Raw genomic sequence first — 115,343 nt, 5'->3', positions numbered from 1 at the left:
ATCCACGCCTTCCATGGAGAGGCCTGATGTTCGATGTAGCGCGGCACTTCTTTACCAAACAGGAAGTAAAACAATACATTGACGCCATGGTACGCTATAAATATAACCTGCTCCACCTGCACCTTACCGATGATGAAGGCTGGAGGATAGAAATCAAAGGCCTGCCCAAACTCACTGAAGTAGGTGCATGGAACGTTAAGAAAATGGGCGACTTTGGAACATTCAGTACACCAGGCCCTGATGAGCCGCGCAGCTACGGTGGGTTCTATACCCAGGACGATCTCCGCGAGCTGATCCAGTATGCCAAAGACAGGTTTGTAGATATCATGCCCGAAATTGATGTTCCCGGACATAGCCTCGCGGCAGTTGCTTCATATCCAGAGCTCTCCTGCACCCCTGCTGCGGTGAATTACCGTGTCCGCTCGGGAGAAAAGATTATGGACTGGTCTCATGGTGCTCCGCCGATTGCGTTATTAGACAATACGCTTTGTCCGGCTAATGAAAAAGTATACAGCTTTCTGGATACGGTGATCACACAGGTTGCTGCACTTTTCCCTTTCGAATATATCCATATGGGTGGCGACGAAGCCCCGGAGAACTTCTGGCAGAAAAGTGATGCCGTTAAAGCGCTGATGCAAAGAGAAGGCCTGAAGGATATGCGCCAGGTACAGGGTTATTTTGAGAAAAGAGTTCAGAAGATCGTGGAATCAAAAGGCAAGAAATTCATGGGATGGGACGAGATCATGAATAGTGATATCCCTGCAAGTGCAGGGATCATGAGCTGGAGAAGCAGCCAGTTCGGAGTGGAGGCTTCTCATTTTAAACATGAAGTGATCATGACGCCGCAGGCGAATGTTTATCTTGACCTCATGCAGGGCGACGTGATCACCGAACCTAAAGTTTATAACACCGTCCGGTTGAACAAAACCTATGAATTTGACCCTGTACCTGCCGGAGCAGATCCTAAATATATCCGTGGAGGACAGGGTAACCTATGGTCCGAACAGATCTACAATATCCGCCAGGCGGAATACATGACCTGGCCAAGAGGTTTTGCCATTGCTGAATCGGTTTGGTCTCCAAAGGAGAAGAAAAACTGGACCAACTTTATCGCGAAGACGGAAGAGCATTTTAAACGGATGGATATTGCGGAAACGAAATATGCGCCAAGTATTTATGATCCTGTATTTAAGGCAAGCCGGTCAGCCGACAGACAGGTAATGGTTGAACTGACTACCGATATTGACGGCCTTGACATCTATTACAGTTTTGACAATTCGTTCCCGGACAGGTTTTATCCTAAGTATACCGAGAAACTGGCAGTTCCTAAAGATGCAAGCCTGATGCGCGTCATCACCTACAGGGGCAAACAGCCTACAGGCAGGATGATCACCATGCCTGTAGACGAGCTGAACAAAAGGGCAGGAAAAAGATAAGGACTTGAGATATTTCGTACATATTGGCTACAACGGCCTGCAATACAACGGATGGCAAAAACAGGCTACGGTGATGAACGTGCAGGGTGTGATAGAAAAATCCCTTAGCCAGATCTTTAAGACCACGATAGCTATTAACGGCTGCGGAAGAACAGATGCACAGGTTCATGCCAGTCAGTTCTTCTTTCACATGGATCTGGAAGAATCCTGGGACTTTGACCTGATCTTCAGGCTCAACAAACTGCTGCCGCTCAATATTGCCGTGTACGACGTCATCCCTATGGAAGGATTGCCACATGCCCGTTTTGACGCCGTGCAGCGGTCATACGATTATTTTTTACATACCTACAAAGACCCTTTCCTGAATGGGTTGAGCTCCTACTACCTGCTTGACGGACTGAACTGGGATGAAATGAAGGCGGCAGTTGCCCTTCTGCCCCTGTACAAAGACTACCGCGCCTTCTGCACCCATCCGGACAAATATGAGCATACATTGTGTTATGTGCGCTCAGCGAGCCTGATGGTAGATGATAAGAGAGAAAAACTCAGGTTTCAGATCTCTTCCAATCGTTTTTTGGGAAAGATGATCCGTATTATCATGGGACAGCTGTTAAAAATAGGAAAAGGAATACTTAGTGTAGACGAATTTGAGAGCCATCTGATTAGTAAAAAGACACCGGAACTGATTACACCCGCCCATCCCCAGGGATTATATCTTTCCAAGGTGACCTACCCCTACCTGGATCTTCCTCCGAGAACAGATTTTTCGGCTATCCTGCAAAAAGCTTCGGATACCAACTGGAAGAAGGCTTAATATTCTTACGCTAAGGTGAGATAAGACGATCCGGAAAGCCGTATTTTTATTCGAAAATAAAATTATGAATTTCCACACCAGAAAATGGATAAAACCCGAGGATCTCAATCCCAACGGAAGTTTATTTGGAGGCAGCCTGCTCAGATGGATAGATGAGGAAGCGGCTATTTATGCCATTGTGCAGTTAGGTAACCCAAGGGTAGTCACAAAATACATTTCAGAGATCAATTTTGTAAGTTCTGCAAAACAGGGTGACATCATAGAGATGGGTATCACGGCGATTGCCTTTGGAACCACTTCATTGACCATGGTATGTGAAGTACGTAATAAGATCACCCGGAAAAGTATCCTGACTATTGATAAGATGGTATTTGTAAATGTTGATGAATACGGGAATCCTGTACCTCACGGCAAAACACAGATTAAATTTATTGAAGAGCAGTTTGCTGCAGAAGACAACTAGCTTACTGCCGGCAATGCTGAGCGAATATCACCGGCAGTAAGGTTGATGCCGCTTAGTGTGAGCTTTGCTTTACGGTAATATTCCCCGCGTTCTTCCAGTTTACCTTCTATAAAATGAACTACCCCCCCTGCTGTAAGGTTACGCAGGAGCGGACGTTTGGCCATTCCTTTCTCCAGCCGTTTGGCAAGGGAAACTGCAGAAAGCTCAATGTAAACAGTGATGCCGTTTGCGTTCATCCAGTCCATGTTATCATAATAACAAGGGGTACCGCCGCCGGTGGCGATAACGCAATTCTCTGCATACGGATGGTTCTTAAGGGTATCACTTTCAAGTTTTCTGAATGCCTCTTCACCATGAACGGAAAAATAGCCGGCCACAGTAGTACCAGTTAAACGTTCAATCTCATGGTCAAGATCTACCAGCTCAAAACCCTGCTTTGCAGCGAGCTTTTTGCCGAGCGTTGTCTTGCCGCATCCCATAAAACCTATCAGAAATATTTTCATCATTAAGCCAGTTTTACCCTTGGATCTGCAAAGGCATACAAAATATCCACTAAAATATTAATTATTACAAATATCAGCGCAATAAACAGAATTGAGCCCATTACTACAGGGAAATCGGACATCTCCAGGGCCTTCACTGTAGTGCGCCCCAAACCGTTGTACCCGAATATATATTCTACAAAAAAAGAGCCCGCAAGTAAAGACGCAAACCAGCCAGAGATGGCAGTGATCACGGGATTCAGCGCGTTCTTCAGCGCATGTTTATAGATCACCGCAAAACGGTCCAGCCCCTTTGCACGTGCCGTACGGATATAATCCTGACCCAGGATTTCCAGCATTGCCGTCCGGGTGAGCTGTACAATAATTGCCAGCGGACGCAGCCCGAGGGTCACCACCGGCAGTATCAGGTTTTTTAGGGTGATTACTTCACCGTGAAAAGGGTCATAACTGTACAAACTGCCCGACATATTCAGTCCGGTATATGGCCCAAGTACAAAGCCAAAGAACCAGGCAATGATGATCCCCGCAAAAAAAGCCGGCGCAGAGATGCCAAGGATGGCAAATGAATTTGCAGCATGGTCTATCCAGGTATTTTTATACACTGCGGATACAATACCGAGAAAAACGCCGATCAGCGTGGCGAAAATCATTGAGGTGATGGCCAGAACAAATGTATGGGGAACAGTTTCCCCTAAAATAGTAGAAACTTCACGTTTTGTCTGATAAGACCGTCGCAGATAGGGAACTTTCAGGGCGATCACATGGCCGGAAACAGGTATCAAACGGATATAGTCATATTTCTTCTGCTCCTGGGCATTGTCTTCATGGTACCCAACCGGAGAAAGATCATTGATAAACAGGATGAACTGCATGGGTTTGGATTTATCCAGTCCGAATTCTTTACGAACGGCTTCCAGCGACTGCACATCGGCGCGTTGCCCCATGGTCATCCTTGCAGGATCACCGGGAAGGATATTAAACAGAATAAATACCACAACAACCACACCCGCCATCACGGCAAATCCATACAGCAATTTCCTGAGCGCATATGACCACATGTTATTTATCGAAGTAGGTTGTTTTCAACTGTTCAAAAGAGGGTGCCGACTGATAGCTCCATTTATTGATCACTACACCGTTCCTGAGCAATAATATACCCGGATTAGCTCTCACCATACTTTTAAGCGGTACAGCATCTGCATAAAAGATCTCCGAAAGGAGCTTGTTGCGTTTGCTGAAAGCCTCAGCATCCTGTGCCGAATTGGAGGTGAGCAGCACTGTGCGGATGTTGAACTGTTCGGTAGCGTCCAGGGTCAGTGCATTCAGCTTTCCAATAGCCTCTTCGTTCGTATGGTTCAGGTTGTAGGCAACGATGATCAGATTATAGTAAGGGTTTTCGAGCAACTCTTTAGTGTAGCTGGTACCGGCGGCATCACTGATGATCAGATCTTTGATTTTAGGTTCATACCCTTTTTTGATGAGCTTCTGTACAGGATCACCTACGATCTGCCAGTTTGTATCTTTCCAGATCTCTGTTTTCAGGTAATCTTTGTCGCTCATCTCCTTGGTTTCGCCGGTCGACTTATTCTTCAGCTGGTACATGATCTGGTATTCGTCAGGCACCGCCCCTTCAGGAATCTTCATCGATTCAGGTAAACTGACACCGATCTTATAGGGAAGAAAATCTATCACCGGAAGATAGCTGTAGGTATAAATAGCAAAGATAAATGATAATGCTACCACGGCGATCATGGTAATTTTTTGAATGCCTGCATTTTGTGTCAGCGGTACGATCGCGTTGCGCTGGATAAACAGGTAAACGATCAGCAGCAGCAATAGCAGGTCTTTCGAGAATGACTGCCATGGAGTAAGCGGAATCGCATCGCCAAAACAACCGCAGGAAGTAACAACCTTAAAGGCTGCAGATACAAACGTGAGGAATGTAAAAAAAATGATAATTCCCAGCAATCCTGAAGCTACCTTTCTGTTCCAGAACCCCAGCAGCAGTAATGCGCCCAGGACGATTTCAAGCACACAAAGGATCATAGCGATCCCCGTAGCATAGGGACTAAAAAAAGAGATGTGGAACACATCGAAATACTCTTCCAGCTTGTAACCAAATCCAAGCGTATCGTTCGCTTTGATCAGCCCGGAAAAAATAAAAAGTACACCTACGAATATTCTTGAAAAATTTAATGCGACTTTGTTCATTTGTCTGGTATTGTAAAGCTAATATAGAGTTGCTGTTATAGAATATGCGTATTTACAATAGTATTGTTACGGCTGAATACTAAGGTTTCAGCTCCAGTTTAATTAACGCAAAAACAGCGTAATTAAGCATATCCTGGTAATTTGCATTCACCCCCTCAGATGCTACAGTCTCCCCCAGGTTATCTTCGATCTGTTTCACCCTGAAGACCTTCATCAGGATCAGGTCTGTTAGCGAACTGACCCTCATATCCCTCCAGGCCTCTCCGTAATCATGGTTTTTTGCAAACATCAGTTCTTTGGTCTCATTCACTTTTTCATCGAACAGCTTTTCCACGCTTCCGGGCTCCAGTTCCAGCGGATCAGTTTCGCCCATACCGCTCTGTATCATCGCAATCACACAGTAATTAATAATGCCGATATATTCTGGTATGATGCCCTCACCTACTTTGGATATTTTCTTTTCTTCAAGCGTACGGATACGCTGAGCTTTGATAAATAGCTGATCTGTAATAGAAGACAAACGCAGAATGCGCCATGCCGTTCCGTAATCTTTGGTTTTCTTTAAAAAAAGCGATTTACAAACCGCAATTACTGAATCGAATTCTTGTGAAGTGTTTGTGGCCAAAACAATTAAAATATTTAGTTTAAAGCTATTTTAATACTGTATTTTTGTATTAAATGATGGCTAAAGATACGTTTTTAAACCGAAAAATAACACTAAACCTCAAAGGTGAACTGCTTGATCTGAGCCGGCCCTGCGTGATGGGCATCCTTAATTTAACCCCGGATTCCTTTTACGGAACCAGCAGGATCAGCTCTATAGATCAGGCATTGGAAAGAGCAGAGACCTGCTTAACGGAGGGTGCCACATTCATTGATATCGGGGCTTATTCTTCCCGTCCGGGTGCAGACGAAGTGAGCACCGATGAAGAGCTCGCACGGATCATTCCGGCAGTTGCCGCCATCAGTAAAAGATTTCCTGAAGCCTGGCTTTCAATAGATACCTTCCGTGCCAAAGTGGCCAAGGAAAGCATCGAAGCCGGAGCACACCTGATCAACGATATTTCGGGCGGAGAGCTGGATGAACAGATGTTTGAAACTGTAGCCGCTTTAAAGGTACCTTATATTCTGATGCATATGCAGGGTACGCCACAAACTATGCAGCAGGATCCTGTATATCATAACATCGGGCTGGATGTGGTTGACTATTTTGAAAACAAGATAAATACGTTGAAAAACATGGGCATAAATGATATCATTCTTGATCCGGGATTTGGTTTCGCAAAGACCATAACACACAATTATGAGCTGCTCAACCATCTGCAGAACCTGGATATTTTCGGTCTGCCCCTGCTCGTTGGATTTTCAAGAAAGTCTATGATCTATAAATTTCTCGGCATCACGCCGGAGACAGCATTAAATGGAACAACAGTATTAAATACACTGGCGCTGCAAAAAGGCGTTAGCATACTCAGGGTGCATGATGTGAAGGCAGCCCTGGAATGCATTGCACTGGTGGAAAAAGTACATGAGCAATAATATTTCCGTAAAATACTTAACTTGGCAATAATGAAAGGCTTTGACTTTGATTTTCTCACTATAACCGTTACCGATGTAATGGACATTTTGTTCGTTGCCTTCCTGATCTATTATACGTATAATCTGATTAAAAATACCATGGCGGTGAATTTGCTGCTGGGTATGTTAATTATCATTGTCCTCTGGTTTGTGGTGGACGCCCTGAATATGCGGCTGCTGTCTGCCATCATCAACAAGTTCATGAGTGTGGGCATCATTGCACTGATTGTTATTTTTCAACCGGAAATACGGCGGTTCCTGCTGCTCATCGGAAAGAACACCTTCTTACAAAAAAACAGGGCCTGGTGGGGGTATTTATTTGGCAGTAGAGACATCGAACGTGATAACCTCGTCCGGATCAAACCGATTATTGACGCCTGCAAGAGCATGAAAAAATCCAGGACAGGGGCATTGATTGTATTCGTCAAGTTCTACGATGACCAGCTGTTTGCCAACAGCTGTGAAATGATTGAATCAAAGATCTCCAAACGGCTGCTGGAAAGTATCTTTCAGAAATACAGCCCGCTGCATGATGGAGCCGTCGTCATTGCCGAGAATAAGATCAAGAGTGCAAGCTGCATCCTGCCCCTCACTGATAATGATAAGTTACCTCCCCAGTTTGGCCTGCGCCACCGCGCGGGAATAGGTATTTCCGAAACGACGGATGCCGTAGCAGTTATTGTATCTGAAGAAACGGGAGAGATCGCCTATGCGAAACAAGGCAGGGTAAGGATGAACGTATCTTTCGGAGAACTGGAGAAACTGCTGAACAAGGATTTTTAAATACAAAAAATCCGGCACATGGCCGGATCTCCTCAACCGGATTTTTGACCGGAAATTATCTTTAATGATTAGCAGTACTGATCAAAAGCACCCATCAGGTTCTCAGCGATCATCTGAGCAGGACGGCCTTCAATCTGATGACGTTCGATCATATGTACCAATTTACCATCTTTGAACAATGCCATAGCAGGTGAAGAGGGAGGGAAAGGCATCATATAACTTCTTGCCCTGTCAACTGCATCTTTTTCCATGCCTGCAAAAACAGTGATCATTTTATCTGGATGTTTTTCATTTGAAGCGGCTAATCTTGCTGCCGGACGTGCATTGGCCGCTGCGCAACCACATACAGAGTTTACAACAACAAAAACGGTTCCTTCGGCAGTAAGGGCATTGTCTACCTCTTCTGCTGTTTTCATTTCTTCAAAACCTACTTTGGTGAGTTCCGCACGCATAGGTTCTACTAAATATTCTGGATACATATGTAAGATGCTTTTAAATATTATATATTAATTTTCTCTGGAACAAAGGTACACCGAGATTAGCTGGTATCAAAGGGATTTCACACGGCTCATAGTTTTTTACCTTTCGATTACTTTGTTTCAAGACCATTCTTTCGTCATATCCTGATTCATTTTTTGTTATTGATTATGAAATGCAGTAAATTTGCAGTTCACAAAATAAAAACAATATGTCATCAGTAGAGACTACATACATCCCTTACAAAGTAAAGGATATTTCACTGGCAGAATGGGGCCGTAAAGAGATTGGATTAGCAGAAGCAGAAATGCCCGGCTTAATGTCCTTACGCGAAGAATTTGGTCCGTCGAAACCCTTAAAGGGAGCACGCATTGCAGGCTGCCTGCACATGACCATCCAGACTGCAGTTTTAATTGAAACTTTAGTTGAACTTGGTGCAGAAGTGACCTGGTCATCATGCAATATTTTTTCTACACAAGACCACGCTGCTGCTGCAATCGCTGCTGCAGGCATCCAGGTTTATGCCTGGAAAGGTTTGAATGAAGAAGAATTTGACTGGTGTATCGAACAAACATTACATTTCGGTCCTGAGCAACAGCCTTTGAATATGATCCTGGACGATGGTGGTGATTTAACCAACATGGTTTTCGACAGGTTCCCTGAACTGATCGCTGCGATCAAAGGTCTTTCGGAAGAAACTACTACAGGTGTTCACCGTCTGTACGAACGTATGAAAAACGGAACTTTACACTTACCGGCAATCAACGTAAATGATTCAGTAACAAAATCTAAATTTGACAACAAATATGGTTGCCGTGAATCACTGGTAGATGCGATCCGTCGTGCTACTGACGTCATGATGGCTGGTAAAGTTGCTGTTGTAGCAGGTTACGGTGATGTAGGTAAAGGTTCTGCAGAATCACTGAGCTCACAGGGTGTACGTGTGATCGTTTCAGAAATTGATCCGATCTGTGCATTACAGGCTGCAATGGAAGGTTATGAAGTGAAAAAATTCGCTAATGCGGTTAAAGAAGCTGATATCGTTGTGACTACTACAGGTAACTGTGACATCGTTCGTGCTGAGCACTTCAAAACGATGAAAGATAAAGTTATCGTTTGTAACATTGGTCACTTTGACAATGAGATCGACGTTGCCTGGTTAAATACCAACTATGGTCATACTAAAGTTGAGATCAAACCACAGGTTGATAAATATACCATCGATGGTAAAGACGTGATCCTGCTGGCTGAAGGACGTCTGGTAAACTTAGGCTGTGCCACAGGCCACCCTAGTTTCGTGATGTCTGCCTCATTCACCAACCAGACTTTGGCACAATTGGAATTATGGACAAACCCAGGTAAATATGAGAACAAAGTTTACGTTCTTCCTAAATACCTGGATGAGAAAGTAGCCCGTTTGCACTTAGCTAAAATCGGTGTTGAATTGGATGTACTGGACACTCACCAGGCTGATTATATCGGTGTACCGGTTGAAGGCCCGTTCAAAGCAGAAGCTTACAGATACTAATCTGAAATCTATATGGAAAAGGGATGATGCTATGAGGCGTCATCCCTTTTTTTATTGCCGGCACCTGATCATACGGCGCTCAAATCTGTTGACAATAATATTATACCCGTTCATCATTAATGAATTATCTTTGTAGATGGCAAAACTATCAGTAAATATCAATAAAATAGCTACTCTACGCAACAGCCGCGGTGGAAACAATCCCGATCTGCTGAAGGTAGCGCTGGACTGTGAGCGTTTTGGTGCGGAGGGTATCACAGTACATCCAAGGCCAGATGAGCGTCATATCCGCTATCAGGATGTATTCGATCTGAAAGCAGCAATTTCAACAGAGTTTAATATTGAAGGGAACTGCAGGGAACAGAAATTTGTAGACCTCGTTCTGGCAAATAAACCTGCACAGGTAACTTTAGTTCCTGATGCAGAAGGACAAATCACTTCCAACCATGGTTGGGACACCATAAAAAATCAGGATTACCTGAAAGAGATGGTAAATATGTTCCACAAAGAGGGTATCAGGGTTTCCATTTTTATTGATCCGGCAAGAGAAATGATCGAAGCAGCAAAAACAACAGGTACAGACCGTATTGAGCTTTATACAGAATCCTACGCATCAAATTTCCCGAAAGACCCTGTGACCGCTATCGCTCCTTATATACAGGCTGCACATACAGCGAACAAACTTGGGCTGGGTATTAACGCCGGGCATGACCTCGACCTGCAGAACCTGAAATATTTTGCAGACAATATTCCAAATTTACTGGAAGTATCCATCGGTCATGCACTGATCAGTGATGCCCTGTATCTGGGCCTGGAAAACACGGTTCAGATGTACCTCAGACAACTGAATGACTAACTGTGTCATCTCTTTTATGCATTAGAATAAAAACGGAAAATTTAGTACCTTCGCGCAACTTTTATTGTTATACTTCATGAGTTTAAATATCCATTACAAAGAAGACTTTAAAGACCGTCATATCGCTCCAAATCAAGAGGATACAGACGCAATGCTGAGCACACTCGGCCTAAATTCTGTCAGTGAACTGATCGACCAGACCGTGCCGCAAAAGATCAGGCTAAAACGTCAGCTGAACCTTCCGGCAGCGAAATCTGAGAAAGAATACCTCGAAAGCCTTAAACAAACGGCTTCACTGAATAAGGTTTTTAAATCTTATATCGGACAGGGATATTATGACACTATTACTCCAGGAGTGATCTTGCGGAATGTAATGGAAAACCCGGGATGGTACACGCAGTATACGCCCTACCAGGCAGAGATTGCCCAGGGCCGTTTACAGGCGCTGCTGAATTTCCAGACCATGGTGATTGACCTCACCGGGATGGAAATCGCCAATGCATCACTGCTGGATGAAGGTACGGCTGCTGCTGAAGCAATGTTTATGCAATACAGCCTGCGTAAAAATCAGCAGGCTAAAAAATTCTTTGTTTCTTCGTTATTATTCCCTCAAACGATAGATATTTTAAAGACCCGCGCAAATCCTTTCGGAATTGAACTGGTTATTGGTGACCACCAGACTTTTGAAGTAACAGACGAATTCTTTGGTGCTATTGTTCAATATCCTGCCGGAAACGGGGAAATATTTAACTATACAGCATTCGCAGCACACACCCATGCCAAAAACGTAAAGTTAACGGTAGTGGCAGACCTGCTGAGTCTTACGCTGCTGACTCCTCCGGGAGAATGGGGTGCAGACATCGTGGTGGGTACCACACAGCGTTTTGGCGTACCCATGGGATTTGGAGGCCCTCATGCTGCATTTTTCGCCACTAAAGATGAGTACAAACGCTCAATTCCGGGAAGAATTATCGGTGTAACGATCGACAGCCACAACAACTATGCGCTGAGAATGGCACTGCAGACCAGGGAACAGCATATCAGAAGAGATAAAGCGACCTCTAACATCTGTACTGCACAAGCCCTGCTAGCCATCATGGCAGGTTTTTACGCCGTTTATCATGGCCCCAAAGGCCTGAAGTTAATTGCAGAAAGAACACATGGCCTGGCTATCGCACTTGCACAATCACTTGAAAAGATCGGCTACCCTTTATTGACCAGTGCTTATTTTGATACTATCCAGGTTGAACTGGGTGCTTTGAAAGATTCTATCCATAAAGAATGTGTAGACAATGAGATCAACCTGCATTATAAAGGAACAGTGGCAACGATCGCGCTTGACGAAAGCACTTCCCTTAATGATATTAAATTACTGAATAAGATATTCTCTAAAGTAAAGGCTATCTCCGCAGATAGCGTTGAACTGGCTGAAGAGCACAATGTCCAGACCGTAATTCCTGTTGAACTGCAACGTACATCAGCTTATTTAATACATCCTTTATTCAACTCGCACCACTCGGAACACGAGATGCTGCGTTATATCAAGTCGCTGGAAACAAAAGACCTTTCTCTTTGCCATTCTATGATTGCATTGGGTTCATGTACCATGAAACTGAACGCGACCACAGAAATGGTTCCTGTTACCTGGGCAGAATTTGGTAAAGTACACCCCTTTGCTCCTGCAGACCAGGTAGCAGGATATTATGCTGTTTTCAATGAACTGGATAAATGGTTAAGTGAGATCACCGGTTTTGCCGCAATGAGCTTACAGCCAAATGCTGGTGCGCAAGGTGAATACGCCGGATTAATGGTCATCAGGGCGTACCATCAGGACCGCGGTGACCATCACCGTAACATCGCACTGATCCCTTCTTCCGCTCACGGAACTAACCCTGCTTCTGCTGCCATGGCAGGTATGAAGATCGTTATCGTGAAATGTGATGACCAGGGAAATATTGATGTAACAGACCTGAAAGCAAAAGCAGAACAACATAAAAACAACCTTTCCTGCTTTATGGTTACTTATCCGTCTACACATGGCGTATTTGAAGAAAGTATCGTAGAGATCTGCGAAGTGATCCATGCGAATGGCGGACAGGTTTACATGGACGGTGCAAATATGAATGCACAGGTAGGTTTAACCAGCCCTGCAAATATCGGTGCCGACGTTTGTCACCTGAACTTACACAAGACCTTTTGCATCCCTCACGGTGGTGGTGGCCCCGGTATGGGCCCGATCGGCGTAGCTGCACACCTGGTTAAATATTTACCGGGACATGCGGTGGTAGACATCAACAATGAAAAATCTATCCATGCAGTATCTTCGGCACCATGGGGCTCTGCTTCGATCCTGATCATTTCCCATGCTTACATCGCAATGATGGGCGCAGATGGGTTAAGACAGGCTACAGAATATGCAATTCTAAATGCGAATTATATGAAAGCGCGTTTAGAGCAGCATTACCCGGTATTGTATTCAGGGAGCAACGGCCGCTGTGCACACGAAATGATCCTGGATTGCCGCGAATTCAAAAACTTTGGCATCGAGGTGGTTGACATTGCAAAAAGGTTAATGGATTATGGTTTCCATGCACCAACAGTATCTTTCCCTGTTGCGGGCACCTTAATGGTTGAACCCACAGAGAGCGAACCAAAACATGAGCTCGACCGTTTCTGTGAAGCGATGATCGCCATCAGAAATGAAATCAGCAGTGTTCAGGACGGAACTCTGGATAAATTAGATAACCCTCTAAAAAATGCTCCCCATACTGTGGCAACTGTGACCGGGGATGAGTGGTCTCATGCCTATAGCAGGAAAACTGCTGCCTTTCCTTTAGCATATGTTGCTGAACATAAGTTCTGGCCATCAGTAGGCAGGGTAAATGATTCATTTGGAGACAGATCCCTCGTTTGCGCATGCCCACCGATAGAAAGTTATATGGAAGCAGAGGCTTAACATTTATATACTTGTAAACAAAAAGTTACATTTATAAACAAAAAGGGGGTCATTATCAATTAGTGGTCCTCTTTTTGCTAAATAAATGATTAGGCGATATACTTTACAGTTCTATTTTATATCTTTATTAAAATCCTAATCTTATATAAACTACTAATCTGATGAGTGATAAAATTAATCTACTGGTAATTGACGATGATGATATTAACATTTTCATTATTAAGAAAATTGTAGAAAAAACGGGATATGAGGCTCAGATGGTTGCAAAAACAAACGGACAGCTGGCAATAGATTACCTGAAAGAATTGAAAGATGCACGCCTTCCATTTCCTCAGCTGATATTGATAGACATTAACATGCCCGTACTGAATGGATGGGAATTTCTGGAAGCTTACGAGAAATTAAGTATAGAGAATGATATTGACATGTACATGCTCTCTTCATCAGTGTATGAAAACGATATTGAAAAGGCCAAAACATATAAAACAGTAAAAGGGTTTATTTCTAAACCCCTGTCTATCGAACGCCTGATCGAATTATTTGAAGGCAAAAATATAGAACCTATACAATCTTAAACTGTCCGTCATCTGTTAAACTAACGAAACCCGTCGCCCTGGTCTTGCCATGATAGAAAAGGCAATTCCAATGCTCAGCTGCAGCCCTCTTACCAAACTCTTCCCTTAACTCCATCGCTTTACGGCCATCATAGTCGTATTTCGCAATGAATTTCCTCAGCAGCTCCTCCGGTTCAGGCAGCACATCACCTCCGAAGAAGACTTTATCTGTACCATCGTCCAGCAACCAGGCCTGGTGACAAGGTGTATGCGCACCCGTCAGTTCATGGGAAATACCCGGCAAAAACTCTCCGGAATCATCCACAAAGATCAGTTGTGCATTGCGCTGCAGAAACTCAAAGATCTCAGTTCTGTAAGAAGACGAGCTATTGGTGAATGCAGCCTCCCATTCTCCACGCTGAATGACATATGCCGCATTAGGAAAACTCAGTTCCATTCCATTATTTTCCTGATGTACCATACCACCTGCATGGTCAAAATGCAGATGAGACATCAGGACATAATCTACATCACCAGGATTAAACCCGGCCTTCCTGATATTCTCATGCAGGATCATTTCTCCCCCTGCATTACTATAGCCCAGTCCCGTATCAAACAACAGTAATTTATCATTAAATTTAACAAGAAAAGGCTGTACATAGATAAAGAGTGATGCCGGCCTGTCTTTAGGATTATCTATTTGAGGGTCAAAAGGAACGAACTTTTTATCGGCAGCTACAGAATAAGAACCTTCATATAAAGTGAAAACTTGCAATGGCGTAGGTATTAGTCAAAAGAATAATTAATGATATATTTACAATCAATTGCAAAGATATGGAACCTGTACGATATCCCTTCATTTAATGAATAAACAAAGTTGATACAGTCCTTAAAACAATAAAAAACCAAATGGAGAAAAGATGGGTGCAGGCAGTAAAGAGCGATAAAGAGGCTATAGATCTGCTTGCACAACAATTAAATATAGATACAAGCCTGGCGGAGATCCTTGTACAGAGAGGCATCAGTTCCTTTGAAGATGCAAAGGACTTCTTCAGGCCACAGCTTTCACAACTGCATGATCCTTTTCTGATGAAGGACATGGATAAGGCGGTCAGCCGGATTGATGCTGCAATCGCAGCAGAGGAAAGAATGCTGGTTTATGGAGATTATGATGTGGACGGAACTACATCTGTAGCGCTCGCATATAGCTTTTTCAGACAGTTCAGCCGCCATATAGAATATTACATTCCCGACAGGCATAAGGAAGGATATGGCATCTCTACCGCTGGTATTGATTATGCAAAATCAAAGGGGATCACGCTGATCCTTGCACTCGACTGTGGAATAAAATCCAACGATAAAGTAGCCTATGCAAATAGCCTCAATATAGACTTCATTATCTGCGACCATCATTTACCCGGAGAAGAATTGCCGGCGGCAGTAGCGATACTCGATCCGAAACGTGCAGACTGCCCCTATCCTTTCAAAGAACTTGCAGGCTGTGGCATCGGATTTAAGCTTGCCCAGGCCTGGTGCATCACCCATCAGCTTCCTGACAGCAGTTACGAGCAGTATATGGACCTGGTGATGGTATCCATAGCCGCAGACATTGTCCCTATTGTAGATGAAAACCGCACTCTTGCCTACTTCGGACTGATCAAACTCAACCAGAACCCATGCATAGGCCTTAAGGCACTGATGGATAGCTGCGGTAAGAATAAAAATTATACGATCACCGATGTGGTCTTTACGCTTGCCCCGAGAATTAATGCCGCCGGGCGGATGGACCATGGTAACCAGGCAGTTAAAATGTTGTTGTGTACCGAAGACGACCTCGCTGCCAGGCAAAGCCTGTTCATCAACGTTCAAAATACTGACCGTAAAGTCTCTGATCAGCATATTACCGCAGAAGCACTTGCCCTGATCAATGATTCTGAAGTACTCATGGGCAAAAAAACTACCGTAGTTTATAACGAGAACTGGAATAAAGGTGTTATCGGTATCGTAGCTTCACGTTTAACGGAAAAATACTACAGGCCAACGATTGTATTGACACATTCCAACGGGCTGCTGACCGGATCGGCCCGGTCCGTACCTGGTTACGATCTGTATGAAGCCCTGCTGGGCTGTGCAGATCTGCTGGAACAGTTCGGAGGACATAAATTTGCGGCAGGACTGACGATGAAACATGAGAATATCGAGGAATTTTCACAGCGTTTCGAAGATATTGTGACCGCCACGATCACAGAAGACCTGCTGTGTCCGGAAATCCATATCGACAGCGAGATCGCTTTTTCACAAATAGACGGAAAATTCCAGCGTATCATCGCACAGATGGCGCCTTTTGGCCCAATGAATCCGGCACCAGTATTTATGACCACCAATGTAGTGTGCGTGGGCAGGCCTTACGTTGTTGGAACAAAACATTTAAAATTGAGTATTAAACAACAAAATTCAGCTATTTTTGAAGCTATTGGTTTCGGGCTTGCAGAATTTGAGAATCTTTTACAACCTAATCAGCCTTTTTCTGTTTGTTATACAGTTGAGGAAAATATTTGGAAAGAACAGAAACGGCTGCAGCTGAATATTAAAGCGATCAAAATTCATAATCAATAGTATAAATGATATTAAGAGCGGATAATCTTATAAAAAGATACAAACAGCGGACGGTAGTAAACGACGTTTCGTTCAGCGTGAGCCAGGGCGAAATCGTAGGGCTGCTGGGACCTAACGGAGCGGGAAAGACCACCTCTTTTTATATGATTGTCGGATTGATCAAACCCAATGAAGGCTCGATTTTTCTGGATGACGAGGATATCACTAAAGATGCGATGTACCGCCGCGCCCAAAAGGGGATTGGCTACCTGGCACAGGAAGCCTCCGTTTTCAGGAAGTTATCCGTTGAAGACAATATCCTGGCTATCCTGGAAATGACAGACATGACCCGCCTGGAAAGAGAAGAAAAGCTGGAAGAGCTTATCGATGAATTCAGCCTGCATAAAGTGCGCAGGAACAGGGGCGATCTCCTTTCTGGAGGGGAACGCCGGAGAACGGAGATTGCGAGAGCACTGGCGGCCAGCCCTAATTTCATCTTACTGGATGAACCCTTTGCCGGTGTTGACCCCATTGCGGTAGAAGAAATCCAAACCATCGTTGCCAAATTAAGGAACAAGAACATTGGTATCCTGATCACAGATCACAACGTGCAGGAAACGCTCTCGATTACTGACAGGGCCTATCTGCTGTTTGAAGGTAAAATCCTTGAATCGGGCACACCAGAAATACTGGCTGCCAACGAAATGGTAAGAAAAGTCTATCTCGGTTCCAATTTTGTACTCAGAAGTAAAAACCTATAATTCTATACTAACCAAATATGGCTATTGTAAATTCTATTTTTACCTGGTACATGAAAAAGCGCGTCCATCAGATAGAGCTTTTCATGAAATACCCGGTAGATGTACAGGAAGAATGGTTTCACAACCTGATTCTCTGTGCTGAAAACACTGAATGGGGGAAAAAATACGATTATAAGTCCATTGAGACATCTCAGCAATTCAAGGAGCGCGTACCGCTGCAGAATTATGACAGCCTGAAACCCTATATCGAAAGGATGTTGCAGGGCGAACAGAATATACTCTGGCCTTCAGAGATCAAGTGGTTTGCAAAATCTTCCGGCACCACAAGTGACAGAAGTAAGTTTATACCGGTATCACCCGAAGCTTTGGAAGAATGCCATTTTAAGGGCGGAAAAGATATGATATCCATCTTTTGCAACAATAAGCCGGGCAACCAGATCTTAACCGGAAAAGCATTGGTTCTGGGCGGCAGCCACCAGATCAACCAGCTCAATGAAGATACCTATTATGGCGATCTTTCTGCTGTACTGATCAAAAACCTGCCAATGTGGGCAGAATATTACCGGACACCGGATATTTCCATTGCCCTGATGAATGATTACGAACAGAAGATGGAAAAGATGGCTGAGGCCACCATCAAAGAAAACGTAACAAATATTTCAGGGGTTCCGACCTGGACGATTGTCCTGGCCAAAAAAATCCTGGAGATTACCGGTAAGAAAAACCTTTTGGAGGTATGGCCAAACCTTGAACTGTATTTCCATGGCGCTGTAAATTTTGGTCCTTACAGGGAGCAGTTTAAAGAACTGATCCCTTGTGAAGAAATGTATTACCTGGAAACTTATAATGCATCAGAAGGCTTTTTTGGCATCCAGGATCAGGTGAAATCTGAAGAGATGTTACTAATGCTTGATTATGGCATATACTATGAATTTTTAGCCCTGGATCAGCTCTGTGACGATAACCCGTTAACACTCAGCCTGGAAGAAGTTGAATTGCATAAGAATTATGCGATCATCATATCGACCAATGCGGGCTTGTGGAGATATGTCATAGGCGATACTGTACAGTTCACCTCACTCTCTCCTTTCAGGATCAGGATCACAGGCCGTACCAAACATTTTATCAATGCTTTCGGAGAAGAAGTAATCATTGACAATGCGGAACAAGCCATCAGCAAAGCCTGCAGGGAAACCGGTGCCGCTTTTAAAGATTATACGGCCTGCCCTATTTATTTCAGGGGAGACAAGGCCGGCGGACATGAATGGATCATAGAATTTGACCAGCAGCCCGATAATTTCGAAAAATTCATTGATATTCTTGATCAGACCCTGCGCGATATCAATTCCGATTATGACTCCAAACGCTTTAATAATATGGCGCTGTGCCGCCCCAAGGTACATAACGCTCCGCATAATACTTTTTATAACTGGCTTAAATCAAAAGGTAAACTGGGCGGACAACATAAAGTTCCCCGACTGGCCAATGAAAGAAAGTATGTTGATGAAATACTTCCCATGATACAGCTGATCAAGCCATAAGATATACTGTACACTATTTTGAAAATTGTGTACCTTTTTCACTTCAGACATCAACAAGTCCTAATATAAGACTATATTTATATAGTGAAAGTATATTAAACGACAGGCCTAATATCCTCAAATTCAGCGGTAATGACTAAACCTGAGAGATAAGAAACTTAATAAACCCTAAGCAAAATTTAATTAAACTCATATTTTAATTTGATGAATAAAAGATTTTGATAGCTAAAAACCATCCTTATCTTGCATTTAATCAAGTCCAATTTATAAAAACAGTAAATAAACAACAATCAATCCAGTTTTTTGTTTAATCCATTAAAGCTTTTTTTAAATTCCCCTATAATATAATTCAAACAGCTAACAGAGTCAGTTTCACCCAGTACCGAAATACTAAATAATGATAAATTATAAAATGCCTGTTAATATAATTCCTGATGATGAAATGGTCAGGATAGATACATTAAATCGGTTTGAAATTTTGAATTCGCTTCCGGAGGCAGATTTCGACGCGATAGCTTTTCTTGCTGCGGAGATATTTGATACTGAAAGAGCTCATATCTGCTTTGTAGATAAGGAGAATGTGTTTATTAAAGCGAACCTGCCGGGTTACGAAGTGAAAGATACTTCAAGAGCGCATAGCCTGTGTGCCTTAAGTATCATTAAAGAGGGAGTCACCGTATATGGAGATACACATAAAGTATATGAACTACTGGACAGCCCCTTTCTTTCTGCCACTGATGACATCCGCTTTTATGCCGCTGCACCCATTAAATCCAGAGATGGATTTGCATTGGGCACTATTTGCGTAACTGATGATAAACCACATCTGGAAGTTAGCGGCAAACAAACCAAGTTGCTGCAGCTGCTTGCTGACATCGTGATGGAAAAACTGGAAACAAGACTTGCAAACAGGCAAAAGATAAAAGCCCTTAATGAAGGTATGCACCGTCTGGCGCATGACCTGAAAAATCCTGTCACTTCAATCTCGTTATATGCCCAGCTGTTGGGTAGCCGCGAGATGAGTGCTGAAAAAGTTTTTTCAATGGCCTCTAAAATTGAGATCTCATCGAGAAAGATTGAAAAATTCCTGAGTAATATGCCGGGCAGCAACTAAACTAAAAGGTTAGCCCCGCCCGGCCGGTAATCACACTAAACCTCGGCCAGGTACTTATGCACAAAGCTAATCGCCATAGACCCCTCCCCTACGGCTGAAGCTACCCGGTTCATCGCCCCGGCACGTACATCACCTGCAGCAAAAACCCCTGCGCAGCTCGTCTCCAAAAGGTAAGGATCCCGTTTTAGCTTCCAGGTCTTGTTAAAGGTATCATAGTTCCTCAGTTCACGTCCTGTTTCAATAAAGTCCCTCTCGTTTTTAATAATCTCCAGTTTGATCCAGTCCGTGTAGGGTCTTGCCCCTATAAAAATATACAGCGCTCCTGCTTCCCTGGTTTCAGTTTCTTTGGTTTTGATATTGATCAGCGTTAAATTCTCCAGGTGCTGATCGCCTGATGCTTCAATAAGTTCTGTATTTGGCAGCACATAAATATTCGATGTCAGTTCAATCTGTTCGATGAGGTAAGAAGACATCGTTGAAGATAAATCTTCCTTCCTGATGATGATACTTACATTTGCAGCAAATTTAGAGAGATACATTGCCGACTGCCCGGCTGAGTTACCTCCACCAATAATAAACACATCCCTTCCTTTGCAGGCCGAAGCTTCAGTATTTGCTGCACCGTAATAGATACCGGCGCCCGTGAAGTTCTCCACTCCTTTCACCTCAAGCTTACGGTAGTCCACCCCGGTAGTAATGACCACTGCACGCGTGAGAATATCAGGGCCATCATCAAGCACAATGGTCTTGTAGCCATCCTTTTGTTTGATATCACTGACAGACTGTGGCGACAAAAAACCTGCGCCCAACCTTGTAGCCTGGCTCATTGCGCGCCTGGTCAGGTCTGCACCGCTCAGGCCAGAGGGAAAGCCAAGGTAATTTTCGATCCTCGAACTCGTTCCGGCCTGTCCTCCCGGGGCCTTACGTTCGATCATCAGCGTTTTCAATCCTTCAGAGGCACCGTAAACCGCCGCAGCGAGTCCGGCGGGACCGGCTCCGATGATCACCACATCATAAATATCGTGCATGATCTCGGGGTTCTTGCCAACCTTTGCAGCGATATCCTTGATCGAAGGTTTTTTCAAAAAAGAACCATCGTCAAAAAACACCAGCGGAAGATCATCATTGCAGAGATGATTAATGCTGAGCAGGCTTGCAGCATCAGGATGGGTCTGCACATCCAGCCAGCGATAAGGGATCAGGTTACTTCCGAGGTAATCTTTCACCACATGAGACTGGGGCGAGAACTGGAAGCCCACGAGTTTAATTCCTTTGAATTCAGGGGTATAGTCGCTCTGCCAGTCATCCAGCAGATCATTGATCACGGGATACAGCTTCTCTTCCGGCGGATCCCATGGTTTAATCAGGTAATAATCAAGCTTCACCTCGTTGATCGCCTTTATGGCAGCATCAGTGTCAGAATATGCAGTCAGCAGTACACGTTTTGCATCAGGGAAGATCTTAATTGCCTTTTCCAGGAAGGCCACACCGTCCATCTCGGGCATCCGCTGATCACAAAGAAAAAGTGCGATCACATCCGAACTGTTTTTCAGGTCCGTCAGTGCTTCCAGTGCTTCATTGGCCGAGGTGGTACTGATAATCTTATATTCGCTACCATATTGCCTTTTAAGGTCACGGCTAATGGCGCGTAACACCTGGGGATCGTCGTCAATAGAAAAAATTATAGGCAGATTCATATAGCAATCTATTGTAATAAGTTAAACGATAAAACAGTATTAATTATCAAGCGGAAAACACACCGTAAACTCAGTATGTCCCGGTGCAGATTTCACCTTAACGGATCCATTATGCTGGTAAATGATCCGCTGAACAACTTCAAGACCCATTCCGGTACCTTTACCCATTGGTTTTGTGGTATAAAAAGGGTCAAATATATTCGGGAGCACCTCTGCTGCGATGCCGGGCCCGTCATCAATGAGCAGCACCTGTACAAACTCTTTGTCTCTTTCTGTTTTGATGGTCAGCGTCCCTTTACCATTTACCTCCATTGCATCAATGGCGTTATCAATGATATTGGTCCACACCTGGTTCAGTTCACCGATCAACCCTTTTACAGGCGGCAGTGTTTCATCATAATCTTCCACCACCTGGATATTTCCTTTTCTGATCTTATAGCCCAGCATGGTCAGCGTATTGCGGATTCCGATGTGAATATCAGCAAATTGTTTGTCCTGGGCACGATCCATATGTGTAAAATTCTTTATCGATGTCACCAGGTCAGCAATACGTTTCGAAGACAGCTGGATATCCTGTACCATTCTTTCGGTAACCAGCAGATTACTGATCCAGTTGAACATCGGCGATATGCTTGCCGGCGGAATCGCCGCAGCACAGGCCTGAAGGCTCTCTGCGTTAAAATTAAAATCGGCAAAACTTTCCGCAATCGCGTAGGCATTTTCAACCTCGTGCTCCTCAAACCAGTCGGTGATTGAATCCTCCAGGGCCATCCGTTCTTTTAAACTCAAACGGGCACCCTTAGTTACGGCCAATATTTTAAAGAGTTCTCTGGTCAGCTGATCAACCTGCTCTTCCTCAATACGGATCATCACCATTTCTTTAAACATTTTGGGATCCAGTTTCAGGTGTTCCTTCAGGGATACCGAGTCACGTGCGATAGCAGATGCGGGATTATTCAGTTCATGCGCCAGGCCTGCCGAAAGCTTACCCAGGGCCATCATTTTTTCATTCTGCTGCTGAAGTGCAGTAAAATCCCTCACCCGGTTACTCATCACGTGCACCAGCGACTGCGTCAGCTCGAAATGATTCTTGATCAGTTCCGGCATCCTTTCTTTGGGCAGGCTCAGCATCTGCAGGTCAGCTACGGCTACAGCGTACCCAACGGCTACCTTGCCTCTGGAATATGGTAGATAACCAGTGATATCTCCCCGGTTAAAGGTGATATATTCTCTTCTGGAGCCATTCTGGATCATATAGAACTGTAACCCTCCGTCCACAATAATATGTGGACCAGTAAGCGGTTCACCCGGTTTAAACAGGATTTCCCCGTCACTGATCAGGCGGTTCTCGCTATTGTCAATAAACCATTGTAACTGATCATCAGGAACATTAATAAAAACTTCGAGCGACTTGAGCCAGGAAAGATTAACCGTTTGCATGCGATAAATTTAGTTAAAATACCATACTGTTTTCAATCGCCGCTCAAATAAATCCTCTGTTTTGGGGATAAAAATAATAGCAGGATTAACAGAAATTTGAACTTTCATTAACGTTCAGTCAAATGACAGTTAACAATATATCAAATCCTTCAGCTAATTTTTCAGACCTGATATCAAAAGATAGTGATGCGTCCAGCTACGATTATATCATTGTTGGTGCGGGATCTGCGGGCTGCGTCATCGCAGGCCGTTTAACTGACCAAAGCAATGCAAAAGTCCTTTTACTGGAAGCTGGCGGCAGCAATGCAGGTATACCGGGGATAAGCAATGTTATGCCATGGCCGCAGAACCTGGATTATGCACAGGATTACTCCTATTACTACGAACCCAATCCTGATCTGAACAACCGTATACTTGGTTTACCCCGCACAGAAGGAATTGGCGGCTCCGGCAGCATCAATGTAATGGGGTGGTCCAGAGGGAACAGATATGATTATGACGCCTGGGCGGCAGCCGGCAATAAGGGATGGGATTATAAATCGGTATTGCCACTATTCAAAAAAATTGAAGACCGGGAAAGCGGAGAAACAGATTTTCATGGAGCGGGAGGCCCTGCCGGAGTAGAAAAAAATAAAGATAATGTACTTGCAGACGCGATGATTGCTGCAGGACAGAGTTTTGGGATGCCTTATCTGGACGATATGAACAATGGATCACCTGAAGGAGTTGGGCGGGAAACATTAAATGTGAAGGATGCTTTACGCCAGAACCCTGCAGCTTACCTTGATCCTATCATGAAGAACAAAAATTTTACTTTGCTTACACATGCCAAAGTAACCAAACTCAATTTCACCGGAACCCGCTGTACAGGGCTTGATTTTTTACAGAACGGGAATTCTTATACCATAAAAGCATCAAAAGAAGTGATCCTGTCTGCGGGAGCAATAGAGACACCCCGTATCCTCATGCTTTCAGGGATAGGCGGTTCCGCTGACCTGCAAGCATTGGACATTACTACCGTCGCTGACCTCCCCGGAGTAGGGAAAAACCTGCAGGACCACGTCCACTTGCATGGCTTGTGTTTCGAAGCCAGGGAGCCTCTCGGGGAGTTCAGCGGCAACCTGATCAGCAGTGTCCTGCACTGGAAAAGTCAGTACGATCTCCAGGCTGCAGATTTGATGATTTTTGCCGCCCAGGCACCTGTAGTTACACCGGAACTTGCAAAAAATTATCCTCCGGTGCCGCCAAATTCATTCAGCCTCCTACCATCGCTCATGAGCACAAAAAGCCGAGGATATCTTAAAATGAAAACATCAAAACACGATGGCCCGCTTCAAATTCACGGAAACCTCCTGGCCGACGAGGCCGATGTAAATGCACTCATTGAATCAGTACGGCTGTGCTTTGACCTGGCCTCACAGCCGGCTTTTAAAGCGCTGATCAAAAACTGGGCTATTCCTGAAAAACAAATGGACGACAGGAAATCAATTGTAAATTTCATACGGAATGCAGCCAACACCTGTTGGCATACAGCAGGCACATGCGCAATGGGTACCGGGAAGGATTCCGTAGTCAGCGATCAGCTGCTTGTTCATGGAATAGAGGGCTTGCGCATTACTGACGCCTCTGTGATGCCAAAGATCACCAGCGGAAATACACAGGCTCCTACTATGATGATCGCTGAGTTTGCCGCGCAGCTGATTCTTGGCAAATAGTTAGAACTGAAGCCATGTATTGCTCATACGCTACAACAGGCAATTCAAGAGATATTTGAGTGACTTTGCAGCGTGTTGCAAGCTAATGGTTCAACAGCTTTTCTTTGTTTCAACTGAAATACTTTTATATTAGTGACACCAAATATAAATTACAGTATAAATAAATGAGAAAGCTAAAATTACAGATGCAGCTCTCCGTTGATGGCTACATTTCTGGTCCGGGCGGGGAAATGGACTGGATGGTCTGGAGCTGGGATAACGAGCTCAAAAATTATGTAAACGGAATTACGAAGTCTGTTGACCAGATCCTTCTCGGGCGAAAGCTGGCGGAAGAATTCATTCCTCACTGGGCCGCAAAGGCCGCGGATAAAGAAGAACCCAATGCTGAGTTTGCCCGTAAAATAGCCTCTACGCCAAAGATCGTATTTTCAAAAACACTGGAAACATTCGCTGATAAGAACACCACGGTGATCTCAGACGCCAATCCCTATCTGATCAATCAGATCAAGAACCAGCAGGGAAATGACATCATCGTTTATGGGGGCGGAAGTTTTGTCTCCAGCCTGATCGAACAGGGACTGATTGATGAATACCACCTGTTCATGAACCCCGTTGTTCTGGGTAAGGGAAGACCGATATTCAACTCGATGGAAGAGCAGTTGAAACTTCAGCTGATCAGGGCGAAACCTTTTGCCTGCGGCATTGTGGTACTCGCCTACCGGTATATAGCCGGAACCCATGTTCGCTGAAATTATTTGTTCTTCGCTGCAGGGAATTGCTGACAAATCGCGTTAAATAAGCACAATAAACGTTAATTTTAGCCGATTTTTAAATATCGAATGACAGAAAACAACGAAACCCCTGAATTATTTGTAGTTGGAGCCGGGCCTGGGGATATTGAGCTGATGACAATGAAAGGCTATAGGATACTGCAGCAGGCGAATGTTATTCTTTATGATAACCTGGCTAACAAAGAACTGCTGAGTATTGCCAGGGAAGATTGTGAAAAAATATATGTGGGTAAACAGCCTTATGGTGAATATACCCCGCAGGAAACCATACATGAACTGATCAGACACTATGCTTTTACAAAAGGCAAGGTAGTGCGGCTGAAAGGGGGCGACCCTTTTATTTTTGGAAGAGGGTTCGAGGAGATCATCTATGCGCGGGAACAGGGCATCAAAACGCATTTCGTGCCGGGAATTTCCAGTATGCAGGCCTCTGGTTTTGATGATATACCGCTCACGCACAGAAATGTAAGTGAAAGCATCTGGGTTGTGACAGGAACTAAAAAGGACGGAACTTTGTCGGCCGACCTGCGCCTGGCCATGCAGAGCAACGCCACGGTCGTTATCTATATGGGCATGAAACAACTGGAATCCATCGCAAGCACCTATATCGAAGCTGGTAAAGGGTCTACGCCGGCGGCAATCATTCAGCATGCGTCCCTGCCTGTGCAGAAATCTGTAAAAGGCCTGGCACAGGATCTTCCTGCGATGGCAGCTTCTGCACGGTTAACATATCCCGCCATTATCATTATTGGAGCAGTTGTAAATTTATCACTATGAGAGAAGGAATATTACTTTGCGGACATGGCAGCAGAAAAACTGCAGGGGTTGAGGAATTTAAGAAACTGGTAGAACTTTTAAAAGACCGTTATAAAAGTGATTATGAAGTAGACTACGGCTTTCTGGAGTTTAATCACCCCTTGTTTGAAGCGGCCGTAGAACGATTATACAACAAAGGCATCCGCACCATTTATGCCCTGCCCGTCATTCTCTTTGCAGGTGCCCATGCGAAAAACGATATCCCGTACGAACTGAACACGATCCAGTCTTACTACCCGGACCTTCAGATCAAAATGGGCGGTCCTATCGGGGTAAATTCTTTCATCCTAGACCTGGCGAAAAAAAGAATCGAGGAAACAGAACTGAAGTTAAGCCCGTTAGACCGGAGAGAAACCTGTTTAGTTGTAGTAGGAAGAGGAACCACAGATCCTGATGCCAACAGTGATGTGACCAAACTGATGAGCATGCTCTGGGAGGGAATGGGCTTCGGCTTTGCCACCACGGCTTACAGCGGAACGGCTTATCCTTCTGTAGAGCAGTCGCTGGCTCTTGTAGAAAAACTGGGTTTTAAAAGAACCATCGTCATTCCTTTCTTTTTCTTCACCGGTGTTTTGCTGGACAGGATATATGCCGCTCTTGAAGAAAAGAACAGCCTTTCCACACAGGAATTCATTTATACCGCACCTTTTGGAACAGACGAGCTGATGCTTAGGGCATTCGACAGCCGTTTGGAAGAGGCCGTTAACGGAACCGGTAACATGAACTGCCAGCTTTGCAAATACCGCAAGCAGATCATTGGTTTCGAGGAAGAAGTAGGGAAAGAGCAGATAGGGCATCACCTCAATGTGAAGGGAATGCTTTTTGAAGAAGATGAAAAGATTGGCGAGAAGAAGAATTCTTTAGGACGCCAGTTCAAAAAACTGTTGGGAATTTAAGTTAAATAATAGATATGAGGTCACAGTATTCACAGCTATGGTTACTGATACATTTAGAATTAGTGATGGTCAATATGTTATTTTAATTGACGGAGAGACATCAACTCTTCATAAAATGGATAATAGGAAACTAGTTGGAGTAGATTCGAGCCCGTAATGCCGATTTTATTTTAGTAGTAGAATAATGATTTATTTTTTATATTTGTAATAGCATTAGAGACAGGAGAAAAAGCTGGACATCCACTTCGTGGTAGGCGTTTTAACTGGACAGTCTCATTAAAGCCCCTTAATTGGGGCTTTATCTGTTATATACCTTTTCTAAATCCTCAATATTATAACTTGAATTTGAAAGAAAGTAATATAATTCTCTACCTAGGGATAGGCGCAAAAAAAATCTATTAGATTAACGGACTCAATACAAGCGTATAGATCCAGATACATCCAATTGTGACAGAGGCCAGTCCGGCAATACCGTTCATCCATTTAAAGACAGCCATATTCTTTTCCAGGAACCTGCTCATCGTATGGATCAGTACATAACTGTAAACGCTCATCGCCAGGATGATTCCGACAGACTCAATCACCAGCACGAGGACAGAAGCCCCGATAGTGGGTGCACTGATGACCAGCGCGGTAGTTAAAGCCCCTCCTGTTCCTGCAAGGCCGTGCAACATTCCTACCCAGAAAGATCGCGTTAAAGGTTTCATCGCTATTTCCTCCCCTTTTTTCCCATGCAGGTGAATAGGGTTGGAAGCCAGGTGTTCATGTGCCTCTATTTTTTTATTGTCGCGGATCAGTTCATTGATCTTATAATTACTGCGGATGGCATTTACGCCCAGGACGATCATAATTGGCCCTACGCATATTTCTGCCCATTCAGAAATGTCGGTTACGTACCGGTGTAGAGAAGCCTTAAAAATGAGCGCGATAACGCCGAAAATAATCAGCGTCACCGAATGCCCCAGCGCCCACTGCGAAGCCCTGAAAATAACCGTCCAGGAGATCCGATTTTTGTTGACAGCCTGTTCTGATGCTAAAACAGATACCGCAGTGACGTGGTCAGGTTCAAAAGAATGTAAAATACCTGCGATCAGCGGGCGGCTTATACTAAGAAAACTCATTCGGATATTTTATATACGTACCATCTTTGCTGATCAGGAACAAGTTCAGCTCAGCCGCTGGAATTAACGCTGAACAATTCATATAACAGGCTTTTAACAATGCCAAGTAAAAGGGTTCAGTGCCGGCAAAGCTAAACAATTCAGTTAATCGTCCGGCCATATTAAATGATAAAATCTGGTTCAGCAGCTCATCGGGATAGCCGGCATCTTTGGCCATTTGCCATACAAACTCTTTATTCCAGGTATTTTTGCCACTGTGCGTATCTAACATTCCTTCGGCCAGCTTAACAGATTTGCCGAGCATAATTCCCAGGTTAACCTTTCTGATGGGGCTGCGGGCTATCTTTTCCAGCGTCTCCCCTATCCAGTTGCCATAATGTATAAAAGCAAAATCAGGGAGATCAGGGAACAGCATCTTTAAGTTCTTCTCGCTTCTGGCACCCGAATTGATCACCAGTTCATCTGCGCCATTTGCAACGGCCACATCTATTCCCTGCGTGATGCTGGCGATATAAGAAGAAGCAGAAAAAGGAGTTACAATACCTGTGGTTCCGAGGATAGAGATCCCGCCCATGATTCCCAGCCGCTCATTCAGCGTTCTTTTGGCGATGGCTTCGCCGTCCTGCACAAAAATGGTGATGTCCACCCCTTTGCTTTCCAGCAGTGCTTCTGAAAGCACCTTTTTACAGGCATTTTCCATCATCTGCCGCGGAATGGGATTGATGGCAGGCTCTCCTACGCCAATTTCCAGACCGGGTAAAGTTACCTTGCCCACGCCCTTACCCTGTAAAAAGACAATGTTACCCGAGTCATTTAAACTCACCGTTGCGCCAATAATTGCACCATGTGTAACATCAGGATCATCCCCGGCGTCCTTCTGCGTGGTGCAGCTACAGGAAAACGAATCGAAGTTGCAGGAAATCATCCGGAAAATGTGTTCTGTTCCAATGGGAAGACTAACCGAAACTTCTTCCACCTTCTCCTGACGGATTAACGCCAGCAGAGCAGCTTTCGTACAAGCTGTAGCGCAGGCACCAGTAGTGAATCCTGTTCTCAAAGGGCCGTCGGGTATGGGCTGGAGCTCGCTCATTGAATCCTGCTGAATAAATCCTGTAATTGATATACTGTTTGGAATACGGTTGAAAGTTCCGGTTTTTTAATGATAAATATAGGAATCCGGCAGCTTAACGCAGCATCGGTTTTTGCATCTAGCTTTCCGTTTAAGCCACTTTCCTTGGTCAGGATTACTTCTGGCCTCAATCTGCTGAACAGTTCGATCTCTGCTTCCTTCTCCTGTGGTAATCCGAAAAGCAGATTTTCAGAAGGAAAATGATAGCTGGCGGCAAGGTCTGTGGAATATTTTCTGTCCAGGATCCTGAACCAGCAGGGATATTGCTGCCAGAAATTTTCTAATAAAGGAATAGACTGCAGCCCGGTTAAAGCGAGCATGGACCGGTATCCCTCATCTTTAATACGCTGCAATGCTTCCGCATAATTGCTGATATAATGTACCAATGGATGGCTGATCCTTGCAGGAAATTCCCTTTCAAAACGAATCACCGGGATCTGCGCTACAATTGTAGCTACTGTCAGATGCAGCTCTCTGGCGAAGGGATGGCAGGCATTGATGATGTGAGAGATCTCATTTGCCCTGCAAAAGTCCTTTAACCCTTTCGCATCCAGACTTCCGAACCTGTATTTCCCTTTGCCTTCAAACGGGACTTCCGTCCGGGTGGAATAGATATAACCCAGCCCGGCCTCATCCAGATAACCGGCTGCCTGTTTTGCTTCCGTTGTTCCGCCCAGTAACAGGATCATTTAAATAGTCTTATTTTTTTTCCCTGAAATATTATCTTTCTTTCTGAAAATATGGTGCCAGTTATCGCCATATAGCCAGGAGCGGTTCTTCCTTGCCCCAATAGCCTCCCCTACAATGACCAGCACAGTACGCGTCAGCTTGTTACTTTTGATGATCCGGCTTAACTCATCCAGCTTGCCCGTCCACACTTGCTCATCCTTCCAGCTCACGCGGAAAAGTACTGCAACAGGGGTTTCAGGCGGATAATGCTGTAGTAGCTGCCCCTCCACTTTATTGATGATCCCGGCACTGAGAAAGATGCACATGGTAGCCCGTAATTTTGCCATCTCTTCCAGCTTCTCATGCTCCGGCATCGGGGTATTTCCTTCACCTCGGGTCAGTATGATCGTTTGGGCAACTTCAGGAATGGTAAATTCAGACCTCAGGTATGCCGCCGCAGCCTGGAAGGATGAAATTCCGGGGACGATAAAATAGTCATAGTTCCTTTCGTCGAAGATCGTCATCTGCTCCTGTATCGCCCCATAGATCGAAGGATCACCAGAATGGAGCCTTACGATCAGTTTACCCTGCCGGTACATCAGGTCCATCAGGTCTACCTGCTCTTCCAGGGTCATAGATGCGGAATTCCTCACCATTGCCGCAGGTTTTGCAAAAGCCGTCAGTTCTTCAGGCACAAGGCTTCCGGCATAGAGGATACAGTCCGCAGCTTCCAGCAGCTCTTTCCCTTTTAACGTTATATATTCCGGGGCTCCGGGACCAGCACCTACAATGGCGATCTGACCTCTCCTTTCAAAGGAGCTGATCAGGCATACCGCATGGGTAAACATTTTGCCTGACGATACTTCAGCCTTGGTTTTTTCCACCAGCCAGGATGTGGTATTGGCGGCCAGGGCCGAGGAGCTTTCTGATACGCCCAGTATACCGATCTTTTCGAGGACTACGTCCGAAGGATTCGCCAGTGGCACTTTACCCAGATCCTCAGCGGGATAGGTTATAAAGTCCCAGGAGTATTTTTTAGCCATCTCCATATAAGCCTGTTCCCCCGCTTTGATATCAACAGAGGTTAAAACGGCTATACTTTGATAAGCGATCTGTTCATTTACCAGCAGCTTTAGTAAATGCTCTTCAAAAAATGCAGATTCTAGATCCTTTGAGCAGCCGGTTCCAAGGCTTAAACATGCAGGGTAGAAAGAGATCGCGGGCACTGTACTTTCAAAAAGTTGATATCCTACATAGATGAGCAGTTCATAACGTGTTTGGTCTACCTCAGCGTAATCGTAAAAAACATCTGCAAAATCTGGCTTCGTCCTTTCAAGATAGCTGGCTCCGGCATCTTTCACTTTCAGGATCAGGGCCGTAGGACGGTTATTTACGAATAATGAGATTACTTCGTTCACTGACCCGTTTGAAACGGCTGACCAGCCGAATTTCTCCGCCAGCAGATCCAGTGCCCAGATCTCCTGAAGATCGCTGGAAGTGGTGATCACCGGCTGCGCCTGTAACATGCGTCCGAGGCGTTTAGTCAGGTCATTCGCACCGCCGGCATGTCCGCTAAGTACAGATTGCACAAACCTCCCCTGCTCGTCGATATTGATCACTGCAGGGTCAGTTAGTTTATCCTGAATGTAAGGGGCGATGCTTCTTACGCAGATGCCCAGGGCACCCACAAAGATCCATACGTCGAAACGCTGGAATTTATCCTTCAGCAGAACATCCAGGTTTTCCAGTTTGAGCACATCTTTTGTATAGTCCGTCTGGCGTGTAGTATATAATTTGCTGCGCTGAAATTCTTTCTGAATGATCTTCCCGATCGCCAGTCCGCGGTCTGTGAAAGTTACCACACACACTTTTTCCTCTTTTAACATCCTTTTATCGCTTTTAAAATGGTGATTTCATTATGTGTATCTGCTTTTAATCTCAAAGGCTCTTCCAGTTTCCAGTTCAGCAGACCGGAAAAAGAGATAAAGTTTTTCACTGAATCTTCCTGCACGGCGTTGATCACCACCACCGCACCGGCAGGCAGGTACTGGTCAAGGATCTGCAGTAACGCAGTCAGCCGCCCCCCATGTCCGCCAATAAATACGGCCTGTGGCCTGCTGATCTGCTTCAGGTCAAATTCAAATACATCACCTATCCAGGCAATTATTCCCGGGGTTCCGCATTTGTGCTGGTTATTTTGTATGATCTGCAGACATTCCGCTCTTTTTTCAAAGGCATGGATCTCCAGATGCGGGAAATGAAGTTTTGCCTCGATGCTCATTGAGCCTGTGCAAAAACCGATGTCCCACAGTACAGCTCTTGATCCCAGGTCTAATGCATGCAGGGAACATAACCTCACCGGCATCTTCGTGATCATATTCGGACGTCCTTCCAGTCCTTCGAAAAAGGAATCGCTGACCCCAAACGAAATATTCCGGTGGCTTTCTTTCTGTAATATCATGCAGTTTAAGGTATGGAAAGTACCTTGGGTGGCTTCCTCCAAATGAAGGTGCCTTATCCTTTCCTGCTCCCCTTCCAGATCCTCTCCTATCCAGATGGAATAGTTTGAATAACCATAGGCCAGCAGTCTTCCGGCAATGGCCGAAGGAGACTTTTCAGGATCAGTCAAAACACCAATTAAAGGATTTTGCTGAATCAGCGCTTCGTCAAGTGCGGCCCAGGACCTTCCATGCACGCTGACCGTTTGAAGCAGGTTACTGTTCAGGTTTGCCCGGTGCAGCAATAACTGGATAGAACTGAAATAGGGATAAGTTTGGATCTCCGCTTGCGGGTATTTTGTCCGCAGGGTATTGGCGATACCGTAAAACAGCGGATCTCCGCTGGCAAATACCACAACAGGCTGATTTGCATGCCGATAACTTTCAAACAGAAGCTCCATCGGGGACTGAACAGGCAGCCATTGATACCCCTCAGGCAAGAAATGTCTGACCAGCTCATGATGGCGGTTGCCCCCGCTGAAAACAGTGTGATGCTGTATTAAAGTCAGCACATCTTCTGCAAGATCCGGTTTCCTGTTTCCAATTCCTATGACATGAAAAATCATTCAATTCATTAATTTAAATATTCAGCGGCTGTATCCAGTGTAAACGCCGCATTCACCAGCGCAGCGGCGAAATTGCTGCCACCGCGTTTCTCTTCTATGATGACATAGGGTACAGTAAGCATTTTCAGGCGTTCCTTTGATTCTATTACGTTTACAAAACCGACCGGAGCACCAATAATTCCGGCAGGACGGATTGTTCCCAGTCTTGCCTGGTCTGCAATTTCAATCAGTGCCGTAGGTGCGTTTCCAATTACAAACAGCGCCTCAGGAAATAACTTTGCGGCCAGTCTGATGCCCGCCTGTGAACGCGTCAGGTTTTCTTTTCCGGCAAGGATGAGTGTTTCTTCAGTATTGAGCATACACACTACCTGGTTGCCGTATTTCTCTGTAAAAGCCTTAGTAATTCCTGCCTGCACCATTGTTACATCAGTAACAATTGTTCCTCCCTTCAGCAGGTAGTTATGCATTGCCGAAACCGCATGTTCCGAAGTGCTGAGGTAATTGATATATTCCAGATCGCCGGATGTATGGATACAGCGGATGGCCGCCCAAAGGAAATCATGTGGGTATTTCTGCGTATCCAGCTGGCCGATGATTTCATCGAAACTTGCCTGCTGTATTTCGGCACCAGTTTCCGGTTTCCTGTTCAAGTATCCCCTTGGGGTAATCAGATGGTCTTTATATTTAAAAGTCTGGCCATTCCCGATCACCACCAGGCTAAACATATCTACATCTTCTGTATTCAGTGCAGCCAAAGTGGTAAGTGTAATCTTTTCTTCCGGCCTGCCCAGCTGGTAACAGATTGCTACAGGTGTTTCAGGCTCCCGGTGCATCAGAAAAATAGATTTCAGCTTATTCAGCTGCCAGTATCTCTTTGCACTTTTAGGGTTGTAAATAGAGGTCACAAAGTCGCCCCAGGCTGCCGCTTCTATTCTTTTCTGGATGGTCTTCCATGGCGTCATCAAATCGGACAGCGAAATGCAGCAAAAGTCGTGGCCTAAAACAGCGCCCAGTTTACTTCCTGCAGCAACAAAAGCAGAGATCCCGGGTATAGTTTCCAGTTCAATATCCTCGCCGGACTGCGCTACTTTCTGGTATACGATAGAAGCCATAGCGTATATCCCGGCATCACCGGAACCGATTACCACCACATTATATCCTTCGATGGCTTTTTCAATAGCTATTTCAGCCCTTTTCTCCTCCTCACTTAATTCTTTTCCTATACAGCCCGCCCCCTCCTTTATCAAATCTTCTATAAACTGGAAGTAATAGTGATAACCGATGATCACATCAGCTTCCTGTATCGCTTTTTTTGCGATGGGCAGCAGGTAATCATGGCCTCCGGGGCCAATGCCAACAACTTTGATCATTTTTTAATAATTAATAAAGAAAAATAGGGAATTTCTCTGTCCTGTAATTCTGCTATATCAGCAGTTATATATTCATCTGCTGTGCCCAAACGTTCACAGTAGTAGTATTTCCATGTTTTTGTCAGCAATTGCGGGTAGAGTGCTGTCCATCCCATTCTGATCTTCATCAGGATAACGGTATCAAAATCTTCAAATGTATGCTCTATCTCCCCGATATCAGTTGCTAAGGGAAGCACCGCCAGTTTCTCCTGCTGCAAACATAACGGCACCTGGTGTATCGCTGCACCAAGAGAAAAGGAGTTTACACCCGGAACCAGTTCCAGTGTTATATTTTCAGCCTGCAGTTTTTCCAGTAAATACGAAAAGGAAGCGTAAAAACTCAGGTCGCCCTCACATACCAGGCTTACCTTTTTACCTTCTTTACAAGCGACGAGCATTTGATCTGCCGTTTCCCTGTAAATAGTTTCAGCAGCAGTCCTGTCGGGCCCCATACTCAAAAAGAAGCCCTTTAGCCTATTCGGTTCCAGCCCATAGTGATCCAGCATCGGGCGGACATAACTTTCTTTTCTTCCATCTTTAAAAAGAGAACCGGGATAGAAAATGACATCCGCTTCTTTTAAAATATTAAGTCCTTTTAATGTGATCAGCTCCGGATCTCCGGGGCCTAATGAAATGCCATAAATTTTCTCCACCTGACGTTACTGATTATTTCCCCCGACACTGTAAAACTAATTATTTATTGTTTATAAGCAGTAAAGACCGCTTTAATAAATTTCCAGGCCAGGGAGAGAAGCAGGGCATTCCGGCTTCAGGTAAGTAGGTAAGACCATGGTAAACCCGATGCAGATCCGAGGTATCTTCGAGTTTAAGACCCAAATCCCGAAGATACCTCAGACCTGCATCGGGTTTACTCCGGAATAAGATAAACACATGGATAATGGGGCTCTCCCTGCCACGATACAGCCCGGATGAGCAGGAATCCATTTTTTGAAAGGGTTAAGGTCACTTATGTAATCAGGGATCACCCAGGTCTTGCGGTCTGCTATCCAAAGGGCCCCAAGCCCTTTGGCTTCGTCCTTATCTGAGTATGGAACTTTTAATAAGTAAGGCATAAATAAGATGGTTTTGGTACACAACAAGTTAACGAGAAAGTTTGTGCATTATCTGATAAGCCGGCAGGACACGCAGGGACTCTACAATTGGATGAAGAAGACTGAAATACCTTCTTCAGACCACGTTGAAACGGTTTCCGCACTTGAAAACTTAAAGATGTGCCACTTATTAAATTATATAAGAAAATAAAAAACTTTTTTTGCCGTTATTTTATCTACGATATGGAAACTAAAGATCCTATATTGAGTTTTAAGATGCCGCACCTAATTTGATACCAGAAAGAATTATTTACCACAAGGGCATAACGTATTAAACTAAAAACTGCAGTTACAGTGAATTTAAACGCTTACATAGAAAGTGGCATATTAGAGCTGTTTGTATTAGACCTGCTTGATGAAACAGACAGGGCGAATGTTCTAAGTTTGCTGTTGTTGTTTCCCGCCCTTCAGGAGGAAGTAGAAAGAATAGAGTCCACGCTGGAGACCTTTGCCCGATCGATAGCCATTGATCCTTCTGACGCCTTGAAAAAAAGAATCGGGGTATCCCTTGCTGATGCGGTCAAAGAGCAGAAGATGGATATTGACCATCTTGTTCTGATCGCTGAACATTCTGATTACAGGAACTGGCTTCGCCTGGTTTCAGAACATTTTCCAAAGGCATTTGAAAAGGATAATTATTTTAAGGTTTTAAGGAGTGAAAACGGCGTGACACAGGTGTTAATTGTCAGCACTTCTGATATCGAAGAAGGATCTCATGATGAATTACGGGAGAGCTTCCTCATCTTAAAGGGGGAGTGCAGATGTACTTTTGGAGAGGATAGTTTTTATCTCGGCCCGGGAGGTTATACCCAGGTTCCGCTTCATCAGCACCATAAAGTGGAGATCATATCTGCACCGGTAATGGCCATTATGCAGCGCGTTTCCATAACTGAATAGGGTATAACGCGGGTGTAGATTTCACCTGCCGAGTTGGGCTTGACCGAGCACCCAGGTGCTGATTTTTTCAAGCAATACTGGTTTTATAGTCGTTTCAATTGCTTCGTAATTTTTCGGATTTCCCGAGGTATCTGGCTGCATGAAATGATTCATGTCCGGGATCAGTATAGATTCGGACCGGCGGTGTTGCAGTTTTTTGATCAGGGCGTAGTCTTCTGCAGGTGGTACCTGCCGGTCTTTATTGCCGTAAACAACCAGTACCGGGCAATTTACTTTTTGAATGTCCTGTGCCGGATCATAGCTTAGAACAAATTGCCACCAGGGGGACAAGAAACTCTGATAGGACCGGAACATCCTGTCATAGGTGTTTTTATCAGGAATGATCCTTTTGACTATTCCCGGGCTTTCCCTTTTGTAAAATGTATCGAGCGCATTTTTTACCACTACATTCATTTCGGAAAGGTCATGTGCCTGCGCAGGTATTTTGCTCATGATCTCCTGGTGAAGACGCATCATGGCAAACAAAACCGTGTCAGGTTTATAGATTGCCGTATAAGCCTGCCTGGTTTGGTAGTAGTTGATCTGGTGCAAACCGATCACTGGTGCACCGATCATTACCAGAAAACTGATCTTTTCGGGTGCCATGGCGGCGACCATCGGGGCAACAATACCGCCCTCGCTGTGGCCGATCAGCCCGATCCGGCCAGGGTCGATATCCTTCCGGGTATTTAACCATTCTACGGCACAAAGCACATCTTTGGCAAAGTCCACAGTAGTGCTGCGGTTAAAAATCCCGGTGGTTTTTCCCGTCGAACGGTCATCTACCCTCAGCACCGCTATACCATGGTTACTCAGGTAATCGGCGAGCACCCAAAAAAACTTGTGCCCGGATACGGTATAATCACGGTCCTGGCTGCCGGTACCCGAAATCAATACAACCGTCGGAAAACGTTTGATCCCGATCGGCCTGGTCAATGTAGCGCCGTAAGTAAGTCCCGTTTTCTTCCCGGTAAATGTGCAGTCTTCAATGGTGTAGTGATAGGGTGGATGCGGCATTTGCGGCCGTTGATGCTTCGTCCGGGTTTTGGTTAACATCCAGCGAACCCTGGCGGTGTCCTGGGGCGGATATCCATCCATGGTGATGAGTTGTTGCGAAGCAGCGCGCAGTGTTGCACAGCAGCAGATCATAAGAAAAAGCTTATACATAAAAATAGCGTTAAGAATGAAGAAACCCTTCCGATATTTCGCAACCGGAAGGAAATAAATTTTATTCGGATTTTTTCTGACTGATCAGTGAGATCGCATAATCTACTTCCCGGGTCAGTCCTACGGTATCACCGTCAAAGCCGCCGGCAACCCAGCGCACAAAACCATCCTGGTCAATGATCACTTTCTGCGGGATGCCGCTTAAATGGAGCAGTTTAGCGTAGGCATCAAATACAGTGTCTTTCCGCCTGGTTGCGTTGTTTTCAGTATCATATAACACTTCAAAATCGTATTTCTTCCTGATGATGAAGTCGGTCACATTTTTTTTATACAGTGGTGATTCTTCTAGCGTAGAGATAAAATAGAACTGCACTGCGCTGTTGCTCCTGTATTTTCTGACCAGCGATTGCATACCGGGCATCGCCTGCTTGCAGGGGTAACACCAGCTGGCCCAGAAGTCGATCACGACCACCTTTCCTTTCTGCGCACTGAGTTTGACAGCCTGCCCCTTCAGATCTTGTATCTCAAAATCCGGGGCCGGCACACGGATAAGTTCCTTTTTTACCCGTGCATGCATTTCATCCGTTTTTTTCTGCGGTATCATCGCCGTATAATAGGGTGCGAATCCTGCATCCCCATGATGTTCACTGGTATAAAAATCCTCCAGCATGACAACCATTTCGGGGCTTTCTTTACCTGCCTTTACCGCATTGACGATGAATTGTTTAGCCTCGGCATTTTTATGAAAATGCACCAGCAGCTTTGCATAGACCTTGTTGAAATCGATGCTTTCATACTGAATATAGGGTTTGATCATTGCCGCCGTTTTCATTGCGCCCGGAAAGTCTTCGTTTGCATATTGTAAACCCGCATGGAAAGCCAGCATCCTTTTGTTTTTATCTAAAAACAGGCGGTGCCATTCTGAAGGAGCGTAGTAAGCGCGGCCGGTTAAACCTTCATCCTGAAGGGTTTCACGACGAAATATTTCTTTCACTATAAAATCTGAAAAATCCAATTGCTGTTGCCTGGTGATGGCCGGCGTTGTTGAATGGAAGGGATAATCAACAACATGATCGTAGACCCATTGCATCAGCTGATCGGGACAATTACGGATCAGTGCTTTCATGGCATCATATTGCTTACCCATAAAACCCTTATTGATCGCGCTGCTATAGACCCTAAAAAAAAGACCGGGGTCTCCTGTGGACTGGTCCAGATAATCCGTCAGCGGGTACTGCTCCAGGGGGTATTGGCTAAAGAAGGTGTTCAAAGCCAACCTGTTTTGCTGGTCTACAGGGTGCCTCAACAGGGTATCAAGGTACTGCAGGCGTCGTTCCAGACCCTGGGGATATCTTGCGACGATGAGCTTTTTGATGGAATCAGCCGATGACCGGCGGTGCAGTACATAGTCATAGGTATTGGCAACCATGATCATCTCCTTTTCGGTTACCTCGTTTAAATGCAGTATTTCCTCAGCTTTCTTAACCAGAATGGAATCAGCTTTGGAACTGTTCGGGTATTGCATCTTGATGCTGCGTGCCACATCATAGAACAAGTGGCGTTGTACATCCATGTTTTCCAACTCTTTGGCAGTCCACAGGCCAACCAGCACCTTGGGCTCAATTTCAGCTTTTGGAGAGACGATGGGCATCATTTGTCCGCGGCTGTCTTTGACGCGCATTAAGCCCCACTCGGTGTAAGCACCCGGAGCTAACTGCGCAGCAGTAGCATGCACCATAATGGCATAAGGAATTCTGCCGCCAACATCAACAGTATCGCCTACCCAAAAACGGTAGCACATCAGGGCCGTACCTGCGGGTACTACGGATTTACCTACATAACCGCTGTCTGTTTTGGTAAGCGGGAGGTCATGTCCCTCCCATCGGTAATTCCGGAAGAAATAGACCACCCCGGTAACGGGTGCTTTCGGTACGTCCGGCCGGTAGGTTACGCGAAACGTTTCGCCATATGTGACATATTGGGGCTGGTACTTGAATTTATCTTGTGCCCCGCTGTTTTTACTGCAAAGACTGAGTGCAGCAAAGAGGATAACTAGCCGGCAAAGCATGATCATTTTTTTCATTGTTCTTTGTGATTAAAATAAATTAATATCCTGGGTTTTGTACTAAAAAAGGATTGTTTTGCAGTTGCGTGTAAGGTATCGGGAACAAGGCTGCTGCCGGTTTCCAACCTGTTTTTGCAGCACCAAGCACACCATCGATCGTATTGGTTCTTTTGAGGTCTAACCAGCGGTGCCCCCATTCACAGAAAAACTCCGCCTGCCTTTCGTGCATGATCAGGCGCAAGGCATCCGCCTGGTTGGCGGCTGATGCATCAGCCAATCCTGCGCGCCTGCGGATAACGTTGAGATCGGCAAGAGCACCGATCAGGTCATTTTGTTGCGCCCGTGCTTCTGCCCTGATCAGAAATTGTTCAGCCAGTCGCAGCATCGAATAACCTTCTTTAGGCGTTGCGGCACCATCGATATACAGCTTATACTTGAATGGATGGGTATAGTTGTTACCCGCGACCGTTACCGTTTTAAGCCATTGCTGCGCGCGCTGGTCAGCAACTTCAAAAATGGTCTTTAGATTGTTGGTCACGGTGAATGCCGGAACGAGCGCAGGATTTTTTGGTAGGATAAGTTGCCCTTCCGAAGTTTCGTCACCCGGGTTGGGGGGCGACATTTGCCAGATCTGCTCCTGGTTACCTGCCAGAAAAACATTGTTCAGCACCGGCTCCAATCTATAACCTGCATTGATCACACTAGTCGCGGCCGCATCCGCCTGGGACCACTTCTTCTCATAAAGCGCCACGCGTGCACTGAAAGCTGCAACAGCAAAGCGATTGACATGCAGTTTATTGATGGGCACCGGATCATTTTGCAGCAGCTGCGTGGCAGCTGCCAGGTCAGAATCGATTTGCTTATAGACTTCGTCAACACTAGCGCGCGGCAGGGAACCGTTTACCTTGTAATCAACGCTGGTAACGAGGGGCACCGGGCCGAAAAGATTGACCAGGTAAAAATGCAGATAGGCACGAATGAACATGGCCTCACCGGTGATCCTGTTCTTCAGCGTTGTACTGATAGTGCTGCTCCTGGCTGCACCTTCTATGCAGGCATTGGCCTGGTAGATATAGGCATAAGCAGTGCTCCAGCAGGTCAGGTTATAGTTGTTGGTAATTGTGATCACGTTCGTCTGAAAATCTTTGAACACGACGGTATTATCGGTATTGTTCAGCTCGTCTGCTGCGAGCGCTGTGCAGACGGTCGTCAGGCTATTGGCAATATTAAGAGAGCCGGCGCGGTTCATCATATTGATATAGATGCCGGTGATCGCTGCTGTTGCATTGGCACTGTCGGCAAAAACCTGGCTCGTCACGATAGAATTCGCCGGTGGCGGTATCTCAATGAACTTACGGCAGGAAGAAACTGCCCACCCGGCGACGATCAGGAACATGGCTAAAAAGCGATATGTAGTTTTATTTATCTTCATGGTTTTAAAAATTAAAATCAGCACCTAAAGCAAAGGTTCTCAGCGGTGGCACGCCGTAATAATTCTGCGTTTCGGGATCATTGCCCTTATACCTGGTGATCAGCAACAAGTTTTGCCCGCTTACATAAACATTGCAGGATGAAGCGCCGATTTTTTTGATCAGTTCCGGCTTCAGCGCGTAAGATAAGGTGGCTGTTTTCAGCCTGACATAAGAGGCGTCGCCAAGTACAGCGTCTGAACTCCTGTAATAAACGTAAGCTGACGAAGCAGCAGAACCAAAAGACTGGGAGGTCAATCGCTGGTATTGGGCATTGTCCCCTGGTTTTTGCCAAACATTCCCTATGACATCTGCCGGCAGGTTAGCCTGGTAACCCGGAGAATTGCTGATCGAAGACATATATATATTTCCGCGTTGCTTGCGGTATTCAAAGAAAACATCGAGCGAAAAAGCTTTGTAAGAAAAGGTATTTCGCCATCCTCCGTAAAACTTCGGGTCGGTATTGCCGATAACAAATTTATTATCATTGTTAAGAGCTGATGGTGCGGAGGTCGTAGTACCGGCCATGCTGAGGAATTGGTAGATGCCGGTTTCCGGATTCACGCCCGCGTATTTATATCCACGCAGTACAGATAAGGGCTGCCCGATCACAAAATAATTGGCATAGGATGAACTGGCCAGGTTTGGAAAGTCCAGCAGTTTATTTTTCGGTATGGTCAGGTTAAATGTAGAGCGCCATTTTACACCGGTTGATTTGAGCACGGTGGCATTGATCATGAATTCAAAACCGGTATTTTCGACCAGTGCCGGGAAGTTCGCCGTAACGTTCATAAAGCCCGTTTGTGCAGGTAGCTGATACTGCACCAGCTGGTTACTGCTCCTGTTCCTGAACCAGTCCGCATTGATCAGGATCCTGTCTTTGAAAAGCCCCAGGTCAACGCCCAGCTCCAGCTTTTTTGTAATGCTCCATCCGAAATCAGGGTTTTCCAGGTTTCTTGGCAGATAACCGACGCTGCCATTGTAGGAGTAGGTGGAACCCAGTGTAGACCAATTGGAAGTATACAGGTAATTTCCGACGTTATCGTTACCCGTACTGCCGTAGCTGGCCCGCAGTTTTCCAAAGCTTAAAGCCCGAAATCTATCCTTGATAAAATTTTCTTGTGTAAAGATCCAGCCGGCGCCGAGCGAAGCAAATTTGCCAAACTGCCGGCCCGGCGAGAAGCGGCTGGACCCGTCTATTCTTCCGGTAGCGTTGAGAAGATACTTCTCGTCATAAATATAATTGATCCTGCCGAAACCTGCAGTGTATTTATAGTTGACGTCGCCATCCGAAGAACTGACATTGCCGGCAGCAGCGATAGTTCCCAGCAGCAGGTCGTTCGTGTAATTGGTACCCGTTACCGTTACATAGTTGTTGTTTGTTTTTTGAAGCGTCGCGCCTGCCAATACGTTGATACGATGACGGCCTAACTGCTTATCATAATTCAACTGCGGTTCAATATTCCAGGTGTAAAATGTATTCGAGCTTTTATTGGATATCCCTTTAGGGGCATCAGCCGGGTTCTGGGCAACGATAGGATACAAGCTCAGTTCATTAGTGGTCAGGGTATTGTACCCGATATTGGTATTGAACTTGAGTCCCGGTAACAGCCGGTAACTAATCAGCATACTGGAAAGGAAGCTTTTTGACGAAACACGGTCCGTTTGTTTCAGATACGCATACGGGTTGATCCCGGAATTGATAAGCGATGAAAAATTAAGCCCCTGGTAGGTCCAGCTGAGTGATCCGTCCGGATTTCGCAGCGCGGGGAAATTTGGCGGCAACGTAAATGCATTCAAAATACTGGGAGATCCGGGTACGTTGTTCTGGTCAAATGCATAACCTGTTGAAAAATCGATATTCAGCCTTCGATTGGCAGAGTTATGATGGAGCCTTGCTGACCCGTTTAATGTATTTTGCGCAAAGTCGCCCGGCATTAGATAACGCTGGCGACCATAATTGATGCCCAGACTGAAGGTATTGAGCGCATCTCCCCCACTCAGCATCAGGTTGAACCGTTGCGATTGTGCATGTTCTCCAAAAAATGTCTTTAAATAGTCTTCATTGCGGTTACCATCAAACAACAACAGATCAGGTGCAAAACCCGGGCTGCCCGGGATAGTATTTGGGGTGATATTATCGTTCTTGAATGCTTCCCGGCGCATGGCGAGATATTCACTTGTATTTAATAAGGGCAGCGTCCGGGTCAAGGTATTATAGGCAGTATAATACCTTCCCGTCAGGGTTGTTTTTCCCGGTTTGCCCTGTTTGGTCGTGATCAAAATAACACCGTTCGCGCCTCTTGCGCCGTAGATCGACGTTGCATCTGCATCTTTCAGAACCTCTATACTTTCAATACTGGCCGGGTCAATCAGCGAGAAGGGGCTCATGCCGGCATTAGGATCGCCGTAAATAGAACTGTTCGCATTTTGCTGCTTGTTGATCAGCGCGTTCTGTGGTGCAAACGGAATCCCATCGATAATGAATAAAGGGTTATCAAGCTGGAGCCTGCTGGTAGCTGTCGAGCCTATTGTATTTTGTCCTCTTACCTGGATCTTTACTGATGAGCCGGGCAAACCATTTGTTGATGTGACCAATAAGCCTGGCACCCGGCCTTCAAGTGCCTGCAGGGGGTTCGCCACCGGCTGCGAAGAAATTTCCTCGGCCGAAACTTTGTTTACCGCTCCAACCGCAAAACGCTGTGTGGATTTACCATAAGCGATGACCTGTACCTCGTCAAGTTTGGAGGTTGCAGGCGCAAGGCGGATGTTGCCCATTACCGGGGCAACAGCAACTTCTTTTTTATCAAATCCGATCATACTGATGATGATCACATCTGTTCTGTCAACGTCCTTTAGGCTGAAAATACCATACCCATCGGTGGTAGTAGCGTGCCTCCCGTCGCGTAACCGGACAACAGCACCCTCCAGGGGGATGCCCTGGCTGTCGAGAACGCGCCCGGTAATATCAATACCTGTCAGGATCCTCTTTAACCGGTCCAGCAGCGTCGGTGTTTTTAACCTGATATAAACGGCTTTATCGGTGAGCTGGTATTCCAGTGGCTGGTTTTCAAAAATCTGTTCTAATACAGTTTTCAGCTCAGCATTGGTCACATTGATCGTAACCGGGTGTGCTTTTTCAAGAATGCTTTTTGTGACCATAAAATCATAACCGCTCTGTTGCCTGATGGCATCAAACAGCTCGGTCAGCGACGCATTTTTTTCGGACAATGTGATCTTCTGTCCAAAGGTTTTAGCGCTGACATGGAGCATAGCCACCAATATGATCAGCACAGTGAGTTTCATCATCAATAGTAATTTTTGGGCGCGGCAGTAACGCCGCACAAACATTTTTGGGTAAAGTTTGTACATTTGTAATTAGGGATTAATCGGTGTGCCCTGATCATTGCAAGTGGCAGGCACATCGCGGTTTTATAATCGCATTAATATGATAAGATGCCCTTTCAACGCCAGCGGACTGATGGCCATCAGTCCCTGGTTTTTTTGAAAGTGGCCGGTTGCAGTAACGCTACGGCATAACGATCACCCTCCTTCCCGATATTTTGAAATGAACAGCCTGGGAATATTCCAGCATACGGAGTACCTGGCTTATATTTTTATTGCGGGAAATATCCCCGCTGAATTCTTCTTCTTTAAACGCTCCTTCGAAAACTACCTCGATATTATACCAGCGGGAAAGCTGGCGCATGATTTCCCGGATGTTTTCTTTTTCAAAATGAAAATAGTTATCTTTCCATGATACCACTTTGTCCGCGTTGACATTGACAACGCTCACCTGGTCCTGACCCTTTTGCAGAATGCCCTGTTGGCCCGGCTTAAGCAGCGTTTCCGTTCCTCCGCTCTGCAAGGCGATACACCCCTGAAGAAGCGTCGTCCTGCTATCAGGTTCATCGGCATGTGCATTGATATTAAAGCGTGTGCCTAAGACCTTCACCACCTGATCATTGAATTTTACAAGAAAGGGCCTTTTGGGATCGTGGGATACTTCAAAATAAACCTGCCCGCTCACCTCAACCTGCCGCTGTTCCCCGATAAAGGATACCGGATATTCAATGGACGAACCTGCATCAAGGACAGCTAACGTTCCATCAGACAATCTGAGCTCATATTTTCCCCCAACCGGTGTGCTCATCCTGTTATAAGCAATTTGAGCAGTTGGCCGGGATGACTCGTATATGATCTCACCGGTATTGGTTTTGCGGATAGTGGCATTGGCGTCACTGGTTACCAAACCCTTGTTCCGGTCATCGAGATTTATTTTCCGTCCGTCAGAAAGGGTCAGTATTGCTTTGTGTGAACCCGGGGGAATATCATTGGCATAAACGGAAGTTGTTGCCGGATCTGAATGATGGCGGGCTACATATATAAATATGGTCGAAACGATCAGCAAGACTGCTGCCGCAGCCAACCAGGACAGCGAAAGCTTTCGTTTGGGTGTCCGGATGACAGCATTGATCTGCTTCCAGGCTTCCTCAATATCCTCTGATTGTTCAGCTTCAGTCGTTTGGAAGTGCTTCTGATTGTACTGTATGTAAAAGCTTTCGAAAAAGGCGATATCCTCCGTTGTGCCTTCCCCGCTGATAAATCTTTTGTGTTTTTCCGCTATATCTTTCTGATCCATGTTAAGTTCAGGTAATTTAAACCTTAATTACATGTAAAGCAATCAAAATGAGTGGTACAGGTAGATGGAATGAATCTTTTTTCTTAAAAGCTATTTAAGATACAACAACAAATACAGATAAGCGAAGAAGCCTAGCCTCGTTCTTAAAATTTTCAATGCATTTGTAACCTGTTTACTTACAGTTTGCTCGCTAATGCCCAGTTTGCCGGCAATTTCCCGGTGACTGAGATGCTTTTTCCGGCTTAATTCAAATACTTCCCTCATTTTAGTTGGCAATGCGGCAATCTCTGCTTCTATATGTGATTGAAGTTGTTGTTCCCTGATTCTATAATCAGACTCAACGGAACCATGATCTGCGAACTGATACAGTGCGTCGAAATACTGCTTACGGTATCTCTCTTTTGTTAGACGGTTTAAGATCATATGGCGGACTACCGTATACAGATAACCGCCAAGGTTTTCGTCAGATAGCGTCAAGCGCTTGTTCCAGAGGTAAACAAAGGCTTCCTGCAGTATATCACGGGCCTCTTCACGGTTGCGTAATTTATTTAGCGCATGACTGAGCAACAGAAATTTATAACGCTCATAAATTTCTTCAAAAGCACCCCGATTATCTTGCTTAATAAGGGAAACCAATTCCCGATCCGTATATTGATGAAAGGCCGACATGTAGTATTCAAGCCCAATCTACAAAAAGATTTGACGCAATTCTCATCTTTTTGTAATCAACTTCCAATATATAGTGGCTTATTAAATATTGACGATAGAATTGAATATGATTTGAGATGCTGTCGGAATGGACTGATATTCGACCGGCCTATTCAATTCCGGAAGCAGCAGAGCAGAAAGTTAATCTTATATGATGAGTGAGTGGAAATGGACATACATATAAACCCCCCATTTCCGAATAGAAAATGGGGGTTCAATCTGCTCCCTCTGCTGGGCTCGAACCAGCGACCCTCTGATTAACAGACAGAGGTTGCCCATTTATAATTATTTCTTAATCAATCGATTACAAGCTATCAAAGAAATCCCGTTAAATATTTGTAACGGCTTTTAATTATTAACGAATTTAGGACATTCTTTTGAATACATAGCTTCTGGTTTTAATTTTTCCAAAGCCAAGGTCTAAAACTTAATTTGATGTATTGATTTTTAGTTTTGCACTCAGGTCGTGGAAATAACTTGGAGACCATATTTCAAGTACCTTTGGATTCTTTATAAATCTGGAAATGTCAGCTTTAACAAAATCCATTTTAACATTTTCGATCTTTTCGCTCAATAATTTCCTGAACTCTTCTTCGTTGATGGTCTCTTCTTTCCAGTCACCGCTATCTATCGCCCTTAGCAAGAAATGATCGAGATTGAGAGGATATCCTTTTTTGATGTACCATTCCATATCATACCAGTCCCGCCCCTTTACATTCGTGCCCCACTTGCGAAAAAGCAATGCATGCATCTTTCCGGCAAAAAGGTCGGGAAGCGACAGGCACTTCACGTAAAACGAAAAAGGCTTGAGCAATAACTTTTCCTCAGTAGAAAACCCCAATGGCGGCTCTTTATCCACTTCTATCTTGATCTTGATACTAGCTACTTCCTTAAGTCCGTTCTGTGGGATGACACCTTCCAACACAAGTTCCTTCCAAATAGTTTCCGATTTTAGAAAGGCTGAGTTGATGTTGCTCTTCACTGCCTTCTGTTTTTCCGAAATCGATACCTGCATCCCTAGGGCGGCGAATTCGTTTATGATGGCCTCCTGGTATTTCTCAAGTGAAAAATCCGGGTCAACGGCAAGCAGCGAAAAATCCAGATCCTCTGAAAATCGGTCTAGCCCGTAGAATATCCTGAGCGCAGTTCCCCCATAGAATGCCGCCTTTTCAAAAAAACCGGCACGGTTAAGTCCAGCCAGGGTAATCTCCTGCATGATTTCCCTCAATGCATCTTTAGCTTCCTCCCTGTTTGCGGGATGATAATCTTCGAGCCACTCCTTTATCATATTTTTTCGATCATTTTGATTAACATTTCCAGGCTTTCCCTTTTAGGTGCATTTTCCAGCCAGCTTAACATAGCATTTAGATCAAACTCAGCTAGATCTTCTTCCTCCATTCTCAGGTTTCCAAAAACATAGTCCCTTGCAGAAGATTGGCTTCTTAAGGTTATGCCCGCTGTTGTAGCTATTTTATCGCATAGTGCCTTTTCAGGGATTGCCATTATGGCTTGCTGGTCTTTAGACAGGCTCACGGTAGCAAGACCGAATGCGTAATAAGGCAATGGCAGGTTGGTATAGGTATATAGACCAATGTTGGTCTGAAATTTCCTAGAGGCTTTTGTAGTCATTGAAGTGACCGCAAAAACCTTCTCTGGAATTAGCCCGTAATGGGCGAGTGCACTCTCCATTGAAAGATAGCTTGGTCCGAGTATATGGTTGGCAAGCAGTGCACTTTCAGGTCGTTCAGCGCCAAGAGACCTACCCGCTATATAAAGTCCTTTTTTGATCGGTTCGATCAGGCCATCCGCTTTTAAAGATAATATTTTATCGTTTGGCCGTTTATATTCTTTCAAAAGGCCGGCCAGAAGCTGGTGGGTCAGCGGTTGGTTAGATAGTTCTCTTAGTGCTGTTCGAATATCCATTGTAAATCATTGTAAAATATCAATAAGATAAACGGTTTAATTTCGTTTATCTTATATCAAAAATACATAAATCATTTAAATATGCAAAATTTCAACAAGATAAACGGATAATACTCGTTTATCTTATGTTATTTCAACAGGAGCATTGAATTAAAAGATAGAAGCTATTCTATGTTCTTTCGAATACAATTGAAACTCCAAAGTATTAAGAGAGATCATAACGCAGTTGCGATTTCTCCTTATCCAAACTGACGTATTTATAACATCTCACCATTAGTTAATTCTAATATATGCGGGATAAAACTAGTTTTTATTGATGTGCTAAAATTAGTCTTTGTTGTAGTGCTGCAATCAGTCCTTATAGCCACACGGATATTACACTACTATGCAGAACTGGAATTGCAATAACTGGCCTGCTAAGGTAAGAGGAGCCTCTGCTTTAACAGACGCCATCAGCAAAATCAGTGTCAATATGCATCTCAAACCGTGACATCGAATAATCCAATGCGCTCTTTACTTGGCTATTGAAAAGACAAAATAGAGTAGGAAACTTTCTATTATAGAAATAAAAACCCCATCCTATTAGCTAGAAATGGGGTTTTTATGCGATTTTCAGACTTAAAAATCTTTGCTCCCTCTGCTGGGCTCGAACCAGCGACCCTCTGATTAACAGTCAGATGCTCTAACCAGCTGAGCTAAGAAGGAGTACTGGTCATTACCAATAAACCCAGGTTTTTAAACCCGTATTTATTTAGTGGTGCAATGTTACGACTTTTGAGCTTAACCATCAAATTATATCACAAAAATAAAGATAAAATCCGGCATAATAGGAGTTCCCGGACACAAACCCGCAGCTAACTTTTTGAACACTAATCAGAAAGCCATTATGGAAATACTGCAGCTATTTGGTTAAGGCAGACAATTCATTATAGAAAAAGTTCCGGCAACTATGTGGTAGTTCAAATTGAAAAAGCCTCTCAGCGTTATGCTGAAAGGCTTTCAATCTGCTCCCTCTGCTGGGCTCGAACCAGCGACCCTCTGATTAACAGTCAGATGCTCTAACCAGCTGAGCTAAGAAGGAGTACTCTGGTTATCCTAAAAACGGCTTTCTGCTTTAATAAATAATATAAAGTCTTGTTCGTTTTGGGAATGCAATATTAGGGCTTTTAAATTATTTATGCAATATTTGTAGAGAAAAATATCAAAAAAAAATTAAAATAAAACGTATGAGCCTGATAATCATAGGGACTGTAGCATTCGACGCTATTGAAACTCCCTTCGGAAAGACTGATAAAATCGTTGGTGGCGCTGCCACCTATGCAAGTTTAGCTGCATCTTACTTCTATAAAAAGGTAAAAATAGTAGGTGTAGTTGGTGACGATTTCCATCAGGATGACATTGATACTTTTACAAAACACGGTATCAACACAGAAGGCCTGCAAATAAAAAAGGGTGAAAAATCATTTTTCTGGTCCGGTAAATACCATAACGACATGAACAGCAGGGATACGCTGATCACGGAATTAAATGTACTGGCCGACTTCGATCCTATTATCCCTGAGAGCTATCAGGACTGCGAATTCCTGATGTTGGGCAATCTGACTCCTCAGGTACAGCAAACAGTGATCAAACGTCTTAAAAACAGGCCTAAACTGATTGTTCTGGACACCATGAACTTCTGGATGGACGTAGCGATGGATGATTTACTGGAAACGCTTAAATTAGTAGATGTACTAACAATCAATGATGAGGAAGCCAGACAACTGTCAGGCGAATATTCACTGGTTAAGGCCTCCAGGAAGATCCTTGCAATGGGCCCTAAATACCTGATCATAAAAAAAGGCGAACATGGCGCCTTACTGTTCCATGAAGACAAAGTCTTTTCTGCCCCGGCATTGCCACTGGCGGAGGTATTTGACCCAACGGGCGCAGGAGATACGTTTGCCGGTGGATTTATCGGTTACCTGGCAAAAGTAGGCACAGTGAATTTCAATAACATGAAAAACGCAATTATCTTTGGCTCAGCGCTGGCTTCATTCTGTGTGGAGAAATTCGGTACAGAAAAGATCATTAACTTAACAGAACAGGAAGTGGCTGCGCGGGTTCAGCAATTCGTGAACCTTAGTACCTTCACTATCGAAGCTTAATCATCATCGGTGATGAATCCCAAAACGCGGGATAACTTAAATATAAAATGCCGGTCTTTTTGAAGACCGGCATTTTATGTTGCCGCGGATTATGGCTTTAATAATTTACCAACAGGCTTAAATTTCTCAAATACCGCTTCGGTATGGGGCGCATCAGCCAGCTCCTCCGTCAGGTCCTGCCCCGCCCAGTGCTCATAGTGTTTTCCGTTTCTCCATAACCTGCTCTCACTAACGTCATAGATCAAACCCCGATAGGCTACCCAGATCTGTGGTTTGTCCTGCCCGTTACGCAAGGCCAGCTGCTGTTTGGTATATTCAGGTAAATCCATTAGCTGCGTGCCCGGCTTTTGAAGAGTTCAAAAAGATAAATGCTCAGCAGCAGCATTGCCATAAAATAAAAATGGCTTTCGAAAGGAATATGTACCAGGTTAAAATTAAGGGTTTCCTCTTCGGTATACTGGATGGCCGGAGCCGTTGTCAGCACACCATAAGCAATATAAAACGGAATCAGGGAAACCATGTATGCCCTGTAGAACCGGTACATGAACCTGATCTTGTTTACATATTCAATATATACCAGGAAAACTATTAAAATGGAGAAGGTAAAAACAGTATACAGCTTCTGATGGCCGAAATATAACATGGCAATACAAATGCCCAGTAACAGGTTACTCAGGGCAAGGCTGTATTTTTCCGGCCCGTTACCGGGGAAGCGGATGTTCAGGAACAGGTAAATTGCTAAACCGCACAGGGATAAGACCATGGATAGCAGCAGCTCCTCAACAGGTAATTCCCATAAGGTCACTCCGCTGAGGTATGGAGGGTTATAAACGATGACTTTCAGCTGTGTTAAAAATTCCGTTGGAACCGAAAAAGCAAAAACGTTTATCAGAACGGCCAGAATGATGAATTTACTCTGGTTTGCAAAGTTCAATCGCTTATTAGAGAATAATAGAACCGGGATTAATAACAGCCCCAGGTCTACAAACAGATAGGTGTAGTTCATTGATGATCGTATGCTGATCGCCAAAAATAAACTTTTGATCTTAGTATTCAGGCCGGCGGCTTAAATAAAAAAAGCGCCTGATCTTTTGGATCAAACGCTTTTTTAAGGATGGAGACGTATTAAACGACCTCTGTTCCTAAAATTTCTTTTGAATACGTCTTCAGATATTTTTTCAGTATCTGACGCGCCACATGGATCCTTGTCTTTACCGTTCCGATAGGAATATCCAGCATATCTGCAATTTCATGGTATTTATATCCCTCAAAGTATTTCACAAAAGGAATATAATACTCAGGCTGCAGGGTAGCTAAAGCCTTATTGATGTCTCCGATAACAAACTTACTGTCGATTGTATTTTTTGTAGCACTGTAGTGAAGATTGGCAGATGATATATCTTCAGATTTTGTGATCAGTGCATTTGTTTTAACCAAACGCCTGTAGTTGTTAATGAAGGTATTTTTCATGATAGTAAACAACCATCCTTTAAGATTGGTACCTTCTTTAAATTTGCTATAATAAGTTACGGCCTTTAACATTGTATCCTGAACAAGATCGTTAGCATCTTCAATATCTTTAGTAAAATTTAAAGCGAATGACTGCAAAGAAACCGAGTGGTTGTGGAGCTGGAGGTTAAATTCATTTTTTGTCATAGTGTTTAAAGTTTTAAGGTTAAAGAGCAAATAAACAGGTGGATAAGAGTGGCGTTCCCTGTTTATTCAATCCTGTATATTAAGCTTTATACAACATATGTACCAAAAAACCGATTCGGCAGATTAAGAAAAAAATTATTAGTTTAACATTATATATCGATCATTTGTCACAAAATATTTACTTCCCGTTCCAGGTTGACCCCAAATTTGGCCTGCACAGTGTCTATTATCTTATCTGAAAAACTATACACTTCCAAACCGGTAGCACCACCATGGTTTACGAGTACCAGGGCCTGGTTTTTCCAGGTACCGGTATGCCCTTCAACCACCCCCTTGAAACCACAGGATTCTATCAGCCACCCGGCAGCCAGCTTAACTTTATCTTTTCCCGCAGGATAACTGATCAGCTCCGGAAAGGCTTTAGCAATCCGCTCATATTCAGATTTTTTAACAATAGGATTCTTAAAAAAGCTTCCCGCATTACCTATAGTTGAAGGATCCGGCAATTTGCTTACCCTGATCTTAGCAACGATCTCAGAGATATCTGCAATGGTAGGACGCCTGATATTTCGTTCGGCCAGTACAGCCTGTATCGCTCCATATTGCGAATTGATCCTGGCCTGGGTGTTCAACCTGAACGTTACCTCCGTAATGATATACTGCCCCCTGAGCTCATTCTTAAAGATGCTGTCCCTGTATGCAAACTGGCAGTCAGCAAAGTCAAACCCCCTGATTTCGCCGGTAGCGATCTCAAATGCAGTACAGGATTCAAACACATCCTTTAATTCTACCCCGTAGGCACCTATATTCTGTATCGGCGACGCTCCTACTGTTCCGGGGATGAGGCTTAAATTCTCCAGACCTGCAAAGTCCTGTTCCACACAGTAATTGACAAGGTCATTCCAGACAATGCCGGCACCTGCAGTAACCAGTACCTGATCTTCATTTTCAGCAGAGCGTACAGCCGTAATTCCTGGTATGCTGATCTTCAGCACCAGCCCTTCATAATCCCTGGTAAAAAGCATATTGCTTCCGCCACCTAACACCAGCAAGCTGTTCTCTTTAAAAACAGGCTGAAGGCTGAGCTCCCTCAGGTCTTCTTCAGTAAATATCTCCGCAAAAAAAAGTGTTTTTACATCGATACCAAAAGTGTTATATGGCTTAAGGGATAAATTTTCCTGTAGTGAATACATATAGAGGTAATAGGATTATTTACGGCAAATGTATAGATATTCGCCGCTATCCGGTAATAAACATCTTAAGTAAATTATTTAATTATTTTCCATATTTTACGTCCGATTATAAGCGCATTTAAGCCGATACCCCAATTGCAAAAAAAGCAAGCTGATTCACATGGAAAATCAAGATAAAAAAAGACTTTTAATCATAGATGCAGCTCTAAAAAGGTTCGCACACTATGGCCTGGCGAAAACCACCATGACGGAGATCGCAAAAGACATCTCTTTTTCAAAGGCCTTACTTTATTATTACTTTCCGGACAAACTGAGCCTCTATGTAAGCGTCATTGAAAACATGATGCATACCCTGAGCAGGGACCTGATCAAATCCGTAGACAAAACCTCTACCGCAACAGAGGGGATCCTGATGCTGCTGCAGAAAAGACAGACTTTTTTACAGAAGTACTATAAACTGATCGAATACACCCAGATGATTGGCCCCGAACTGCCGGAAGCACTCTATGAAAAATTCACACGCGCAAGGGCCTTTGAGCTGAAGATCATTACCGAACTCCTGAGTAAAGGCAATTCAACCGGAGAACTGGCCGTGGAAGACATCGCCTTTACCACAGAAATATTTGTTGAAGCCATCTCCGGAATTCACTTCAATATCCTCAAAAGAGCCAAACATCTCTTCCCCGGAAAAGAGGAATTCAGATTAATTTTCCTAAAAGAAAAGCGCTTTGCCGAAATCTTTTTAGCTGGTTTAAAGACAGTTAAATAAGTCACAAAATTGTCATTTAAAAATTCATATCCCCAATTCCGGGGATAAAGTTTTTTTATGCAGAATGCTTGGTATATTTTTGACTATAGAATCAATAAAGTCAAAAGGTAAAAAGGTAGAATGTTAGAAACTGACAGAAAAAGAGACTTAATTATAGAGGGTGCGATCAAGCGTTTTATACATTTCGGTATTCACAAAACAACAATGAATGAGATTGCAGAAGACCTTTCTGTATCCAAACCATCATTGTATTACTATTTTCCCGATAAGTCCAGCCTTGTTCTGGGGGTGGTAGAAAAAATCTTTAATGATTATTTTGACGTATTATACAGAGACCAGAAGCTGGGTACCCCAATAGAGGTCACGCTCCTGAATATCATTGAGATCAAACACAAGTTCTTTCTTCGCTATTACATGCTCCACCTTTCTTACGGAAATCCGGATTCTTCGCTGAGTTCAGCAGAACTAAAAGCATACCTGGAAACAATGGTTGCAAAAAACCTGAAGTTCCACGAGAGTGTGTTTGAACTTGCCGTAGCAAATAAAGAGCTTGCCCCGCAGGAAGATATCCCAAAAATAGCGGAGTTATACTTGTCCTGTCAGTCAGGACTCACCTCTTTATGCATTATGCATGGCAATAAAGAACTCTTCCCTGGTAAAAAAGAGCTAAAAATTATGAAAGATAAACAGATCAGTCTGTCAAAAATATTTATCAAAGGACTTAAAAATTAAAACAGCTCCCTATTACCAGAAAACCCAGATTATGATTAAACCAGTAAAATCAATTCCCATCTTATGGCTATGCCTGTTGGTGTCCACCATCGTACATGCCCAACAGCCGCTTACGCTAAAAGATGCGCTAAATTTTGCAATCGAAAATAACGCCGCTGCAAGAAAGTCGAGGCTGGATATCGACGGTGGCAAATTCAAAACCCAGGAGGTACGCTCAGAGGCCCTGCCACAGCTTACAGGAAATGCTTCCATGACCTACAATGCCATTATCGGGCAGCTGGTTTTTGGCGATCAGGCATTCCAGCTGGGAAGAAAATGGAACGACAATGCCGGTCTGCAGGTGAGTCAGCAGTTGTTTAACCAAACCGTCTTTACCGGACTGAAAGCAGCAAAAACAAGTGAGAGTTTTTACAGCCTCTCCGCAAACCTGACCGAGGAGCAGGTCATTGAACAGGTAGCCAATAATTATTACCAGGTACTGGTGAGCAGGCAGCAGCTCAATGTGATTGATACCAATATCAAAAATGTGAAAGTGGTTGAAAAGATCATTGCCAACCAGTACTCAAACGGACTGGCCAAAAAGATCGACGTAGACCGTATTAAAGTCAACCTCACGAACCTGCAGACGCAGCGCGAACAAACGATCAATGCCGTTGTACAACTGGAGAACCAGCTGAAGTTCTCGATGGGAATGCCAGTGACTACCCCTATCGTTCTCCCGCCAAATGAACTTAAAAGGGTCGAGAATCTCCCTGAGATGTCCGACACGATCAACATTGCCGGAAGAACCGAGATGCGGCTGTTAAACATCCAGCGGGAACTGTATGGCCTGCAGCGTAAAGCCTATATAGCAGAATACTACCCTACCCTTTCCCTTACCGGAAACCTTTCCGTTACCGGGCAGAGCGATAAGTTCGACCTGTTCAACAAAAACGGATCGGCATTTTATTATAACGCTTCGGCCATCGGACTGACGCTGAGGGTCCCGATATTCAATGGTTTCGCCACCCGCTCCAGGATCCGCCAGTCGGAAGTAGATATTAAGAAATCCGACGAGGATATCAGGGAAAGGGCAAACTCCCTCAACCTGGCCTATGAAAATGCAAAGATACAGCTGAGGAACAATATCAATACGATCAGATCGCAACGCCAGAATGTAACCCTGGCACAGGAAATATACAACAGTACCCAAAACAATTACAACAACGGACTAGCCGCATTAACAGATCTGCTGGATACCGAAAATGCGCTTACAGAAGCACAGAACAGTTATACCCAGGCATTATTAAACTACAAGATTGCCGAAATACAATTAATCAAATCTAACGGAAATATAAAATCACTATTAAAATGAAAAGAGGAATTATAACAGTCGTTCTAATTATCGTTGTTATTGGGGCTATCGCCTGGGTACTGAACAGCAACAAAAAGAAAAATGACGCACAGACAGCATTGGTTTCTCAGGGAGGCGGCGCAGTCAGCGTCCGCATAGCAACAGTGAAAAAAGAAGCCGTGGATTTAGACTTTACTGCGAATGGCAATTTCGCCGCTAAGCAGGAATTGAATTTCTTATCAGAAAACGCAGGCCGCGTGAATGCGATCTATGTGGACGAAGGCGATCATGTTAAAAAAGGACAGATACTCGCCCGTATTGATGCAGAGATCATTAATACGGATAGGGAAACTGCACAGGCCACCTTAGCCAATGCCATCAAGGATGAAGCAAGATATAACAGTTCTTTTAGTACCGGCGGTGTGACACAGCAACAGCTGGATCAGGCAAAATTGAACACAAAGAACGCAAGGATGAGGCTGCAGAGCGCTGCAAGAAGGGTCAGTGACGCGAATGTCAAATCGCCGATTGATGGTATAGTAAATAAAAGATATATAGAGGTAGGTGCTTTCGTGAATACCCAGGGTACGCAGATGTTTGAACTGGTAGATGTTTCCAAACTGAAGCTGAAAGTGAATGTCAATGAAAGCCAGGTGGCAAACCTGAACGTTGGCGACAGGGTCCAGATCAAATCGAATGTTTTTCCTGCAGATAATTTCTCCGGAAAGATCAACTTCATTGCCCCAAAAGCAGATGGGACGTTAAACTTCCCTATCGAGATCGAGGTAGAGAACAACCATAAGAATACCATTAAAGCAGGTATGTATGGCACCGCGATCTTCAAATTCCCTGCCCGGGCAGCAACGATCACTATTCCGCGCGGTGCCTTTGTAGGCAGCGTGAGCAGCAACCAGATCTTTGTGCTTGAAAATGGAAATACAGCGAAAATCCGCAAGGTGATTGCCGGAAGAACGATCAATGACCAGGTGGAAATTATTGAAGGACTGAAAGAAGGCGAAACCGCCATCATCAGCGGACAAATCAACCTGGTGGACGGAAGTCCTGTTGCAACAATTAAATAATGCAGCCTAAAGGCCAGCCGAAAACATAAAAAAGATCTAGATGAAATTAACAGAAATATCCATCAAAAGACCCTCACTTGTCATCGTGGTTTTTACCGTGCTTACATTGATGGGATTATTGAGCTACTTCTCTCTCAGTTATGAGCTGTTGCCCAAATTCTCCAATAACGTGGTCTCTATCTCCACCATTTATCCCGGTGCTTCGCCCAATGAGGTGGAGAATACCGTAACCAAGAAAATCGAGGATGCGGTATCCTCCATGGAGAATATCAAAAAGCTGAACGCCGTATCATACGAAAGCCTGTCCGTGGTAACCATCACGCTGAACAATAAGGCGAACGTAGACCTCTCTCTGAATGAGGCACAGCGTAAGGTAAACTCTATCCTGGCAGATCTGCCTGTCGATGTAAAAACACCTTCCCTGAATAAATTCTCACTGGATGACCTTCCGGTGATCACCATGTCTGCCTCGGCAAAGATGGATGACGCCGCCTTTTATGACCTGATCGATAAGCGCATCGCGCCGATCATTTCCAGGGTAACGGGCGTTGCAAAGGTGAACCTTGTAGGTGGGCAGGAAAGGGAAATTGAAGTTTCGCTGGATGCCAATAAACTGCAGGGTTACGGATTATCCGTTCCGCAGGTGCAGCAATCCATCCTTACTTCCAACCTCGACTTCCCTACCGGTAGCGTAAAAACACAGGATCAGGATATCCTGATCCGTCTGTCCGGTAAATACAAAAACATTGATGAACTCCGTAACCTGGTGGTCAGCAACGGAAAAGAGGGTGCCCAGATCCGTCTGGGAGACATTGCTGATGTAAGGGATGCACAAAAAGAGGTAGACAAACTGGCGCGTATCGACCGTAAAGGGGCAATCGCCATACAGGTCATTAAACAGTCGGACGCCAATGCCGTAGAGGTCAGTAAAGGCGTGCACAAAGCGATTGATAAACTGATGCAGGATTACCGGTCCAATAACCTGAAGATCATCATTGCAAATGACAGCTCTATCTTTACGCTTGAATCTGCCGATGCCGTAATCCATGATCTTGTGCTGGCAATCATCCTGGTTGCCTTTGTGATGCTTTTCTTCCTGCACAGTATCCGGAATGCACTGATCGTAATGGTCTCCATTCCAGCATCCCTGATCGCTACTTTCATTGGCATGAGCCTGCTGGGGTATACCCTGAACCTGCTGTCACTGCTGGGGCTGTCACTGGTGGTGGGTATCCTGGTGGATGATGCGATCGTGGTACTGGAAAATATCTACCGGCATATGGAGATGGGCAAAAATAAGGTCCGTGCGGCTTATGATGCCACCAGCGAGATCGGTTTTACCGTAGTGTCCATTACCCTGGTAATTGTGGTGGTGTTCTTCCCTATCGCGATCAGTACCGGACTGGTTTCCAACATCCTGCGCCAGTTCTGCGTAGTGGTGATCATTGCTACCCTGCTTTCCCTGCTCTCGTCCTTTACAATCGTCCCCCTGTTGTCATCCCGTTTTGGTAAACTGGAAAAAATAGAGGGCAAAAACATATTCGGAAAATTCATTCTCTGGTTTGAAAGCCAGCTGCGCAGGTTTACGATCTGGATCACCGGCATCCTTACCTGGTCGCTCGCCAATAAAGGAAAAACCATCCTGCTGGTAGTTGTCCTGTTTTTAGGATCCTGCGGATTGATTCCGGCAGGTTATATCGGTACTGAGTTTTTCCCTAAGAGTGATAAAGGAGAATTCCTGGTGCAGGTTGAGCTGCCTAAAGATGCCTCTATAGAACAAACGAACCTGATCACACAAAAGGCTGAAGCCTTTTTAACAAAGAAACCAGAGATCATCCAGCTGATCACTACTGTAGGCCAGTCCAGCGGTGACTTTGGAGGAACCCAGGCAACGGCTTATAAATCTGAGATCAACGTAAAACTGGTGGAACGCAATCAGCGTGCAGACAACTCCAGTATCTACGCTACCAAGGTGAGTCGTGAACTTGCCAAATACCTGGTAGGCGCCAAAGTAAAGACCGTTCCGATCAGTATCCTCGGAATCGCTGAAAATGCGCCCATAGAACTGGTAGTAATGGGTTCCGACCTGGACAGTGCCATGAAATATGCTGAAGGTGCAAAAGCCGTACTCGCAAAGATCAGGGGATCTGCCGAGCTGAAACTCTCCGTAGAAGGCGGAAGTCCCGAAATTAACGTACAGGTAGACCGCGATAAAATGGCCTCCCTCGGCCTAACCCTGCAAACCGTGGGTGCCACGATGCAAACTGCCTATAGCGGCAATACTGACGGTAAATTCCGGAAAGGGGAATACGAATATGATATCAATATCCGCTACCAGGATTTCAACCGTCAGAACATTGATGATGTCAGAAACCTGATCTTCGTGAACAGCGAAGGCAAGCAGGTTAAACTTTCGCAATTTGCTGAGATTAAGGAAGGCTCCGGCCCAAGTCAGCTGGAAAGAAGAGATAAAAGTACTTCAGTCTCCGTAAGGGCACAATCCATCGGAAGGCCTACAGGTACGATCGTTGCCGAATTCCAGCAGCAATTGCTTGACCTGGAGAAATCTGGCAAACTCAGAAAACCCGTAGGCGTGAGTTACGTATGGGCAGGTGATGCAGAAAACCAGGGGGACGGATTTGGTACCCTGGGCATTGCATTGATGGCTTCGATTGTACTGGTGTACCTGATCATGGTTGCGCTGTACGATAGTTTTGTTTATCCTTTCGTTGTCATGTTCTCTATCCCGCTTTCGGTGATCGGGGCCTTGCTTGCACTGGCACTGACCAATAATGCGCTGAACATCTTTACCATCCTGGGGCTGATCATGCTGATCGGGCTGGTAGCAAAAAATGCGATCATCCTGGTCGATTTTACCAACCAGATGAAAGCTGAGGGAAAATCTACCCATGAGGCCCTGATACTGGCCAACCACGCGCGTTTGCGCCCCATTCTGATGACTACCATCGCCATGGTCATTGGAATGACGCCTATTGCCCTTGCCAGCGGTGCCGGTGCAGAATGGAAAAACGGTCTGGCCTGGGTAATTATTGGTGGCTTGCTCAGTTCTCTGTTCCTTACCTTAATTGTGGTTCCGGTGATGTACCAGATCTTCGACCGTATGCTGGATCGCTTTGGATTTAACAAAAAGGGCATTACGATAGATGAATTGATGGTACAGCCTTATAATCATAAAGAAGTTAAAGAATACGATTTAGATCATCAGCACTAAGCTGATTTAATTTTATTGCAAAAAGGAACCCATTGGTGGCTCTTGTACAACAGTTCGGTCAAATATGTTATGCAGCCACCACATTGTGGTTCCTTTTTTGTATACTAAAAAAAAATCCTTTTAGTGTTATGGTAGCTAAATCTTTAACCCTTTTATTTTTATGCTGTTTTGCATTGAACCTGAAAGCGCAGCATCCCCCTGTATTTGAGGGAATGACCGCTGATAGTTCTTACGTTGTTTTGGGCGACCTCGATATCAATCTTGTTAATTATAAATACAGCGACCGGAATATTCACTTCCTGGCTATTCATGACGATGAAGATACCGGCGTAAAAGCGGCATTCAGGTATATCAGCGACAATGGAGGAACCATTCTCGACTGCCAGTATGGTGGCGTAAGAAATTTCAAATTCACCTATGAGGATGAGATCTACCAAACCGACCCCAACAGTATCTACACAAAAAAGGGGATCAAAGCCGGATTGGAGAAATATGGCATCTGGGACGACAATGTGATCCTGGAGCTGGAAAAAGCAGGAAAGGCCATCCTGAATACTTACAATCCAAAAAAAATGGGCTATATCTTTACCCTGCACAATAACGGTGACGGCGGCTTCGGCATCAGCAGTTACCTTCCCGGATACGAGCTGGAGGCCACAGCTGATTCCGTTTATATCAACTTCGAGATGGACGCGGATGACATGATGTTGGTAACAGAGCTTCCTGTATTTAACCTCCTGAAGAAAGAAAACATAAATGTGGTATTGCAGTCCAAAAATGCTGTCGACGATGGCTCTCTTTCCATCTATGCCATGCAGAACAATATTCCGTATATCAATGTTGAGGTTCAACACGGTCATATTGATGAACACCTCCGGCTGATTAAAGCAGGTGCAAAAGTGCTCGCACAGCTTTATCCTTCACTGGGTATCAAGGAGAGTATACCGGATTAGCAGCTTATCAGTCTCGCTCGCATTTAGTGATTCAGGAAGTCTTAGTGTTTAAGATCTTCTATGCCACCGTGCTACGGATCATCTCAAAAAAAACAGCGTACTGTATTGATACCTTCTGACGCGCTTCAGCGGCAGGCAGCATCAATACAGTACGCTGTTTTTTCAGCGAAGCAAGGAGAAACTCCTTTAAGCGCTATGCCATAGATAAGCCTTCAGGCATCTACAGGAGATCATCTAAATATGAATCGCCCGGTTGGCAGTAGCCGCCATAGCAGCTTCCTTTAATGCTTCTGTATAAGTTGGGTGCGCATGGCAGATCCTTGCAATATCCTCAGCCGAAGCACGATATTCCATTGCAACAACCGCTTCCGCGATCATATCCGCAGCACGCGGCCCGATCATATGAATACCCAGGATCTCGTCAGTAGTTTCATCCGCCAGAACCTTTACAAAACCATCAGTGTCCATACTTGCTTTGGCACGTCCGCTGGCTTTGAACGGGAAAGATCCAACTTTATATTTCGTTCCCTTTTCTTTTAACTGCTCTTCAGTAAGGCCTACAGAGGCCACTTCAGGCCAGGTATAAACCACTCCGGGAATAAGGTTGTAGTTGATATGTGGTTTTTGTCCTGCAATTGTCTCCGCTACATATACGCCCTCGTCCTCTGCTTTGTGTGCAAGCATGGCACCGGTGATCACATCACCAATTGCATATACGCCGGGAACAGAAGTTTCCAGGTGTGCATTTACAGGGATCTTATTACCGCGTTCTTCAGTTTTGATACCGATATTTTCCAGGCCTAAACCTGCAGTGTAGGCTGTACGTCCAACTGCTACGATACAGTAATCAGCTTCCAGTTTTACATCTTCGCCTTTGGCATTTTGTGCAGTAACTGTTACTGTTTTGCCTTTGGTAGTTGCACCGGTCACTTTATGTCCCATAAAGAACTCCATGCCCAATGATTTTTTCAGCACGCGCTGTAATTCCTTACCCAGGCCGGCATCCATGGTTGCAATGATTGAAGGAAGGAATTCAACCACTGAAACTTTGGTACCCAAACGTGCATACACTGAACCCAGCTCAAGGCCAATCACACCACCGCCGATCACGATCATTGTTTTTGGTACTTCAGTAATATTCAGGGCTTCAGTAGAAGTAATGATACGTTTTTTATCTATTGGCAAAAATGGTAATGCTGTTGGTTTCGACCCGGATGCTATTACTACATTTTTCGCGGTGATATCTTCTGTAGTTCCGTCTGCTTTAGTGATCTTAATTGTGTTTTTGTCCACAAATGACCCTAGACCTTCGAAACTGTCAATTTTATTCTTTTTAAACAGGTAAGTAATCCCTGCTGTATTTTGTGCAACCACATCATTTTTACGGGCAATCATCTGTGGCATATTCACACTCAGATTTTTAAGCTCTATACCATGAGTAGTAAAAGTATGGGCCGCATTGTGGTAATGCTCTGAAGAATCCAACAATGCTTTTGAAGGGATACAGCCTACGTTTAAGCAGGTACCGCCAAAAGTTTTATATTTTTCTATAACCGCTGTCTTTAAGCCTAATTGTGCACATCTTATTGCGCTAACATAACCACCAGGACCAGAACCAATAATAACGACGTCGTATTGCATAATGATAAAATTTTGTTGAGCAAAGTTAACAAACCACCTAACAAATAAAGCATCAAAAAGGGTTTAATGTAAATCTGTTATTTTACCAGTAAAAACTCGGTTTTGAACAAGGTTTCTTTGCGTGTAGCATAGTTTAAAAACTTAGCTTTTAGCCTGCTGATCCGATAACTGTCAAAGGTTTTCAGGGGTGCTATACTGGCTGCACCAGGGATATTCTGATCCAGGAATTCTTTCTCCCCATACAGCAGATAAGGCTTTGGCGGAAGCAGCTTCTCCTCTCCCGGATGTAAAAAATACAGCGGGCCATTCATATAGAAATCCAGTCCGTATCCAAAAGCTATACGTGTTTGTACCACCGGCAGATGCTGCGGGTTATGGGTATTGATCCAGAAAGCAGCCTCACTGTCTGCCTGGTATTTTAATAAGGCAGGATAATAGGCCAGATTGAAATAGAGGTTGACCAGGAACACAACTGTGCAGCATTGAAAGAATATCTTAAACCTGCCGTTAACAGCAGTTTTGCTGACCGCAATAAACAGGACAACAGTAAGGATCAGCAACAGCACCGTCAGCACATTCAGGTTCCCGGGACGGAAAAAATAATGAAGCACGATCACCAGCAGCACCATCAGGCTGCCTACAACCGTCTGTGCAATACGGATTGCCTTTACAGAGCTTTCCAGTTTCACATTCAACAGGTACTGGGCGCAGATAATAGAAAAAAACGGAAATACGATCACAATATAAAACGGAAGCTGGAACTTAGATACAGAGAAAACCAGCAATGTTAACAGTGAACCAGATACACAATACCACTCGGCAAGTTTTCGCTGCCTGAAATGCTGACGGAAGAACTGGTACATTGCAGTATAGAATATAAGGCACCAGGGCAGGTAAGCCCAGAGGATGGTATGCAAAAAGAAGGTGGGGTCACCGCTGCTCTTCTTGATCGGCCCGGTATTAAAAAAACGGCCAAACTGGCTGTCCCAGAAGAAGAACCTGATCCCTGATGTTTGCTGGTGTCCAAAAACCACCTTTTCCGGATGAAGATCAAACTGAACGTATAAAGTATACAATTCCGGCAGGATAAAGATCAGTATGAACACAGCGGCGAGCAGCCAGCGGAAGTTAAACACCATTTTCCAGTTTCCCGTCATCAGCAACTGCCCTCCAACAGCCCCTGCAATAGGGATCAGTGCGAATATACCCTTGGTCATCACTGCGCAAGCGGCAAATACAGAGGCCGCTACCAGGTTTAAAAACCATTTTTCGCCCATACATTTATAAAAATGGTATACACTGGCAATGATCAGCGCGGTGAGAAAAGGCTCCGCACGTACGTCCATCGTGCAGATGATCACATGCTGGGCAGTAAGCAGGATCAATGCCGCCCACAGACCTGTAATTTTACTATACAGGTCCCTGGCCAGAATGTACGTATAAAAAGCAGCCAGAAGGATAAAGAAGATACCGGGCAACTTGTAAGCCCAGGTAGTTGCACCAAACAGTTTAAAGAAAACAGCGGTAACCCAAAATGGAAAATGGGGTTTATCGAGCCAGTCTTTCCCCTGCGCATACAGGTCTGTAAAGTTGTTATGCTGTGCCATGGTTTTGGCTACGGAACCATATAAGGCTCCGTCAGGTCCCATGATGGTCACAAATAGTCCGGTGAAATTTATCAGTACGGCAATACCGATAAAAAAATATAACCATCTTGTGTGTTGTTCGGCAGATATTTTTTCCATGCAATCTCAATTTTGCATCCCATACGGCGATAAGATGCCAGATAAAGGTACAATCATTTTTATTAGCAAATATTGTTCTTTTAGTTGTTATTAAGCGCTCACCTATCCTAGTTTTTGATTGTTAAATAAAAAAATTTCCGATCTCGGTAGAAAAAGCAGTGCAAATCCTATATTTAAGGATTATTAATTAAACCTATGACTTTTTCTAAACGTCCCGCTACCCTATTGTATCTTAAAACTACAATGAAAAGATTGCTGTATAGTGCCATAATTATTTGCTGCACCTTTCTTTCAGGGCATGCACAATTGCTAAAACCCCAGAGTAACTTCTCCCTTGCCGATAGTTTAAGGGGCATGCTTACGCCATTGCGTACCTGTTATGATATTAACTATTATCATCTCGATGTGAAAATAGATATAGACCAGAAGAGCATTAGTGGCAGCAACACATTCAATTTTACAGCAGTGTCAGATTTCTCCAGGCTTCAGTTCGATCTCTTCAGTAACCTGAACATAGATAAAATCGTTTACAAAGGGCAGAAGTTACCCTATAAAAGGGAGTTCAATGCGGTGTTCGTTACTTTTCCAGGCATGGTAAAGAAAGGAACGAAAGCCAGTTTTGAGGTATATTATTCCGGCAAACCGGTCATTGCCGTTAAACCACCCTGGGATGGCGGATTTATTTTCAGCAAAGATATAGCGGGTGCACCTTTTGTATCTGTTGCCTGTGAGGGCTTGGGGGCAAGCTCATGGTGGCCGAATAAAGACCATCTCAGTGATGAGGCAGACAGTATGCTGATCAGCATCAGCGTGCCCAAAGCATTGAAAGAAATATCCAACGGCCGCTTGCGCAGCATCAAAGATCAGCCGGATGGTTACCGCCAGTACAACTGGTTCGTAAGCAACCCTATTAATAACTACGACGTTACATTTTATATCGGAAATTATGCACACTGGACCGATCAGTACAAAGGAGAGGACGGAGAGCTGAGTCTCGATTTCTGGTCGCTAAAGGAGGACAGTCTTGCCGCCAGGCCACACTGGGATGCCGATGTAAAGCGGATGTTAAAATCTTTTGAGCATTGGTTTGGCCCCTATCCTTTCTACAAAGACGGGTATAAACTCGTACAGGCCCCGCACCTGGGAATGGAACACCAGAGCGCAGTGGCATATGGGAATAAATTCAAAATGGGCTATCTGGGCAGGGATCTGTCCGGCACAGGATGGGGCTTAAAGTTCGATTTCATCACCGTCCATGAAAGCGGGCACGAATGGTTTGGTAACAGCATCACGGCTAAAGATATAGGAGACATGTGGATCCATGAGAGCTTTACAAATTATTCCGAACCCCTGTTCGTTGAGTCTGAATATGGCAAAGAGGCTTCCTCAGCCTATGTTCAGGGCATCAGAAAGATCATCAGGAATGACATCCCTATCATTGGCCCCTATAATGTCAACAAAGAAGGATCAGGAGACATGTACCCCAAAGGGGCAAATATGATCCATACGATCAGACAGATCATCAATGATGATGAAAAGTTCAGGTCCGTACTGAGGGGGCTGAGCAAGACATTCTATCACCAGACCGTTACTACTGCACAGGTTGAAAAGTACATGTCGGAAAAAAGTGGGCTTACCCTGGATAAAGTGTTTGATCAGTACCTGAGAACAACAAAAATTCCCGTCCTCAGTTATCAAATTGCCGGAGGGAAACTTTCGTACCGCTGGGATAATGTGGTTGAAGGTTTTGAGATGCCGGTTAAAGTGACTTTAAAACCAGGTGCATTTACCTTTATCTATCCCACCAGCCAGTGGAAAGAAGCGGGAGTAACTGAGATCACAGCCGACACCTTTAAAGCTGACCCGAATTTCTATATCGAGTTAAAAATGAAATAATATACTACAGCCATGCAACGAATACAATGAACGGACGTCTTATCTGTATAACCTGACTTATAAATACTAATTAATGAAAAAACTGAACATGCTGCTGGTACTGGCTTTGCTGACTTTCAGCTATAATGCCAACTCTCATTTAACAAAACAGACCATTCCTGTGATGCAGGATGAAAGGACAACAGGCAGCTTTAAAGGCATTGCTGCCGGTGGGCCCCTGAATGTGAAAGTGACGCTGGGCAATACGGAATCTATCCGTTTTGAAGGGAATAAGGATGCCATCGCAGAATTAGTAACGGAAGTAAACAGCGGTATCTTAACGATTAAACCAAAGACTAAATGGAATGACTGGTCTCGGAGATACAGCAAACCCGATGTTACTGTTTATATCAGTGCCAAAAGGTTATCATCATTAACCATGAGCGGATCAGGGAATCTGGAGGTAAGCAACACGATCAATGGTTCGGAACTGGTGGCTACGCTCAGCGGTTCCGGAAGCATCAGGGCCAGTGCTAATGTCAAATCATTCAGCGGCGTGCTGAGTGGTTCAGGGAATATCAACCTGGCAGGTAAATCCGATGATGCCAATCTTACGATCAGCGGGTCCGGAAGCTTCAGGGGCAAAAGTTTTTCAGTAAATAAGGTAGAAGTACAGATCAGCGGCTCAGCTGACGCTTACATCCGGGCTTCACAGCATATTGATGCAGTGATCAGCGGTTCAGGCAGCATCATTTATAGCGGTGATGCTACGGTTAAAAAAACGATTATCGGATCAGGCAGCGTTTCAAAGAATTAATGGCTTTGGTTTTTTGCCAGAATATTCACAGCAATGGCGTTTACACGATAAATTAACTAATAAAAATAAAATTACCCAAAAGTTAACTTATTAAATATTTATTTTCCATATTAGCACTAATCTAATTAGTGCGTTTATGGATAATAAATTTTACGATCTGGATTATATTATTGACCTTAATACCAAAAGGGCAGAAGAATATTCTTCTGCATATCAAAGGGTACAGGAGCAATTAACCAATATTATAATTATCTACTCCGGCATTTCAATTTATTTTATACCAGTCATTCAGGATAATCTTAGGCAGGAGGTCAAAAACATATGGTTATACGTAGCTTTTGGACTGTTAATTTTGGTATTTACTATGTCCAGCTTTTATACCATAAAATTAATTCTGCCGGTAAAGGCTCCCAATTTGGACTTTCCCGCCAAATTCTATAACAACATTCGTAATATCTATGAAACCGCTAATCCGGAATTGGATCATGATGAAATAGACAGTATGATCAAAACGTCTTATGTGAGCGAACTGGAACGGGCCGTGGAGGAAAATTACGCGATATTTCATCGAAAGCGTTCCTTCTACCACAATGCACTCACATTAGGCCTTGTTTCATTGATTCCTTATCTGATATGCACCGCATTTCATTTAACTAAAGATGACTATAAAATCAAAAAGATAGAGATTGTTAATTTAAAGGATATTATTAATTTAGATAAAAAGCAGGTTATGGCAAGAAATAAATATGTAACAGAAATCAACGTTACGGAAACAATATCAGCGGCAGAAACACATCTTCCAGGGCTGGAGAAGCTTGGTGATGTAAGAATCATACTTTCTTATCCCCGCTATTCATCGGAAAACTCCACCCGTTTTTCCTATGACAAGAATTCATTCGTTTCACCTGAAGAACGCTGGATCAAAATGGAGCAAGCTATTATAAGGGCCTTCAAATGGATTTTTTCTTTTTTCAGGAAACGTTAAATCTCCAGGACTAAAACTGGTAACCCAATACCCAGAGATTTTCTGCGTATTTGATCTTCTGACTCGCTTTATCCAGGTCATCACGTCCTGTAGTATGAATATTCTTCAGGTTCGTTGTACCCAGTTTAGTTGTGTTTTGCAGGTACAGGAATTTGGTGATATAGAATTTCAATCCCGCTTTCACAGAGAAACCATAACCGGAAACGTTCCAGTGGTTATTTCTTCCCTGTGTGAATAAACGCACATCAGACCGTGGAACCAGCAATCCTCCTCCCAGACCTGTTTCCAGGGTAAGTGAGGTTTCCCTTGAAGGTGCTACCCAGATATCGTCATAACGTTCAATTTCTATATTGGCATAGTTAAAGCCATCTGTATGTTCAAATGTCAGCACTTCAGGTGTCAGATTAATCATTTCTCCATGATACGTTCCCGCATAGGCGCCGGTGGGTACGCCTGGTTCAGAGATATTGGGACCAATTGTTCCTGTGATCGCCACTGTCTGCGGAATATCCACTACATATTTCATGTGGTCCCAGGCGAGGGAAACGCTCCAGTTGTCAGCAAAGAAGTAACCGAAACGAATGTTATACTGCGGAACGGTGATCAAGCCCGGATTTAAATAATCCCAGGATAATTTAGATTGCCTGTCATGTGCTTCTACATCTTTTAATTTGAAATCGTAACCTGGCCCCTGAAACCTGATATCACTTTTACCATACCATGAATGGTTATACCCCCAGTGAAAATAAAAGTCTCCTTTCCTGGAGAAATTTCTTTTGACTTCATTTCCGAAAATACTCTTCCCGAGGTCTGCCGGTACATCCGTATTATAGTTTTGAGCCTGAGTTGATATTTTACAAAAAATGAGTAAGAGAAGTAATAAGCAGCGTTTTTTCACCCGGCAAAAATAATCAATTACTTGTTAAAACGCCTTTTCGCCCTTTATATGACGGTGGGATGTTTAATGCATTAAAAAAGGATTAATTTCAATAGTAAAAGGGCAAAAAAAAATGGTATTGCATTTCCATGCAATACCATTTTTTTGGAAGCCGAATAACCTTCATCAACCGGCAGTTTAACCTTTATATTCCCAGCAGCAAACGTGCAGGATCTTCCAGCAGTTGTTTAACTCTTACTAAGAATCCAACAGACTCCCTTCCATCAATGATACGGTGATCATATGATAAAGCCAGGTACATCATCGGGCGAACAACCACTTCACCTTTCTCAGCGATAGGGCGTTCTATAATATTGTGCATACCTAAAATTGCAGACTGTGGGGCATTGATAATCGGAGTAGACATCATTGAACCGAATACACCACCGTTAGTGATTGTAAATGTTCCGCCGGTCATTTCTTCAATTGTCAATTTGCTGTCGCGCGCTTTGGTTGCCAGTTCAATCACAGATTTTTCAATTTGTGCAAGGCTCAGGCTTTCTGCATTTCTGATGATCGGCACTACCAACCCTTTAGGTGCAGAAACTGCGATAGAGATATCTACGAAATCGTTAAAAATCACAGCATCACCATCGATACGTGCATTTACCGCAGGAAAGTCTTTCATTGCCTCACAAACTGCTTTTGTGAAGAAGCTCATGAAACCTAATCCTACACCATATTTTTCTTTAAACTGATCTTTATATTTTCCGCGCAGGTCCATGATCGGCTTCATGTTCACCTCGTTAAACGTAGTCAGCATGGCTGTCTCATTTTTCACTGCTACCAAACGTTTTGCAACCGTTTTGCGCAATGGCGACATTTTCTCCCTGCGTTCGTTTCTTGACCCTGCCACTGCAGGAGCTGAGGCAGCTTTTTCAGGAGCCTTAGCAGGCACAGCTGCTGGTTTCTCTGCCTTAAGTGCGTCTTCTTTAGTAATCCTTCCATCAACGCCAGAGCCTTTTACAGCTGCAGCATCCACACCTTTTTCGGCAAGGATCTTGCCTGCTGCCGGTGAAGGCGTGCCTGTGGCGTAACTGTCACCAGCTCTTTCCGCAACCGGGGCAGGAGCCTGCTTATCTGCCTGGGCAGCAGCTTCCGCCGGTGCCTCAGGTGCCGCTTTCGGTGCAGCAGCACCACCATCTTCAATACTACAAACTACAGCTCCTATCGCCAATGTATCCCCTTCGCTTGCCACTATTTTCAAAGTTCCGGCTTGTTCAGCAGTTAACTCAAAAGTCGCTTTATCAGATTCTAATTCGGCTATTACTTCATCCATCTCCACTGCATCACCATCATTTTTTACCCATCGGGAAAGAACAACTTCAGTAATCGACTCCCCTACTGGCGGAACTTTTATTTCTAGACTCATAATTGATGTATTATATTTTCTAATCTACGTTATATACTTTATTCACTGATTTTTTGGCGATTTTTTTATCTGCTTCCGTAATCTTCATTTCGAAAGCCTTAGCTAAAATAAAAGCCTGCTGGTCTGCATGTTGTTTTGCAAATCCTGTAGCGGTACTGCTACTTTCTTTTCTTGAAATCACTTCAATATCTGCAAAAGCTGTTTTCCTTGTTTTACGAAGGAAATAAGGCCATGCGCCCATGTTCTCAGGTTCTTCCTGCACCCAGACAGCTTCGTTTGCATTTTTATAACCCTTGTAAACAGTTTCCATTTGTGCCAGAGGTGTAGGATACAATTGTTCTACACGAACAATAGCTACATTTTTGATGTTCTCTTTCTGTTGTTTTTCCAGTAACTCGTAATAGATCTTGCCGCTGCAGAACAACACCCTTTTTACTTCGTTTGCTTTTACGTTTGCATCATCGATCACCTCTTTGAATTTACCGTCAGTAAAATCTTCAAGCGGCGAAACGCACATCGGATGGCGCAACAGGCTCTTTGGTGTAAAAACGATCAGAGGTTTTCTGAAGTCACGTTTAAACTGACGGCGGATAGCATGGAAAAAGTTAGCCGGGGTAGTACAGTTCGTTACCTGCATGTTGTAATCAGCACAAAGCTCCATGAAACGTTCAATCCTTGCAGATGAGTGCTCAGGTCCCTGTCCTTCATAACCATGCGGCAATAACATTACCAGACCGTTTTCACGCTGCCATTTGGTTTCTGCACTGGCAATATACTGGTCAACCACAATCTGTGCACCGTTAAAGAAGTCGCCAAACTGCGCTTCCCAAATCGTCAGTGCATTCGGATTGGCCATGGCATAGCCGTATTCAAATCCAAGTACGCCATATTCAGATAAATGCGAGTTATAAATATCAAAAGGGGCCTGCTGATCCGAAAGGTTACACAAAGGGATATACTCCTCTTCAGAATCTTCCAGTGTTAAAACAGCATGACGGTGGGAGAAAGTACCACGCTCAACATCCTGGCCACTTAAACGCACTCTTTTTCCTTCGGACAGCAAAGTAGCGTATGCCATCTGCTCTCCCATTGCCCAGTCGAACACATATGTTGACGTAGCCATTTTATTCCTTTCAGCAAACAGTTTCTCAATCTTCTTGAAGAACTTTTTGTCGGCCGGTAAAGTACTGATCCTTTTAGCGATCTCCAGCAGGGTAGATTTTTTTACAGAAGTATCAGGGGAAGTCACAAAATCTTCCGCACTTGCAATCCTCATATCTGCCCATGCACCTGCAAATTTAACTGCCTGGTAGGTAGATGTAACCTCTTTGGCTTCGTTCAGCCTTTCCTGTAAGATGCCACGGAATTCAACTTCCATTTCTTTGGCCAGACTGGCCTCCATTTTACCTTCAGTAATCAGTTGCTGAATATAGATATCCCTTGGGTTAGCATGCTGCTCAATGGTTTTATACAACAGTGGCTGGGTAAATTTTGGCTCATCCGATTCATTATGACCAAATCTGCGGTAGCAAAGGATATCAATGAACACATCATTTTTATATTTCTGACGGTATTCCATAGCCAGGTTGATGGCATAAACCAAAGCCTCAACATCATCGCCGTTCACGTGGAATACAGGAGAAAGTGTCACTTTAGCAATATCTGTACAGTAAGTACTTGTACGTCCGTCTTTATAATTGGTAGTGAACCCGATCTGGTTATTGATCACCAGGTGGATCGTACCACCGGTTTTATAACCGTCCAGGCCGGCCATCTGTATCACCTCATAAACTATACCCTGTCCTGCAACTGATGCATCACCATGGATAAGTATAGGAGCGATACGTGAATTATCACCACCGTATTTGAAATCAATTTTGGAACGGGTCATTCCTTCCACCACTCCATTCACTGTTTCCAGGTGAGATGGATTAGGACATAGGCTCAGGTGGACATTTTTTCCGTCCTCCGTAGTCACATCGGTAGAATAACCCAAATGGTATTTCACATCACCTCCGAAAGGAGATTCTGCACTGTAACCTTTACCTTCAAATTCAGCAAATATATCCTTATAGGTCTTTTGCATGATATTGGCAAGAACATTTAAACGCCCCCTGTGTGCCATACCAATTACAAATTCTTCAATTCCCAAGTCAGCACCTTTTTCAATTACCGAATCCAGGGCAGGGATCATCGCTTCTGCACCTTCCAGTGAGAACCTTTTTTGTCCCAGGAATTTAGTACCTAAAAAGTTTTCGAAGCTCACGGCCTCATTTAACTTTTTCAGGATCCTTCTTTTTTCCTCAATTGAAAAGCTTGGTGTGTTTTGCACGCTCTCCATTTTATTCTCAATCCAGCTCAGTACCTCAGGCGTCCGCACAAATTTATATTCTGCACCGATAGACCTGCAGTAGGTCTTTTGCAGAAAAGCAACGATATCACGAAGTTTAGCTGTACCGATACCCAATTCAACACCAGAATTAAACGGAGTGTCGAGGTCAGCCTCAGACAAACCGAAATTTTCGATGTTCAGGGTTGGCAAATGGTGCCTTCTTTCCCTTACAGGGTTCGTATGTGTGAATAGATGCCCACGCTGACGATAGCCATTGATCATGTTAAGGACATTAACTTCTTTTAAGAATTGCTCAGGCGCTACTTCACTAACTTGTCCGGTTTCTGCTCCCCTCCCAAAATCAAAACCCTCAAAAAACTTCTGCCAGCCGAATTCGACTGCACTAGGGTCCTCTTTATAAGTTTGATAGATAGAATCGACGTATTCGGCGTTTGGGCCGTTGAGATAAGATAAATTATCCATTGTTTATGAATTGATATAAGTACGGCAAAATTAGGATTTTACCTCGTAAAACGGTTATAATTCTTCAAGAAAATCGGTGATGTCACAAACGTTTTTCAATGGTGTGAGCTGATTATGAACAAGAATATCGAATTCCGAGATCAAACTCCCGGCTACCAGTAGCGGAACATCCAGATGTTCCATCACTTTACCGATTATTTTGTTGACATCCTTTCCCAGATTCAATGAAGTTAATACTATAAAAGCATAGTCTGGTTTGTAAGTAACGATTACCTTTTTAACGTCAGTATAGGGAATTTCCTGTCCCAGGTAAAGCGTATCCATTCCACAGCTTTTCAACAGGTAACGAGCAAAAAGCAATCCAGTTTCGTGCATTTCCGCTTCCGGAAGGAATAATAAAAATCTTTTGGGGTTTTCCCGGACGGGTTTTTCAAGTTTGTCAATTTCGACGATGATCCTGTCCCTGATCAGATTGGAAGCAAAATGTTCCTGTGAAGGATCTATAGCCCCGGTTTGCCAAAGCATCCCTACTTTTTTCATAAAAGGAAAAAGCACCAGGTCCATCGTTTTAGTCAGTCCGAGTTCTTCGATGCAGCCCGAAAGAATTTCGGCAAAAGCGGTTTCATCATAATGAAGCGTCGCATCTGAAAGACGCAGCACCTGAACAGTATCATTATTCCAGTCCGACTGGAACTGCATAACCAGGTCGGCGATCTGCTCTTTAGACATTTTTGCTATCCGGCTGATCTTGTAACCTTTTTCATTCAGTGTAACAATATTCAGCAAAAGTTTCAGGTCGTCTTCATCGTAGAATCTGATATTGGTGGGCGTCCTTTTCGGTGGCACCAGATTATACCTGGCCTCCCACGCTCTGATAGTATGCGCTTTAATACTGATAAGGCCCTCTATATCACTGATTGAAAATTTTTTCACGTAAGTCGTTAACAAATATTAAACAAAATTGTTCTCCCTGTATTTTTTTGTCTAACATAACAAAAAAATATCTTTCAATCCGTCTTAAACTGTTAGAGACAGCTATGAAGGAGCGTAAATCTCCAGGTCCAGCATTTTAATTTGTTTATCCAGGTCAAAGCTGTTTTTGGAACGGGGATCTTTACCGCCCATTGCTACATTTGCCCAGTTGCCCCAATTGCTTGCAGGAGAATAATCTATTAATTTTTGTTCAAAATAACCTGCCCCGTCCAGCCAGTTCAGTTTCAGTACGTAGATCAGAAAAGTAGCCACCACTAACCTGCCTGCATGGGAAATAAAACCTGAAAGATTTAATTCAGTCATGTACTTGTCTACCAGCAGGTGCCCTGTATTTCCATCTTTCCATTGCTGTAAATGAATCTCATCCTGTTCAGCACCGGAAGAGGTTTCCACATCAGTGACAATATCAGTAAAAAAGTGGATCGTATGTTTTTTGAACATGAACCTGAAATAGTCCCTCCATAATAACCCCAGGATCAGGTGATTAAAATTGGTGTTGGTACCAAACCTCCGTTCCGCATCCTTTACGGCCCAGTAAACTTTCCGTGGCGACAGGCAACCTAAGGCCAGCCATGGAGATAGTTTTGAAGAGTAGACAAATTTATCTGCACCTGCCCTGTTATTTGTCTTCGCGTATATTTCTGCTCCTTCTTTAAATAATCCGTTTAAATGTTTGATCCCTTCTTCTTCCCCGCCTGAAGGCCCTGTTGAAACTGATTGATATTCCGCCAGTTCGCCCCAGTCCTCAACTTCTACCAGGCTGATCTCCTTTGGAGAGAGAAAACAGGCTTTTACGATAGCGTCGCGCTCTGTTTTCTTTTTAAACTGCGCAAAAATATCAGGGATATCCTTAATAGGAAAAGGAAGATCTTCTTTATTGTAAAGCGTGTGTCCTATAAAATGCTTCAGGTTAACCTTTAATTTCCATAACAGGTCTTCAACGTTTGAAGAAACGGTTGTTTCTTTTGTGGCTACTTCCCTGTGGTGATAAACTTCTGAGATTTCATATTGCTCAACCAGTCCGGGCATATAATCTTCCGGTCTGCCATTCACCACCAGGAGATTACCGCCTACTTTTTTCAGCGATTCACGGAGAGCATAAACACTTTCTATCAAAAATTGGACACCGCTGTTTCCTTCCTTAATCTTTCCCTCGGCATCGTACTCAAAATGACCCGGGTCAAAGAAATATACCGGCAGAATACTGTCTGACTTGGCGATCGCTTCCACCAACATTTCATTGTCGTGTAAACGCAGATCATTTCTAAACCAAACGAGTATTTTCTTAGATTTCATTTGATTATTACTAAATTTCAGTTATAAAGATCAAAAATATAGCATTTTTAGGCTAACATCTAATACGAGAAGTAATATTTACATAAGCAAAACAAATGTTCGGTTAAAAATTACTGATTTAAAACCAAAATGACACATTTAAGGTATATAAACAGATGAACCAGCACATTTTACTCACAGGAGCTACCGGCATGCTCGGCAAATACCTGATACAATCGCTGCTAAATGCAGGGCACAGGGTCTCTATCCTGAGCAGGAAACCTCAGACTATCAGTCAGGTAACTGTATTTCTGTGGGATGTGGAAAAGGGACAGATAGATCCAGGCTGCATGGAAGGTGTGGATACGATCATCCATCTTGCCGGAGAAAATATAGCCGGTGAAAAATGGACTGAGAAGCGAAAGAAGGAAATTATTGATAGCAGGGTCATATCTGCCGAACTTTTATTTAAGACCCTGTCAGCATACAAAAATCAAGTCAGGGTGTTTATGTCTGCCGCTGCAGTAGGTTACTATGGGAACCGCGGCGATGAAATCCTCACCGAAAACAGCCCTGCCGGAAATGATTTCATGTCTGAATGCTGCGTTGCATGGGAACATGCTGCAGACGAGGGTAAAAAACTGGGCCTCAGCGTGGTTAAAATACGTACGGGCGTAGTGCTGAGCAAGGATGGCGGCGCCTTGCCGCAAATGGCCAAACCTATCCAGTTATTTGTTGGAGCCCCGCTTGGGACTGGCAATCAATGGGTACCCTGGATCCACTATGAAGACATGAACGAGATTTACATGCATTTTGTTAAGAATCAGCCGGCAGAAGGTGTATACAACGCCTGCGCCCCTTTTCCTGTCACCAATAAAACATTAACAAAGGCAGTTGCCGGTGCATTGCACCGTCCGGTATGGCCTTTCAGCGTACCGGAAGCAGTCATGAAGCTGATATTGGGCGAAATGAGTGCAGTAGTGCTCAACAGCACTAATACCTCCGCACAAAAGATACTGGATGCAGGTTTTATCTTTAAATATACCCATCTTGATGATGCTTTAACTGATATTTACGGTTCATGAACCCGATAGGATTAAAATAATTATTAAGCACACAGGTCAATAATTATTTAATCGTCAAAGGCTCTATCTGACAACTATAAAAAACAATAAAATAAATAGATGAAACAGGAAGTTAACATCTGCTGGCTAAGAAGGGATTTGAGGTTAAATGACAATGCTGCCCTATACCATGCACTAAAAGGGGATTTTCCGGTGCTGCTGCTGTTCATATTTGACAGCAACATCCTGGATGACCTGAATGATAAAAAAGATGCCAGGGTAACATTCATTTACCAGCAGCTTCAGCGCATCGAAAAGGAACTGCAGCAAAATGGATCTTCGCTGCTCATCAAGCATGGCACTCCTGAACAGGCATGGCAGGAAGTAACCGGCAGTTACACTGTCAAAGGTGTATATACCAATCACGATTATGAACCCTATGCCGCAGAGCGTGATGATTCATTAGGGGAGTTTCTCCGCTCCGAGTCGATCGCCCTGCAGACATTTAAAGACCAGGTGATCTTTGAAAAAGATGAAGTCACCAAAGCTGATGGTAAACCCTATACGGTTTTCACTCCTTATTTCAGGCAATGGATGCTGAAGCTAAATAATTTTTATCTGAAGGCCTATCCGGTAGAAAAATACATGGAACACCTGTTTCAAACCAAACCGCTTGCATTTCCTTCGCTATCGGAATTAGGCTTCGAAGAGGGCCGGCAGGAGTTTCCATCTAAAAACTTCGAAAAGAAACTGGCCTCTTATGAAGAACGCAGGGACTTCCCTTTTGACGATGCCACTACCCGCATTGGCCTGCATTTAAGATTCGGCACCATCAGCATCAGGGAAGCCGCATCCGCAGCACAGGATGCAAAAGCAAATAAATGGCTTTCAGAACTGGCCTGGAGAGACTTCTATATGATGATCTTATGGCATTTTCCACACACGGCAACGCAATCCTTTAAAGCGGCATACGACAATATCAAATGGATTAACAGCGAGAAGGATTTCAAAGCCTGGAAGAACGGTAAAACAGGTTATCCTATCGTGGATGCCGGTATGAACCAGTTAAACCAGACCGGGTATATGCACAACCGGGTAAGGATGATCGTGGGCAGCTTTTTAACAAAGCACCTGCTGATCGACTGGCGGTGGGGCGAAGCTTACTTTGCGGAGAAACTACTGGATTATGAAATGGCCAGTAACGTAGGCGGATGGCAGTGGGCCTGCGGCTGTGGTAACGATGCTGCTCCTTATTTCAGGGTGTTCAACCCGGAACTGCAGGCAAAGAAATTTGATCCGCAAAACAAATATATCTACAAATGGGCCCCGGAGTACAAAGAAGAAAAGCATGTCCAACCTATAGTTGAACATGCTTTTGCAAGAGAAAGAATTCTCAAAGTTTTTAAAGAAGCACTGGCGCAGTGATGTTATGGGGTTACAGAGGTAACCTCTACATCAAAATCTAAAATAGCATTCCCGGGCAGTGTGCCTGTACCTGAGGTTCCATAACCCAGACGTGAAGGAATCAGCATCCGTATTTTACCACCTTTTCCCAGTTTGCCGGGAAGGGTTTTAGTCCATCCTTCTATGATTCCTGAACCAGGGCTCAAATTAAACACAGCCGTAGCATCTGTACTTGAATCAAAAACAGTTCCATCTGTATATCGCCCTGTATAATTCACGGTTATAGTAGAGTTCACCGTAACCGGATCAGTAGCGCTTCCTGCTGCAGATACGCTGTACCACACACCAGAAGGATCTTTAATCATGCTTAAGCCTTTGCTCGTGATAAATGCCTGTATCAGTCTGTCATCAAGTGCTGTTTGTGAAATATCCGGATAAGTAGTGATCGTTAAATCAATATTCTCATTGGAAGGAACATCACCGGCTCCGTTTTTGCCAAAGGCAAGATAGGAAGGCAGCAGGATCCTGGCAGTGGCGCCACGTCTCATTTTCAGCATGACATCATGTATTGCAGGAATACTGTATCCTACAGACTGGTAAGCCAGTGAACCTGTATAACCAACAAAGGTCCCTAAGTTAGCATAGGAAGGTGTAGACAGGTAAGTCACGCCATTTTCCATTCCCTTTGCCAAACCGTCATATAAAATAGAGTCCGTGTTTTTCAGAAACTCTCCGGTACCTTGAGTCACGATCTGATAGTAATATCCTGTTTTCGCAGAATCTTCCACCATTCCGGTAAGGTTATTGGCTGCGATGTAGTCTGTGATCTTTTTCGAATCTACACTTTGTATGGATTCATAGTCTTTCTTACACGATGTAAAAATGAGGGTTAGGCCGGCGAAGGCTAGGATATATCCTGATAACTTTTTAAGCATTATTTAATTTGTTGTAACTGTTGTTGTAACCGGTGGTATTATCTTTAGTAACTGAATGTCAAAATCTAAAATTGAGTTTTTTGCGAGTGTAGTATCTGTCAGCCCTGTCTGCCGGATTTCCTGGTTCTGATAAGCCAGGGTAGATGGAACGATCAGCCTGATCCGGCCGCCCGGTTTAATCAGGGGTATTCCTTTCTCCCAGCCTTCGATCCCATCTGACAAAAGAAACTTGGTTGTATCTGTATTGCTAAAAGTAGAATCAAATATGACTTGCTGGTTTAAGAACAGTCTTCCAACAAAATGGATGCCTACCATATCTGTATCTACCGGCGCGCGGCCCTCCCCGGCCTTCGAAATAAAATAATATAATCCGTCACCAGTTTTGGTAAAGCCGCTAAGCGTACCATTAGCTGTCAGCTGTTTTCTGATAATGTCGTCATCTATAGCCAGTTGCGCAACTCTGTCATACGCCGGATCCGTTTTACAGGCGGCGAAGAAACAAGCAGCTAAAACAAGCAGCAATAGAATTTTACTTTTTAACATATTGCACAAAAATAGTCTTTTATTAGGGACGGCACAATATTTAACCAATTTTAACAAATACAAAAAACGCCCCCCGGTAAATGAGGGCGTTTCCATCAAAGAAATTGTGAAACTAGAAACAATATTTATTTGCCGCGATCAGCTGTTGTGCAACTTTCTGGCGCGCATCCTTTACATTGAATGCGTCCATTTTTGTGAACCTTTTTAATCCTACCAGCATCATCCGCTGCTCATCTCCTTCTGCAAAAGCCCATAAAGCTTCCTTACCGGCTTTTTGTAACGCGTCTACGGCTTCAACAAAATAGATCTTCATCATATTCAGCTGTCCTTCACAGGCTTCAAACCCTCTCAGACTCACCAGTTTTTCTGTTCTTAACAGTACTGATTCTGCCACATATACATAACTCGCCATATCGGCTATGTTCATCAGTACTTCCTGTTCCTTGGACAGGCTTAACATCAGCTTCTGCACAGCAGCTCCGGCAACCATCAGGGTAGCTTTTTTAAGATTGCTGATGATTTTCTTCTCCGCAGCAAACAAGGTATCATCTTCTTCCCCGAAATCAGGGATAGACATCAGCTCTGCAGCTACGGCCGTAGCCGGTGTCATCAGGTCCAGTTCGCCTTTCATTGCCCTTTTCAGCATCATATCCACAGTGAGCAGCCTGTTGATTTCATTCGTTCCCTCAAATATCCTGTTGATCCGCGCATCGCGGTATGCCCTGTCCATTGGTGCATCGGCCGAAAAGCCCATCCCGCCATAGATCTGCACGCCTTCATCCACCACATAATCCAGCACTTCCGATCCCCATACCTTTAGAATGGCACATTCTACAGCAAACTGTTCTGTAGATTTCAGCTTGGCCTTATTTTGCTCCATCCCCCCGGCAACGAGTGCTTCATAGGCATCATCAATATTCTGCCCGGCCCGGTAATTGGCAGATTCAACCGCATATACTTTAGTGGCCATTTCAGCAAGCTTAAACCGGATAGCACCATATTTTGAAATCTGTCTTTCAAACTGGATGCGCTCATTGGAATAATTTACAGCAGTATTGATTACCTGTCTGGAAGCACCGATCGCTGCCGCTGCGAGTTTGATCCTGCCGATATTTAAGATATTAACTGCGATCTTAAAACCATTCTGGCGTTCAGAAAGCATATTTTCAACAGGTACAGGACAATCATTGAAGAACACCTGGCGGGTTGATGAACCCTTGATGCCCATTTTATGCTCTTCAGGGTTCATGGTGATGCCCCCAAATTCGCGTTCCACAATAAATGCAGTCAGGTTTTTATCCTCATCGATCTTGGCAAACACAATAAATACGTCAGCAAAACCTCCGTTTGTGATCCACATCTTCTGTCCGTTGATCAGGTAATGTTTACCGTCTTCAGTTAATTTGGCTTTCGTTCTGGCCGAATTTGCATCGGAACCTGAATTAGGTTCCGTCAAACAATAGGCTGCTTTCCATTCACCTGTTCCCAGTTTAGGAATATACTTTTCCTTCTGTGCGTCGTTTCCATAGTAGAGAATAGGTAAAGTACCGATGCCCGTATGTGCAGATAAAGCTACAGCGAAAGAATGCCCTGCACCGATCACATCTGCAACAAGCATCGAGGTATTGAAATTCTTTCCAAAGCCTCCGTATTCTTCGGGAATTGAAACCCCAAGGATACCGAGTTCTCCTGCTTTAGTCATCAGCGATGGCATCAAACCCTCCTCCTGCCGGTCAATCCGGTCCAGGTTAGGATACACCTCCGATGCCAGGAAATCACGGCAGGTCTGAGCGATCATCCGCTGTTCCTCATCAAATTCTTCAGGGATAAATACATCCTGAAAAGCGGTTTCCCTGATCAGGAACTCGCCCCCCTTTACTATCGTTTTATCTGTAGTTTCCATATCGGTTTATATTTAGGTTATATTATAACATTTCAAAAATACCGGCAGCACCCTGTCCGCTGCCCACACACATCGTTACCATTCCATATTTCCCTTCCCTGCGTTTGAGTTCATTGAACAGCTGCACAGAGAGTTTTGCGCCCGTGCAGCCCAGCGGATGGCCAAGAGCGATTGCCCCTCCATTCACATTCAGCTTTTCGGTATTGATATCCAGGGCCCTGATCACAGCGAGTGATTGGGAGGCGAAGGCTTCATTAAGCTCAATCAGGTCCATCTGTTCCAGTTTCAGGCCTGCTCTTTTCAGCGCCAGCGGAATGGCATCAATAGGCCCTATGCCCATAATCCTTGGAGACACTCCCACCACACCATAGCCAACCAGCCTTGCAATCGGGTCAACTCCCAGTTCCTTCATTTTAGCTTCTGAAACCACCAGTACAAATGCCGCCCCGTCCGACGTCTGTGAAGAATTCCCCGCAGTAACGCTCCCGCCGGCAGCAAATACCGGCTTCAGTTTAGCCAGCTTCTCCGGGCTGGTATCTTCACGCGGCCCTTCATCGGTATCCACCACATAGGTCCTGGTCTTTTTCTTCATCTGGCCGTCCAGGTAATTTTCTGTAACCGTAATTGCTGCAATCCCGGCTTTCAGATGGCCGTTTTTGATGGCCTCTATTGCTTTCATGTGCGACTGATACGCGAACTCATCCTGGTCCTCACGGCTTACTTTATATTCACTGGCTACAGCCTCAGCTGTAAGACCCATTCCCCAGTACCAGTCCGGGTTCTTTTTAGCCACATCCGCATTAGGCACCACTTTCCAGCCGCCAAAAGGCATGCCCGACATGACCTCCACACCTCCTGCAATGATACAGTCGGCCATTCCGCTTTTGATCCTCGCCACTGCCGTAGCGATCGTGTCCAAACCCGAGGCACAGTACCTGTTCAGCGTTACTCCCGGAACCTTATCCGTATCCAGGCCCATCAGGGAGATCATTCTCCCGATATTCAGCCCCTGTTCGGCCTCCGGCGTAGCGTTCCCGACGATCACATCATCTATTTGCTCTTTGTCCAGATTGGGAACCTGGGCTACCAGCTGTCTGATCACTTCCGCAGCCAGATCATCGGCCCTGGTAAAACGAAATACGCCGCGCGGGGCTTTGCCCACTGCTGTACGTAAACCTGCTATGATATATGCTTCCTGCATGATTTCCTGTAATTAAAATGACTGATGAATTAGTTGCGCAACGGTTTACCCTTGGTTACGATACTCTGGATACGCTCCAGTGTTTTTCTTTCGCCGCAAAGCGAAAGAAAAACTTCCCTTTCCAGATCCAGCAGGTACTGTTCGGTAACTTCTGTGGGAGCAGACAGATCACCCCCGCACATGACATAACCCAGTTTCTCTGAGATCTTTTTATCATGTTCTGAAATATAATGACCAGAATACATCGTATTGGCGCCTGCATAAACGATTCCTAACCCTTGTTTGCCCAGCACCCTGATATCCTTTCTGGGTACTGGTTTTGTATAACCGGCATCTGCCAGTTCAATCGCCTTTGCTTTTGCATCTGCAATCAGCCTGCTGCCGTTCATCGATACCGAATATTTATCCTTTTGCAGATAACCCAGTTCAAAGGCTTCTTCGGCTGAAGTTGATACTTTGGCCATAGCTACCGTGAGGAAACGGTCTTTCAGCACATTCTGAACGATCTGATCTTCTTTATATTCATCCGAAGCGCGTAAGGCAAATTCCTTGGAACCGCCCCCGCCGGGAATCAGGCCTACGCCAAATTCCACCAGCCCCATATAGGTTTCTGCATTCAGCTGTACATGATCGGCGTGCAGGCTAAACTCACATCCGCCACCCAGGGCCAGGTGATGAGGAGCCACCACCACGGGAATGGAAGAGTACCTGATCCTCATTGAAGTATTCTGAAAGGACCTGACTGCCATATTCAGCTCATCCCAATCCTGTTCCACAGCCATCATAAAGATCATCCCCACGTTTGCCCCGGCAGAGAAATTTGCCCCATCGTTACCGATGACCAGGCCCCTGTATTCCTTTTCGGCAAGGTCTATCGCTCTATTAATTGCCTGCAGCGTATCCCCTCCGATGGTATTCATTTTGGAATGAAACTCCACATTGAGGATCCCGTCCCCAAGGTCAATGATAGAAGCCCCGGAATTTTTCCATACCGTTTTAGCGGCCCTGATGTTGTCCAGTATAATAAATGAACCGGCACCGGGAAGCGCCTGATAACTTTTCGAAGGGATATCATAATATTTTTTTATCCCATCTTCCACCTTATAGAAGGATGTATTTCCTGCGGCAAGCATTTCATGTACCCATGGTGCAGCCTCGTGCCCATACGTTTTCATCCCTTCCAGCGAGTCTGTTATGCCCACTGCATCCCATACTTCAAATGGCCCAAGCTCCCAGCCGAAACCGGCACGCATGGCATCATCAATTCTGAACAGCTCGTCTGAGATCTCCGGGATGCGGTCTGACACATATTCAAAAAGACCGAAAAAGGAAGATCTGAATACTTCCGCCGCTTTATCTTTGCCTGCGGCAAAAACTTTCATCCTGTCCCTTACATTTTCAATAGGTTTCGTCAGTTCCAGGGTAGCAGATTTTACCTTTTCCTGGGGACGGTATTCCATTGTTTTCAGGTCCAGCGCCAGTATTTCTGTTTTACCGTCTGCAGTCTTTGTTTTTTTGTAGAAGCCCTGCTGTGTTTTATCGCCCAGCCATTTATTTTCTTCCATTTTCACTACATAGGCGGGAAGTTTAAACAGGTCATGCGCTTTATCATCAGGACAGTTATCGTATAGTCCTTTTGACACCTTGATCATCGTATCCAGTCCCACCACGTCAGAAGTGCGGAAGGTGGCCGACTTGGGCCTGCCCAGCGCAGGGCCGGTGAACTTATCCACTTCCTCCACTGTGAGGTCTAATTTTTCCACCAGGTGCAGCAGTGCCATAATCGCATACACACCTACCCTGTTTGCAATAAAAGCGGGAGTATCTTTACACAGAACAGTGGTTTTACCAAGGAACTTATCTCCATAAAATAGTAAGAAATCTACGATCTCAGGCCTGGTATCCGGCGTAGGGATAACTTCCAGTAAACGCAGGTAACGGGGCGGGTTAAAGAAATGTGTCCCGCAGAAATTTGCTTTAAAATCTTCAGTTCTGCCTTCAGCCATCAGATGAATCGGGATTCCGGATGTATTGGAGCTGACCAGGGTTCCTGCCTTGCGGAACTGCTCCACCTGTTCGAAGACCTTTTTCTTGATCTCAAGATTTTCCACCACGACCTCGATGATCCAGTCTGCAGTCCCAATCTTCTGCATATCATCGTCAAAATTGCCTGTGCTGATCTTAGCAATGGCTTTTTTGGTGTAAACCGGAGAAGGATTGGTTTTAATGGCATTCTGTAAAGCATGATTAACAACACGGTTTTTTACCAGAGGATGATCCAAAGTTAAGCCCTTCGCCTGCTCCTCCGGAAGCAGCTCCTTTGCTGCAATATCCAACAACAATACTTCTACTCCTATATTCGCAAAGTGACAAGCAATGCGTGAGCCCATTATTCCGGAACCCAATACCGCTACTTTATTTATCTTTTTGTTCATCATTTCCTGTAGTTACTGTATATGCTAAAGTGAGTTTATTCAATTTCTGCAAGGTTTGTACGATGCTGTCTTTTTCCTGAACCGTAAGGTGCGTATTCAGGTATTCATTGAAAGACCGTACTACTCCCTTTGCCAGCTGCCTCTTCTCCCTCCCGTAGTCGGTAAGGAATACCTTCACAGAACGTTTATCTGATGGCGCGGCTTCCCTGTAGATCAGCCCGCTCTCTTCCATATTGCTGAGTATGCGTGAAAGGCTTGTGGCCTTTACCCCCAGCAACCCGGCCAGCTGCGAAACAGCCGTACCTTCCTTGTCAATATTAATCAGCACATATCCAATAGCTTGGGTGATGCCGAAGCCTGAAGCAATCTGGTTATAGGTGTTCGACATATTCTGCCAAACTACCTTCAATAAATAATCTATAGTTTCTTCGTGTCTCATTAATTGCTATGCTTGCATAACAAAGCTAAATAATATAATAGTAGGATGCAAGTAAAAAAAGAGCAAAAAAAAAGCCGCCGGGATTATCCGGCGGCTGTATGAATTCAATTTACCTACTAGTAAAGCGTAAACTCTACACGTCTGTTTTTCTGACGTCCGGCTGCAGTTTTGTTTGATGCAATCGGTTGTGTCAAACCATAACCTGTAGCTTCAACCCTCGATGCATTTACACCCTGAGAAACCAGGTAAGCTTTAACTGACTCAGCTCTGTCTTTAGATAATCTCATGTTCAGTTCTGCTGAACCTGTGTTATCTGTATGACCAGCCAGTTTCAGGCTAAAGTTTTTAGTTACCAGCAGGTTGGCAACACGGTTTAACGTTGGATAAGATTTAGACCTGATCGTAGATTTACCAAGATCAAATTCTAAGTTCCTGATGGCATCCCTAACCACACGTCTGTCTTCTTCAGTAATAATTACTTTTTCAACAGGTTTAGGCGTAACTAAAGGACATCCGGCTCCGTCAACTACAGTACCTGATGGAGTTCCAGGACATTTATCCAGTTTATCAGCAACACCGTCACCATCTGTATCTTTCAACAGATCTTCCATGTCAGATCTCAATTTAGCGTTTTCAGCTTTTTGATTGTCTAAATCACTTTTCAGTGAACCGGCCAGTTGTTTAGCCTGTACAGCTTCGTCGTAACTTGCTGCTACCGGGTTGTAATAAGCCAGTTGTGGCCCTTTACCCAAAGCAAATTCTAAACCTGCGTGTGCATAATTGAACCTGTCACTGTTATTGTTACGGTAAGTACCATCAAGATTATCACCATCAACAAAATAAACTGACCATCCTAAATCAAAGTTGATTCTTTCAGAAACTCTGAATTTAGCACCAATTCCAACCGGGATTACCAGTTCACTGATCGTTTTACCATCTGCATAATCTGAAGTAACGCCTCCGCTTGATGTAATTGTAGGTTTGTAACCTGCTAAACCAGCACCTGCCGATACATACAGTTGTAAAACATCTTGTTTTTTGAACAGATCAATATTGAACATATTCACCTGTGCACTTAATGTTCCTGCATAAGAAAGATCAGTTTCATAAGCACTATTTCCGTCAGTGATCGTTGCACCACTGTCAAAAGCTTCGGCGTTATCACCTTTTAATTTACCTCTTATTCCGTCCAGTTTCAGGGAGAAATACGGAGTGAATTGTTTTTTGATGAACAGACCATAACCCAAACTTGACTTCCAGTTTGAGAAGTCATTCTTCCCGCCAAGCGGAGAGATAGGAGAAAGCACTCCCGCATTTACACCGACAGACCAGGTGCTGAACTGCTGAACAGCAGAAGTACCCGCTGGCGTTTGTGTTTGTGCTTGCGCAGCACCGCCAACAAATAGGGCAGCCAAGGCTACCGGCAGACATTTAAATAGTTTTTGTTTCATAATATGAGTCTAATGTTAATTTGGTTCTCTTATTTTTTCCTGAAGTACGCAATATCTGTACCAAGTTGAAAAATACCGCTCAAATTGCCAATGAGCCTATTTTTACACTAATGACTGTAGTCAAAATAACTACTGTATTCCTGATTAAATGGTCGGAGTGATAGACAGAAATGACCAACAGGTAATCCGGCTGCAGCCGGATTACCTGTTGGTCCATTCAGGGTGTATTATTACAAAAGTATAGATAAACACATATTAAACGTATATTGAAGCTATATTGAACGTATTACTGATAAGGCAATGATAAGGTTTTGGTAAGGGGTTGATAAGGCTTCGGTAAGCAAATTTACCTTATCAACTGCTTATTAAAAGCTTATAAAAGGTTTATTGAAGATAGTTTCAATATACGCTCATTATAGTTTTAATATGCTTTTATCTACAGCCATTTCAGAACTTCATCAGGGCCAATCCAGGGTTTAGTTAGAAAAAAGCGCAAAAAAATATGGGAGGCCATTTCTCATGACCTCCCATATTTTAAAACAAACAGGAAATTTTGTAATCAGCCTGAGCTGCTGTAAACTCCCTAAAAATCAGTGTACACCTTTATAATCTTCAGCATCCTTATACAATTTCTCAATCACATCTTTGTTCTTTTCTAAGATCACTTTTCGCTTCAGGCTCAGTTTAGGACTAAATTCCCCGCCTTCAATGCTCCACTCTTTACTCAGCAATGCAAACCGCTTCACCTGCTCCCATTTACCAAACTCCACTGACCCATTGATAATCTCCTGATTAAATTTTTCAATCACCTGCGGATCTTTCAGCATTTCTTCATTCGTGGTGTATGTCATCCCCTTATGCTCACACCATGATTTCAGTGCAGCAAAATTAGGAACAATCAATGCAGCCGGGAACTTGCGGTTTTCTCCAAGTACCATAATCTGTTCGATCAGTACAGATTCTTTATATTTATTCTCCAGCAGTTGCGGTGCAATATATTTACCGCCTGCGGTTTTAAAGATCTCCTTTTTGCGGTCTGTAATTTTCAGAAAACCGTCCCCTACCAGTTCACCGATATCACCGGTATGAAACCAGCCTTCAGTATCTATGGTTTCAGCGGTAAGATCATCTCTTTTATAATACCCTTTCATCACATGCGGGCCTCTTGTCAGTACTTCACCATCGGCAGCGATCTTAACCTCGACACCTTCCAGCGGATGGCCGACGGTGCCAAACATCATCTTGCCAAGGTAATTGGAACTGATCACCGGGGAGGTTTCAGTTAATCCGTAGCCCTCAACCACACACATTCCCGCTGCCCAGAAAATCCTGTTTAAACGCGGGTTCAGCGCAGCTCCGCCTGATACGATGACAACGATCTCACCACCAAGGGCAGCCTTCCATTTGCTGAACACCAGCTTTCTGGCGATTCCAAGTTTGAAATGGTATAACCAGTCTTTTTGGAGCTCAAACTGTTCTCCAAGCTCCAGCGCCCAAAAGAAAATACGCTTTTTTATCCCCGTAAGTGCCTTACCTTTCTCAATGATCCTATCATATACTTTTTCAAGCAGCCGGGGTACTGTACAAAAAATATGGGGTTTCACAAACTGGATATCCGCAACAATCGTTTCCATACTTTCCGCATAGTATACCGAAACATCCCTGTAGATATACATGTAGATAATCATGCGTTCATACACATGGCATAATGGCAAAAAGCTCAGCCCTTTTTTAACCTCTTTAGGAATTAAAACCGCTCCGCTCTTAAAATTCATGATCAGGTTATTATGGGTTAACATCACGCCTTTTGGTGTGCCGGTAGTTCCGGAGGTATAAATTAATGTCAGTATATCCTGCGGATCTATAGCAAGGCGATAAGGTTCAAGGTCAGTTGCTGTATTTGCTGCACCATCGTTCACCACATCCATCCAGTTAACGGCGTTAGTGATTTCTTCGAAAGTGTAAAGCTTAATACCGGAATTCATTGTTTGCATCACCGACCAGACCTTCTGATACAAAGCATCATCAGAAACAAACAGGATACTTACCTCCGCATCTTCCAGTATAAACTTAATATCATGCTCGGGCAATGTAGGATAAAGCGGAATCTGGTAAGCCCCAATCTGGATAATTGCAAAATCCGTAATGTTCCACTCGGGCCTGTTGTGAGACATCACCGCAATTCTGGAGCCCTTCCCCGCTCCCAGCCTGATCAGGCCTCTGCTGAGATTATCTACTGTATCGCAAAATTGCCGGGTGCTGTATTTCTTCCACACTCCCTTGATCTTACCGCTGATAAATTCGTCTTTGGGATACTTTTCTAAATTATATTTGAGCAGATCAAATACTCTTGTTATCGTTTGGGGCATACATTTAGATTTAAATTTGGTTAGTTATTCCGTCCGGATCAGCGGTGATCATCAATAAATACGGATCTCCGTTGAAACGCCTATTATCAAATCTAACGAATTAATTATTGTAATAAAACCAATTTCAACCCCGAAACGCTTTCTTTTTACAAATTCAGAAAACACGCCAAAAACCTAATCAGAAACACGAATTTTACTATCAGCCATCATTTTTCTTTCAAATAATATGACTTAAATAAAACACGCGGCATAATAATTGTTAAGAAGAAAACCACAAACAAACTTATCAAATTATATATGAAAAAAGTATTTACTATACTCTGTTTAGCGTTCATCGCAACACTCGCCATCCATTCTTCTTCAAAAGCCCAGGGTTATGACAATGCAATCGGCGGACGGTTCGGCGCGGCCAATGGTATCACCTTCAAAACTACCCTTGGAGACAACAAAATGGTAGATCTAATTGCTAATTATAGATCTAACCGAAATTATAATTATTTTAGAGTGACAGGTTTGTATGAAGTCTATCTGCCTATTCCTGAAGCCAAAGGCTTAAACTGGTATTATGGTGGTGGTGCAAGTATTGGTTCTGTAAAATATAAACCATATGACTCTAGTGATCTTTACTTATCCGTTGATGGTGTATTAGGTTTAGACTATAAATTCGCTGATGCGCCGATCAACTTGTCTTTAGACTGGAAACCTGCTATCCAGCTGGCTCCTGACACTGACTTTGATGCTTCAGGCTTAGGTCTGTCACTGCGTTTCACTTTCTAGTCAGGAACTTCCCGCCGCAGCTCAGAGATGAGCTGGCTTCACTGATAAATTCATTGAATATCACCATTCAAGGAGCCATTTTGGCACCTTGAATGGTGATATTTTTTGGGGATACAATTTATTTTTCAACATCACAATATCAGACCCGAACCAAGTCCAGATGTTATATCTGAATTACTTCAACCCCATCCAGCTCTTTAACACCATCCGCTGATCTTCAGTAATACTGCTGTCCACTGAAGGAACCAGTTTTACGTTAGGATTAGCCTTCAGGGTTACTTTAATTTCCTTATCCAGGAAATCCCTTTTGACCTTGAATGTAATGGCATCCCCAACTTTTTTGTCCAGCACTGCAGACATCCTTTCAAGGGCAGGCTCAGCACTTACACCGTCTACACTGATCACTTCGTCACCCACATTCAGGCCATCTGTCCAGGCGCCGGAGTCACGTGATACGGCAGTGATCACCACATGCCCGTTGATTTCCTTCGTTGCGGTGCCCAGATACGGCGTATTATTTCCTGCATTCTCATCCTGAACCTTAATTCCGGCAAATCCAAAATATTTTGCATACTCCACAGGAGTTACCCCATTCACATATTTCGCCCAAAAGCCGCTAAGATCAATGCCGCTGATACTTTCTGCTTTCGCCTTGAATTCTGCATCAGTATATCCCTTGCCTGTGGTTTTACACTGCAGGTACATCGCTTTCATGACATCATCTAAACTTTTGCTGCCCTTTGTAGCATGCAAGATCTCCAGGTCAAGCAGCAGCCCGATCACTTCTCCCTTGCTGTAATAAGAAATAGTTGAGTTATTGGAGTTCTCAGTTGGCCTGTAATACTTAATCCAGGCGTCAAAGCTGGATGCCGCTGCAGATTCTATCTTTGCACCGGGAGTATTCAGAATACCTGCAACGCTACTGATTAAAGCGCCGGCGAACTCGTCAGGCGTAACATATCCTGCACGCAGCATGAACTTATTTTTATAGTAGGAAGTGAATCCCTCGGCGATCCAGAGATCCGTAGTGTAATTCTCATTCTCATAATCAAATGGCCCTAAAGCAACAGGGCGCAAACGCTTTACGTTCCAAAGGTGATGGTATTCATGCGCAACTAAACCAAGAAAACCATTATAACCCGCTTCTGTACCATAACTATCTCTTGCAACACCCAATACAGTAGAATTCAAATGCTCCAGCCCACCGCTTCCCTTTGACAGATTATGGACGATAAAAGTATAGTGCCGATTCGGGTTCTCTCCATACATTGCTGTTATCTGCTCCACAATTTTGGGCATATCTGCCTTTAACTGCTCCGCATTGTAGTTACCGCCACCGTACATCGCTACCTCATGTTTTACCCCGGCAGCCATAAACTCAAAAACATCCTGGTTACCAACTTCAATAGGGCTATCGTACAAGATATCGAAATTCTTCGCTGTGTAGGTGAACAACCTGCCTGCTACAGGCTCTAATCCGGTAGACACTTTATCCCAGCCTTTAAACGGAACGATTTTCACGGTACTGCCCAGTGCAAGCTGGTCATCAGGATACATAAATATGCCGGTAGGCGATAAAAATGCATGGCTGGCATCAACAAAAGGGGTACGGATAGATACTTCGAAAGCATAAACGCTGTAATTTATTTTTATCGCTTTTTCCTTCCCGCTGTAGATTCTCCAGGTATTCTTTTTCAGCTTTTCAACTTTCAAAGGTGTTTTTCCTGCAGATGCAGTAAAACCTTCCACACTTTTTGAAAACTCCCTGATCAGGTATGATCCGGGTGCCCAAACAGGCATTTTAACATCAATATATGTTTTTGACAATCCTGACAAATCCATCTTAACAACGGCATAATGTGCCTGTGGCTCTTTGAAACTGACCTCATAACTGATTTTAACCTGTGCTTCAGCTGCTAGAAAAGGCAAAATAAGGACCAGCAGCGTCCACACTATTTTTTTTATATTCATATATTTTTTTTTGCGGCAAATTTAAAACATCTGACATTTGGTGGGGTTTAAAATAATAAATTAGCTGTAACATCCTTAATACAAGTACCGTTCAAGAACTTATTTGAATATTTTTGTCTCTACTAATCGCTCCCATAGCCCTATATGAAACTGAAATACGTCGTTTACGCCCTTATTTTTGCGGGTATTGTTTATCTTATTTATCACCGCATTACTGCGAACAAACAGATCGAAGGAGCAGGTGCCGGAGGTGGATCCAAAGGCGGAAAAACACAAAGTTTTACTGTCAATGGCATCGTGATTAAACCCAGCTCTTTCGCCAGTAACCTGGACGTGACCGGGACAATTGAGGCCAATGAGCAGGTAGCTTTGCAAAGCGAGGTTTCCGGTTTGGTTACCGGCATTTTCTTTAAAGAAGGCAGCAACGTGACCAAAGGAAGCGTGCTGGTAAAAATCAATGACCGCGATATCCAGGCACAGCTGCAGGAAGCATTAACCAAGCAGAATTTGTCTGCCAGCAATGAAAACCGCGCCAGGCAGCTGCTTGCAAAAGGTGCGATCAGCCAGGAAGAATATGATGCTTCACTGGCAGACCTGAAATCACTCAAAGCACAGGGACAGCTGATCAGGGCCCAGCTGGCAAAAACATCGATCATTGCCCCTTTCAGCGGTAAGATCGGCCTGCGGTCCATCTCTGTAGGCGTATATATTACTCCTACTACGGTAATTGCAAACTTGCTGAGCACAAACCCTCTTAAAATTAATTTTTCTGTACCGGAGAAATATATGGGGCAGATCAAGTTAAATTCCGGTATCACTTTCCGTACTGACGGTTCAAATCAAATCTATACCGGAAAGGTCTTCGCGATCGAGCCCGGAATAAATGCACAAACCAGGACTTTACAGATCAAAGCACTGGCACAAAATGAAAAAAACGAATTACTCCCCGGCTCATTCGCCAAAGTATCCCTGGTGCTGAGCAATGTTGAAAATGCAATCCTCGTTCCCAATCAGGCAATCATTCCTGTATTAAAAGGAAAAACTGTATTTATCAGCAAAAATGGAAAGGCAAAACAGGTTGAGGTTCATTCCGGTACACGGACGGATGAGAACATCGTTATTACCTCTGGATTGTCTGTCGGAGATACAGTTTTAACTACCGGTGCGATGTCCCTGAAAGAGGATGCACCAGTAAAAGTTTCTGTGGTTAAAAACTAAACATGCCGAAATGAGTATATCAACCACGAGTATAAAAAGGCCTGTTCTGGCGATAGTCATGAACCTGATGATCCTGCTCTTTGGGGTAATCGGATACACTTTTCTGGGTGTCAGGGAATTTCCAAATATAGATCCAACAGTAGTATCTGTACGTACCTCCTATCCGGGAGCCAACTCAGACATTATTGAATCGCAGATTACCGAGCCACTGGAGAAATCCATTAACGGGATAGACGGAATCAGGAACATCACTTCATCCAGTAATCAGGGAAGCAGTAACATTACCATTGAGTTTAACCTCGATAAGAATATTGAAGAGGCCGCAAATGATGTGCGTGATAAAGTGTCACAGGCTGCCAGGAGCTTACCCAAGGATATCGACGGTAACCCGGTAGTGAGTAAAGCAGATGCCAATTCAGATCCGATCATTACCATGACTGTGCAGAGCGATAAAAGAAATGCGCTTGAACTGAGTGATTACGCCGAAAACGTGATCGCGGAGCGGATACAGACCATTGCAGGTGTGAGCGGTGTGCAGATTCAGGGGCAGAAGAAGTATTCTATGCGTATCCGTATAGACCCTAATAAACTGGCAGCATATGGCCTGACCTCACAGGACATCGTGACGGCACTGGACAATGAGAATGTGGAACTTCCTTCCGGTAAAATCACAGGTGCCAGTACTGAGCTAACCGTAAAAACCCTGGGCAAACTCACCAATGAAGAGCAGTTTAACAACCTGATCCTGAAAAATGATGTAAACAACGTGATCAAGCTTAAAGATGTAGGTTATGCAGAACTTGGCCCTGAAAATGAAGAAACTATCCTGAGAGAATCGGCCAGACCGATGGTATCCGTAGCGCTGATTCCACTTCCCGGTGCAAATTACCTGGAGATTTCAAAGGAATTTGACAAGAGATTTGAGCAGCTGAAAAAAGATATCCCAAAGGATATGCAGTTAAACATATCTCTGGATAACAGCAGATTTATAAAAACCTCTGTAACAGAAGTAGCAGAAACGATCATCCTTTCGCTGGTGCTCGTGATTATTATCATTTACCTGTTTTTCCGCGACTGGGCGATTGCTGTACGGCCTCTGATTGATATTCCGGTGTCCCTGGTGTTTACATTCTTTATTATGTATGTCTGTGGGTTTTCTATCAACGTACTCAGTTTGCTGGCTATCGTGCTTGCCACAGGTTTGGTAGTGGATGATGGGATCGTGGTCACAGAAAATATCTTTAAAAAAGTGGAAGAGGGCTACTCTCCTTTTGAAGCAGCCATCAAGGGTTCGAATGAGATCTTTTTTGCGGTTATTTCAATCTCCATTACCCTTGCAGCAGTATTCCTGCCGGTAGTATTCCTGCAGGGATTTGTGGGGCGCCTGTTCCGTGAGTTTGGGATTGTAATCGGTGCTGCGGTACTCATTTCGGCATTTGTATCGCTAACGCTTACACCGATGCTGAATGCTTACCTGATGAAGAGCACAGGACACACCAAATCACGTTTTTATAATTGGTCTGAACCCTACTTTATAGCACTAAACGATAATTATGCAGAAAACCTGAATAAGTTTCTGAATAAAAAGTGGCTGGCCATTCCTATCATAGCGGTTTGCGTTGGACTGATCGTTTTATTCTGGAACATCCTGCCGAAAGAAACTGCGCCCTATGATGACAGAAGTTTAATCAATATGAACATCACTACTCCTGAAGGTTCTTCTTTTGATTATACGGATGCCTTCATGCTGAAAATCGGTAAAATGATCCAGGATTCTGTTCCTGAGAAAGCAGTCCTGATTACGATCAGTTCACCAAGTTTCGGAGGCTCAGGCTCTGTCAACAGCGGAATTATCAGGATGGGACTTACTGATCCCGAAGAACGCGACCGCTCCCAGGAGGAGATTGCCGCACAGCTGACCAGGATCACCAAAAAATATTCAGAAGGTAAGGTTGTAGTGACCCAGCAGCCAACAATCTCTGTAGGCCGCCGCGGGGGCTTACCGATCAGCTATATCATCCAGGCACAGAATTTCGAAAAGCTGAGAGAAAAAGTACCCCTGTTTATGGATGAAGTAAGTAAAGACCCTACGTTCACCGTGTCAGACGTGAACCTTAAATTTAACAAACCGGAGATCAACCTGACGATCGACAGGGATAAGGCAAAAAACCTGGGTGTTTCCGTTTCTGCAATTGCACAAACGCTGCAGCTGGGCCTCAGTGGTCAGCGTTTCTCCTACTTTTTCATGAACGGAAAACAATACCAGGTCATCGGTCAGTTTGACCGCGGCAACCGTAAAGACCCCTTAGACCTGAGCTCGGTGTATGTACGCAGTGACAGAGGTGAACTGATTCAGATTGACAACCTCGTAACCGCCAAAGAAGAAAGCAGCCCTCCTCAGCTGTTCAGAAATAACCGTTTTACCGCAGCGACAGTCTCCGCAGGCCTATCCCCAGGGAAAAGCATCGGCGACGGAATTGAAGCGATGGACAGGATCAGTGCGAAGGTGCTGGATGAATCATTCTCTACCGATCTGAGCGGGGAATCCAGGGATTTTAAAGAAAGTTCTTCCAATACCCTTTTTGCTTTCGGGCTGGCCCTGCTGCTGGTATACCTGATCCTCTCTGCACAGTTTGAGAGTTTCAAAGATCCTGTCATTATCATTCTTACCGTACCCATGGCTGTTGCAGGGGCATTCCTTTCCCTCTGGCTATTTGGGCAGAGCTGGAATATATTCAGCCAGATCGGTACGATCATGCTGATCGGGCTGGTCACAAAAAATGGTATCCTGATCGTGGAGTTTGCCAATCAGCTGAAAGAGGAAGGCAAAAGTGTACATGATGCCATCAGGGAAGCTTCTGTTTCACGTCTGCGCCCTATTTTAATGACCAGTCTGGCCATTGCCATAGGCGCACTTCCTATCGCTATGGCACTGGGTGCAGCGGCAAAAAGCCGGATGGGTATGGGTATTGTGATCGTAGGCGGAACAACGTTCTCGCTGGTACTTACCCTTTTTGTTATTCCTTCCATTTATTCCTACTGGTCTAAAGAACACAAAGAAAATACCGAATTAGAAAACTCTCTTAAAGCAGCACTGGCTGAAGAAAAAACAGAAAAACCTGTAACAGCCTAAAATACCGACAAATGAACAAACATTTATTTTATTCGTTAGCCGTACTGATTGTCTGCTGTACACAAATGGTAAAAGGGCAGGACACACTCCGGCTGGAAGATGCTATTACTATTGCACTGAAAAACAATTATGATATCCGGCTCGTAAACAATGACATTACCATTGCGAAAAACAATGTGAATGTAGGAAATGCAGGTATGCTGCCTACATTGGGAGGAACCTTCAGCGACGGCGGAAGCAGGCAGGATACAAGGCAAACACGTTCTACCGGCGCCCAGGTGGAAGCAAACGGGGTTCGCAATACCAATATGAGCTACGGAGCGGCACTGGACTGGACAATCTTTGACGGACTCCAGATGTTTACCAATTATGACCGCCTTAAAGAATTGCAAAAACAGGGGGAAGCAGCAGCTAAATCTACTATTCTGACCACGGTTTCAAACGTTGTATCTGCTTATTATGCGATAGTGAGGCAACAAAAACTGGTGCGGGCTACCGACAGTGCGATGGTGGTTTCGCGCCTGCGGGTGGTCATCGCCAATAATAAACTGCAAATCGGAAGGGGCTCTAAACTGGACGTGGTTACGGCCAGGGTAGACTTCAATACTGATACTACAACATACCTCCAGCAGAAGAACATCCTCAACACCTCCAGAATCACTTTAAACCAGCTGATGGCACGGGACCTGAACATCGTATTCGCTGCAGATGAAAATGTAAAAATTGAGAACGACCTGAAACTGGCCGAACTGGAAGCACAGACCATGCAGCTCAACCCGGACCTGCAATATGCAATCATCAGTAAAAGACTGGCTGACCTGAACCTGAAAGCAGTTAAAGGACAGCGCTATCCCGTGGTAGCCCTGAATGGCGGGTACCAGTATTCACGAAGCAACAGCCCGACAGGGTTTACCACAACACAGCGGGCTAATGGCCTTACCTATGGTCTGACGGCCAACCTGAATGTTTTCAACGGATTCCTGCAACGCCAAAATGAAAGGAATGCCAAGGTAGAGATCAACTCTTCTGCAGTTACGCTCGACAAAACAAAACAGGATGTAACGGCATTGCTGATATCAACCTATCATAACTATCTGACCAATCTCGACCTGCTGAAAGTGGAGACCGGCAACGTAGACCTTGCCAGAGAAAATCTGGAAATCACTTTTGAAAAATACCGCCTGGGAAGCATCAGTCCACTGGAATTGAGGGAGGCGCAAAGAAACTCCATTAATGCGATCATCCGTTTTCTGGATGCAGAGTATCAGGCTAAACTAACAGAAATCAATCTTAAAGAGGTAAGCGGCACATTAAAAGTTCAATAAAGTCGTTACTTTTGTATATGATTTTAGTAGCAGATAGCGGGTCGACCAAAACAGATTGGTTAGGGTACAACTCCGGGAAAACGATTAGTTTCAACACACAGGGCATCAACCCTTATTTTTTAAATGCACAGGACATCTACAAGGTCCTGTCTAAAGTACAAATGCTGAGTGAGTTTGCTGAAGAAGTGAAGGAGATCTATTTTTACGGCGCAGGCTGTTCTACACCAGATAAACATGAAATTATTTCCAATGGTCTGTCCCTCTTCTTCCCAAAAGCCTTCATCAGTGTTGAAAACGATCTGATCGGTTCTGCTTATGCTACCTGTGGCGACGAAAAAGGGCTGATCTGCATCTTAGGCACAGGTTCAAATGTTTCTTATTTTGACGGCGCCTCTACCTATGACAGCAATTATGGCCTGGGTTACATTCTCGGGGATGAAGGTTCCGGAACCTTCTTTGGAAGAAAAATGATCACTTCCTATTTATATCAGCAAATGCCGGAAGACCTGAGGGTTCTTTTTGCAGAGGATTATGATATCGATAAAGAGACTGTCATTACCAACGTTTATCAAAGGCCACTGCCAAACACCTATCTTGCAGGTTTCAGCCGATTCATGTATGAGAACAGGGACCATCCTTATATCCTTCAGGTTCTTGAAGACGGCTTCCAGGAGTTTATCAATATCAATATCAAAGATTTTAAAGATTATAAAACCATTGCCTGTCATTTCGTAGGCTCCATCTCTTTCTATTACCAGGATATCCTGAAAAGAGTTTGCGAAAGGAATGGAATCCGTGTTGGCAAAGTTCTTCAAAAACCTATCGAAGGAATCTTCAATTACATCCTTAAAAAAGAAGGTATTACGATGTAATCGATCAGTACGCTGCTTTGTAATTCAGCAGTATATTATACAATAAAACTTCATTTGGGAGAACTTCGGCGGGGCTGATTTCTCCCTTATCATTTGAAAGAGAGGAGAATAGCTGTCCGTTTTCTTCTCCCGTAAGCACTGAATATCTGCCCGGTTTGAGTTTACACGAATAGTAACCTGCAGTATCAGTACTCACCGTAGCCACTAGCTTAGTACGTACCGCTTTAAATAAAGGTGCCTGCCCTTCCGCATCGGCAGCAGCCGCAACTTTATAGATGTACACCTTACGCTGTACTCCCCTGGCCTTCATTCCTGTCTGCCCGGGCCCCGGCATCATATTTCCTTCAGCGAAGGTAACCTGCCCGGAAATTCCTTCTTTTAATCCAGTCTGCTGTGTATTTCTTACCGTACAGGCAAAAGGTACGATTAGTGCCGCTGCACATAAAAAAGCTTTATAAAATTTCATCTGTATAGGTATAAAAGTTAAATTTGGGAATATGCCAAACTCCTGTTCATGCAAATTATCAGCCATTTATGATTAATTATTGCAGCTTTACAAAATTTGGGTTTTTCATCCTGTGTTATACCGGGCTAACCGGCCACACACTTCAGGCGCAGGAAATCATAAAGCCGAATGTAACAAATTCTGCATTCTTAAAAGAAAATGGAACTGCATTATTTAGTATTACCCACACAAACAGGTTAAATGCTTTCGCAATGGCAAAAGAAAAAGGATGGCCAACCGCAGGTACTGACCGTAATGGAAATGTATTCAGGTTACAGCGTACCGATGACCTGGGGATGCCGGTCTACTATATTACCACAAATAATGTAATTGCGGCAGGCACTACCCGCACCAATAAATTATATACAGGAGGCGGAATGGGGCTTTCGCTTAACGGGAGCGGTATTTCTGCCGGCAAAGTAGCTATATGGGACAGCGATGCCGCTCTTGCCAGCCATGTGGAATTTGCAGGCGGACGGATTGAAATCAAGGATAAAACTACTGCCACGGCGCTGCATTCTACACATGTTGCAGGAACAATGATTGCTGCAGGCATCAATACCATAGCAAGAGGAATGGCCTTTGGCCTGCCAAAACTTTACGCTTTTAATTTTGATAATGATATCCCCGAAATGTCGGCCAATGCAGCAACGCTCCTGATTTCCAACCACTCCTACGGAACCGCCGCAGGCTGGTCGTTAAATACCGGCATAACCCCCGAACAATGGGAATTTCTAGGTGCCCCGGGAGAAAATGAAGATTATAAATTCGGCTATTATGATACCGAGTCTGCAGAGTGGGACAAAATTTGTTACAATGCCCCCTACTACCTTCCGGTAAAATCAGCAGGCAACAGCAGAACCGTGAATGGCCCTGCTATTGGGGAAGTTTATTACCGGTTTAATGCCAGCCGGGTCATGACCAATGCCGGGCCGCGCCCTGTAGGGATCAGCAGTAACGACGGATACGACAATATTTCCACCTATGGCACCGCGAAAAACATCCTGACCATTGGTGCCGTCAATCCACTGGGCAGCGGGCCGTATACTGCCGCTAATATCAGGATAACTGCATTCAGCAGCTGGGGCCCTACTGATGATGGCAGGATTAAGCCGGACCTGGTAGCAGACGGGGTACGGGTAATTTCCACCAGTAATGCCGGCAACGACATTTATGCATCTCTTTCAGGAACTTCGATGTCTACCCCGAATGTAAGCGGTTCGCTGATTCTGCTGCAGGAATTGTACAGCCGGGAGAATGAACATAGTTTCATGCGGGCTGCAACCCTGAAAGCCCTCGCTATTGGAACGGCAACGGATGCAGGTACAGCAGAAGGGCCGGACTACAGTTACGGATGGGGACTGCTCAATATGGAGGCCGCAGCGCAGGCCATACTGGACAATGGCTCAGCGGCAAAGATTGCAGAAAACATATTGTCACAGGGAGAGCAGCAATTCATAGATGTGATAGCCTCCGGAAAGGGGCCGCTGACAGGGACAATCTGCTGGACAGATCCGGAAGCAACACCTGTCAGTTCAGTCAGCGGGCTAAATAACACCACGCCAAGGCTCGTCAACGACCTGGACCTCCGTGCCACACAGGCTTCCTCAACGTATAACCCCTGGGTGCTCGATTCTGCAAATCCGTCTGCAGCGGCCACAAAAGGCGACAATACCCTGGACAATGTAGAACAGGTACTGATCACTGATCCGGTTGCGGGCGCAACCTACCGGTTTAAGATATCCCATAAAGAAGTGCTGAAAAGAGGCCCTCAGGCCTACTCGATCGTACTGACCGGGATAAACGGCAATGCGTCATTTGGCACTAATAAAGTCGGAGATGATGATCTGGAGATGAGCATATATCCTGTCCCGGCAAAAAATGAGCTCAATATCATTTTTAGTATTTCCGAGGCCTCGCCCATTCAGCTAAGCCTGGTCAATTTATCGGGACAGGTATTGTACAGGGAGAATAAAAATAATTTTTCAGGCCTCTATCAAAACCAGTTAAATATCTCGCCTTACCCAAGCGGGGTATATTTTATTGTACTCAAGGCAGGGAACAAATCGTACACAAAAAAATTCATCTGCAATAAATAACAGATCACTCGCTGAGCCTCTTCTCTATTTCCGATTCCACCATTCGGGCTACCCATTCCAGTTGACGCTGGTCTTCCAGCTCAAAAACCCTTGGTTTTCTGTCGATGATGCAAACCACCCCGATATTAAATCCTTCTTTGGTAGTAACTGGCGCTGCCGCATAAAAACGGAACCCGTGTTCGCCTGCTATCAAAGGGTTAGATAATAAACACGGTTCCTGCAGGGTGTCTTCAAAAACTGTAACCTGTTCCTTTAGTATAGCCAGGGAACAAAGGCTTGTCCCCCGCTCAATGTTAAACCCTGTCTCCCCCTCCTGGCTGGCTTTTGTCCATACATTATTCTTATCAACAAAATTGATCATGGCAACAGGCATATCAAGCATCGAAGCTGCAAGAGCCGCCAGCTGATCAAAAACCGGTTCAGACCTGGTGTATAAAATTTTATACTTCTGAAGATTTTCCAGACGCTCTTTTTCATTTTGCGGAATTATATTCCTTCCAAACGTATTTTCCAAATTCTGCGATAATTGGTTTCAGTATTTTGTTTAATACATAAGTATGCAATTACTATTCCTTTTGAAAAAAAGGATGCGAAAATTCACAAACACTATAAGAATATCGCGTCTTAACACACTGAAATAAGATTAACGCAATACCTCTTCGTATCGGAGGAACTGCCATTTTGCTTTGGCATCCTTTTCAAAAAAAACTTTATAACTCGAATCCGGAGGTAAGGTAAAATGAAAAGATAAGGTTGTTTCAGTTTGGTCTTTAGGTATAAAGCTGGGCAGTAAGGTATTAGCTATCGCTGCGATCTGTTCGTTTAACTGCATATATTTTTTTATGATGTTAAAACAAAAGTATCAAATCTTTCTGCTACTTCATGGCATTATAGTTGTTCAGCAGGTTCCGACCATGAATAGAATACTTGTTGTTGAGGATGATCCGGATCTGCTGGAAGTTGTGCAGTTGATTTTAGAAGAGAATAATTATAAGGTCTTCCCTTTGATGACCGGAAGGCCGATCTTTAGAATAATAGACGAATTTAAACCTGATCTCATCCTGATGGACATCAGACTCGACGGAATGGATGGAAGGGCGATATTTAAAGAAATAAGGACCCGGGAGATGACGGCACACCTCCCGGTAATCTTAACTTCGGGTGGGTTCTCTGAGGATTATATCATGAGAGAGAGTTTACTCTCAGACGACTACCTGGAAAAACCCTTCGAAATGTCTGTCATGCTGAAGAAGATCGAAAGACTGCTCTAGCTTATATTTTGGTAACCTTAAACTCTGTCCTCCTGTTTTGCTGGCGCCCCAGGAAGTTATCTTTTCCGTTCGGAAACTTGTTCGGTGCAACAGGTTTGCTGAAACCATATCCTTTGCTTTTCATACGCTCTGCAGGAATACCCTTGCTGATCAGGTAATCTACACAGGACCGAGCCCTTTTGTCAGATAAGCCCTGGTTATAGTTTTTTGTACCTACGTTATCCGTATGTGCACTTAACTCAATTTCCATTGTCGGGTTATCCGTCAGGAGGGCATATAACTGATCCAGTATCCGCTCTGATCCCGGATTAAGTTCCGCACTGTTAAAATCATACAGAATGTCTTTGAGCACCACCGGCTTACCAATGGTAAAAGGCTTCAGGCATAATTTGGCGTTTACCAGTGTATCGGCTTTGGCCAATTCATCGTAGTTATAACTGAGCATCTTTTTTAAATAATCATGTTTTTCGGCAGTAATCTTTAGCGCACGGTTAGAGTTGATCCTGAATGTATATTTTCCATCCATACCGACAGTCATCCTTAACTCCTGGGAAGAATCACTCAGGGTAACTACCGCACCATTCAATGGCTTGTCCGTCTGGCAGTCCAGTACTGTACCCTGCACGGTGAGAAATTCCTTTTTCACATGGAAAATTTCCAGGCAGCAGACAGATTCCCGGTCTGAGCTGATATATCCTTCAGTATCTGCGTCATTCAGCGGTGTAAAATAGGCATCATCTTTTGATGAGTTAAAAGGGTATCCGAGGTTCCTGGGTTCAGTCCAGTCTGCAAAATCACCTTCGCTCTCATAGAAGTCGAGCCCCCCTATCCCTACTTTTCCGGCACTGCTGTACAGCAGTTTCCTTGTTTTATAGTTATAATAGGGTGCCTGCTCATCTTCTTTGGTATTGATCGTATTTCCCATGTTAATGGCCTGGCTCATTGATCCGTCTGCCCTCAGGGTACAATACCAAAGGTCATATTTACCCAGTCCGCCCGGTCTGTCAGAAGAGAATATCAAATACCTTCCATCCTTGGTGACGAAGGGCTGCATGGCGTTAAAGCCGTTGATGTTCACCTCTGCACCCAGTTCTTTTGGTGCCGACCAGGTAGCGCCATTTCCTTCGGAAATATTTACTGTAAGGATCTTTCTGTTTCCTTTTGCTGTCCAGCTGGTAAGGTACATCAGTCTGCCATTGGGATGAAAAGCCGGAGCAGCGAATTCTTTGCCTGTTTCTACCGCTCCGATCCTCTTTACTACAGTGCCTGCATCCTGTGGGTTGCCGGATGCTTCATAGATGGCATTGATATAGGGGCTTTCTTTTTTTACGGCCTTTAATTTTGTTTGTTTATCTTCCAGTACTTCATCCTTTCCGCCTTTGCCTATCGCTACCGGGCGGGATGATGTAAAATAAAAATTGTTATTCAGCTGAAGAGGCGTATAGTTGGAGCCCTTGTCGTTGATCTGGTTGAAGAGCTTACTAAACCTGTACAAACGCGGATAACGCATTTCATACAGGGCGAAATTACAGGAAGCAATCTCAATTTTTGCTTTATCCCTGGATGAATCAGCAGTCTTATACTTATTCATAAAATCCTGAAACGCAGCAATAGCCTCCTGGAATTTCTGATTGGAGCGCAGGCACTCTGCATAATAAAACCCGCTAAGCGCATATCCGGGTTCGGTGAAATTCTTTGCCAGCGCATACCAGGCTTCAGCAGCCCGGTAATCTTTGTAAAACCGTAAGGAAGATGCCAGCTGGAAAACACAGTATTCATAGTCTGCCAGTTTAGGGCTTTCGCTTTGCATCTTATTCTCGAAGGCATAAGGCACCACGAATCCAACCGTATCACTTGATATCTGTAAGGCCCTTTTATAGTATTCGGCTGCGGCATAATAGTCTTTATTTTTAAAGTACAGATCAGCAATTTTTTTATTGCTGGATACGTATGATGACTGTGCTTTTATGCCGGAACTGAACAGGCATAATAACAGTAATATTCTAAGCGGTTTCATAAAGTGTCAGGTTATAATCGTGGACAAAAAAAGTTGGGGCCTATAATTCCCTTACGGCTGGTGAAGGAGACTGATATCTCCAGGCCTCCCCTGCTGCCTGTTGCACGGCTGAGGTTGGAAGTGTTAAAATCATAACTCAGGCCAAAGGCAATGTTTTTCAGCTGCATACCAAAATAAGCGATGGCGGCATCATCCTTTCTGTAGTTTGAGCCAAACAAAAGGTTCGTCTCGGGATTGACAAAATACTGTGCATAGGCACCCAGAGAGGTCTCCCTGGCAGTACCCTGCCTCATGTACAGCCCATTCGGGGTAATATCGAGCGCATCACTGATCTTGATGCGTGCACCGCCATGAAAAGTAGACCTGATGGGTATTCTTACGTCATTGCCCAGGAAACGGTCTATTGGCCTGGTGAGGTGATTGGCCGCTGCTCCCGCAAAGATATTCACTTGCTTATTGTCATTTGCGTCAAAATACACGACCCCGAAATTTACATCAGGGGCAAGTGTATTTGAAGAATTGAACGTTTCATTTGTGGGCAGCATGCCATCAAATTCCCCACCTGAGAACTGGCTACCGGTAGTGATCTTCGAGGGATCAAAACTCTTGTTCAGGATTCCGGCCTGGATACCAAAGTTGACAATATTCAAACCTGCCTGCCCGAAGCGGACACGGTAGGCGGCAGAGGCCAGCGCATTCAGGTAATTATAACTGACTGCACCGGCACGCTGGTTGAGAACCATTCCGCCAAAGGAAAGGTTCTTAGTAGGCGCCGTATCAAATGAAGCGCCTGCTGTAAGGTATGAATTGGAGATGGAACTCCATTGCTGCTTTGCATTGATGGTCACCCGGTAATCTCCATTGATTACTCCGGTAAGACCCGGGTTGAGCCATAGGGGATTTGCATAATACTGAGAAAAGTGAGGATCAATCTGTGCATTAACCCTTGTAGCTCCCAACATGCATAATATGCCAAATGAGACGATTTTTATAAGTTTCTTCATATTCTTGATTTCAGGTTACGGATCTTATTTTAAAAGTGTTACGGTTCCTTTTTTCATCATTTTGGTTCCATCTTTCGTTACTACATCTATGACATATACATATACCCCATTCGGCTGTGGCTGGCCCCTGTATGTCCCGTCCCATCCGTTCTGCATTTGCTGAGAGATATAGATCACATGTCCCCATTGATCATATATCCGCATATTGGCACTCAGCAGCGAACTTCCGTAGACATAGAAGATATCGTTATTACCATCTCCGTTTGGCGTGAAGGTATTCGGGATGAAGATGTCATTGTTTTCAGGATCATTACCGGAGCCGTTATTTGCTTTTGCCGTGTAAGTACCCGAATCACTGGTCTGGCAGGTGGTGGTTCCTTTAGCCCTTACCATCAGCGTTACAGATTCATTCGTTTGCAGGCCAGAAACTAGGTGGGTAGTTCCTGAAGCGCCTGAACCTGGTGTTTCCCAGGTTGCACCTGCATCTTTTGACACTTCATAAGACGAGGCACCGGTAACGGCGTTCCAGCTAAAGGTGATGCTGGTAAACGTGCTCGACTGCCTGGTCACTACCGGTGTACCCAGTTTAGCCAGTATCACTACATTGGCCAGGGTCCTGCTGCTTACCGCGGTGCCTGAAATCCCTTCCACATAATAGCTGGTGCTGGTGGTTAAGGCCGGTGTCTGGAAGCTGGCGCCTGTGCCGAGGATAGTTCCGCCGGTAGCAGTAGCGTACCAGTTGTAGGTAACTCCCGCAACTGCATTACTCAGCATCAGGGTAGCACCACTTCCATCGCAGGTTTGTGCGCTAAGCACCACAGGATTAGGTACCCTGACAACGATCACATAGGTTCCGGTGGCTGTGGCGCCCGTTGCATCGGTCACCGTAACGGTGACCGTGAACGTGCCGCCAAGCGTTGGAGTGCCGGTAATTTCCCTTGTTGCAGGGTTAAATGTTAATCCCGGAGGAAGGTTTGTCGCTACATAAGTAAAAGGCCCGGTGCCGCCGGTTACTGCAGGTAGGGTTTGAGGGGTATAAACTGTACCTATTATTCCGTCAGGCAGTGTAGCCGGCGGTAATGACATGGGCACTGTTACTATGCTACCCACACTCAGTGTGAAAGCAGCCGTTGCGTTACAGCCCCTGCTGTCTGTGGCAGTGACAGAGAAAGTATAGTTTCCGGAAACTGTTGGTGTTCCTGAGATGATACCTGCTGCAGACAGCGACAGGCCTGCCGGAAGTGTACTGCCCGAAGCTAAGGTGTAGGTATAACCCGGAGTTCCGCCCGTTGCGGCATTGATCCTTGCCACATAAGCAGTACCCCTGTTTGCAGCAGGCAGTACTGTAGTGTTAAAGTTCATTGCAGGGTTGACGGTGATGGTGACTACACGTGCGGTTCCCGCAGCATTCTCACACTGATTAGTTCCGCGTACGGTCACATAATAAGTAGCGTCAGCTACTACTGAAGGAATGTTATACACCGCTCCGGTGAATACGGCGTTGGCTAATGCAGCGTCTGTATACCAGGTGAATACCGGGTTAGTGACCGTTGTACTGCTTGCTGTTAAGCTCAGTGCCGATCCTGAACATACGGCCGATGCCGGTTCACCAGTGCTGGTGATATCAGCGCTGGTTGCTTTTGAGCCCAGGCCAACATTGACTGCTGTTCTGGTACTTACCGCAGTGCCGGATGTACCTTCTGCATAATAGATGGTAGCCGCAGTGACAACCGGCGTCTGGAAGTTTGTTCCTGTGGCCAGTACATTTCCTCCGGATGCAGCGTTATACCAGTTATAGGTCACTCCTGCCACCGGATTCTGTACGGTTAAAGTCACGCTTGTTCCGCCGCAGCTGGTCACGTTCGGAACTACAGGAGCCGGAACTGTCACCACTACGGTATAATTTGCAGTAGCTGTTGCCCCGCCGGCATCAGTCACCGTAACTGTTAAGGTAAAGGTACCGCCTGATGTTGGGGTTCCTGTTAACTCCCTCGTTGCAGGATTGAATACCAGTCCCGGAGGCAGATTCGTAGCTACATAAACATAAGGGCCTGTTCCGCCGGTTACAGCAGGCAAGATTTGCGGGGCATAAGGTGATCCGACTTCCCCGTTTGGTAAAGTTGCAGGCGGAAGCACCATTGGATTGACACCCGGTCCGTTTACTGTTAAGGAGAAATTGGCTGTAGCCGTACAACCCCTGCTGTCAGTAGCTGTCAATGCGAATGTATAAACACCCGGAACGGTTGGTGTTCCTGAGATGACACCGCTGGCAGACAATGATAAACCTGCAGGCAAAGTAGTTCCTGCCGGTGCAGTATAGATATATCCCGGTGTGCCTCCCGTTGCAGAGTTGATCTGTACAGAATAAACTGTGGAGGCCGTTGCAGCACCCAAGGCCCCGCCATTGAAAATAACCGGCGGATTTACACTTAAGGCTACGGCCTTACCTGTTCCGGCCTCGTTTTCGCACTTGTTATCTCCACGGACACTTACAAAATAATTGGTATTTGCAGTAAGGGCAGGGATCACATAAGTATCACCCGTAAATACTGCATTTGTTAAAGCGATATCAGTATACCAGGTGAACACCGGGTTGGTTACAGTGGTGCTGCTTGCAGATAGGGTTACGCCGGATCCCGAACAGCTGCTTACAGGTATTCCTGCGATTGTAATATCTGTTGCTGTTGCGCTTGGTTTCAGCGTAACGGTTACAGCAGTTCTGCTGCTTTTCGCCGTACCGGAAACTCCTTCTGCATAATACATGGTAGTTGCTGTAATTGCAGGTGTCTGGAAGGTTGTGCCCGTACCAAGTATTGCACCGCCGGATGCCGAAGCATACCAGTTATACGTTACATTGTTCACAGGATTGGCAACTGTCAGGACTGCGCTGCTTCCGTTACAGCTTTCGGCATTTGCAACAACCGGCGCAGGTACTGTCACTACAACGGTATAATTGGTAGTTGCTGTTAATCCGTTGGCGTCAGTAACGGTAACCGTCATCGTGAAGGTTCCGCCCAGTGTCGGCGTTCCCGAAAGTTCCCTGGTGGTGGTGTTAAACACAAATCCCGGAGGGATATTGGTAGCAACGTACGTATACGGACCTGTACCACCAACCGGGGCTGGTAAGGTTTCAGGCGCATATGGCGATCCTACTATCCCGTCATGCAAAGTAGCCGGTGGTAAAGTCATCAAACCGGTACTGCCGATATTTAAAGTGAAGGTAGCCGTTGCATTACAGCCCCTGCTATCGGTAACAGTGATAGCAAAAGTATAGTTGCCTGCAATAGTTGGTATTCCTGTCAGCAAACCTCCGCTGGTCAGGGATAGCCCTGCCGGCAATGTATTTCCTGAGGCAACAATATAGGTATAACCCGGTGTACCGCCTGTTGCAGGGCTGATCTGGGCAACATACAGCACAGGCACTGTTCCTCCGGGCAATGCAGCACCGGTAAACACGATAGCCGGGTTTGAATTTAGCGTAACTATCTCAGCTGCGCCTGCAACGTTCTCACATTTATTGTCGCCACGTACGGTTACATAGTAAGTTGTGGTTGAAGTGACAGAAGGTGTATTGTACACAGCTCCCGTGAACACGGCATTGGTTAAAGCGGCGTCGGTGTACCAGGTAAATACCGGGTTGATGACCATGGTACTGCTGGCTGTTAATGTCACTCCTGATCCTGAACAAACACTGGCCGGTACACCATTGATATTGATATCTGCAGGAGTTGCCGTTGGGTTCACATTGAGCATGACCACTTTTGCATTTGCCGCAGTATTCGGGCATTTATCTGAGCCCTGTACGGTAACGTAAAAGTTTGTATTGCCAGTTAATGCAGGGGTGGTATAGGAAGGGCCGGTAAATACAGCATTCGTTAAGGCTGCATCGATGTACCAGGTGAAGACAGGGTTGGTTACCGTAGTACTGCTGGCTGTCAAAGTAACAGCCGTTCCTGAACAAAGACTGGCCGGAATGCCGCTAATGGTGATATCGGCCGCCACACTTGCGGGATTGACCTGAAGCGTGACAAGCAGCGCAGTACCTGCTTTATTTTCACATTTATTGTCGCCCCTTACCGTTACATAATAGTTTGTAGTTGCGGGTACGGCTGCGATATTAAACACCGCTCCTGTAAATACCGCATTGGTCAGGGCTGCATCGCTGTACCAGGTGAACACCGGATTGGTTACGGTAGTACTGCTGGCGGTTAAGGTAACGCCTGATCCTGCACATACAGGCTGGCCTGCACCGGCAACAGCGATATCTGCTGCTGTGGCATCAGGATTTACGGTAACGGATACTTTTGTTCTTGCCGATGTATTGATGCATGAATTGCTGTTTACAGCTTCTACATAGAAGTCTGTAGTACCTACGGCCAGCAAACCTGACGTTGTATATGAATTGGTATTGGAAGCGAGCAGATTTCCGCCTATCAGCGCATCGTACCAGTTATAGGTAACACCGGCAACCTGGTTAACGCTAAGCGTAACAGGAGTATTCGGACAGGTTGTGGCCGGGTTTGCAGGACTTGGCACAGGTGCTGCAGGTATCCCCAATACGGTTACCGTTACAGGAACCTTCGCACTTTCACAACCGTTGCGGTTTGCAGACACAAAATAGTTATATGTCCCTGCCAGCAGGTCTGCCGGTGTCTGATAGGTAGCGGTAGTTGCAACCAGCGCCGCATCCCTGTACCAGCGGTAGGTAATACCTGCCGGTGGGTTTGCCACCGCAAGCGTAGCCTGGCTGCCTTCACAAATGGTAACATTAGCAGCAGTTACTGAGGGCGCAAGGATGATCCTTCTGGCGTAGTTTAAATTCACTGCACTAAGGACACCTAGCAAGCCGGAATTCAGTTTAACCTCTACCCCATCGAATACCTGTGCAGGTACAAAACTGATGATTGCGCTTGTTCCGCCACCGCCCAACTGCAGGTTAACGGCAGAACTTGCGATCGTTCTTTCATCGGCATTGCCTGCAGCACCGTTATAGGTGGTCAGCGTGATACTTGAACCTACAGCTGCCGAAAGCATTCCGGCAGGAGAAGATAAACGGATGCGTACCGTATCGCCTACCTGTGATAAGCCGGTGAAGTTTACTTTTTGTGCCACAAAACTATTGATACCAAACGGGATAAATAATGAAGAGCTGGTTTCCGCATCGTCATCCACGGCAAGGCCAGGATTGGCAACGCCTGCAGATGCTGAAAGGGTACCGCCGCTTCGTACCGACTGGCTGATGGCCGGTTCACATGGAACCGAACCGGGATTTGTTGATACAGGGTTTACGGTAACCACTACCGTAGCTGCCGGAGATATACATCCGCCAACGGTATTGCTTTGAGCAGTTACATAATAGGTTGTAGTGCTGGTTAAGTTCAGCGTGATAAAACTTCCGTTTGCACCATTTCCTGCTGTGGATACCGGAATTGCTCCCGGAACAGCAGGATCTGAAGTATACCAGGTATAAGTGAGATCTGAAGTTGATGAACTTGCAGTAAGTATAGTCTGCTCTCCTGAGTTGATGGTTATTGCCAGCGGATTAAGCACCGGTGCAGTCAGCGATCCGACAGTTACCGTTACGGTGGCCCTTGCCGATACCGCAGCGCAGCTGTTCACTGCTTCAACCGAATAAACACCGGTAGTCTGTATATTGGTAATACTGTATGAAGCACCGGTAGCACCAGTGATTGCTGTATTGTCAAGATACCATTGGTAACTTACCCCCGCCTGCGGGTTCTGCACCTGTAAAACAAGGTTTGCATTCTGACAGGTCTGTTCCGTCGCCGAAAGCAGTGCCGGTACCTGCGGAGCAGGGGTAAGAAGGACATTTGCCGTGGTTCTTGAACCACCACATCCGCCTCTCGAAGCTTCCACAAAGAATTTTGTATCCGCAGTAACAGGCGGAGTGACGAATGTTGGGCCATCATTACCCTGGTAGTTGCCTGCGGCGTCATACCATTTGTAAACAATACCCGGTTGCGGATTGCTTACCGTTAAAGTAGCGGTAGTGTTTAAACATGCGCTTACTGTATCGGCAGCAAGAACTGCCGCTTTCGTTATTCTTCTTGCATAATTGAAATTTACAGCTGAAAGTGCTCCCAATAGCCCGGAACCAAGCCTGACCTCTGCAGCATCAAACTGCGCAGCGGGCACCAGGTTAATCAATGCCTCGGCACCTCCGTTTAGCAACTGAAGAGTGATCAGTCCGTTATTCAATACGACCCCGTCATTGTTGCTTGCATTACCCTGATAGGTGGTCACTGTAATTCCGGATAAAAGTGAAAGCGACAGTAACTGGTTGGTAGCTGTTAAACGGATACGGACAGTATCGCCAACATTGGATAATCCGGTAAAATTGACTTTCTGGAATACAGACGCATTGATCCCGATAGGGATTGAAAGTGTAGAACCGGTTTGCTGGTCGCCATCTATTGCCAGGCCCGGGCTATCTACCCTGGCCAGCAGGGAGAGTGTGCCGTTAACTCCGGTAGTCTGGCTGACAGGCGTTTCGCACAGTACAGGAACTGGTATACCGGTTCCGTTTACAGTAATGGTTTGCTGCACGCGTGTGGATGAGGCGCAGCCGGTAACAGAAGAGGTGGCTTCCAGATAGAATGTAGTCGTAGCAGAAAGCGCTGGTGTAATATAATTTGGTCCTGTAAATACTGGGGTAGTACCGTCAGGGGTATTGTACCAGTTAAACACTACATCAGTTTCTGTAGAGGTAGCTGTTAAACTTACCGATTGCCCTTGTGTTACCGTAGTTGCGGAAGCCTGGATCTGCGGAAGAACCGGACGTGGGTTAACAGTAACAGCAGCGGCCACACGGCTTGCGGATATACAATTTCCATTTGAGGCTTCTAAATAATAGGTAGTATTGGCAGTAAGTGCCGGAGTAACAAAAATACTGTCTGTAAACACAGCGGTTCCGCCCGTAGCTGCAGTATACCACTTGTAGGTAATGCCTGCCTGTGGGTTAGCCACTGAAAGTACCGCAGGGGACCCGGCGCAAACCGGAGCAACAGCTGCCAGTACAGGGTTAGCCACCGCAGGGGTGACCGTCACGGTAACCGGAACCCTTACAGGGTTGGCACAGCCGTTACTGCTTACTTCTATATAATAGGTTGTTGCTGCGGTCAGTGCAGGGGTAGTATACGTGCCACCGGTTTGCAGGACGCTGCCTCCTGTTGCCGCACTATACCAGGTAAGTGTGGTGCCACCCAAAGCTGTAGCGCTTAAGCTGGCAGTACTTCCCGAACAGATCGTCTGGTTTCCGGAAACGATGGTAGGATTGGGCAGGATCACCTGCGCACCATAGATGTTCAGACTGGTTAAAGCCACAACAAGAGGACTATAACTTACTTCCACCCTGTCATATGCAGCAGTTGCCGCAACTGTAGCCTTAAATCTGTTACCTGTCAACAAGCTCAGGTTTACGAGTGAATTATTTAATGGGTAACTTCTTACTACTGTATTGCCATTCATCACATTGATAGTGATACCATTAAGAACACTAAGGTCTATCAACCCGGTAGGTGTTTCCAGGTCCACACGAATACTGTCTGTTGCGATACCAGCTCTCTGGAAGATCAGGCGCTGATACGCAGTGGAGGCCGCTCCCACCGTCAGCCTGATCTCCGTGAAATTATTTGGATCAGCATCCGTAGAGTTACCCGGATTCTGGATAGAACAGCCTATACAAAGCAGTCCGGTAATATTACTCTGCTGCGAAGTTGCGGCATTACAGTTTGGATTAACAGGACCGCTGATCACTGATACCAACGCAGGAACCCTGGTCAGGCTCGGGCAGCCTGAGCTGTTGATTGTCCCTGCGTAATATGTTGTTGATACCGTAAGCGGAGGTGTTGTAAATGACGCGCCCGACCCTGCAGCCACGCCCCCTGCCGGGGTAGTGTACCAGAAAATTGTAGCACTTGCATCGGCACTGGCCTGAAGGGTTGCTGTTTGTCCGCTGCTGACCGTTAAATTGCTGGAAATCAGTGTTGGTGGCTCCGGAGTAGGATTCACGGTAACAGTAACCGGAATACGTGCACTTACAGCAGTTCCTGAAAAAGCTTCCACATAGAACGTACTGGTTTGGGTCAATGCTAAAGTAGTATAGCTGGTACCTGTACCCAGAGGGGTATTTCCTGTAGCAGAATAAAAATTATAGTTTACACCTGTAACCGGGTTGGAAACTGTCAGCGTTGCAGTGCTGCCACTGCAGATTGTAGTTCCTGCAACCGCCGGGGGTGGTACATTGATCAGCAATGCATAATCGGTACTGGTAGATAATCCCCCGTTGTCAGTTACGCTCATGGTAACCGTAAAGCTGCCGCCGGCCGTTGGTACACCTGAGATTACTCTTGTTGCGGGGTTAAAAGATAAACCTGCGGGAAGATTGGTCATGGCATAGGTATAGGGAGCAGTTCCTCCGGTTACTGCCGGTAAGGCGGGAGCTGTATAACTTGTTCCAACCAGCCCATTCGGTAAGGTTGCAGGAGCAAGGGCCAGCGTTCCGGTCACCCTGAGGGTGTAAGGAACGGTTAATGCAGCACCGGCATTATCGGTTACTGTTACTGAAACCGTAAAAGTACCAGACTGCGAAGGCGTGCCTGTAATTTCCCTGGTTGCAGGATTAAAGGTCAGTCCCGGAGGGACATTCGCCGCAGTATAAGTATATACGCCACTTCCGCCAGTTGCCGCCGGGATGGTCTGTGTGGGATAATTCACACCTACTGTACCGTCAGACAGGACAATCGTATTTAGTACCAGGGGATCTTTAACCGTTATAGTATAGTTTGATGATGCCGTGCGGCCTTCATCATCTGTCACCGTCACAGGGAAGATAAAAGTGCCGGACTGTGCAGGCGTTCCTGTAATTTCCCTGGTGGCCGGATTAAAGGTAAGCCC

87 protein-coding genes and 2 tRNA genes (2 of these 89 running past the window's edge) are annotated in these 115,343 nt (G+C 44.8%); 37 read left to right on the top strand and 52 right to left on the bottom strand.

Features of this window, described 5'->3' with window-relative positions:
• The 3 genes from BLW16_RS12950 to BLW16_RS12940 all read left to right on the top strand — a co-directional run.
• Window positions 1-1,436, top strand: partial view of a beta-N-acetylhexosaminidase gene (locus tag BLW16_RS12950; RefSeq protein WP_090557223.1) — the 3' portion only. 469 nt of this gene lie to the left of the window's left edge; only the last 1,436 of its 1,905 coding nucleotides appear in the window; the start codon falls outside the window, past its left edge; it ends in the stop codon at window positions 1,434-1,436.
• Between the two features lie 4 nt (window positions 1,437-1,440).
• Entirely contained in the window at window positions 1,441-2,250 is an 810-nt protein-coding gene (locus BLW16_RS12945) for a tRNA pseudouridine synthase A (protein WP_090557220.1), read from the top strand.
• Between the two features lie 64 nt (window positions 2,251-2,314).
• Window positions 2,315-2,713 carry an acyl-CoA thioesterase gene (locus BLW16_RS12940; RefSeq protein WP_090557218.1) on the top strand — a complete coding sequence of 133 codons (399 nt, stop codon included), beginning with the start codon at window positions 2,315-2,317 and terminating at the stop codon, window positions 2,711-2,713.
• Here BLW16_RS12940 and BLW16_RS12935 read toward each other — a convergent pair.
• The 4 genes from BLW16_RS12935 to BLW16_RS12920 form a co-directional block, all read right to left on the bottom strand.
• Window positions 2,710-3,219 carry a shikimate kinase gene (locus BLW16_RS12935; RefSeq protein WP_245735264.1) on the bottom strand — a complete coding sequence of 170 codons (510 nt, stop codon included), beginning with the start codon at window positions 3,217-3,219 and terminating at the stop codon, window positions 2,710-2,712. The two genes, BLW16_RS12940 and BLW16_RS12935, sit on opposite strands and share 4 nt — an antisense overlap.
• On the bottom strand, window positions 3,219-4,274 hold the full coding sequence (locus BLW16_RS12930) for an ABC transporter permease (protein WP_090557216.1): 1,056 nt from the start codon (window positions 4,272-4,274) through the stop codon (window positions 3,219-3,221). The genes BLW16_RS12935 and BLW16_RS12930 overlap by 1 nt, the downstream gene beginning before the upstream one ends.
• A 1-nt stretch (window position 4,275) precedes the next feature.
• Window positions 4,276-5,427 carry a BT_3928 family protein gene (locus BLW16_RS12925; protein WP_090557213.1) on the bottom strand — a complete coding sequence of 384 codons (1,152 nt, stop codon included), beginning with the start codon at window positions 5,425-5,427 and terminating at the stop codon, window positions 4,276-4,278.
• Between the two features lie 79 nt (window positions 5,428-5,506).
• Complete coding sequence (locus BLW16_RS12920; protein WP_090557211.1) at window positions 5,507-6,052, bottom strand: DUF1599 domain-containing protein; 546 nt, start codon at window positions 6,050-6,052, stop codon at window positions 5,507-5,509.
• A gap of 56 nt (window positions 6,053-6,108) precedes the next feature.
• Between BLW16_RS12920 and folP the strand changes: the two genes are divergently transcribed.
• Together folP and cdaA are read left to right on the top strand one after the other, a co-directional pair.
• Window positions 6,109-6,966, top strand: a complete 858-nt coding sequence (folP, locus tag BLW16_RS12915) for a dihydropteroate synthase (RefSeq protein WP_090557295.1) — start codon at window positions 6,109-6,111, stop codon at window positions 6,964-6,966.
• Between the two features lie 30 nt (window positions 6,967-6,996).
• Window positions 6,997-7,788, top strand: a complete 792-nt coding sequence (gene cdaA / locus BLW16_RS12910; RefSeq protein ID WP_090557209.1) for a diadenylate cyclase CdaA — start codon at window positions 6,997-6,999, stop codon at window positions 7,786-7,788.
• A 68-nt stretch (window positions 7,789-7,856) separates the two neighbouring features.
• On the opposite strand, the gene BLW16_RS12905 is transcribed toward cdaA, so the two are convergent.
• Complete coding sequence (locus BLW16_RS12905; RefSeq protein ID WP_090557207.1) at window positions 7,857-8,267, bottom strand: BrxA/BrxB family bacilliredoxin; 411 nt, start codon at window positions 8,265-8,267, stop codon at window positions 7,857-7,859.
• Between the two features lie 209 nt (window positions 8,268-8,476).
• On the opposite strand from BLW16_RS12905, the gene ahcY reads away from it, so the two are divergent.
• The 4 genes from ahcY to BLW16_RS12885 all read left to right on the top strand — a co-directional run bounded on the left by ahcY (window position 8,477) and on the right by BLW16_RS12885 (window position 14,180).
• Window positions 8,477-9,793, top strand: a complete 1,317-nt coding sequence (gene ahcY / locus BLW16_RS12900) for an adenosylhomocysteinase (protein WP_090557205.1) — start codon at window positions 8,477-8,479, stop codon at window positions 9,791-9,793.
• A gap of 136 nt (window positions 9,794-9,929) precedes the next feature.
• Complete coding sequence (locus tag BLW16_RS12895) at window positions 9,930-10,649, top strand: pyridoxine 5'-phosphate synthase (protein ID WP_090557203.1); 720 nt, start codon at window positions 9,930-9,932, stop codon at window positions 10,647-10,649.
• 76 nt (window positions 10,650-10,725) lie between these two features.
• The gene (gene gcvP, locus BLW16_RS12890) at window positions 10,726-13,605 is read left to right on the top strand and encodes an aminomethyl-transferring glycine dehydrogenase (protein WP_090557202.1); all 2,880 of its coding nucleotides are present in this window, start codon (window positions 10,726-10,728) and stop codon (window positions 13,603-13,605) included.
• Between the two features lie 161 nt (window positions 13,606-13,766).
• Window positions 13,767-14,180, top strand: a complete 414-nt coding sequence (locus BLW16_RS12885) for a response regulator (protein ID WP_245735262.1) — start codon at window positions 13,767-13,769, stop codon at window positions 14,178-14,180.
• On the opposite strand, the gene BLW16_RS12880 is transcribed toward BLW16_RS12885, so the two are convergent.
• Window positions 14,167-14,934, bottom strand: coding sequence for an MBL fold metallo-hydrolase (locus BLW16_RS12880; RefSeq protein WP_090557199.1), 768 nt, complete (start codon window positions 14,932-14,934; stop codon window positions 14,167-14,169). The two genes, BLW16_RS12885 and BLW16_RS12880, sit on opposite strands and share 14 nt — an antisense overlap.
• A gap of 134 nt (window positions 14,935-15,068) precedes the next feature.
• Here BLW16_RS12880 and recJ point away from each other — a divergent pair, with 134 nt between their 5' ends.
• The 4 genes from recJ to BLW16_RS12860 all read left to right on the top strand — a co-directional run bounded on the left by recJ (window position 15,069) and on the right by BLW16_RS12860 (window position 20,170).
• A complete protein-coding gene (recJ, locus tag BLW16_RS12875; RefSeq protein ID WP_090557198.1) occupies window positions 15,069-16,775 on the top strand; it encodes a single-stranded-DNA-specific exonuclease RecJ in 1,707 nt (568 codons plus the stop codon).
• 5 nt (window positions 16,776-16,780) lie between these two features.
• Complete coding sequence (lptB, locus tag BLW16_RS12870; RefSeq protein ID WP_090557196.1) at window positions 16,781-17,515, top strand: LPS export ABC transporter ATP-binding protein; 735 nt, start codon at window positions 16,781-16,783, stop codon at window positions 17,513-17,515.
• 17 nt (window positions 17,516-17,532) lie between these two features.
• Window positions 17,533-19,056, top strand: coding sequence for a GH3 auxin-responsive promoter family protein (locus BLW16_RS12865; RefSeq protein ID WP_090557194.1), 1,524 nt, complete (start codon window positions 17,533-17,535; stop codon window positions 19,054-19,056).
• A 412-nt stretch (window positions 19,057-19,468) separates the two neighbouring features.
• The gene (locus BLW16_RS12860; RefSeq protein WP_090557192.1) at window positions 19,469-20,170 is read left to right on the top strand and encodes a sensor histidine kinase; all 702 of its coding nucleotides are present in this window, start codon (window positions 19,469-19,471) and stop codon (window positions 20,168-20,170) included.
• A gap of 35 nt (window positions 20,171-20,205) precedes the next feature.
• Here the strand turns inward: BLW16_RS12860 and BLW16_RS12855 are convergent, their stop codons facing one another.
• The gene (locus BLW16_RS12855; protein ID WP_090557190.1) at window positions 20,206-21,867 is read right to left on the bottom strand and encodes a response regulator; all 1,662 of its coding nucleotides are present in this window, start codon (window positions 21,865-21,867) and stop codon (window positions 20,206-20,208) included.
• Between the two features lie 39 nt (window positions 21,868-21,906).
• Window positions 21,907-23,307, bottom strand: a complete 1,401-nt coding sequence (locus tag BLW16_RS12850; RefSeq protein WP_090557188.1) for an ATP-binding protein — start codon at window positions 23,305-23,307, stop codon at window positions 21,907-21,909.
• Window positions 23,308-23,429: 122 nt separating this feature from the next.
• Here BLW16_RS12850 and BLW16_RS12845 point away from each other — a divergent pair, with 122 nt between their 5' ends.
• The 4 genes from BLW16_RS12845 (at window position 23,430) to BLW16_RS12830 (ending at window position 27,525) form a co-directional block, all read left to right on the top strand.
• Window positions 23,430-25,022, top strand: coding sequence for a GMC family oxidoreductase (locus tag BLW16_RS12845; RefSeq protein ID WP_090557186.1), 1,593 nt, complete (start codon window positions 23,430-23,432; stop codon window positions 25,020-25,022).
• A 164-nt stretch (window positions 25,023-25,186) separates the two neighbouring features.
• Window positions 25,187-25,771: a dihydrofolate reductase family protein gene (locus BLW16_RS12840; protein WP_090557184.1), complete on the top strand. Its 585-nt coding sequence runs from the start codon at window positions 25,187-25,189 to the stop codon at window positions 25,769-25,771.
• A 90-nt stretch (window positions 25,772-25,861) separates the two neighbouring features.
• Window positions 25,862-26,590: a uroporphyrinogen-III C-methyltransferase gene (cobA, locus tag BLW16_RS12835; RefSeq protein WP_090557183.1), complete on the top strand. Its 729-nt coding sequence runs from the start codon at window positions 25,862-25,864 to the stop codon at window positions 26,588-26,590.
• Window positions 26,587-27,525 (top strand): sirohydrochlorin chelatase, encoded by a 939-nt coding sequence (locus tag BLW16_RS12830; RefSeq protein ID WP_217631567.1) that lies wholly within the window; start codon window positions 26,587-26,589, stop codon window positions 27,523-27,525. The genes cobA and BLW16_RS12830 overlap by 4 nt, the downstream gene beginning before the upstream one ends.
• 398 nt (window positions 27,526-27,923) lie before the next feature.
• Here BLW16_RS12830 and BLW16_RS12825 read toward each other — a convergent pair whose 3' ends face one another.
• The 8 genes from BLW16_RS12825 to BLW16_RS12790 all read right to left on the bottom strand — a co-directional run bounded on the left by BLW16_RS12825 (window position 27,924) and on the right by BLW16_RS12790 (window position 35,990).
• Window positions 27,924-28,646 (bottom strand): cytochrome c biogenesis protein CcdA, encoded by a 723-nt coding sequence (locus tag BLW16_RS12825; protein ID WP_090557179.1) that lies wholly within the window; start codon window positions 28,644-28,646, stop codon window positions 27,924-27,926.
• On the bottom strand, window positions 28,633-29,736 hold the full coding sequence (locus tag BLW16_RS12820; protein WP_090557177.1) for a cobalt-precorrin-5B (C(1))-methyltransferase: 1,104 nt from the start codon (window positions 29,734-29,736) through the stop codon (window positions 28,633-28,635). The genes BLW16_RS12825 and BLW16_RS12820 overlap by 14 nt, the downstream gene beginning before the upstream one ends.
• Window positions 29,733-30,464, bottom strand: coding sequence for a precorrin-6A/cobalt-precorrin-6A reductase (locus BLW16_RS12815; protein WP_090557175.1), 732 nt, complete (start codon window positions 30,462-30,464; stop codon window positions 29,733-29,735). The genes BLW16_RS12820 and BLW16_RS12815 overlap by 4 nt, the downstream gene beginning before the upstream one ends.
• A complete protein-coding gene (gene cobM, locus BLW16_RS12810; protein WP_090557173.1) occupies window positions 30,465-32,330 on the bottom strand; it encodes a precorrin-4 C(11)-methyltransferase in 1,866 nt (621 codons plus the stop codon).
• Window positions 32,324-33,508 (bottom strand): precorrin-6y C5,15-methyltransferase (decarboxylating) subunit CbiE, encoded by a 1,185-nt coding sequence (gene cbiE, locus BLW16_RS12805; RefSeq protein WP_090557171.1) that lies wholly within the window; start codon window positions 33,506-33,508, stop codon window positions 32,324-32,326. The genes cobM and cbiE overlap by 7 nt, the downstream gene beginning before the upstream one ends.
• Before the next feature lie 8 nt (window positions 33,509-33,516).
• Window positions 33,517-34,878: a precorrin-3B C(17)-methyltransferase gene (gene cobJ, locus BLW16_RS12800; RefSeq protein WP_090557169.1), complete on the bottom strand. Its 1,362-nt coding sequence runs from the start codon at window positions 34,876-34,878 to the stop codon at window positions 33,517-33,519.
• Window positions 34,875-35,570, bottom strand: a complete 696-nt coding sequence (gene cobI / locus BLW16_RS12795; RefSeq protein ID WP_090557167.1) for a precorrin-2 C(20)-methyltransferase — start codon at window positions 35,568-35,570, stop codon at window positions 34,875-34,877. Before cobI ends, cobJ begins: the two co-directional genes overlap by 4 nt.
• Window positions 35,571-35,768: 198 nt before the next feature.
• Window positions 35,769-35,990 (bottom strand): DUF5710 domain-containing protein, encoded by a 222-nt coding sequence (locus BLW16_RS12790; RefSeq protein WP_090557165.1) that lies wholly within the window; start codon window positions 35,988-35,990, stop codon window positions 35,769-35,771.
• A gap of 333 nt (window positions 35,991-36,323) precedes the next feature.
• Here BLW16_RS12790 and BLW16_RS12785 point away from each other — a divergent pair, with 333 nt between their 5' ends.
• The gene (locus BLW16_RS12785) at window positions 36,324-36,926 is read left to right on the top strand and encodes a hypothetical protein (RefSeq protein ID WP_090557163.1); all 603 of its coding nucleotides are present in this window, start codon (window positions 36,324-36,326) and stop codon (window positions 36,924-36,926) included.
• Between the two features lie 21 nt (window positions 36,927-36,947).
• On the opposite strand, the gene BLW16_RS12780 is transcribed toward BLW16_RS12785, so the two are convergent.
• The 10 genes from BLW16_RS12780 to BLW16_RS12735 all read right to left on the bottom strand — a co-directional run bounded on the left by BLW16_RS12780 (window position 36,948) and on the right by BLW16_RS12735 (window position 50,020).
• Window positions 36,948-38,132, bottom strand: a complete 1,185-nt coding sequence (locus tag BLW16_RS12780) for an alpha/beta hydrolase family protein (RefSeq protein ID WP_090557161.1) — start codon at window positions 38,130-38,132, stop codon at window positions 36,948-36,950.
• Window positions 38,133-38,193: 61 nt separating this feature from the next.
• A complete protein-coding gene (locus BLW16_RS12775; protein WP_090557159.1) occupies window positions 38,194-40,215 on the bottom strand; it encodes a TlpA family protein disulfide reductase in 2,022 nt (673 codons plus the stop codon).
• 22 nt (window positions 40,216-40,237) lie between these two features.
• The gene (locus BLW16_RS12770; RefSeq protein WP_139298318.1) at window positions 40,238-41,629 is read right to left on the bottom strand and encodes a RagB/SusD family nutrient uptake outer membrane protein; all 1,392 of its coding nucleotides are present in this window, start codon (window positions 41,627-41,629) and stop codon (window positions 40,238-40,240) included.
• A gap of 4 nt (window positions 41,630-41,633) precedes the next feature.
• A complete protein-coding gene (locus BLW16_RS12765; RefSeq protein ID WP_175470569.1) occupies window positions 41,634-44,975 on the bottom strand; it encodes a SusC/RagA family TonB-linked outer membrane protein in 3,342 nt (1,113 codons plus the stop codon).
• Between the two features lie 220 nt (window positions 44,976-45,195).
• Window positions 45,196-46,308 (bottom strand): FecR family protein, encoded by a 1,113-nt coding sequence (locus BLW16_RS12760; RefSeq protein WP_090557153.1) that lies wholly within the window; start codon window positions 46,306-46,308, stop codon window positions 45,196-45,198.
• A gap of 90 nt (window positions 46,309-46,398) precedes the next feature.
• Window positions 46,399-46,977, bottom strand: a complete 579-nt coding sequence (locus BLW16_RS12755) for an RNA polymerase sigma factor (RefSeq protein WP_090557150.1) — start codon at window positions 46,975-46,977, stop codon at window positions 46,399-46,401.
• A 466-nt stretch (window positions 46,978-47,443) separates the two neighbouring features.
• A complete protein-coding gene (locus BLW16_RS12750) occupies window positions 47,444-48,304 on the bottom strand; it encodes a nucleotidyl transferase AbiEii/AbiGii toxin family protein (protein ID WP_090557147.1) in 861 nt (286 codons plus the stop codon).
• Entirely contained in the window at window positions 48,301-48,939 is a 639-nt protein-coding gene (locus BLW16_RS12745; RefSeq protein ID WP_090557145.1) for a type IV toxin-antitoxin system AbiEi family antitoxin domain-containing protein, read from the bottom strand. Before BLW16_RS12745 ends, BLW16_RS12750 begins: the two co-directional genes overlap by 4 nt.
• 631 nt (window positions 48,940-49,570) lie before the next feature.
• A tRNA-Asn gene (locus BLW16_RS12740) sits at window positions 49,571-49,644 on the bottom strand.
• A gap of 302 nt (window positions 49,645-49,946) precedes the next feature.
• Window positions 49,947-50,020, bottom strand: a tRNA-Asn gene (locus tag BLW16_RS12735).
• A gap of 145 nt (window positions 50,021-50,165) precedes the next feature.
• Between BLW16_RS12735 and BLW16_RS12730 the strand changes: the two genes are divergently transcribed.
• Window positions 50,166-51,086, top strand: a complete 921-nt coding sequence (locus tag BLW16_RS12730; protein ID WP_090557143.1) for a PfkB family carbohydrate kinase — start codon at window positions 50,166-50,168, stop codon at window positions 51,084-51,086.
• A gap of 89 nt (window positions 51,087-51,175) precedes the next feature.
• Here BLW16_RS12730 and BLW16_RS12725 read toward each other — a convergent pair whose 3' ends face one another.
• From BLW16_RS12725 to murB, 4 genes are all read right to left on the bottom strand, one after another.
• The gene (locus tag BLW16_RS12725) at window positions 51,176-51,415 is read right to left on the bottom strand and encodes a cytochrome b5 domain-containing protein (RefSeq protein WP_090557142.1); all 240 of its coding nucleotides are present in this window, start codon (window positions 51,413-51,415) and stop codon (window positions 51,176-51,178) included.
• Entirely contained in the window at window positions 51,415-52,092 is a 678-nt protein-coding gene (locus BLW16_RS12720) for a lycopene cyclase domain-containing protein (protein ID WP_090557140.1), read from the bottom strand. Before BLW16_RS12720 ends, BLW16_RS12725 begins: the two co-directional genes overlap by 1 nt.
• Before the next feature lie 119 nt (window positions 52,093-52,211).
• The gene (locus BLW16_RS12715) at window positions 52,212-52,742 is read right to left on the bottom strand and encodes an RNA polymerase sigma factor (protein ID WP_090557138.1); all 531 of its coding nucleotides are present in this window, start codon (window positions 52,740-52,742) and stop codon (window positions 52,212-52,214) included.
• A 167-nt stretch (window positions 52,743-52,909) separates the two neighbouring features.
• Complete coding sequence (murB, locus tag BLW16_RS12710; protein WP_090557136.1) at window positions 52,910-53,935, bottom strand: UDP-N-acetylmuramate dehydrogenase; 1,026 nt, start codon at window positions 53,933-53,935, stop codon at window positions 52,910-52,912.
• 160 nt (window positions 53,936-54,095) lie between these two features.
• On the opposite strand from murB, the gene BLW16_RS12705 reads away from it, so the two are divergent.
• From BLW16_RS12705 to BLW16_RS12680, 6 genes are all read left to right on the top strand, one after another.
• Window positions 54,096-54,704 (top strand): TetR/AcrR family transcriptional regulator, encoded by a 609-nt coding sequence (locus BLW16_RS12705; protein WP_090557134.1) that lies wholly within the window; start codon window positions 54,096-54,098, stop codon window positions 54,702-54,704.
• 120 nt (window positions 54,705-54,824) lie between these two features.
• Window positions 54,825-55,436: a TetR/AcrR family transcriptional regulator gene (locus tag BLW16_RS12700; RefSeq protein ID WP_090557132.1), complete on the top strand. Its 612-nt coding sequence runs from the start codon at window positions 54,825-54,827 to the stop codon at window positions 55,434-55,436.
• Between the two features lie 31 nt (window positions 55,437-55,467).
• Window positions 55,468-56,790, top strand: coding sequence for a TolC family protein (locus BLW16_RS12695; protein ID WP_090557130.1), 1,323 nt, complete (start codon window positions 55,468-55,470; stop codon window positions 56,788-56,790).
• Window positions 56,787-57,851: an efflux RND transporter periplasmic adaptor subunit gene (locus BLW16_RS12690; protein ID WP_090557127.1), complete on the top strand. Its 1,065-nt coding sequence runs from the start codon at window positions 56,787-56,789 to the stop codon at window positions 57,849-57,851. The genes BLW16_RS12695 and BLW16_RS12690 overlap by 4 nt, the downstream gene beginning before the upstream one ends.
• 40 nt (window positions 57,852-57,891) lie before the next feature.
• The gene (locus tag BLW16_RS12685) at window positions 57,892-61,083 is read left to right on the top strand and encodes an efflux RND transporter permease subunit (protein WP_090557125.1); all 3,192 of its coding nucleotides are present in this window, start codon (window positions 57,892-57,894) and stop codon (window positions 61,081-61,083) included.
• A gap of 128 nt (window positions 61,084-61,211) precedes the next feature.
• Window positions 61,212-62,036, top strand: coding sequence for a hypothetical protein (locus BLW16_RS12680; RefSeq protein ID WP_090557123.1), 825 nt, complete (start codon window positions 61,212-61,214; stop codon window positions 62,034-62,036).
• 234 nt (window positions 62,037-62,270) lie between these two features.
• Here BLW16_RS12680 and lpdA read toward each other — a convergent pair whose 3' ends face one another.
• Both lpdA and BLW16_RS12670 read right to left on the bottom strand, forming a co-directional pair.
• On the bottom strand, window positions 62,271-63,677 hold the full coding sequence (gene lpdA / locus BLW16_RS12675; RefSeq protein ID WP_090557121.1) for a dihydrolipoyl dehydrogenase: 1,407 nt from the start codon (window positions 63,675-63,677) through the stop codon (window positions 62,271-62,273).
• A 77-nt stretch (window positions 63,678-63,754) separates the two neighbouring features.
• Window positions 63,755-65,422 (bottom strand): glycosyltransferase family 39 protein, encoded by a 1,668-nt coding sequence (locus BLW16_RS12670; protein ID WP_090557119.1) that lies wholly within the window; start codon window positions 65,420-65,422, stop codon window positions 63,755-63,757.
• Window positions 65,423-65,617: 195 nt separating this feature from the next.
• Here BLW16_RS12670 and BLW16_RS12665 point away from each other — a divergent pair, with 195 nt between their 5' ends.
• The 3 genes from BLW16_RS12665 (at window position 65,618) to BLW16_RS12655 (ending at window position 69,099) form a co-directional block, all read left to right on the top strand.
• A complete protein-coding gene (locus tag BLW16_RS12665) occupies window positions 65,618-67,318 on the top strand; it encodes a M1 family metallopeptidase (RefSeq protein WP_317039966.1) in 1,701 nt (566 codons plus the stop codon).
• A 73-nt stretch (window positions 67,319-67,391) separates the two neighbouring features.
• Window positions 67,392-68,114 carry a head GIN domain-containing protein gene (locus BLW16_RS12660; RefSeq protein WP_090557115.1) on the top strand — a complete coding sequence of 241 codons (723 nt, stop codon included), beginning with the start codon at window positions 67,392-67,394 and terminating at the stop codon, window positions 68,112-68,114.
• Window positions 68,115-68,250: 136 nt separating this feature from the next.
• Window positions 68,251-69,099: a hypothetical protein gene (locus tag BLW16_RS12655; RefSeq protein ID WP_090557112.1), complete on the top strand. Its 849-nt coding sequence runs from the start codon at window positions 68,251-68,253 to the stop codon at window positions 69,097-69,099.
• A gap of 10 nt (window positions 69,100-69,109) precedes the next feature.
• Here BLW16_RS12655 and BLW16_RS12650 read toward each other — a convergent pair whose 3' ends face one another.
• The 5 genes from BLW16_RS12650 to BLW16_RS12630 form a co-directional block, all read right to left on the bottom strand.
• Window positions 69,110-69,997 (bottom strand): hypothetical protein, encoded by an 888-nt coding sequence (locus BLW16_RS12650; RefSeq protein ID WP_245735261.1) that lies wholly within the window; start codon window positions 69,995-69,997, stop codon window positions 69,110-69,112.
• Window positions 69,998-70,181: 184 nt separating this feature from the next.
• A complete protein-coding gene (gene odhB / locus BLW16_RS12645; protein ID WP_090557110.1) occupies window positions 70,182-71,408 on the bottom strand; it encodes a 2-oxoglutarate dehydrogenase complex dihydrolipoyllysine-residue succinyltransferase in 1,227 nt (408 codons plus the stop codon).
• Between the two features lie 19 nt (window positions 71,409-71,427).
• Complete coding sequence (locus BLW16_RS12640) at window positions 71,428-74,223, bottom strand: 2-oxoglutarate dehydrogenase E1 component (RefSeq protein ID WP_090557108.1); 2,796 nt, start codon at window positions 74,221-74,223, stop codon at window positions 71,428-71,430.
• Window positions 74,224-74,277: 54 nt separating this feature from the next.
• The gene (locus BLW16_RS12635; protein ID WP_245735259.1) at window positions 74,278-75,156 is read right to left on the bottom strand and encodes a MerR family transcriptional regulator; all 879 of its coding nucleotides are present in this window, start codon (window positions 75,154-75,156) and stop codon (window positions 74,278-74,280) included.
• A 102-nt stretch (window positions 75,157-75,258) separates the two neighbouring features.
• Entirely contained in the window at window positions 75,259-76,512 is a 1,254-nt protein-coding gene (locus tag BLW16_RS12630) for a DASH family cryptochrome (RefSeq protein WP_090557103.1), read from the bottom strand.
• Between the two features lie 155 nt (window positions 76,513-76,667).
• Between BLW16_RS12630 and BLW16_RS12625 the strand changes: the two genes are divergently transcribed.
• Window positions 76,668-77,576, top strand: a complete 909-nt coding sequence (locus BLW16_RS12625; protein ID WP_090557101.1) for a TIGR01777 family oxidoreductase — start codon at window positions 76,668-76,670, stop codon at window positions 77,574-77,576.
• 99 nt (window positions 77,577-77,675) lie between these two features.
• Window positions 77,676-78,980, top strand: coding sequence for a cryptochrome/photolyase family protein (locus tag BLW16_RS12620; RefSeq protein ID WP_090557099.1), 1,305 nt, complete (start codon window positions 77,676-77,678; stop codon window positions 78,978-78,980).
• Window positions 78,981-78,982: 2 nt separating this feature from the next.
• Here the strand turns inward: BLW16_RS12620 and BLW16_RS12615 are convergent, their stop codons facing one another.
• From BLW16_RS12615 to BLW16_RS12580, 8 genes are all read right to left on the bottom strand, one after another.
• Window positions 78,983-79,894: an FKBP-type peptidyl-prolyl cis-trans isomerase gene (locus BLW16_RS12615; protein ID WP_090557097.1), complete on the bottom strand. Its 912-nt coding sequence runs from the start codon at window positions 79,892-79,894 to the stop codon at window positions 78,983-78,985.
• Window positions 79,895-79,897: 3 nt separating this feature from the next.
• Window positions 79,898-80,437 carry an FKBP-type peptidyl-prolyl cis-trans isomerase gene (locus BLW16_RS12610; protein ID WP_175470568.1) on the bottom strand — a complete coding sequence of 180 codons (540 nt, stop codon included), beginning with the start codon at window positions 80,435-80,437 and terminating at the stop codon, window positions 79,898-79,900.
• A gap of 112 nt (window positions 80,438-80,549) precedes the next feature.
• The gene (locus BLW16_RS12605; protein WP_090557093.1) at window positions 80,550-82,340 is read right to left on the bottom strand and encodes an acyl-CoA dehydrogenase family protein; all 1,791 of its coding nucleotides are present in this window, start codon (window positions 82,338-82,340) and stop codon (window positions 80,550-80,552) included.
• 22 nt (window positions 82,341-82,362) lie between these two features.
• Complete coding sequence (locus BLW16_RS12600) at window positions 82,363-83,541, bottom strand: acetyl-CoA C-acyltransferase (RefSeq protein WP_090557091.1); 1,179 nt, start codon at window positions 83,539-83,541, stop codon at window positions 82,363-82,365.
• 29 nt (window positions 83,542-83,570) lie between these two features.
• Window positions 83,571-85,976 carry a 3-hydroxyacyl-CoA dehydrogenase/enoyl-CoA hydratase family protein gene (locus BLW16_RS12595; RefSeq protein WP_175470573.1) on the bottom strand — a complete coding sequence of 802 codons (2,406 nt, stop codon included), beginning with the start codon at window positions 85,974-85,976 and terminating at the stop codon, window positions 83,571-83,573.
• Window positions 85,957-86,415: a MarR family winged helix-turn-helix transcriptional regulator gene (locus BLW16_RS12590; protein WP_090557087.1), complete on the bottom strand. Its 459-nt coding sequence runs from the start codon at window positions 86,413-86,415 to the stop codon at window positions 85,957-85,959. Before BLW16_RS12590 ends, BLW16_RS12595 begins: the two co-directional genes overlap by 20 nt.
• A gap of 116 nt (window positions 86,416-86,531) precedes the next feature.
• Window positions 86,532-87,866 (bottom strand): DUF6089 family protein, encoded by a 1,335-nt coding sequence (locus BLW16_RS12585; RefSeq protein ID WP_090557086.1) that lies wholly within the window; start codon window positions 87,864-87,866, stop codon window positions 86,532-86,534.
• Between the two features lie 590 nt (window positions 87,867-88,456).
• A complete protein-coding gene (locus tag BLW16_RS12580) occupies window positions 88,457-90,235 on the bottom strand; it encodes an AMP-dependent synthetase/ligase (protein ID WP_090557084.1) in 1,779 nt (592 codons plus the stop codon).
• Between the two features lie 297 nt (window positions 90,236-90,532).
• Between BLW16_RS12580 and BLW16_RS12575 the strand changes: the two genes are divergently transcribed.
• Window positions 90,533-91,012: a hypothetical protein gene (locus BLW16_RS12575; RefSeq protein ID WP_175470567.1), complete on the top strand. Its 480-nt coding sequence runs from the start codon at window positions 90,533-90,535 to the stop codon at window positions 91,010-91,012.
• Window positions 91,013-91,186: 174 nt separating this feature from the next.
• Here the strand turns inward: BLW16_RS12575 and BLW16_RS12570 are convergent, their stop codons facing one another.
• Window positions 91,187-92,983: a M61 family metallopeptidase gene (locus tag BLW16_RS12570; protein ID WP_090557082.1), complete on the bottom strand. Its 1,797-nt coding sequence runs from the start codon at window positions 92,981-92,983 to the stop codon at window positions 91,187-91,189.
• 144 nt (window positions 92,984-93,127) lie between these two features.
• On the opposite strand from BLW16_RS12570, the gene BLW16_RS12565 reads away from it, so the two are divergent.
• From BLW16_RS12565 to BLW16_RS12550, 4 genes are read left to right on the top strand one after another with little or no spacing between them, the layout of a single operon-like run.
• Entirely contained in the window at window positions 93,128-94,201 is a 1,074-nt protein-coding gene (locus BLW16_RS12565; protein WP_090557080.1) for an efflux RND transporter periplasmic adaptor subunit, read from the top strand.
• A 10-nt stretch (window positions 94,202-94,211) separates the two neighbouring features.
• Window positions 94,212-97,334 (top strand): efflux RND transporter permease subunit, encoded by a 3,123-nt coding sequence (locus tag BLW16_RS12560; protein WP_090557077.1) that lies wholly within the window; start codon window positions 94,212-94,214, stop codon window positions 97,332-97,334.
• 11 nt (window positions 97,335-97,345) lie between these two features.
• Entirely contained in the window at window positions 97,346-98,659 is a 1,314-nt protein-coding gene (locus BLW16_RS12555) for a TolC family protein (RefSeq protein ID WP_090557075.1), read from the top strand.
• 17 nt (window positions 98,660-98,676) lie between these two features.
• On the top strand, window positions 98,677-99,531 hold the full coding sequence (locus BLW16_RS12550; protein ID WP_090557073.1) for an N-acetylglucosamine kinase: 855 nt from the start codon (window positions 98,677-98,679) through the stop codon (window positions 99,529-99,531).
• 4 nt (window positions 99,532-99,535) lie between these two features.
• Here BLW16_RS12550 and BLW16_RS12545 read toward each other — a convergent pair whose 3' ends face one another.
• Window positions 99,536-99,997 carry a carboxypeptidase regulatory-like domain-containing protein gene (locus BLW16_RS12545; protein WP_139298317.1) on the bottom strand — a complete coding sequence of 154 codons (462 nt, stop codon included), beginning with the start codon at window positions 99,995-99,997 and terminating at the stop codon, window positions 99,536-99,538.
• Between the two features lie 251 nt (window positions 99,998-100,248).
• Here BLW16_RS12545 and BLW16_RS12540 point away from each other — a divergent pair, with 251 nt between their 5' ends.
• Window positions 100,249-102,135 (top strand): S8/S53 family peptidase, encoded by a 1,887-nt coding sequence (locus BLW16_RS12540; protein WP_175470566.1) that lies wholly within the window; start codon window positions 100,249-100,251, stop codon window positions 102,133-102,135.
• A 4-nt stretch (window positions 102,136-102,139) separates the two neighbouring features.
• Here the strand turns inward: BLW16_RS12540 and BLW16_RS12535 are convergent, their stop codons facing one another.
• Both BLW16_RS12535 and BLW16_RS12530 read right to left on the bottom strand, forming a co-directional pair.
• Complete coding sequence (locus BLW16_RS12535) at window positions 102,140-102,649, bottom strand: GAF domain-containing protein (protein WP_090557066.1); 510 nt, start codon at window positions 102,647-102,649, stop codon at window positions 102,140-102,142.
• Between the two features lie 129 nt (window positions 102,650-102,778).
• Entirely contained in the window at window positions 102,779-102,967 is a 189-nt protein-coding gene (locus BLW16_RS12530) for a hypothetical protein (protein WP_090557064.1), read from the bottom strand.
• Between the two features lie 82 nt (window positions 102,968-103,049).
• Between BLW16_RS12530 and BLW16_RS12525 the strand changes: the two genes are divergently transcribed.
• Window positions 103,050-103,406 carry a response regulator transcription factor gene (locus BLW16_RS12525; RefSeq protein WP_175470565.1) on the top strand — a complete coding sequence of 119 codons (357 nt, stop codon included), beginning with the start codon at window positions 103,050-103,052 and terminating at the stop codon, window positions 103,404-103,406.
• A 1-nt stretch (window position 103,407) separates the two neighbouring features.
• Here the strand turns inward: BLW16_RS12525 and BLW16_RS12520 are convergent, their stop codons facing one another.
• The 3 genes in view from BLW16_RS12520 to BLW16_RS12510 are tightly spaced (at most 24 nt apart) and all read right to left on the bottom strand, a layout consistent with a single transcriptional unit that may run on beyond the window.
• Window positions 103,408-105,423, bottom strand: coding sequence for an OmpA family protein (locus BLW16_RS12520; protein ID WP_090557060.1), 2,016 nt, complete (start codon window positions 105,421-105,423; stop codon window positions 103,408-103,410).
• An 11-nt stretch (window positions 105,424-105,434) separates the two neighbouring features.
• Window positions 105,435-106,427, bottom strand: a complete 993-nt coding sequence (locus BLW16_RS12515; protein ID WP_090557057.1) for a PorP/SprF family type IX secretion system membrane protein — start codon at window positions 106,425-106,427, stop codon at window positions 105,435-105,437.
• Window positions 106,428-106,451: 24 nt separating this feature from the next.
• Window positions 106,452-115,343 carry the 3' portion of an Ig-like domain-containing protein gene (locus tag BLW16_RS12510; protein WP_245735257.1) on the bottom strand. Its footprint extends 2,052 nt past the window's final position, so the window shows 8,892 of its 10,944 coding nt (coding positions 2,053-10,944); its start codon lies off the right edge, out of view; it ends in the stop codon at window positions 106,452-106,454.

Source organism: Pedobacter hartonius, assembly GCF_900107535.1.
GTDB classification, from domain to species: Bacteria; Bacteroidota; Bacteroidia; order Sphingobacteriales; family Sphingobacteriaceae; genus Pedobacter; species Pedobacter hartonius.
The sequence above is the reverse complement of the archived record's forward strand: the minus strand, read 5'-3'. Positions and strand labels throughout refer to the sequence as shown.

What these genes read in the sequence shown, in the direction of transcription:
- BLW16_RS12940 (WP_090557218.1), top strand. Translation starts at nt 2,315, where the DNA reads ATGAATTTCCACACCAGAAAATGGATAAAACCCGAGGATCTCAATCCC.
- BLW16_RS12935 (WP_245735264.1), bottom strand. Translation starts at nt 3,219, where the DNA reads ATGATGAAAATATTTCTGATAGGTTTTATGGGATGCGGCAAGACAACG.
- BLW16_RS12930 (WP_090557216.1), bottom strand. Translation starts at nt 4,274, where the DNA reads ATGTGGTCATATGCGCTCAGGAAATTGCTGTATGGATTTGCCGTGATG.
- BLW16_RS12925 (WP_090557213.1), bottom strand. Translation starts at nt 5,427, where the DNA reads ATGAACAAAGTCGCATTAAATTTTTCAAGAATATTCGTAGGTGTACTT.
- folP (WP_090557295.1), top strand. Translation starts at nt 6,109, where the DNA reads ATGGCTAAAGATACGTTTTTAAACCGAAAAATAACACTAAACCTCAAA.
- cdaA (WP_090557209.1), top strand. Translation starts at nt 6,997, where the DNA reads ATGAAAGGCTTTGACTTTGATTTTCTCACTATAACCGTTACCGATGTA.
- BLW16_RS12905 (WP_090557207.1), bottom strand. Translation starts at nt 8,267, where the DNA reads ATGTATCCAGAATATTTAGTAGAACCTATGCGTGCGGAACTCACCAAA.
- ahcY (WP_090557205.1), top strand. Translation starts at nt 8,477, where the DNA reads ATGTCATCAGTAGAGACTACATACATCCCTTACAAAGTAAAGGATATT.
- BLW16_RS12895 (WP_090557203.1), top strand. Translation starts at nt 9,930, where the DNA reads ATGGCAAAACTATCAGTAAATATCAATAAAATAGCTACTCTACGCAAC.
- gcvP (WP_090557202.1), top strand. Translation starts at nt 10,726, where the DNA reads ATGAGTTTAAATATCCATTACAAAGAAGACTTTAAAGACCGTCATATC.
- BLW16_RS12885 (WP_245735262.1), top strand. Translation starts at nt 13,767, where the DNA reads ATGAGTGATAAAATTAATCTACTGGTAATTGACGATGATGATATTAAC.
- recJ (WP_090557198.1), top strand. Translation starts at nt 15,069, where the DNA reads ATGGAGAAAAGATGGGTGCAGGCAGTAAAGAGCGATAAAGAGGCTATA.
- lptB (WP_090557196.1), top strand. Translation starts at nt 16,781, where the DNA reads ATGATATTAAGAGCGGATAATCTTATAAAAAGATACAAACAGCGGACG.
- BLW16_RS12865 (WP_090557194.1), top strand. Translation starts at nt 17,533, where the DNA reads ATGGCTATTGTAAATTCTATTTTTACCTGGTACATGAAAAAGCGCGTC.
- BLW16_RS12860 (WP_090557192.1), top strand. Translation starts at nt 19,469, where the DNA reads ATGCCTGTTAATATAATTCCTGATGATGAAATGGTCAGGATAGATACA.
- BLW16_RS12855 (WP_090557190.1), bottom strand. Translation starts at nt 21,867, where the DNA reads ATGAATCTGCCTATAATTTTTTCTATTGACGACGATCCCCAGGTGTTA.
- BLW16_RS12850 (WP_090557188.1), bottom strand. Translation starts at nt 23,307, where the DNA reads ATGCAAACGGTTAATCTTTCCTGGCTCAAGTCGCTCGAAGTTTTTATT.
- BLW16_RS12845 (WP_090557186.1), top strand. Translation starts at nt 23,430, where the DNA reads ATGACAGTTAACAATATATCAAATCCTTCAGCTAATTTTTCAGACCTG.
- BLW16_RS12840 (WP_090557184.1), top strand. Translation starts at nt 25,187, where the DNA reads ATGAGAAAGCTAAAATTACAGATGCAGCTCTCCGTTGATGGCTACATT.
- cobA (WP_090557183.1), top strand. Translation starts at nt 25,862, where the DNA reads ATGACAGAAAACAACGAAACCCCTGAATTATTTGTAGTTGGAGCCGGG.
- BLW16_RS12830 (WP_217631567.1), top strand. Translation starts at nt 26,587, where the DNA reads ATGAGAGAAGGAATATTACTTTGCGGACATGGCAGCAGAAAAACTGCA.
- BLW16_RS12825 (WP_090557179.1), bottom strand. Translation starts at nt 28,646, where the DNA reads ATGAGTTTTCTTAGTATAAGCCGCCCGCTGATCGCAGGTATTTTACAT.
- BLW16_RS12820 (WP_090557177.1), bottom strand. Translation starts at nt 29,736, where the DNA reads ATGAGCGAGCTCCAGCCCATACCCGACGGCCCTTTGAGAACAGGATTC.
- BLW16_RS12815 (WP_090557175.1), bottom strand. Translation starts at nt 30,464, where the DNA reads ATGATCCTGTTACTGGGCGGAACAACGGAAGCAAAACAGGCAGCCGGT.
- cobM (WP_090557173.1), bottom strand. Translation starts at nt 32,330, where the DNA reads ATGTTAAAAGAGGAAAAAGTGTGTGTGGTAACTTTCACAGACCGCGGA.
- cbiE (WP_090557171.1), bottom strand. Translation starts at nt 33,508, where the DNA reads ATGATTTTTCATGTCATAGGAATTGGAAACAGGAAACCGGATCTTGCA.
- cobJ (WP_090557169.1), bottom strand. Translation starts at nt 34,878, where the DNA reads ATGATCAAAGTTGTTGGCATTGGCCCCGGAGGCCATGATTACCTGCTG.
- BLW16_RS12790 (WP_090557165.1), bottom strand. Translation starts at nt 35,990, where the DNA reads ATGCCTTACTTATTAAAAGTTCCATACTCAGATAAGGACGAAGCCAAA.
- BLW16_RS12780 (WP_090557161.1), bottom strand. Translation starts at nt 38,132, where the DNA reads ATGTATAAGCTTTTTCTTATGATCTGCTGCTGTGCAACACTGCGCGCT.
- BLW16_RS12775 (WP_090557159.1), bottom strand. Translation starts at nt 40,215, where the DNA reads ATGAAAAAAATGATCATGCTTTGCCGGCTAGTTATCCTCTTTGCTGCA.
- BLW16_RS12770 (WP_139298318.1), bottom strand. Translation starts at nt 41,629, where the DNA reads ATGAAGATAAATAAAACTACATATCGCTTTTTAGCCATGTTCCTGATC.
- BLW16_RS12765 (WP_175470569.1), bottom strand. Translation starts at nt 44,975, where the DNA reads ATGATGAAACTCACTGTGCTGATCATATTGGTGGCTATGCTCCATGTC.
- BLW16_RS12760 (WP_090557153.1), bottom strand. Translation starts at nt 46,308, where the DNA reads ATGGATCAGAAAGATATAGCGGAAAAACACAAAAGATTTATCAGCGGG.
- BLW16_RS12755 (WP_090557150.1), bottom strand. Translation starts at nt 46,977, where the DNA reads ATGTCGGCCTTTCATCAATATACGGATCGGGAATTGGTTTCCCTTATT.
- BLW16_RS12750 (WP_090557147.1), bottom strand. Translation starts at nt 48,304, where the DNA reads ATGATAAAGGAGTGGCTCGAAGATTATCATCCCGCAAACAGGGAGGAA.
- BLW16_RS12745 (WP_090557145.1), bottom strand. Translation starts at nt 48,939, where the DNA reads ATGGATATTCGAACAGCACTAAGAGAACTATCTAACCAACCGCTGACC.
- BLW16_RS12730 (WP_090557143.1), top strand. Translation starts at nt 50,166, where the DNA reads ATGAGCCTGATAATCATAGGGACTGTAGCATTCGACGCTATTGAAACT.
- BLW16_RS12725 (WP_090557142.1), bottom strand. Translation starts at nt 51,415, where the DNA reads ATGGATTTACCTGAATATACCAAACAGCAGCTGGCCTTGCGTAACGGG.
- BLW16_RS12720 (WP_090557140.1), bottom strand. Translation starts at nt 52,092, where the DNA reads ATGAACTACACCTATCTGTTTGTAGACCTGGGGCTGTTATTAATCCCG.
- BLW16_RS12715 (WP_090557138.1), bottom strand. Translation starts at nt 52,742, where the DNA reads ATGACAAAAAATGAATTTAACCTCCAGCTCCACAACCACTCGGTTTCT.
- murB (WP_090557136.1), bottom strand. Translation starts at nt 53,935, where the DNA reads ATGTATTCACTACAGGAAAATTTATCCCTTAAGCCATATAACACTTTT.
- BLW16_RS12705 (WP_090557134.1), top strand. Translation starts at nt 54,096, where the DNA reads ATGGAAAATCAAGATAAAAAAAGACTTTTAATCATAGATGCAGCTCTA.
- BLW16_RS12700 (WP_090557132.1), top strand. Translation starts at nt 54,825, where the DNA reads ATGTTAGAAACTGACAGAAAAAGAGACTTAATTATAGAGGGTGCGATC.
- BLW16_RS12695 (WP_090557130.1), top strand. Translation starts at nt 55,468, where the DNA reads ATGATTAAACCAGTAAAATCAATTCCCATCTTATGGCTATGCCTGTTG.
- BLW16_RS12690 (WP_090557127.1), top strand. Translation starts at nt 56,787, where the DNA reads ATGAAAAGAGGAATTATAACAGTCGTTCTAATTATCGTTGTTATTGGG.
- BLW16_RS12685 (WP_090557125.1), top strand. Translation starts at nt 57,892, where the DNA reads ATGAAATTAACAGAAATATCCATCAAAAGACCCTCACTTGTCATCGTG.
- BLW16_RS12680 (WP_090557123.1), top strand. Translation starts at nt 61,212, where the DNA reads ATGGTAGCTAAATCTTTAACCCTTTTATTTTTATGCTGTTTTGCATTG.
- lpdA (WP_090557121.1), bottom strand. Translation starts at nt 63,677, where the DNA reads ATGCAATACGACGTCGTTATTATTGGTTCTGGTCCTGGTGGTTATGTT.
- BLW16_RS12670 (WP_090557119.1), bottom strand. Translation starts at nt 65,422, where the DNA reads ATGGAAAAAATATCTGCCGAACAACACACAAGATGGTTATATTTTTTT.
- BLW16_RS12665 (WP_317039966.1), top strand. Translation starts at nt 65,618, where the DNA reads ATGACTTTTTCTAAACGTCCCGCTACCCTATTGTATCTTAAAACTACA.
- BLW16_RS12660 (WP_090557115.1), top strand. Translation starts at nt 67,392, where the DNA reads ATGAAAAAACTGAACATGCTGCTGGTACTGGCTTTGCTGACTTTCAGC.
- BLW16_RS12655 (WP_090557112.1), top strand. Translation starts at nt 68,251, where the DNA reads ATGGATAATAAATTTTACGATCTGGATTATATTATTGACCTTAATACC.
- odhB (WP_090557110.1), bottom strand. Translation starts at nt 71,408, where the DNA reads ATGAGTCTAGAAATAAAAGTTCCGCCAGTAGGGGAGTCGATTACTGAA.
- BLW16_RS12640 (WP_090557108.1), bottom strand. Translation starts at nt 74,223, where the DNA reads ATGGATAATTTATCTTATCTCAACGGCCCAAACGCCGAATACGTCGAT.
- BLW16_RS12630 (WP_090557103.1), bottom strand. Translation starts at nt 76,512, where the DNA reads ATGAAATCTAAGAAAATACTCGTTTGGTTTAGAAATGATCTGCGTTTA.
- BLW16_RS12625 (WP_090557101.1), top strand. Translation starts at nt 76,668, where the DNA reads ATGAACCAGCACATTTTACTCACAGGAGCTACCGGCATGCTCGGCAAA.
- BLW16_RS12620 (WP_090557099.1), top strand. Translation starts at nt 77,676, where the DNA reads ATGAAACAGGAAGTTAACATCTGCTGGCTAAGAAGGGATTTGAGGTTA.
- BLW16_RS12615 (WP_090557097.1), bottom strand. Translation starts at nt 79,894, where the DNA reads ATGCTTAAAAAGTTATCAGGATATATCCTAGCCTTCGCCGGCCTAACC.
- BLW16_RS12610 (WP_175470568.1), bottom strand. Translation starts at nt 80,437, where the DNA reads ATGTTAAAAAGTAAAATTCTATTGCTGCTTGTTTTAGCTGCTTGTTTC.
- BLW16_RS12605 (WP_090557093.1), bottom strand. Translation starts at nt 82,340, where the DNA reads ATGGAAACTACAGATAAAACGATAGTAAAGGGGGGCGAGTTCCTGATC.
- BLW16_RS12600 (WP_090557091.1), bottom strand. Translation starts at nt 83,541, where the DNA reads ATGCAGGAAGCATATATCATAGCAGGTTTACGTACAGCAGTGGGCAAA.
- BLW16_RS12595 (WP_175470573.1), bottom strand. Translation starts at nt 85,976, where the DNA reads ATGAACAAAAAGATAAATAAAGTAGCGGTATTGGGTTCCGGAATAATG.
- BLW16_RS12590 (WP_090557087.1), bottom strand. Translation starts at nt 86,415, where the DNA reads ATGAGACACGAAGAAACTATAGATTATTTATTGAAGGTAGTTTGGCAG.
- BLW16_RS12585 (WP_090557086.1), bottom strand. Translation starts at nt 87,866, where the DNA reads ATGAAACAAAAACTATTTAAATGTCTGCCGGTAGCCTTGGCTGCCCTA.
- BLW16_RS12580 (WP_090557084.1), bottom strand. Translation starts at nt 90,235, where the DNA reads ATGCCCCAAACGATAACAAGAGTATTTGATCTGCTCAAATATAATTTA.
- BLW16_RS12575 (WP_175470567.1), top strand. Translation starts at nt 90,533, where the DNA reads ATGAAAAAAGTATTTACTATACTCTGTTTAGCGTTCATCGCAACACTC.
- BLW16_RS12570 (WP_090557082.1), bottom strand. Translation starts at nt 92,983, where the DNA reads ATGAATATAAAAAAAATAGTGTGGACGCTGCTGGTCCTTATTTTGCCT.
- BLW16_RS12565 (WP_090557080.1), top strand. Translation starts at nt 93,128, where the DNA reads ATGAAACTGAAATACGTCGTTTACGCCCTTATTTTTGCGGGTATTGTT.
- BLW16_RS12560 (WP_090557077.1), top strand. Translation starts at nt 94,212, where the DNA reads ATGAGTATATCAACCACGAGTATAAAAAGGCCTGTTCTGGCGATAGTC.
- BLW16_RS12555 (WP_090557075.1), top strand. Translation starts at nt 97,346, where the DNA reads ATGAACAAACATTTATTTTATTCGTTAGCCGTACTGATTGTCTGCTGT.
- BLW16_RS12550 (WP_090557073.1), top strand. Translation starts at nt 98,677, where the DNA reads ATGATTTTAGTAGCAGATAGCGGGTCGACCAAAACAGATTGGTTAGGG.
- BLW16_RS12545 (WP_139298317.1), bottom strand. Translation starts at nt 99,997, where the DNA reads ATGAAATTTTATAAAGCTTTTTTATGTGCAGCGGCACTAATCGTACCT.
- BLW16_RS12540 (WP_175470566.1), top strand. Translation starts at nt 100,249, where the DNA reads ATGGCAAAAGAAAAAGGATGGCCAACCGCAGGTACTGACCGTAATGGA.
- BLW16_RS12530 (WP_090557064.1), bottom strand. Translation starts at nt 102,967, where the DNA reads ATGCAGTTAAACGAACAGATCGCAGCGATAGCTAATACCTTACTGCCC.
- BLW16_RS12525 (WP_175470565.1), top strand. Translation starts at nt 103,050, where the DNA reads ATGAATAGAATACTTGTTGTTGAGGATGATCCGGATCTGCTGGAAGTT.
- BLW16_RS12520 (WP_090557060.1), bottom strand. Translation starts at nt 105,423, where the DNA reads ATGAAACCGCTTAGAATATTACTGTTATTATGCCTGTTCAGTTCCGGC.
- BLW16_RS12515 (WP_090557057.1), bottom strand. Translation starts at nt 106,427, where the DNA reads ATGAAGAAACTTATAAAAATCGTCTCATTTGGCATATTATGCATGTTG.